Source organism: Corynebacterium sp. HMSC073B01, from assembly GCF_001838255.1.
Classification (GTDB): Bacteria; Actinomycetota; Actinomycetes; order Mycobacteriales; family Mycobacteriaceae; genus Corynebacterium; species Corynebacterium jeikeium_D.
Genome location: NZ_KV836177.1, coordinates 62,446 through 160,622, shown reverse-complemented (window position 1 = coordinate 160,622; position 98,177 = coordinate 62,446). Strand labels below are relative to the sequence as shown.

At 58.8% G+C, this 98,177-nt stretch carries 82 protein-coding genes and 4 tRNA genes; 62 read left to right on the top strand and 24 right to left on the bottom strand.

Annotated features, from left to right (window positions below; all coding sequences use genetic code 11):
• Window positions 1–58: 58 nt before the first annotated feature.
• The 4 genes from HMPREF2849_RS08975 to HMPREF2849_RS08960 form a co-directional block, all read right to left on the bottom strand.
• Window positions 59–1,081 (bottom strand): pirin family protein, encoded by a 1,023-nt coding sequence (locus tag HMPREF2849_RS08975; protein WP_070858441.1) that lies wholly within the window; start codon window positions 1,079–1,081, stop codon window positions 59–61.
• 92 nt (window positions 1,082–1,173) lie between these two features.
• Entirely contained in the window at window positions 1,174–1,902 is a 729-nt protein-coding gene (locus HMPREF2849_RS08970) for a LutC/YkgG family protein (RefSeq protein WP_076771929.1), read from the bottom strand.
• Between the two features lie 2 nt (window positions 1,903–1,904).
• Window positions 1,905–3,485 (bottom strand): LutB/LldF family L-lactate oxidation iron-sulfur protein, encoded by a 1,581-nt coding sequence (locus tag HMPREF2849_RS08965; protein ID WP_070595720.1) that lies wholly within the window; start codon window positions 3,483–3,485, stop codon window positions 1,905–1,907.
• Window positions 3,485–4,273 carry a (Fe-S)-binding protein gene (locus tag HMPREF2849_RS08960; protein WP_070595721.1) on the bottom strand — a complete coding sequence of 263 codons (789 nt, stop codon included), beginning with the start codon at window positions 4,271–4,273 and terminating at the stop codon, window positions 3,485–3,487. The genes HMPREF2849_RS08965 and HMPREF2849_RS08960 overlap by 1 nt, the downstream gene beginning before the upstream one ends.
• Window positions 4,274–4,486: 213 nt before the next feature.
• On the opposite strand from HMPREF2849_RS08960, the gene argS reads away from it, so the two are divergent.
• The 4 genes from argS to thrB all read left to right on the top strand — a co-directional run bounded on the left by argS (window position 4,487) and on the right by thrB (window position 9,881).
• Window positions 4,487–6,139, top strand: a complete 1,653-nt coding sequence (argS, locus tag HMPREF2849_RS08955; protein ID WP_070862889.1) for an arginine--tRNA ligase — start codon at window positions 4,487–4,489, stop codon at window positions 6,137–6,139.
• Between the two features lie 65 nt (window positions 6,140–6,204).
• Window positions 6,205–7,623 carry a diaminopimelate decarboxylase gene (gene lysA / locus HMPREF2849_RS08950; protein WP_070862888.1) on the top strand — a complete coding sequence of 473 codons (1,419 nt, stop codon included), beginning with the start codon at window positions 6,205–6,207 and terminating at the stop codon, window positions 7,621–7,623.
• A complete protein-coding gene (locus HMPREF2849_RS08945) occupies window positions 7,620–8,954 on the top strand; it encodes a homoserine dehydrogenase (protein WP_016422448.1) in 1,335 nt (444 codons plus the stop codon). The genes lysA and HMPREF2849_RS08945 overlap by 4 nt, the downstream gene beginning before the upstream one ends.
• Entirely contained in the window at window positions 8,955–9,881 is a 927-nt protein-coding gene (gene thrB, locus HMPREF2849_RS08940) for a homoserine kinase (protein ID WP_005509404.1), read from the top strand.
• A gap of 45 nt (window positions 9,882–9,926) precedes the next feature.
• On the opposite strand, the gene HMPREF2849_RS08935 is transcribed toward thrB, so the two are convergent.
• A complete protein-coding gene (locus tag HMPREF2849_RS08935) occupies window positions 9,927–11,645 on the bottom strand; it encodes a long-chain fatty-acid--CoA ligase (protein ID WP_070862887.1) in 1,719 nt (572 codons plus the stop codon).
• A gap of 515 nt (window positions 11,646–12,160) precedes the next feature.
• On the opposite strand from HMPREF2849_RS08935, the gene rho reads away from it, so the two are divergent.
• The 16 genes from rho to nucS all read left to right on the top strand — a co-directional run bounded on the left by rho (window position 12,161) and on the right by nucS (window position 27,735).
• A complete protein-coding gene (gene rho / locus HMPREF2849_RS08930) occupies window positions 12,161–14,113 on the top strand; it encodes a transcription termination factor Rho (protein ID WP_070862886.1) in 1,953 nt (650 codons plus the stop codon).
• 114 nt (window positions 14,114–14,227) lie between these two features.
• Window positions 14,228–15,301: a peptide chain release factor 1 gene (prfA, locus tag HMPREF2849_RS08925; protein WP_016422451.1), complete on the top strand. Its 1,074-nt coding sequence runs from the start codon at window positions 14,228–14,230 to the stop codon at window positions 15,299–15,301.
• Window positions 15,288–16,232 carry a peptide chain release factor N(5)-glutamine methyltransferase gene (gene prmC, locus HMPREF2849_RS08920; RefSeq protein WP_049194098.1) on the top strand — a complete coding sequence of 315 codons (945 nt, stop codon included), beginning with the start codon at window positions 15,288–15,290 and terminating at the stop codon, window positions 16,230–16,232. Before prfA ends, prmC begins: the two co-directional genes overlap by 14 nt.
• A 37-nt stretch (window positions 16,233–16,269) precedes the next feature.
• Window positions 16,270–16,926, top strand: coding sequence for an L-threonylcarbamoyladenylate synthase (locus tag HMPREF2849_RS08915; RefSeq protein WP_005509411.1), 657 nt, complete (start codon window positions 16,270–16,272; stop codon window positions 16,924–16,926).
• A gap of 82 nt (window positions 16,927–17,008) precedes the next feature.
• A complete protein-coding gene (locus HMPREF2849_RS08910; protein ID WP_241486365.1) occupies window positions 17,009–18,241 on the top strand; it encodes a glycosyltransferase family 4 protein in 1,233 nt (410 codons plus the stop codon).
• Entirely contained in the window at window positions 18,238–18,687 is a 450-nt protein-coding gene (locus HMPREF2849_RS08905) for a Cg1360 family ATP-synthase-associated protein (protein WP_005509564.1), read from the top strand. Before HMPREF2849_RS08910 ends, HMPREF2849_RS08905 begins: the two co-directional genes overlap by 4 nt.
• 390 nt (window positions 18,688–19,077) lie before the next feature.
• A complete protein-coding gene (gene atpB / locus HMPREF2849_RS08900) occupies window positions 19,078–19,872 on the top strand; it encodes a F0F1 ATP synthase subunit A (RefSeq protein WP_016422455.1) in 795 nt (264 codons plus the stop codon).
• 141 nt (window positions 19,873–20,013) lie between these two features.
• Window positions 20,014–20,268, top strand: a complete 255-nt coding sequence (locus HMPREF2849_RS08895; protein WP_005509463.1) for an ATP synthase F0 subunit C — start codon at window positions 20,014–20,016, stop codon at window positions 20,266–20,268.
• Between the two features lie 31 nt (window positions 20,269–20,299).
• Window positions 20,300–20,863: a F0F1 ATP synthase subunit B gene (locus HMPREF2849_RS08890; protein WP_005509352.1), complete on the top strand. Its 564-nt coding sequence runs from the start codon at window positions 20,300–20,302 to the stop codon at window positions 20,861–20,863.
• A gap of 5 nt (window positions 20,864–20,868) precedes the next feature.
• A complete protein-coding gene (locus HMPREF2849_RS08885) occupies window positions 20,869–21,687 on the top strand; it encodes a F0F1 ATP synthase subunit delta (RefSeq protein WP_048735245.1) in 819 nt (272 codons plus the stop codon).
• A 54-nt stretch (window positions 21,688–21,741) separates the two neighbouring features.
• On the top strand, window positions 21,742–23,385 hold the full coding sequence (gene atpA / locus HMPREF2849_RS08880; protein WP_005509387.1) for a F0F1 ATP synthase subunit alpha: 1,644 nt from the start codon (window positions 21,742–21,744) through the stop codon (window positions 23,383–23,385).
• 53 nt (window positions 23,386–23,438) lie between these two features.
• Window positions 23,439–24,419 (top strand): F0F1 ATP synthase subunit gamma, encoded by a 981-nt coding sequence (locus HMPREF2849_RS08875; protein ID WP_005509705.1) that lies wholly within the window; start codon window positions 23,439–23,441, stop codon window positions 24,417–24,419.
• 2 nt (window positions 24,420–24,421) lie between these two features.
• The gene (atpD, locus tag HMPREF2849_RS08870; RefSeq protein WP_005509621.1) at window positions 24,422–25,861 is read left to right on the top strand and encodes a F0F1 ATP synthase subunit beta; all 1,440 of its coding nucleotides are present in this window, start codon (window positions 24,422–24,424) and stop codon (window positions 25,859–25,861) included.
• A gap of 11 nt (window positions 25,862–25,872) precedes the next feature.
• Window positions 25,873–26,244, top strand: a complete 372-nt coding sequence (locus HMPREF2849_RS08865) for a F0F1 ATP synthase subunit epsilon (RefSeq protein WP_049194097.1) — start codon at window positions 25,873–25,875, stop codon at window positions 26,242–26,244.
• A 235-nt stretch (window positions 26,245–26,479) separates the two neighbouring features.
• Window positions 26,480–26,965 carry a DUF2550 domain-containing protein gene (locus HMPREF2849_RS08860; RefSeq protein ID WP_240593322.1) on the top strand — a complete coding sequence of 162 codons (486 nt, stop codon included), beginning with the start codon at window positions 26,480–26,482 and terminating at the stop codon, window positions 26,963–26,965.
• Between the two features lie 77 nt (window positions 26,966–27,042).
• The gene (gene nucS, locus HMPREF2849_RS08855) at window positions 27,043–27,735 is read left to right on the top strand and encodes an endonuclease NucS (protein ID WP_005509457.1); all 693 of its coding nucleotides are present in this window, start codon (window positions 27,043–27,045) and stop codon (window positions 27,733–27,735) included.
• Between the two features lie 364 nt (window positions 27,736–28,099).
• Here nucS and mce read toward each other — a convergent pair whose 3' ends face one another.
• Window positions 28,100–28,552, bottom strand: coding sequence for a methylmalonyl-CoA epimerase (gene mce / locus HMPREF2849_RS08845; RefSeq protein WP_005509354.1), 453 nt, complete (start codon window positions 28,550–28,552; stop codon window positions 28,100–28,102).
• A gap of 31 nt (window positions 28,553–28,583) precedes the next feature.
• Between mce and HMPREF2849_RS08840 the strand changes: the two genes are divergently transcribed.
• Window positions 28,584–28,889, top strand: a complete 306-nt coding sequence (locus HMPREF2849_RS08840; protein WP_049172056.1) for a thiamine-binding protein — start codon at window positions 28,584–28,586, stop codon at window positions 28,887–28,889.
• A gap of 83 nt (window positions 28,890–28,972) precedes the next feature.
• Window positions 28,973–30,022 (top strand): co-chaperone YbbN, encoded by a 1,050-nt coding sequence (locus tag HMPREF2849_RS08835; RefSeq protein WP_070546753.1) that lies wholly within the window; start codon window positions 28,973–28,975, stop codon window positions 30,020–30,022.
• Window positions 30,023–30,073: 51 nt separating this feature from the next.
• Here HMPREF2849_RS08835 and HMPREF2849_RS08830 read toward each other — a convergent pair whose 3' ends face one another.
• Complete coding sequence (locus HMPREF2849_RS08830) at window positions 30,074–30,469, bottom strand: TIGR02611 family protein (protein WP_016422463.1); 396 nt, start codon at window positions 30,467–30,469, stop codon at window positions 30,074–30,076.
• 333 nt (window positions 30,470–30,802) lie between these two features.
• Between HMPREF2849_RS08830 and HMPREF2849_RS08825 the strand changes: the two genes are divergently transcribed.
• On the top strand, window positions 30,803–31,975 hold the full coding sequence (locus HMPREF2849_RS08825) for a serine hydrolase (RefSeq protein ID WP_049172060.1): 1,173 nt from the start codon (window positions 30,803–30,805) through the stop codon (window positions 31,973–31,975).
• Between the two features lie 128 nt (window positions 31,976–32,103).
• Here HMPREF2849_RS08825 and glgB read toward each other — a convergent pair whose 3' ends face one another.
• Both glgB and HMPREF2849_RS08815 read right to left on the bottom strand, forming a co-directional pair.
• Window positions 32,104–34,299 carry a 1,4-alpha-glucan branching protein GlgB gene (glgB, locus tag HMPREF2849_RS08820; RefSeq protein ID WP_070862885.1) on the bottom strand — a complete coding sequence of 732 codons (2,196 nt, stop codon included), beginning with the start codon at window positions 34,297–34,299 and terminating at the stop codon, window positions 32,104–32,106.
• A 180-nt stretch (window positions 34,300–34,479) separates the two neighbouring features.
• Window positions 34,480–36,510 carry an alpha-1,4-glucan--maltose-1-phosphate maltosyltransferase gene (locus HMPREF2849_RS08815; RefSeq protein WP_049194095.1) on the bottom strand — a complete coding sequence of 677 codons (2,031 nt, stop codon included), beginning with the start codon at window positions 36,508–36,510 and terminating at the stop codon, window positions 34,480–34,482.
• A 140-nt stretch (window positions 36,511–36,650) separates the two neighbouring features.
• Between HMPREF2849_RS08815 and HMPREF2849_RS08810 the strand changes: the two genes are divergently transcribed.
• The 8 genes from HMPREF2849_RS08810 to HMPREF2849_RS08775 all read left to right on the top strand — a co-directional run bounded on the left by HMPREF2849_RS08810 (window position 36,651) and on the right by HMPREF2849_RS08775 (window position 45,351).
• Window positions 36,651–37,487, top strand: a complete 837-nt coding sequence (locus HMPREF2849_RS08810) for an ABC transporter ATP-binding protein (protein ID WP_048735276.1) — start codon at window positions 36,651–36,653, stop codon at window positions 37,485–37,487.
• Between the two features lie 6 nt (window positions 37,488–37,493).
• Complete coding sequence (locus HMPREF2849_RS08805) at window positions 37,494–38,333, top strand: NUDIX hydrolase (protein WP_070546741.1); 840 nt, start codon at window positions 37,494–37,496, stop codon at window positions 38,331–38,333.
• A gap of 54 nt (window positions 38,334–38,387) precedes the next feature.
• Window positions 38,388–39,572: a THUMP-like domain-containing protein gene (locus HMPREF2849_RS08800; protein WP_070605070.1), complete on the top strand. Its 1,185-nt coding sequence runs from the start codon at window positions 38,388–38,390 to the stop codon at window positions 39,570–39,572.
• A 337-nt stretch (window positions 39,573–39,909) separates the two neighbouring features.
• Window positions 39,910–40,695, top strand: coding sequence for an electron transfer flavoprotein subunit beta/FixA family protein (locus HMPREF2849_RS08795; protein WP_048735284.1), 786 nt, complete (start codon window positions 39,910–39,912; stop codon window positions 40,693–40,695).
• 54 nt (window positions 40,696–40,749) lie between these two features.
• Window positions 40,750–41,694 carry an electron transfer flavoprotein subunit alpha/FixB family protein gene (locus tag HMPREF2849_RS08790; RefSeq protein WP_016422471.1) on the top strand — a complete coding sequence of 315 codons (945 nt, stop codon included), beginning with the start codon at window positions 40,750–40,752 and terminating at the stop codon, window positions 41,692–41,694.
• A 253-nt stretch (window positions 41,695–41,947) separates the two neighbouring features.
• Window positions 41,948–43,099: a cysteine desulfurase family protein gene (locus tag HMPREF2849_RS08785; protein ID WP_048735387.1), complete on the top strand. Its 1,152-nt coding sequence runs from the start codon at window positions 41,948–41,950 to the stop codon at window positions 43,097–43,099.
• Between the two features lie 63 nt (window positions 43,100–43,162).
• Complete coding sequence (gene mnmA / locus HMPREF2849_RS08780; RefSeq protein ID WP_048735286.1) at window positions 43,163–44,302, top strand: tRNA 2-thiouridine(34) synthase MnmA; 1,140 nt, start codon at window positions 43,163–43,165, stop codon at window positions 44,300–44,302.
• The gene (locus HMPREF2849_RS08775; protein ID WP_048735289.1) at window positions 44,299–45,351 is read left to right on the top strand and encodes a uroporphyrinogen decarboxylase/cobalamine-independent methonine synthase family protein; all 1,053 of its coding nucleotides are present in this window, start codon (window positions 44,299–44,301) and stop codon (window positions 45,349–45,351) included. Before mnmA ends, HMPREF2849_RS08775 begins: the two co-directional genes overlap by 4 nt.
• A gap of 5 nt (window positions 45,352–45,356) precedes the next feature.
• On the opposite strand, the gene HMPREF2849_RS08770 is transcribed toward HMPREF2849_RS08775, so the two are convergent.
• Both HMPREF2849_RS08770 and HMPREF2849_RS08765 read right to left on the bottom strand, forming a co-directional pair.
• On the bottom strand, window positions 45,357–46,517 hold the full coding sequence (locus tag HMPREF2849_RS08770) for an ATP-binding protein (RefSeq protein WP_070862884.1): 1,161 nt from the start codon (window positions 46,515–46,517) through the stop codon (window positions 45,357–45,359).
• A 139-nt stretch (window positions 46,518–46,656) separates the two neighbouring features.
• The gene (locus tag HMPREF2849_RS08765) at window positions 46,657–47,325 is read right to left on the bottom strand and encodes a 3'-5' exonuclease (RefSeq protein ID WP_049194088.1); all 669 of its coding nucleotides are present in this window, start codon (window positions 47,323–47,325) and stop codon (window positions 46,657–46,659) included.
• Between the two features lie 95 nt (window positions 47,326–47,420).
• Here HMPREF2849_RS08765 and ligA point away from each other — a divergent pair, with 95 nt between their 5' ends.
• The gene (gene ligA, locus HMPREF2849_RS08760) at window positions 47,421–49,541 is read left to right on the top strand and encodes an NAD-dependent DNA ligase LigA (RefSeq protein ID WP_141764553.1); all 2,121 of its coding nucleotides are present in this window, start codon (window positions 47,421–47,423) and stop codon (window positions 49,539–49,541) included.
• A 38-nt stretch (window positions 49,542–49,579) separates the two neighbouring features.
• Here the strand turns inward: ligA and HMPREF2849_RS08755 are convergent, their stop codons facing one another.
• Together HMPREF2849_RS08755 and HMPREF2849_RS08750 are read right to left on the bottom strand one after the other, a co-directional pair.
• The gene (locus HMPREF2849_RS08755; RefSeq protein WP_069358818.1) at window positions 49,580–51,946 is read right to left on the bottom strand and encodes a glycogen/starch/alpha-glucan phosphorylase; all 2,367 of its coding nucleotides are present in this window, start codon (window positions 51,944–51,946) and stop codon (window positions 49,580–49,582) included.
• A gap of 144 nt (window positions 51,947–52,090) precedes the next feature.
• A complete protein-coding gene (locus HMPREF2849_RS08750; protein WP_048735304.1) occupies window positions 52,091–52,756 on the bottom strand; it encodes an ACT domain-containing protein in 666 nt (221 codons plus the stop codon).
• Window positions 52,757–52,983: 227 nt separating this feature from the next.
• Between HMPREF2849_RS08750 and gatC the strand changes: the two genes are divergently transcribed.
• The 7 genes from gatC to HMPREF2849_RS08715 all read left to right on the top strand — a co-directional run bounded on the left by gatC (window position 52,984) and on the right by HMPREF2849_RS08715 (window position 60,632).
• Window positions 52,984–53,277 (top strand): Asp-tRNA(Asn)/Glu-tRNA(Gln) amidotransferase subunit GatC, encoded by a 294-nt coding sequence (gene gatC / locus HMPREF2849_RS08745; protein WP_005509328.1) that lies wholly within the window; start codon window positions 52,984–52,986, stop codon window positions 53,275–53,277.
• A gap of 15 nt (window positions 53,278–53,292) precedes the next feature.
• On the top strand, window positions 53,293–54,807 hold the full coding sequence (gatA, locus tag HMPREF2849_RS08740; protein ID WP_049172086.1) for an Asp-tRNA(Asn)/Glu-tRNA(Gln) amidotransferase subunit GatA: 1,515 nt from the start codon (window positions 53,293–53,295) through the stop codon (window positions 54,805–54,807).
• A 115-nt stretch (window positions 54,808–54,922) separates the two neighbouring features.
• Window positions 54,923–55,990, top strand: a complete 1,068-nt coding sequence (locus HMPREF2849_RS08735) for a FecCD family ABC transporter permease (RefSeq protein ID WP_370449368.1) — start codon at window positions 54,923–54,925, stop codon at window positions 55,988–55,990.
• Window positions 55,991–56,791 carry an ABC transporter ATP-binding protein gene (locus HMPREF2849_RS08730; RefSeq protein WP_049172090.1) on the top strand — a complete coding sequence of 267 codons (801 nt, stop codon included), beginning with the start codon at window positions 55,991–55,993 and terminating at the stop codon, window positions 56,789–56,791.
• Window positions 56,792–56,801: 10 nt separating this feature from the next.
• Window positions 56,802–57,926 (top strand): ABC transporter substrate-binding protein, encoded by a 1,125-nt coding sequence (locus HMPREF2849_RS08725; protein WP_049172092.1) that lies wholly within the window; start codon window positions 56,802–56,804, stop codon window positions 57,924–57,926.
• Between the two features lie 53 nt (window positions 57,927–57,979).
• Window positions 57,980–59,011 carry an ATP-dependent 6-phosphofructokinase gene (locus HMPREF2849_RS08720; RefSeq protein WP_038628534.1) on the top strand — a complete coding sequence of 344 codons (1,032 nt, stop codon included), beginning with the start codon at window positions 57,980–57,982 and terminating at the stop codon, window positions 59,009–59,011.
• A gap of 157 nt (window positions 59,012–59,168) precedes the next feature.
• The gene (locus HMPREF2849_RS08715; protein ID WP_049172094.1) at window positions 59,169–60,632 is read left to right on the top strand and encodes a membrane protein; all 1,464 of its coding nucleotides are present in this window, start codon (window positions 59,169–59,171) and stop codon (window positions 60,630–60,632) included.
• Window positions 60,633–60,658: 26 nt separating this feature from the next.
• Here the strand turns inward: HMPREF2849_RS08715 and HMPREF2849_RS08710 are convergent, their stop codons facing one another.
• Window positions 60,659–61,492, bottom strand: coding sequence for a class I SAM-dependent methyltransferase (locus HMPREF2849_RS08710; RefSeq protein WP_049194081.1), 834 nt, complete (start codon window positions 61,490–61,492; stop codon window positions 60,659–60,661).
• 53 nt (window positions 61,493–61,545) lie between these two features.
• Here HMPREF2849_RS08710 and gatB point away from each other — a divergent pair, with 53 nt between their 5' ends.
• Window positions 61,546–63,054: an Asp-tRNA(Asn)/Glu-tRNA(Gln) amidotransferase subunit GatB gene (gene gatB / locus HMPREF2849_RS08705; RefSeq protein WP_016422487.1), complete on the top strand. Its 1,509-nt coding sequence runs from the start codon at window positions 61,546–61,548 to the stop codon at window positions 63,052–63,054.
• Window positions 63,055–63,066: 12 nt separating this feature from the next.
• Here gatB and HMPREF2849_RS08700 read toward each other — a convergent pair whose 3' ends face one another.
• Complete coding sequence (locus HMPREF2849_RS08700; RefSeq protein ID WP_224433177.1) at window positions 63,067–64,143, bottom strand: glucose dehydrogenase; 1,077 nt, start codon at window positions 64,141–64,143, stop codon at window positions 63,067–63,069.
• Window positions 64,144–64,219: 76 nt separating this feature from the next.
• On the opposite strand from HMPREF2849_RS08700, the gene HMPREF2849_RS08695 reads away from it, so the two are divergent.
• Entirely contained in the window at window positions 64,220–65,593 is a 1,374-nt protein-coding gene (locus tag HMPREF2849_RS08695; protein ID WP_224784010.1) for a DoxX family membrane protein, read from the top strand.
• 75 nt (window positions 65,594–65,668) lie between these two features.
• The gene (locus HMPREF2849_RS08690; protein WP_241482424.1) at window positions 65,669–66,553 is read left to right on the top strand and encodes a hypothetical protein; all 885 of its coding nucleotides are present in this window, start codon (window positions 65,669–65,671) and stop codon (window positions 66,551–66,553) included.
• A 15-nt stretch (window positions 66,554–66,568) separates the two neighbouring features.
• On the opposite strand, the gene ilvD is transcribed toward HMPREF2849_RS08690, so the two are convergent.
• The 3 genes from ilvD to HMPREF2849_RS08675 form a co-directional block, all read right to left on the bottom strand.
• On the bottom strand, window positions 66,569–68,413 hold the full coding sequence (ilvD, locus tag HMPREF2849_RS08685; RefSeq protein WP_070429318.1) for a dihydroxy-acid dehydratase: 1,845 nt from the start codon (window positions 68,411–68,413) through the stop codon (window positions 66,569–66,571).
• A gap of 134 nt (window positions 68,414–68,547) precedes the next feature.
• Window positions 68,548–69,066 carry a PH domain-containing protein gene (locus HMPREF2849_RS08680; RefSeq protein WP_049172102.1) on the bottom strand — a complete coding sequence of 173 codons (519 nt, stop codon included), beginning with the start codon at window positions 69,064–69,066 and terminating at the stop codon, window positions 68,548–68,550.
• Between the two features lie 57 nt (window positions 69,067–69,123).
• Window positions 69,124–70,779 (bottom strand): mechanosensitive ion channel family protein, encoded by a 1,656-nt coding sequence (locus HMPREF2849_RS08675; RefSeq protein ID WP_069358880.1) that lies wholly within the window; start codon window positions 70,777–70,779, stop codon window positions 69,124–69,126.
• Window positions 70,780–71,139: 360 nt separating this feature from the next.
• Here HMPREF2849_RS08675 and HMPREF2849_RS08670 point away from each other — a divergent pair, with 360 nt between their 5' ends.
• From HMPREF2849_RS08670 to serA, 5 genes are all read left to right on the top strand, one after another.
• The gene (locus tag HMPREF2849_RS08670; RefSeq protein WP_069358810.1) at window positions 71,140–73,050 is read left to right on the top strand and encodes an acetolactate synthase large subunit; all 1,911 of its coding nucleotides are present in this window, start codon (window positions 71,140–71,142) and stop codon (window positions 73,048–73,050) included.
• Window positions 73,051–73,084: 34 nt separating this feature from the next.
• Complete coding sequence (gene ilvN, locus HMPREF2849_RS08665; protein ID WP_048735338.1) at window positions 73,085–73,588, top strand: acetolactate synthase small subunit; 504 nt, start codon at window positions 73,085–73,087, stop codon at window positions 73,586–73,588.
• A gap of 53 nt (window positions 73,589–73,641) precedes the next feature.
• Window positions 73,642–74,658 carry a ketol-acid reductoisomerase gene (gene ilvC / locus HMPREF2849_RS08660; protein ID WP_049194075.1) on the top strand — a complete coding sequence of 339 codons (1,017 nt, stop codon included), beginning with the start codon at window positions 73,642–73,644 and terminating at the stop codon, window positions 74,656–74,658.
• A gap of 281 nt (window positions 74,659–74,939) precedes the next feature.
• Entirely contained in the window at window positions 74,940–76,664 is a 1,725-nt protein-coding gene (locus HMPREF2849_RS08655) for a hypothetical protein (RefSeq protein ID WP_070862883.1), read from the top strand.
• Between the two features lie 238 nt (window positions 76,665–76,902).
• The gene (gene serA, locus HMPREF2849_RS08650; RefSeq protein WP_070862891.1) at window positions 76,903–78,498 is read left to right on the top strand and encodes a phosphoglycerate dehydrogenase; all 1,596 of its coding nucleotides are present in this window, start codon (window positions 76,903–76,905) and stop codon (window positions 78,496–78,498) included.
• Between the two features lie 121 nt (window positions 78,499–78,619).
• Here serA and HMPREF2849_RS08645 read toward each other — a convergent pair whose 3' ends face one another.
• Together HMPREF2849_RS08645 and HMPREF2849_RS08640 are read right to left on the bottom strand one after the other, a co-directional pair.
• Window positions 78,620–80,122, bottom strand: a complete 1,503-nt coding sequence (locus HMPREF2849_RS08645) for an acetyl-CoA hydrolase/transferase family protein (RefSeq protein WP_049172105.1) — start codon at window positions 80,120–80,122, stop codon at window positions 78,620–78,622.
• A 151-nt stretch (window positions 80,123–80,273) separates the two neighbouring features.
• On the bottom strand, window positions 80,274–81,350 hold the full coding sequence (locus HMPREF2849_RS08640; RefSeq protein WP_049172106.1) for a GTP-binding protein: 1,077 nt from the start codon (window positions 81,348–81,350) through the stop codon (window positions 80,274–80,276).
• A gap of 289 nt (window positions 81,351–81,639) precedes the next feature.
• On the opposite strand from HMPREF2849_RS08640, the gene HMPREF2849_RS08635 reads away from it, so the two are divergent.
• From HMPREF2849_RS08635 to HMPREF2849_RS08620, 4 genes are all read left to right on the top strand, one after another.
• Window positions 81,640–83,154 carry an acetyl-CoA hydrolase/transferase family protein gene (locus tag HMPREF2849_RS08635; RefSeq protein ID WP_070605060.1) on the top strand — a complete coding sequence of 505 codons (1,515 nt, stop codon included), beginning with the start codon at window positions 81,640–81,642 and terminating at the stop codon, window positions 83,152–83,154.
• Between the two features lie 202 nt (window positions 83,155–83,356).
• Window positions 83,357–84,412, top strand: a complete 1,056-nt coding sequence (locus tag HMPREF2849_RS08630; protein ID WP_070862882.1) for a hypothetical protein — start codon at window positions 83,357–83,359, stop codon at window positions 84,410–84,412.
• A gap of 49 nt (window positions 84,413–84,461) precedes the next feature.
• Window positions 84,462–84,884: a hypothetical protein gene (locus HMPREF2849_RS08625; protein WP_070603765.1), complete on the top strand. Its 423-nt coding sequence runs from the start codon at window positions 84,462–84,464 to the stop codon at window positions 84,882–84,884.
• Window positions 84,885–84,952: 68 nt separating this feature from the next.
• Window positions 84,953–85,969, top strand: a complete 1,017-nt coding sequence (locus HMPREF2849_RS08620) for a 3-isopropylmalate dehydrogenase (protein ID WP_101687711.1) — start codon at window positions 84,953–84,955, stop codon at window positions 85,967–85,969.
• A 27-nt stretch (window positions 85,970–85,996) separates the two neighbouring features.
• Here HMPREF2849_RS08620 and HMPREF2849_RS08615 read toward each other — a convergent pair whose 3' ends face one another.
• A complete protein-coding gene (locus HMPREF2849_RS08615; protein WP_070862880.1) occupies window positions 85,997–86,650 on the bottom strand; it encodes a mycothiol transferase in 654 nt (217 codons plus the stop codon).
• Window positions 86,651–86,711: 61 nt separating this feature from the next.
• Here HMPREF2849_RS08615 and HMPREF2849_RS08610 point away from each other — a divergent pair, with 61 nt between their 5' ends.
• The 3 genes from HMPREF2849_RS08610 (at window position 86,712) to HMPREF2849_RS08600 (ending at window position 90,035) form a co-directional block, all read left to right on the top strand.
• Window positions 86,712–88,586, top strand: coding sequence for a DUF294 nucleotidyltransferase-like domain-containing protein (locus tag HMPREF2849_RS08610; RefSeq protein WP_049172113.1), 1,875 nt, complete (start codon window positions 86,712–86,714; stop codon window positions 88,584–88,586).
• Between the two features lie 40 nt (window positions 88,587–88,626).
• A complete protein-coding gene (locus HMPREF2849_RS08605) occupies window positions 88,627–89,181 on the top strand; it encodes a 3'-5' exonuclease (protein ID WP_246821108.1) in 555 nt (184 codons plus the stop codon).
• Between the two features lie 65 nt (window positions 89,182–89,246).
• Window positions 89,247–90,035: a fumarylacetoacetate hydrolase family protein gene (locus HMPREF2849_RS08600; RefSeq protein WP_048735367.1), complete on the top strand. Its 789-nt coding sequence runs from the start codon at window positions 89,247–89,249 to the stop codon at window positions 90,033–90,035.
• Window positions 90,036–90,047: 12 nt separating this feature from the next.
• Here the strand turns inward: HMPREF2849_RS08600 and HMPREF2849_RS08595 are convergent, their stop codons facing one another.
• Together HMPREF2849_RS08595 and HMPREF2849_RS08590 are read right to left on the bottom strand one after the other, a co-directional pair.
• Window positions 90,048–91,280 carry an isochorismate synthase gene (locus HMPREF2849_RS08595; protein WP_070605049.1) on the bottom strand — a complete coding sequence of 411 codons (1,233 nt, stop codon included), beginning with the start codon at window positions 91,278–91,280 and terminating at the stop codon, window positions 90,048–90,050.
• Window positions 91,281–91,336: 56 nt separating this feature from the next.
• Entirely contained in the window at window positions 91,337–92,059 is a 723-nt protein-coding gene (locus HMPREF2849_RS08590) for an SDR family oxidoreductase (RefSeq protein ID WP_070605133.1), read from the bottom strand.
• Here HMPREF2849_RS08590 and HMPREF2849_RS08585 point away from each other — a divergent pair.
• The gene (locus HMPREF2849_RS08585; RefSeq protein ID WP_246815975.1) at window positions 92,058–92,771 is read left to right on the top strand and encodes a TIM barrel protein; all 714 of its coding nucleotides are present in this window, start codon (window positions 92,058–92,060) and stop codon (window positions 92,769–92,771) included. The two genes, HMPREF2849_RS08590 and HMPREF2849_RS08585, sit on opposite strands and share 2 nt — an antisense overlap.
• Window positions 92,772–92,828: 57 nt before the next feature.
• Complete coding sequence (gene gltX / locus HMPREF2849_RS08580; protein ID WP_070546718.1) at window positions 92,829–94,316, top strand: glutamate--tRNA ligase; 1,488 nt, start codon at window positions 92,829–92,831, stop codon at window positions 94,314–94,316.
• Here the strand turns inward: gltX and HMPREF2849_RS08575 are convergent.
• Window positions 94,300–95,712, bottom strand: coding sequence for a hypothetical protein (locus HMPREF2849_RS08575; RefSeq protein ID WP_224433166.1), 1,413 nt, complete (start codon window positions 95,710–95,712; stop codon window positions 94,300–94,302). The two genes, gltX and HMPREF2849_RS08575, sit on opposite strands and share 17 nt — an antisense overlap.
• Window positions 95,713–96,008: 296 nt before the next feature.
• On the opposite strand from HMPREF2849_RS08575, the gene HMPREF2849_RS08570 reads away from it, so the two are divergent.
• The 6 genes from HMPREF2849_RS08570 (at window position 96,009) to HMPREF2849_RS08545 (ending at window position 98,067) form a co-directional block, all read left to right on the top strand.
• A tRNA-Gln gene (locus HMPREF2849_RS08570) sits at window positions 96,009–96,080 on the top strand.
• A gap of 49 nt (window positions 96,081–96,129) precedes the next feature.
• Window positions 96,130–96,202, top strand: a tRNA-Glu gene (locus HMPREF2849_RS08565).
• Between the two features lie 30 nt (window positions 96,203–96,232).
• Window positions 96,233–96,304: transfer RNA gene (locus HMPREF2849_RS08560), tRNA-Gln, on the top strand.
• Between the two features lie 52 nt (window positions 96,305–96,356).
• Window positions 96,357–96,429 (top strand) — tRNA-Glu (locus HMPREF2849_RS08555).
• Window positions 96,430–96,505: 76 nt separating this feature from the next.
• Entirely contained in the window at window positions 96,506–97,285 is a 780-nt protein-coding gene (locus HMPREF2849_RS08550) for a tRNA threonylcarbamoyladenosine dehydratase (protein ID WP_049171606.1), read from the top strand.
• A complete protein-coding gene (locus HMPREF2849_RS08545) occupies window positions 97,285–98,067 on the top strand; it encodes a TatD family hydrolase (protein WP_049171604.1) in 783 nt (260 codons plus the stop codon). Before HMPREF2849_RS08550 ends, HMPREF2849_RS08545 begins: the two co-directional genes overlap by 1 nt.
• Window positions 98,068–98,177: the final 110 nt, after the last annotated feature.

The window sequence follows — 98,177 nt, the reverse complement described above, 5'->3', positions numbered from 1 at the left end:
CCTGAAAGTGTCATAAACTCACACAGTTTCACATGTGCAGCCCGTCGGGGGATCCCGGTTAATTGACCGGGCGACGAACCGTACCGTCCGGATAGCGGGCAAAGCGCCCCTCTTCAAAGGGTGCAACCGGATCGTTGGAATCAAACCGCCATGCGCCGAACTCGCCACGCTGGTAGGCATCGAATGCCTCAACGAGCTCTTCGCGGCTATTCGCGACAAACGGGCCATGCTGATACACGGGAGCGCCAATTGGTCGGCCTTGGAGCATGAGCGCGAAGGCCCCCTCGTCACCTGCAGAAATGTCCAGTGCCTCGGTTGAGCGCAGCACTGCGCCCTCTTGCACCAGCGTTTCGCCCTCGATAGTGAGGCTGCCGCGTAGAGAGTAGAGAGTCCGAATTGTCTCGGCATGTTTGGTTGGTGGCAACGTTAGCTGTGCGTTCGGCTGCAAACGCAGCACCCACACGGCTACATCGGAATCTGGTGCAGCGGCCCAGGATTCCGGTGGTGGAGCAAGCGGCTGAGTATCGCCGAATGCGCCCGCGATGACCTTTATGTCGTAGCCGTGGCCATTGTCATCAGTGCCGGTGACATGCGGAGTGTCTTCTGCCCAGAACATCTGGAAGTGCGGCTTTGCCCCCTTGCCTTCGGGCGGCAGGTTCAGCCAAATCTGAAACATGTGGTGAGGATTGGGGCCGTCGTTATGCAGAAGCGGGAACATTTCAGCATGCGCAGTGCCTGCGCCGGTGGTCAGCCACTGAGTGTCGCCATCGCCGTAACGAGCCTGTGCACCTTCGGAGTCGGTGTGGTCGACGTAACCTTCCTCGACAATCGAGATAGTTTCAAAGCCGCGGTGTGGGTGGGAGGGGAAGCCGGGGACGGTTGTGCCGTGGTACATGGACCAGCCGTCCTTGCCGGAAAAGTCCATGCCGATATTACGGCCGAGCAGAGAGGCATCGGGAGCCATAGTTTGGCCCTTGGCCTGTGGATATAGGTCATAGTGGTGGACGGCAAACAGGAATGGGTCCATACCTGGAAGCTGCGGATTATCGGATACGGAGAATTTTTGAATGATTGCGCTCATGACAGGCTCCTTTGGCTAGCTAAATTCATCATCCACAACAAAATGTTGGCGTGTCAATCAAAAATGCTAGCCAAGGACCGACCCGACTGTCTCTACTCAGCAATAATCACAATCAGCGTGCGCGGCCCGTGGACACCTTCGACTCGGGCAAGCTCGATGTCCGAGGTCGCAGAAGGCCCCGAAATCATGGTGATCGGAGCGGTGGGATCACTCTCGCGTAGACGGGAAAATGCCTCCGGAATGCCGTAGACGACCGTGGAAGCAGGGACAACGCAGATGTGAATATCCGGCACCAAGGTCAGCGCGCGGCGGCCAGAAGTAGCCGAACCGTCCAGGAAAATGGTGCCGGTCTCGGCGCAGGTGACAGCAGAGCTGGTGACAATCGCATCGAGCTCGTCCAGCTCTTCGGCGGTGAAACCGGTATCGACGCGAATCTCGGTAGTGGCCTTACCTCCACCAGACTCCAACCCCGCAACCCACTCGCGGTCTAGACCCTCGGGAATACCAATCAACGACGCCCCGACATCAGCAATTGCCTTCTTCACAGCCTCATTGATGTCGGTTGCCGAGCTGCCACAGCGGCGCACGTCGGCTTTGTAATCGGCGATGCGTTCGTCGGCAAGCGAAATAATCTCTTTGGCCGTCAGGTCGGAGGAGCGCTCGTAGTCGCGTGGGATGTCGAAATGCGCGCCGGGCTCGCCAGGGATGATGCCCACGTCAGAGGCCAAATCACGGCCTTCGAAGGCGATTTTCTGAGCATTGCGGATACGCTCGAGGATTTCGCTCTTGGCAATGTTTGCGGATGCTGAGGAGTGGGACATCGCTAGGCCTCCTTGCCGGATGTGTCGGACGAGTCAGATTGATCAGAACCCGATAGCCCATTAATCTTCGACGGAACCTGATTGGCCGATTCGCGGGTCAGCTGCGCCGAGAAATCCTTCGAACCCCACAGTGAGCGGAACGGCTTCTTCGGCGGAACCGGGGTATCACGCGCATCCGACCACCCGCTGAGGAAGAGCGGCAGGGCGTGAATCTCGCCGTCCTTCAAACCGAGTACGCGGGCGAGGGAGGCCATCTTTGCGCTCATATTCCAGAGCTTCTGATTGCCCATGATGAACCCGAGCGTGGCAAACAGCTTGCCCTCCACCGGCGGGCGGTGTTCCGTGACCTTACGGTGGCGCAGCTCCAGCAGTGCCGCAGGGATGTCAATTCGCACCGGGCAGACCTCAAAGCAAGCCCCGCACAGCGAAGACGCATAGGGCAGCGAAGCATTCGGATCATCGTAGGAATCCATGCCAGTGAGCTGCGGGGACAAAATCGCACCAATCGGGCCCGGGTAGACCGAACCGTAAGCGTGACCGCCCACGTGTTCATAAACAGGGCAGATATTCAGGCATGCCGAGCAGCGAATGCACTTCAGCGCTTCACGCCCAATCGGATCTGCAAGAGTGGCCGAGCGCCCATTGTCCAGCAACACAATGTGGAAATTCTTCGGGCCGTCGCCGTCGGTCGTTCCCGTCCACAGAGAGGTGTAGGGATTCATACGCTCGCCTGTCGACGACCGTGGCAGTAGCTGCAAGAAGACTTCCAGATCCTGGAAGGTGGGAAGCAGCTTCTCAATACCCATCACCGAAATCAGTGTTTCCGGCAGTGTGAGACACATACGGCCGTTGCCCTCAGATTCGACGACGGCTACCGTGCCGGTTTCGGCTACACCGAAGTTGGCGCCGGAAATCGCAACCTTGGCCTCCATAAACTGCTCGCGCAGGAACTTACGGGATGCCTCGGCGAGATCGGCCGGATTGGCTTTCAGGTCCGGGTCGACTCCGGGGATTCCATTGAGGAAGATCTCGCGGATATCTTCGCGATTGCGGTGGATAGCAGGAACCAGGATGTGGCTCGGCATGTCGTCGGCAAGCTGAACGATGAGTTCCGCCAGGTCGGTTTCGCGGGCGGTGATGCCGGCGTCGGCAAGTGCTTCGTTCAAGCCGATTTCCTGCGTGGCCATCGACTTAATCTTGACGACCTTTTCTTCGCCGGTCTCTTTCACCAAGTCCGTGATGATGCGGTTTGCCTCGGCGGCATCGCGCGCCCAGTGGACGTGACCGCCGGCATTCGTAACTGACTCTTCAAACTGCTCCAGCAGTTCCGGCAGACGCGCCATAACATCGCGCTTGATGTGGCTGCCCGCGAGCCGCAGCTGCTCCCAGTCATTCTTCTCGGCTACGACATGCGCGCGCTTCTGACGAATCGAACGCGTGGCATGACCGACATTTTCGCGCATGCGAGTGTTCTTGAGCTCCTCGTGCGCTGCGGCCGTGAACCCGCGCGTACCGCGCAGATGCCCGACGTTGTGCGGCGCGCGGGGAGGAAGGGCTGGCATGCCGACGTTAACTGCGACCATTACTGTTCACCTCGCAGGGAAGCTTCTTGGCGGTTGTGCACATCAAACGGGGTCTCCTTGGTGGAGGCCAGAATCTCGGCCATATGGATGGCGTGCACGCCAGAGTCCTGGCGACGCAGCGCGCCACCGATATTGAGCAAGCAGGAAGCATCGCCAGCGGTGACGAACTCCGCTTCCGTAGCGCGGATATTGGCTGTCTTGTCGGCAACCATTGCAGCGGAAGTCTCCGCATTTTTCACCGCGAAGGTGCCGCCGAAACCGCAGCACTCCGCCGCGCCGGGCAGCTCGCGCAGATCGATTCCATCGACTGCGCTGAGCAGCCGCCACGGACGGTCACCCACCTTGAGCACCCGCAAGCTGTGGCAGGTGGAGTGGTAGGTCACTGAGTGGGGGAAGTAAGCACCGACATCAGTCACACCAGCGACATCGGTGATGAACTCGGAGAGATCTAGCGTCTTGTTCGCGCAGGCCTGTGCCGCATGGACTTGGGCACGGGTACCGTAGCGGCCCGCGATCATCGGATGCTGGTGGCGAACGGCGCCGGCGCAGGAACCGGACGGGGCGACAACGTAGTCAATCGAGGAATCTGCAAAAGCATCAGCGTAGGTGTCCAGCTGAGGAAGGACTTCCTTTTGGTACCCGGTGTTGACGTGCATTTGGCCGCAGCATGTTTGTTGTGGCGGAAAGACCACATCGCATCCTAGGCGCGTGAGAACTCTGGCGGTCGCACTCACTGCATCTGGAAACATCATGTCCCCGATGCAGGTCGCGAAAAGTGCTACTTTCACGGTCGCTCCAAAATGGGTTGAGGGGTAAGGCAATAATTTCCTACCTGAATGCTACGCCTAGACCCGGATTAAATCTGTTCTCAACCTGAATTCGGCTGGATTGTGAAAGCGGTGTAGGACAGCCGGACGCGGTGGCCTGCAGATACCCCTCAAAACAATCTTTTGGTGGCTGATGTTTCCACGACTGCGATTGACCTAATAGGATAGGCAATCGTGAATCCTGCTGATCTTGCTGTACTAGTCCGAAAAGTCACCGTCGAGGTTTTGACTGCCCACGATGCCGATGTCTCTATCGTGCCGGAAAACCCGACCGTCGAGCGTCCGCGTAACCCTGAGCACGGCGACTACGCAACCAATATCGCCATGCAGCTGGGCAAGCGCGTCGGCATGGTGCCGCGTGACTTGGCAACTGAAATTGCCACAGCGCTCGGCGCTTCTGAGGGCATCGATGAAGCAACCATCGCAGGCCCGGGCTTTATTAACATCCGCCTGGCCTCCGATGCCCAGGGCAAGATCGTCGAGGACGTCCTGGCAGCGGGGGAGAAGTGGGGTCATGCCGATTTCAACTCCAACCTCGACGTGAACCTGGAGTTTGTCTCCGCGAATCCGACCGGGCCGATTCACCTGGGTGGTACTCGCTGGGCAGCAGTCGGTGACGCTCTCGGTCGTGTCCTGTCTGCCACCGGTGCCAAGGTCACCCGCGAGTACTACTTCAATGACCATGGTCGCCAGATTGACCGCTTCTCCGACTCCCTGGTTGCCGCCGCACGCAACCAGCCGACTCCGGAGGACGGCTACGGCGGAGAGTACATCCAGGACATCGCCGCTGCTGTGCTGGAGAAGAACCCGCAGGCACTCGAGGGCTCTGAGGAAGAGGTCCAGGAGCACTTCCGCGCCATCGGCGTGGACATGATGTTCGAGCACATCAAGAAGTCTCTGCACGAGTTCGGCACCGATTTCGATGTTTACTTCCACGAAAACTCGCTGTTCGAGTCCGGTCAGGTGGAAGCAGCTGTCAATTCCCTGAAGGAAAACGGCAAGCTCTACGAAGCTGACGGCGCGTGGTGGCTGAAGTCCACCGATTACGGTGACGACAAGGACCGCGTGGTCATCAAGTCCGACGGCGACGCAGCCTACATCGCAGGTGACATCGCATACGTTAAGAACAAGTTCGACCGCGGCCACAACCTGTGCATCTACATGCTGGGTGCCGATCACCACGGCTATATCGCACGTCTGCGTGCCGCCGCTGCAGCGCTCGGCTACAACGCCGATGGCGTCGAGGTGCTCATCGGTCAGATGGTCAACTTGCTTCGCGACGGCAAGGCTGTCCGGATGTCCAAGCGTGCGGGCACAGTGGTCACCTTGGACGACCTGGTTGAGGCAATCGGCGTCGATGCTGCTCGCTACTCGCTAATCCGTTCCACCGTGGACTCCAGCCTGGATATTGACCTGGGGCTGTGGGCTTCGCAGTCCAGCGACAACCCGGTCTACTACGTCCAGTACGGTCACGCTCGTCTGTGCTCAATCGGTCGCCGTGCCGAAGAGGCCGGTGTGACCAGTGAAGGCGCTGACTTCTCCCTGCTGGTAGAGGACCGTGAAGGTGAGCTCATCCGCACTATCGGTGAGTTCCCGGCCATCATCAAGTCTGCTGCTGACCTGCGGGAACCACACCGCATTGCCCGTTACTCTGAGCAGCTCGCCGGTGTCTTCCACCGCTTCTACGACACCTGCCAGATTCTGCCAAAGGCAGACGAGGAGGTATCCGAGCTACACCGTGCTCGTCTCGGCCTGGCTGAGGCTACCCGCCAGACGCTGGCCAATGCTCTGCAGCTGCTCGGTGTTACCGCACCTGAGCGCATGTAGTCGAACGCGCCCGTAAAACTACACCCCGTTGCTCCGCCCGGGTAACGGAGAAAGAGAGCTGTTTCGTGCCTATCGACGGCAATGGTTTCGAACTGGGTGGCTACACCCGACCCGATTCCACCCAATTTAATGAACTACCAGCGCATGTCTGGCCAACTACCGCCCGTCGTCGGGGCGATGACGAAGATAACCCCGGCTCGGTGGAAATTGGCGGCGTGAGCCTGGTCGACATTGCCAAGGAATTTGGCACTCCAGCTTTTGTCGTCGATGAGCAGGACTTCCGCTCCCGCTGCCGCTCGATGGCCAAGGCCTTCCGCGGTGCGGAGAATGTCCACTACGCATCCAAGGCTTTCCTGTCGAAGACCATTGCCCGCTGGGTAATGGAGGAGGGGCTGCATCTCGATGTCGCCTCGGGCAACGAGATGGCTATCGCTCTGGCGGCGGGATTCCCAGCCAAGGACATGACCTTCCACGGCAACAACAAGTCCACCGCTGAGCTGCGTGATGCTATCTCCGCCGGCGTGGGCAAGATTGTGCTTGACTCCCGTTCGGAGCTGCGTCGCCTGTCCCAGGTGGCGGCTGAAGCAGGCGTGGTGCAGGACGTGCTCGTTCGCGTGAAGCCCGGTGTGGAAGCGCACACCCACGAGTTCATTGCTACTGCGCATGAAGATCAGAAGTTCGGCTTTTCCCTCGCGTCCGGTTCTGCGCTGGAAGCTGCGAGCGTAGTAGAGGATGACGACAACCTGCGCCTGATTGGCCTGCATTGCCACATCGGTTCCCAGATTGTCGATTCCGACGGTTTCATTCTCGCCGCCGAGCGCGTGTTCTCACTGGTGGAAAAGCTGGTCGAACGCCACGGCACTGAAATCTCGGAACACTTCAACACTCTCGACCTTGGTGGCGGTTTTGGTATCGCCTACACCGCAGGCGAGCAGCCCCTCGACGTTGCTCCGCTTGCCGACGAGATCCTCACTGCCGTAGACAAGCTTGCGCAGCGTATCGGCATTGCGACTCCGGCAGTGGCTGTTGAACCAGGTCGTGCCATTGTTGGCCCGTCCATGGTCACGGTGTACGAAGTGGGCACTTTGAAGGATGTGACCATCGATGATGGCATGACCCGTCGTTACGTATCGGTCGATGGCGGAATGAGCGACAATATTCGTCCGGCGCTTTACGGCTCGAACTATGATGGTCGCGTCGTTAATCGCGAGGTGTCCGGTTCCAGGATTCCCACCCGCGTCGTCGGAAAGCACTGTGAATCGGGAGACATTCTGATTAACGATGCGAACTACCCGAACGACATTGTCGAGGGTGATCTGTTCGCGCTCGCTGCTACTGGGGCATACTGTTACGCAATGGCCAGCCGCTACAACATGCTGACGCGACCACCAGTAGTGTCGGTGTGCGATGGTCAAGTGACCCAAGTATTAAGACGAGAAACTGTACAAGACTTACTAAGCCTGGAGTGTGAAACGCCACGATGACTGCCGCAACGAATAATCCTGGAAAGGGCGAGGGCCACAAAGTTGGTGTCGCTATTTTAGGTCTTGGCACAGTCGGTACTGAGGTTTACCGCCTGCTCAACGAGAAGGCTGAGGACTTCGAGCGCCGCATCGGCGGACCGGTCGAGGTCGTTGGTATTGCTGTGAGCGACAAGACCAAGCCGCGTCCTAATGTGGATCAGGATCTTCTTACCGACGATGCTTTTTCGCTGGTTCAGCGCGATGACGTTGACCTGGTAGTCGAGGTCATCGGCGGCATTGATTACCCACGTCGCGTTGTGCTGGAGGCACTGCGTGCCGGCAAGTCGGTCGTGACCGCCAACAAGGCACTCGTCGCCGCTCACGGCGAGGAGCTCTCTGAGGCTGCCGATTCCTCGGGTGTCGACCTGTTCTTTGAGGCAGCTGTGGCTGCAGCTATCCCGGTCGTAGGACCGCTGCGCCGTTCGCTGGCCGGTGACACTGTCAATAAGGTCATGGGCATTGTCAACGGCACTACCAACTTCATCCTTGATGCGATGGACTCCACCGGTGCGGACTACGACGAGATGCTGGCAGAGGCCACCCGCCTGGGTTACGCTGAGGCCGACCCGACTGCAGACGTCGAGGGACACGATGCCGCTTCCAAGGCAGCTATTCTGGCCAGCTTGGCATTCCACACCCGCGTGACTGCTGATGACGTTCACTGTGAGGGTATTACCGAGATCACCGCTGACGACATTGCAGCCGCCAAGAGCGCAGACTGCACCATTAAGCTGCTGGCTACCTGTGAGCGGGTCACGGACGAAAATGGCAAGGAGTCCATTTCCGCCCGCGTGTACCCAGCGCTGATTCCACGTCGTCACCCGCTGGCAACTGTGCGTGAGTCTTTCAACGCTGTCTTCATTGAGGCCGAGGCCGCTGGTCGCCTGATGTTCTACGGCAACGGCGCTGGTGGTAATCCGACCGCCTCCGCAGTGCTCGGTGACCTTGTTGCAGCTGCTCGCAACATTGTCCACGGTGGTCGCGCACCGGGAGATTCCACCTACGCTAACCTGCCGATTCTCGACTTCGGTGACGTTCGCACCCGCTACCACATCGACCTGCACGTCGACGATCGTGTCGGAGTGCTTGCCGATGTCGCTCGTACCTTCTCTGATCACAACATCTCCCTGCGCACCGTCCGCCAGGAAGAGGGCGCCAACGGCGCTCGCCTGGTCATCGTGACTCACAAGGCACTGGAGAAGGATTTGGAAGCAACGGTTGACGAATTGCGCGCCAACGACGCGGTTTTGGCCGTCAACAACGTCATTCGTATCGAAGGAATGGATATCTAAATGGCACAGGAGCTTTTCCCGGGGCAGAAGGTCACCGTCACGGTTGCAGGTTCGTCAGCGAACTTGGGCCCGGGCTTCGACACCCTGGGGTTGGCAGTTGCACTCTATGACATCGTCGAGGTCGAGGTCATCGAGTCCGGTGTCGTCGTTGAAATTCACGGCGAGGGCGAAGTCGACCTGCCGCGCAACGAGTCTAATCTGGTTGTGCGCGCGATTCGCGCGGGCCTTCGCGCCGCAGGAGTCGAGGCACCGGGGCTGAAGGTTATTTGCCACAACACCATTCCGCAGTCGCGCGGCCTAGGCTCTTCCGCAGCCGCCGCTGTTGCTGGTGTCGCTGCCGCTAACGGTCTGGCTGGCTTCCCGCTTACCGACGACCAGGTAATCCAAGAATCCTCGGTATTCGAAGGCCACCCGGATAACGCTGGTGCATCCGTCCTCGGTGGGGCAGTGGTCAGCTGGACCGACAAGCCTGTCGATGGTCGCACCGCGCCCCAGTACCGAGCAGTGAGCATTCCGGTGCATGAGTCCATTCAGGCGACCGCACTCGTACCGGCATTCCACGCCTCCACGAATGCAGTTCGTCAGGTGCTGCCGAGCGATGTTTCGCATGTCGACGCTCGTTTCAATGTCTCTCGTACTGCGGTTATGACCGCAGCGCTGCAGTCCCACCCGGAACTGCTGTGGGAGGGAACGCGAGATCGCCTGCACCAGCCGTACCGCTCCGACGTGCTGCCGGTGACCGCAGAGTGGGTCAACCGCCTGCGCAACCGTGGCTACGCAGCATTTCTCTCGGGTGCTGGCCCGACCTGTATGGTTCTGGGAACTACTGCAGTAGATGAGAAGATCTTGGACGATGCCCGCGAGGCTGGCATCAAGGTCATGGAGCTGGGAATCGGTGAGCCGGTTAAGGTCGTGGTCGACGGCTAAGCCGCCGCTGCGGCCAGGTGCCGAGCCAGTGGCTTAGCCTGCCACCTACTTTTCGCCCGGCCCCTTCAGTTTCACGATGCTGTACTGACCTGCGCTCAAGTGCGAGCGCAGGTCTTTCTTGTCGAACTTGCCCACTGAGGTCTTATCGATTGAGTCCACGAAGGCCCAGTACTCCGGCAGCATCCACTTTGGCAGCTTTGGCCGCAGTTCATCGCGGAGCATTTCAGCGGTCTCCTTGCTCTGTTCAACTTCAGGCATCAGCACCGTAATGGCCAGTGGGCGCTCACCCCACTTTTTATCTGGCATGCCGATAATCGCGCACTCGAGTACCTGTGGGCTTTCCATTACGAAGTTTTCCAGCTGAGCGGAGTAGATCCACTCGCCACCGGAACGAATGACATCGCGAGCACGGTCATGAATAGTCAGGTAGCCGTCGTGAGTAATCGAGCCGACATCGCCAGTGCGGAGCCACCCGTCCTCGGTGAACTGTTCGCTAGCCTCGTCGACCTCCGCACCGCGAAAGAAGTGCGCGGTGCCTCCATCTTGAGCCTCCGGAGAACTGTAGTAGCCTCCGGTGACCGTGTTGCCGCGCACCTGCAGCTCACCCTGGTTGCGGTCATGCAGGTCGAGCACGCGGTCGTTGTCATCAACAATGCGGAACTGCATGATGTCCGGGAAACGCCCTTGGCTGACACGGTAGCGTTCGCGGGCCTCACCGGAGGCGCCGTACGGAGGTCGTGCCACGGTACCGATAGGCGAAGTCTCGGTCATGCCCCAGAAGTGGATGACATCGACACCGTAGCGCTCTTCCCATAGCCGAATCAATGCAGGTGGGACAGGAGAACCGCCCGAGAAAATCTCCTGCAGACTCATGCGCTTCGGAGGATTGCTGAGGTAGTGTGCCATGAGGTTAATCCACAGCGTCGGCACGCCCTGAGCTACGCGCGGCATTGAGGTTTCGATGATTTCTGCCAGACGCGGTGCGGACAGGTCCGCGCCGGGGAAGATTAGCGACGCCCCGCACATGAAGGAGGCCAGCGGCACGCCCCAGGACAGGACGTGATAAATGGGCACACAGCAAAGCCACGGGTTTCCATGCGAGATGGCAAAGGAGTCAGTGGTGCGCATATTCAGGCTGTGCAAGTACAGCGAACGGTGGCTGTAGACGACACCTTTAGGTGCGCCCTCGGTGCCCGTCGAATAGCACATGGCTGCACCGGAGTTTTCATCGAGCTCAGGCCAGTCGAAGCGGCTGGGGCGTCCGTCGATGAGTGATTCGTAGGAGTACCACGGGATACCATCCGGCAGTTGCTCAGCCACGTCGGACAGATCACCGATACCGATAATGATGACAGCGCGGACGCGCGGGCAGTGGGGAAGAACCTCGGCGAGCAGTTCGATCTCGGTCGGGTCCGCGATGATGACCTGGTCATCGGCGTGATTGATAATGTGCACAATCTGATCCGGCATGAGCTGCTTGTTCAGCGGCTGGAATACCGCGCCCATGGAGGCGACGCCGAGGAAGACCTCGAAGTGTTCGGTGCAGTTGTACATCAGGGTAGCGATGCGCTGATCCCCGTCGATGCCGAGCTCATCGCGAAGTGCATGTGCCAGCGCACTAGCGCGCGCGGCGATGGCGGCAAAAGTGGTGGTCTCGGGGCCGTCACTGTTCCAGGAGGTCACCGGAGTCCGACCGTGAATGGTGCGACCGTATTCCACAATCTGAGCGATGTTGAGAGGAATATGAGGCATCGTACTGCGCATGAGCTCTACAGTACCGACTCACAGCCCCGCGACCTAGCGAAACGCAGGTGAGAACTAGTGTTGCTACCTGACTATTTGGTGACTATCCTTGGGCAATAGGTCGTTTTCAATACGCGGCTAGATACGTACTTCTTCATGTACTCCGCTTGCCGTTGACCTTCGCAGTTGTTCACACAATGCGATGGCGCAACGTGACATTGAAAACACATAAATCAGTAGTGCGACTACATAGTCTTGCGGTGCTGTGGACCTAAAATTTCCTAACCATCTTCAGCCCGGACGCTCGGGTTTGAGATGCGGAAATAATGTAGGCAAGATGCCTCGGTTTAGTTTCAACGTCGAGGTCTTTTGCCTGGCTTTTTCGATAATTTCCCGTCAGCAGCGGATACTTTTTCGCCCGTGGTAAAGGTTCGACGACGGAGCACACGCGGTGGCGGGCAGTAAGAGCGAAAAAGTGCCAATGACATAGCCCCCTGTAGAGAGTGACTGCAGGGAAGGTCGATGAAAGGACATCCGTGACCGATACGGACACCACTGCCACGGCAGGCGGCCCAGAGAATCTTGCGGCCCTCCGAATGGCAGAACTGCGTGAAATCGCTTCCAGCAAGGGCATTCGCGGCATCTCCGCCATGCGCAAGCATGAGCTGATTGAGGCCATTAAGAATGGTGCCCCGGCTGCTGGTTCCGCTCCCGCTCGGAAATCCCGCGCGAAGAAGGCTGTGGCTGGGGCTGCGGATACCGGCTCCAAGGCGAAGGATGCCAAGGAATCGCCGTCGGAAAGCGCGGATAAGGGTTCCAGTAAGAGCGCCGACAAGAGCGACAAGGGCAACGACAAGCGAGACGACGCCAACGCGGATGGTCGCGAGGAGATGTCCCGTTCTCAGCAGCGTCGAAATCGTCGTAACCGTGCTCGTCAGCGCGAGCAGGAGAATCAGGACGATCGCAGCAACGATAGCCGCGACGATTCCGATAACGGCAACGACCGCGGTGATCGCAACGACAATCGCAACGATCGTAATGATCGTAATGACCGCGGTGATCGCAACGACCGTAATAACCGCAACGATCGCAACAACCACGATCGAGACAACGACGATGAAGGCCGCGGCAACCGCAACAACCGCCGCGGTCGCAACAACAATCGCAATAACGACCGCAATAACCATGACGATGACGGTCGTGGCAACCGTAACCGCCGCAACCGTCGCAATCGCCGCGACCGTCGCGGACGCGATAACAACGGTGGGGGACACGGCGGTCAGGACGAGATCCGCGAGGATGACGTTCTCCAGCCGGTGGCTGGCATCGTCGATGTGCTAGATAACAAGACCGCATTCGTGCGCACGTCCGGATACCTGCCGGGCTCTAACGATGTGCTGGTGTCCGCGCAAATGGTTCGTAAATACGGTCTGCGCAAGGGCGACGCCGTCACTGGTCAGGTCCGCATGCCGCGTGAGAATGGCTCGGGCCAGGTCACTCATGGCAACGGCCGTAATCGCCGCAAGTACAACCCGCTGGTCAAGGTCGAAACTGTAAACGGCATCGATCCGGAGCAGGCAAAGCAGCGGCCGAACTTCGCTAAGCTCACCCCGCTGTACCCGAACCGTCGCCTGCGTCTGGAGACCGAGCAGAAGATCCTCACCACTCGCGTCATCGACCTGATTATGCCGATTGGTAAGGGTCAGCGTGCGCTCATCGTTTCGCCGCCGAAGGCCGGTAAGACCACGATCCTGCAGAACATCGCGAACGCTATCGCGACGAACAACCCCGAGTGCTACATGATGGTCGTGCTTGTCGACGAGCGCCCGGAGGAAGTCACCGACATGCAGCGCAGTGTCCGTGGCGAGGTTATTGCTTCTACCTTCGACCGCCCGCCGTCAGATCACACGGCAGTGGCCGAGTTGGCTATTGAGCGTGCAAAGCGTCTGGTGGAACAGGGGCAGGACGTCGTCGTACTGCTGGACTCCATTACCCGCCTTGGCCGTGCGTACAACAACTCTTCGCCGGCATCGGGACGAATCCTCTCCGGTGGTGTGGACTCCAACGCTCTGTACCCACCGAAGCGCTTCTTGGGTGCTGCCCGAAACATCGAGGAAGGCGGCAGCCTCACCATCATCGCCACCGCGATGGTGGAGACCGGCTCCGCAGGCGATACCGTCATCTTCGAGGAGTTCAAGGGCACCGGTAACGCCGAGCTGAAGCTCGACCGTAAAATCTCCGAGCGCCGCGTGTTCCCGGCAGTGGATGTCAACCCGTCGGGTACTCGTAAGGATGAGCTGCTGCTCAGCACGGAGGAGGCTCGCATTATGCACAAGCTGCGCCGCATCCTCTCCGCGCTGGAGTCGCAGGCTGCTATTGACCTGTTGATTAAGCAGCTGAAGAAGACCCGGAACAATAAGGAATTCCTGATGCAGGTGGCTTCTTCTGCACCAATGGCCGCCGACGTTGATGTGGACGACATGCTTTAGCTGGGGTTAGCCACGCGGAGTGGTGCCACAGTGCCAGCGGTGCGACAGCGCCACTCCGACCGAAACCACAGCACCTACTAGCATTTCACCCATCACAATCTGAAGGAATATTCAATGGCTAATCAGGTTTCCGCAGTTGACGACATCCTCTCCGAATACCACGGCCTTGAGGCGCAGCTGGCAGACCCCGAGCTGCACAACGACCCGAAGGCTGCCCGTAAGGTCGGCAAGCGCTTCAATGAGTTGCAGCCGGTCATTCAGACTCACAAGAAGTTGACTGAGGTCCAGGATGACCTGGAGGCAGCTCGCGAGATGGCATACGAGGACTCCGAATTCGCAGCTGAGGCTGAGCGTCTCGCTGTCGAGGCAGAGGAGCTCGAGGAAAAGCTCGCCGACCTGCTGGCTCCGCGCGATCCGCACGACAGCGATGACATCGTTATGGAGCTCAAGTCCGGTGCCGGCGGTGAGGAGGCAGCGCTCTTCGCAGGTGAGCTCGCTCGTATGTACCAGCGCTATGCAGAAAAGCACGGCTTTACCACCGAGATTCTCGGGCTGTCCGAGTCTGATCTCGGCGGCGTGAAGGACATGACTATGTCCATCCGAGCTAAGACTCCGTCCCGTGACGGTGCGTGGAGCGTGTTCAAGTTTGAAGGTGGCGTTCACCGCGTGCAGCGCGTGCCGGTTACCGAATCTCAGGGCCGTATTCAGACGTCCGCCGCTGGTGTGCTGGTCTACCCGGAGCCCGACGAGGTCGAAGACATTCAGATTGATGAAAAGGATCTGCGTGTCGACGTCTACCGTTCCTCCGGTAAGGGCGGTCAGGGTGTTAACACGACTGACTCCGCCGTTCGCCTGACGCACCTGCCGACTGGTCTCGTTGTTACCTGTCAGAAGGAACGTTCTCAGATTCAGAACAAGGCCCGCGCTATGCAGGTCCTTGCTGCTCGACTGCAGCAGATGAAGGAAGAGGAGATCGCCGAGGCTGCCTCTGACCAGCGTAAGTCTCAGGTGCGCAACATGGATCGCTCCGAGCGCATCCGCACTTACAACTTCCCGGAGAACCGCGTTTCCGATCACCGCATCGGTTACAAGGCTCACAACCTGGACTCGGTGCTGGGCGGCGACATGGATGACCTGCTCAAGGCCCTCCACGACGCGGAGCGCGCTGAGCGTCTTGAAGCCGAGTAGCCCCACGCCCGCAGAAAATAGCTCGCCGACGTTACCGGATTCCGTCCGTACTCTCGGCGAGCTGTTTCGCTATGCGCGTCGCACGCTTGACGACGCGGCGCTGGCTTCTCCGGATGCCGACGCGCGGGCGCTGTTTGCAGCTGCTATCAATGCGGGACCGGCAGACATCATCTTCCGCGGAGACGAACCGTACACCGATGAGGACGGTCGCAAGTATCTGGCCGAGGTACTGGCCCGCAGAGTGGCTCGTGAGCCACTGCAGCACATCCTCGGTACGGCGCCGATGATGAGCCTGGAACTACAGGTTGGGCCCGGTGTTTTTGTACCCCGGCCGGAGACGGAACTGCTCGCGCAGTGGGCAATCGATCGAGCCTGTGAACTGGTCGCAAGTGGCGTCGTCAAGCCGAAAATCGTTGACTTGTGTACTGGATCCGGTGCGTTGGCGTTGGCGATCGCCGATGCCGTACCCGAAGCGGACGTGGTGGCTGTGGAGCTCTCTGAGCGGGCACGAGCGTGGGCTGCGAAGAATATCGAGACGTACGGCGATGGGCGTGTGCGTCTGATTGCTGGCGATGTCACGGATGTTCAGCTGATTGATGATGGCGCTGAGCTCGCAGAATGGGTAGGCGAGACCGACATTGTTGTGTCCAACCCTCCATATGTGCCCGAAGACACCGAGGTTGCCCCCGAGGTGAGAGCTGATCCGCACTCTGCGGTCTTCGGTGGCGACGATGGGCTAGATGTCATTCGACCTATGATGAACCTAGTGGATGCGCTGGTGCGGCCGGGTGGAGTCATCGGCATCGAGCACGATGACTCTTCAGGAGACGATGTCAGTTCACTGCTAAAGGACACCTGGGATTACGCTGATGTAGAGGTCCACCGTGACTTTGCGGACCGTGACCGTTTTACGGTGGGACGCAAAAATTGATCTTAAAAGCAAACTTTGAAGCAGGAGCACAAATCTGATGAGCAGGATTATGGACTGCAGCACAGATGAAAACCGCGAACGCGCAATTGCAGCAGCAGTAGATGCAGTGAAGGCAGGACGGCTGGTCGTTATGCCTACCGATACCGTCTATGGTCTTGGCTGCGATGCCTTTGATAACCAGGCCGTTGCCTCCTTGCTGCGTGCCAAGCACCGCGGCCCGGATATGCCGGTACCGGTGCTCGTGGGTTCCTGGAACACGATTGAGGGGCTCGTCCGCGAATACTCGCCAGCTGCTCGCACGCTGGTGGAGGCTTTCTGGCCGGGCGGACTGTCGCTGGTTGTGAACCAGGCGCCGAGCTTGCCGTGGAACCTTGGTGATACCGCGGGTACGGTCATGCTGCGCATGCCGCTGCACCCAATTGCTATCGAGATTCTGCGCCGCACCGGTCCGATGGCCGTGTCCAGTGCGAACATCTCCGGCCAGGCACCGGCCACCAATGCCGTGCGTGCCAAGCAGATGTTGGGTGGGGAAGCGGCTGTCTACGTCGACGGCGGCGAAGCCACGATTGGCACCCCATCGACGATTGTCGATATCTCGACTCCAGTGCCGCGGATTCTGCGCGAAGGCGCTGTGTCAGCAGCGGCGGTTGCCGAGGTTTTGAGTACTACGCCCGAGCGACTGCTGGGGCAGTAGTCTTGTCTACCTAAGGCTTTTCCTGTTTAGTATCTGCAGCGATTGTGTGGGTGAGTAGTACCTAGTGGCGGACATGAGCTTATTGGCAGCCCAGTCGGGTGGGGCAGGTGTGCCCATCCGCGAGCTCGCCATGCTCGTTTTAGTTTCCGCTGCTGTCAGTTATTTGCTCACTGGAGTAGTGCGTTTTGTGCTGGTTCGCTCGGGCTGGTTGGATGCGCCCCGCACGCGCGATGTCCACGATATTCCGAAGCCCAGGCTCGGAGGCGTGGCGATGTACTCTGGGGTGGTCGCAGCTATCGCCCTTGCCTCGGTTATGCCGGCCCTCAACCGTGGTTTTCCACCTATGACTCCAGATATGAGGGCAGTTGTGGCGGCCGCGTCGCTCTTGCTAATCGTCGGTATTTGGGATGACCTCTTTGACTTAGATGCCCTTACGAAGTTGGTGGGGCAGGTCGCGGCGGCACTTTTGATGTCATTTATGGGCGTCAATTGGTATCTGCTCTATATCCCTTTCAGTGGCGGCGCCACTCTCATTCTCGATCCAATCATGTCCACAGTCTTGACTGTCCTATTTACTGTGGCATTGATTAACGCCTTCAATTTTGTTGACGGAATTGATGGTCTCGCAGCTGGACTCGGCATGATTGCCGCAGCTGCAATCCTTGTCTATTCGATGGTCATGCTTCACGACCAAGGCGGAACCGTGTCTGCCTATCCACCCGCGATGATCTCCGCGTGCCTCCTCGGCGCTTGCCTGGGCTTCTTGCCGCACAACTTCGAGCCCGCACGCATTTTTATGGGCGATTCCGGTGCCATGATGATCGGCTTGCTGCTCGCAGCGGCATCGGTGTCGGCGTCGGGACGCATCGCGCCCTCCATGTACGGCACCGCTGACGTCATCGCTCTAATCTCGCCGGTTGTGGTCGTCATCGCAGCAATTAGCGTGCCAATGCTCGACTTGTTGCTTGCTGTTGTTCGCCGCGTCAGTCAGGGCAAGTCACCCTTCTCGCCCGACAAAATGCATATTCACCACCGCCTCCTGTCGATGGGACACAGTCATCGCCGCGTGGTGCTAGTGCTTTACCTATGGGTGTCGGTCGTCGCGTACGCCGCCGTTGCCACCACCATTTTCCCCTTTGAATTCGTCGCTCTCACCTTCGGGGTCCTGCTTATCATCGCGGTTGTCTTCACCCTCCGTCGTCGCAATGCGCTTGCCGACGACCGTTCAAGGGGAGCGCGTCCCAGAAGTGGAAGTGGGGTCCGGCAGGTTATAAGACGTCGACGTGGACGCAGAAGGTACAATCTTCGACCGTGACTGAAAAAACAACTCCGGAGCCCGAGTCTAAATACGATGATTCGCGGCGACCGCTGCTGGCTGCTGCTCGCTCGGGCGCAATCGCGCTCGCTGTGATTACCGTGCTTTCGCTGCTGGTCTGGGGTGGCAAAAACGGTATGCCCGGTGTCTGGGGCGTACTCCTTGGAGCGGGCATTAGCGGAAGCTTCGTATTGCTTACCGTTCTAGGCATCCTCTTTACTGCTCGAACTTCGCCGTCCGTTACGCTTGCCGTTGTACTGGGTGGTTGGTTGTTGAAGATTGTCGTACTAATCGGTGTCCTGGTTGTTATTAGAAATCTTGAGTTTTATGACAACATGACTTTCTTCGTCACTGTTGTACTCACTCTGATGGTGACACTCGGTGCAGAAGTGTGGGGAATGTCGCAATCTAACCTCACTTATGTGCAACCAATGAAGGACGAATAGCTCGTTAATAACTTGTTGACCTGCTGAGAGGCTGCAATATGCTTCTAAAACCGCAGGTAATAAGCATATTGTCCAGTTTGTGCAGAAGATGCCACAAATAGAGGCCGAAACCCACAGAGGGGGTCGGCCTCTTTGTTGGATTCGGGGTCGGAAACGCGGGGGTGTACCGGGTGGGGAAAATGAGTCAGAACTGTTATCCTGAGTTTCGGGTAAGACGGCCTGTAGCGAAATAACTATCATTTCCACAGGTACGGTCCCCGTGAGCGCCGTGCTGATGAGCGAATGGAATCCGCGGCGCGACACGTTAAATGACGTCCTTCGCACCGCTTGACAATAGTTCTAGCGGCCCAATCACGGGAGAGAACGCTGAGCGTTACAACACTTGCCGAGATGCGGGGTGAGTTTCACTCACCCAACTTGCAGGAGGAGTATTTCCCGGGTGAACAATTTGGCGACTTCATTTTAGGTGGTAGTGGCGACTGGTACGCCATGGACCGCCTGATGATTGTTCGTCTTTTGATGGCCGTGATCGTCGCCGTGTTCTTCGTCGTCGCAATGCGTCGTCCGAAGCTCGTGCCGACTGGTCTGCAGAACGTTGCGGAGTTGATGCTGGACTTCGTCCGCATCCACATCGCGGAGGAGATTCTGGGTAAGAAGGAGGGGCGTCGTTTCCTTCCGGTTCTGGCCACCATCTTCTTCCTTGTTATCTCGATGAATATTGCGGCTATTATTCCTGGCCTCAATATTTCGCCGAACGCCCGAATCGGTATGCCACTGGTTCTGGCCCTGTTCGCATACGTTGCCTTCATTTACGCGGGCTCGAAGAAGATGGGCTTCTTCAAGTTTGTGAAGTCGGCAGTCGTTATTCCGAACTTGCCACCGGTACTCCACCTCATCGTGGTGCCGATCGAGATTTTCTCCAACTTCGTTCTCCGCCCAGTTACGCTGACCATCCGTCTGATGGCCAACATGCTGGCGGGCCACATGGTTCTAGTCCTGCTTTTCGGTGCCACGAACTTCTTCTTCTGGCAGCTGAATGGTTGGACCGCCCTGTCCGGGTTGACCCTTGTCGCTGCGGTAGCATTCACGCTGTTCGAGATGCTGGTGATTTTCCTGCAGGCATACATCTTTGCCCTGCTGAGCGCCGTCTACATCGAACTGTCGCTGCACGCAGACGAGCACTAACCCATAACTAATGAGGCCGCAACTTCGGCAACAAGGCCTCGCAAATTTAATAGCAAGACCCACTTGACCCACAAAAGCCCCGGGCCTACTTAGAACAATCTTTAATCCGGGGCCATCCTTTAAGAAAGGGAACGGTTCATAATGAACGACGTCATCCTCTCCGCCCAGGACGCTGTCCAGGCTGTCGACACCAACGCTGGCCTGAAGACCATCGGTTACGGTCTGTCCACCCTGGGCCCGGGCCTCGGTATCGGTATCGTCGCCGGCAAGACCGTTGAGGGTATGGCACGCCAGCCTGAGATGGCCGGCCAGCTGCGTACCACCATGTTCCTGGGCATTGCCTTCACTGAGGCTCTCGCCCTAATCGGCCTGGTCGCAGGCTTCGTTTTTGTTTAAGTCCGGACCTCAGGCGGAGAACACGTAAACCATGACAGATTTCACCTTTTTGCTAGCTGCGGGTGACCTCCCGATGGGAGAGTCCATCAACCCGCTGCTGCCAAAGACCTATGACATCGTCTGGTCCGTTGTCCCGCTGGTAGTTATCCTGGTTCTCTTCTGGAAGCTCGTTCTTCCGAAGTTCCAGGAGGTCCTGACCGAGCGGGAGGACCGGATTGAGGGCGGCATTGAACGCGCTGAAGCTGCACAGGCTGAAGCCAAGGCCGCTCTGGAAAAGTACAACAGTCAGCTCGCAGAGGCCCGTACTGAAGCAGCAAAGATTCGCGACGAAGCCCGTGCACAGGGTCAGCGCATCATTGCAGACGCTACGACCAAGGCTAATGACGAGAGCGCACGAATCATCGAGTCCGGTGAGAAGCAGCTCGCTGCCCAGCGTGAGCAGGTAGTCGCAGAGCTGCGCAAGGAAATGGGCCAGAACTCCATCAATCTCGCTGAGCGCCTTCTGGGCGAGCAGCTTTCCGACGACGTTCGTAACTCGTCGACGATTGACAACTTCTTGTCCAACCTTGACACCGTGGCCCCGGCCGGAAAGTAGGCGACATGCACGCAGCAAGCCGCGAATCCCTGGCAGCCCTTAGCCAGCGACTGGACGCCGCTATCGGTGGCGACAATGTCGCTGTTGCTCAGGCTGCTCAGACTGGTTCCGAGCTTTTCGACATCGTCGAGGTCCTGGACTCCGACCGCGGCCTGCGTGTCGCTGTCGCCGACACCTCGGCGACTGCGGAACAGCGTTCCGGCCTTGTCCGGAGCCTGTTCGCGGGCAAGGTATCTGAGACGACTCTTAACCTCGTCGTGGATGCTGCCGCGCAGGTATGGTCCACCCCGCGTGAAATGCGTGAGGGTTTGGTAGAGCTGGGCCGTCGAGCCCTCCTTCGCTCTGCCGAAGGCCAGGGACAGCTTGAGACTGTTGAGTCTGAGCTGTTCCAACTGGGACACATCCTGGCTGAGCAGTCGCAGCTTGAACAGCTGCTGGCCGACAAGGCCGCAACCCCCGAAGCCAAGCGTGGGCTCCTCGCCTCTGTGCTGTACGGCAAGGTCACTTCCGTGACCGAAACCCTGGCACTGCAGGCTGTTGGCCGCCCATCCAAGCGCCCCGCGGACGACATTGACTCCCTGTCCCGGCTAGCCGCCGGCCTGCGGAACCACGTCGTCGCTCGCGTGACCAGTGCCACGGCCGTCTCTGACGAGCAAGAGCGAGCACTGGCGGACAAGCTCGGCCGAGTCTACGGCAAGGCGATGTCCATCCACACCGTGATCGACAAGTCGATTCTCGGTGGACTGGTCATCCGGGTTGGCGACGAGGTCATCGACGGTAGCCTTTCAACAAAGCTTGAGAAGCTGCGCGTCGGCCTCGGCTGACGGATGGTTTAGACGATTAATCACTGGAAGAATATTACCGAGAGCAGGAAGAACATGGCGGAGCTGACGATCTCCTCCGACGAGATCCGTAGCGCGATTGCGAACTACACCTCGAGCTACTCCCCGGAGGCCTCCCGTGAGGAGGTTGGCGTTGTTATCAGTGCAGCTGATGGTATCGCCCAGGTTTCGGGAATGCCGTCGGTCATGACGAATGAGCTTCTGGAGTTCCCGGGCGGCGTTATTGGCGTCGCTCAGAACCTCGACACCGACAAGGTCGGCGTTGTGGTGCTGGGTAACTTCGAGTCGCTTAAAGAGGGTGACGAGGTAAAGCGGACGGGTGACGTCCTTTCGATTCCGGTCGGGGACAAGTTCCTCGGTCGCGTAATTAACCCCCTGGGCCAGCCGATTGACGGCCTGGGCGACATTGAGGCTGAAGAGGACCGCGTCCTCGAGCTGCAGGCACCGACCGTGCTGCAGCGTCAGCCGGTTGAAGAGCCGATGGCTACTGGTATTAAGGCCATCGACGCAATGACCCCAATTGGTCGTGGTCAGCGTCAGCTGATCATTGGTGACCGTAAGACCGGTAAGACCGCGGTCTGCCTGGACACCATTTTGAACCAGAAGGCTAACTGGGAGTCCGGTGACCCGAGCAAGCAGGTGCGATGCATCTACGTTGCTATCGGTCAGAAGGGCTCCACCATTGCTGGTGTGCGCCAGACCCTCGAGGAGCAGGGCGCACTCGAGTACACCACCATCGTTGCTGCCCCGGCGTCGGATGCCGCAGGCTTCAAGTGGCTTGCACCATTCGCAGGCGCCGCACTGGGTCAGCACTGGATGTACCAGGGCAAGCACGTCCTGGTCATCTACGATGATCTGACTAAGCAGGCAGAGGCATACCGTGCCATCTCGCTGCTGCTGCGTCGCCCGCCGGGACGCGAAGCTTACCCGGGTGACGTCTTCTACCTCCACTCCCGTCTGCTGGAGCGTGCTGCGAAGCTCTCCGACGACATGGGTGCAGGCTCGCTGACCGCACTGCCGATCATCGAGACCAAGGCAAACGACGTGTCGGCCTTCATTCCGACCAACGTCATTTCCATTACCGATGGCCAGGTCTTCCTCGAGTCCGACCTGTTCAACCAGGGTGTCCGCCCGGCTATTAACGTCGGTGTGTCGGTTTCCCGTGTTGGTGGTGCCGCACAGACCAAGGGCATGAAGAAGGTTTCCGGTAACCTGCGTCTGGACCTCGCGTCCTACCGCGACCTGGAAGCATTCGCAATGTTCGCATCCGACCTGGACGATGCCTCCAAGCGTCAGCTGGAGCGCGGTCAGCGTCTGGTTGAGCTGCTGAAGCAGAAGGAAAACCACCCGCAGCCGGTCGAGTACCAGATGACCTCCATCTACCTCGCTGGTGAGGGCGAATTCGACGATGTCCCGGTTGAGGACGTCCGTCGCTTCGAGGCCGAGCTGCTTGAGCACCTGCAGGACACTCAGCCTGCAGTCTTCGAGCAGATTGACGGCGGCGTCGCCTTCTCTGACGAGTCCAAGGCTGCTCTGAAGTCCGCTACCGCTAACTTCAAGAAGTCCTTCCAGACTTCTGAGGGCGCACCGCTGGCTTCCGAGGCTCCGGTCGAGGCACTCGACGAGGGCGAGCTCAAGAAGCAGCAGATTACGGTCTCCCGCAAGACTGCCCAGAACTAGGCAGGTTGAGCTACTCAATGACCGTTTTCGCAATTGAAGGGAGGGAATAGGACATGGCGAATCTTCGTGAACTTCGAGCCCGAATCAAGTCGGTGAACTCGACCAAGAAGATCACCAAGGCCCAGGAGCTTATCGCAACCTCGCGCATTACTAAGGCGCAGCGTCGCGTAGCAGACTCCCAGCCGTACGCCGACGAAATCGAGAAGGTCATCGGACGTCTCGCATCGGCTTCGTCGTTGGATCACCCGATGCTCGTAAAGCGTGAGGGTAACCAGCGTGTTGCTGTCCTGGTTGTGACCAGTGACCGCGGCATGTGTGGCGGCTACAACCACAACGTCCTGAAGAAGGCTGCAGAACTGCGTACCGCTCTGGAAGAGCAGGGGCATGAGGTCGTTCTCTACGTGACTGGCCGTAAGGGCACCGACTACTACGACTTCCGTGGTGTCGAGCTCGCCGGTACGTGGGAGGGCTTCTCCCAGGATCCGGACTACGCCGCAACCCACGACGTGCGTCGTCACCTCATTGATGGTTTCAACGCTACGGCCGAGGGCACTGCCAAGTACCGCGAAGGCCTGCGTGGCACCAACGGCGAGGCCGTTCAGGGCTTCGACCAGGTCCACGTTGTCTACACGGAATTCGTGTCCATGCTTTCTCAGATTCCGCGTGCACACCAGATGCTCCCGATTGAGCCTGTGTACGAGGATGTCGAGATTGCTCAGGGCGAGGACATGCTGTCCGATGGATCAGATGACCTCAAGCCGGACTATGAATTCGAGCCTGATGCAGACACCCTGTTGGCAGAGCTTCTGCCGCAGTACGTGTCCCGCACTCTGTTCGCAGTGATGCTCGAGGCCGCTGCCTCTGAGTCCGCTGCCCGTCGTAACGCTATGAAGTCCGCGACGGACAACGCTACCGAGCTGGTCAAGGACCTCTCGCGTGTTGCTAACCAGGCACGTCAGGCACAGATTACCCAGGAAATCACAGAAATCGTCGGTGGCGCCGGTGCGCTCGACGACAGCGGAGAAAGTGACTAGATATGAGCACAGCTCTAAGTGAGCAGAACACCACCACGGCTGTGGGCCGTGTTGTGCGTGTCATCGGTGCCGTCGTCGACGTGGAGTTCCCGCGTAACGAACTGCCGGCACTTTACAACGCGCTGACCGTGGAAGTTACCCTTCCTTCGGTCGCCAAGACCATTGTCCTCGAGACTGCACAGCACCTCGGTGACAACATGGTTCGTACCATTGCTATGGCTCCGACCGACGGCCTGGTCCGCGGTGCAGAGGTCAAGGACACCGGAAAGCCGATTTCGGTTCCGGTTGGTGACGTCGTCAAGGGTCACGTCTTTAACGCAATGGGCGACTGCCTGGATGAGCCGGGCCTGGGTCGCGATGGTGAGCAGTGGGGCATCCACCGTGAGCCGCCGGCCTTCGACCAGCTCGAGGGCAAGACCGAGATTCTGGAAACCGGTATTAAGGTCATCGACCTGCTGACCCCGTACGTTAAGGGCGGCAAGATTGGTCTGTTCGGTGGTGCCGGTGTCGGTAAGACCGTTCTGATTCAGGAGATGATTACTCGTATTGCACGCGAGTTCTCCGGTACTTCGGTCTTCGCCGGTGTTGGTGAGCGTACCCGTGAGGGCACCGACCTCTTCCTGGAAATGGAAGAGATGGGCGTTCTCCAGGACACCGCCCTTGTCTTCGGCCAGATGGACGAGCCGCCGGGAGTCCGTATGCGTGTCGCGCTGTCGGGTCTGACCATGGCAGAGTACTTCCGCGATGTTCAGCACCAGGACGTGCTGCTCTTCATTGACAACATCTTCCGTTTCACCCAGGCCGGTTCTGAGGTTTCGACCCTGCTGGGTCGTATGCCTTCCGCCGTGGGTTACCAGCCGACCCTGGCTGACGAGATGGGTGTTCTGCAGGAGCGCATTACGTCCACCAAGGGCCGTTCGATTACCTCTCTGCAGGCCGTCTACGTGCCTGCCGATGACTACACCGACCCGGCTCCGGCAACGACCTTCGCCCACCTCGATGCAACCACCGAGCTCGACCGCTCGATTGCATCGAAGGGTATTTACCCGGCAGTGAACCCGCTGACTTCGACTTCTCGTATCCTCGAGCCGTCGATCGTCGGTGAGGAGCACTACCGAGTTGCTCAGCAGGTTATTAACATCCTGCAGAAGAACAAGGAACTCCAGGACATCATCGCCATCCTCGGTATGGACGAGCTGTCTGAGGAGGACAAGGTGACCGTGCAGCGTGCACGTCGTATCCAGCGATTCTTGGGTCAGAACTTCTTCGTTGCTGAGAAGTTCACGGGTCTGCCTGGTTCGTACGTCCCGCTGAAGGACACCATTGTTGCCTTCGACCGCATCTGCAAGGGCGACTTCGACAACTACCCGGAGATGGCCTTCGACGGCCTGGGTGGCCTCGACGATGTCGAGAAGAAGTACGCTGAAATGCAGAAGAAGTAAGGGGCATCCTCATGGCTGAAATCACCGCTGAACTGGTTGCCGTTGAGCGACCGCTCTGGAAGGGCAAGGCCACTTTGGTCTCTGCCCAGACCACCGAGGGTGAGATCGGCGTGCTGCCCGGACACCAGCCGTTGCTTGGCCAGCTGGTCAACAACGGCACGGTGACCATCAAGACCGCAGACGGCAAGGTTCTTGTCGCTTCGGTACAGGGTGGGTTCATTTCCGTGTCTACCTCGAAGGTTTCGATCCTCGCGGATAAGGCAGTCTGGGCTGACGAGGTTAACCTCTCCGAGGCCGAGTCCAACCTGACTTCGGATGACCCTGCAGTAAAGGCTCAGGCTGAGTCGGAGGTCCGCGCGGCTCGTCGCGCTTCCATCAACTAGTCTTTTCGCCTGAACATCCGGTCGCACGACCGTATTCTTCCTGCTTCTTTAAACGGGGCGGGGAGCTCGCAAGAGAAATCTTGCCAGCTTCCCGCCCCGTTTTTCTTAGTTATTTTTCATGTCAGTGCAACAATCGGGTAGGGTTTGTAAAAAGCCTCTAAAGCGCTTTTGAACCAAGGTTCGTCGTCTATTCACCCGGATGCGAGGCTGGCAGATAGTGTTTTCAAGCGTAACCATGATGTCAATCATGTTCATGATTATCGGTGCGATGTTGATCGTCGGCGGGGTCCTTGCCCTGTGGCGTTTCGCCAGCCTGCATGCAAAAGGTACTCCTGTTATTGCTCGTCGCCTTCCTGCAGGTGATGGCAGTCATTGGCGCCATGGTGTCATTGTTTATTCAGAGTCGACGTTGAAGATGTACAAGCTACGTTCGCTGCGTCCTGGCTGTGATGCCGAATTTGCCCGTCACGATGTCACTATTGTGGATCGCCGAGATCCGACTGACATCGAGGCGGGTTTTTTCGCGCCCGGGCTTCGGGTAGTCAGGATTAAAACGGGGAAAAATACCGAATGGGAGTTTGCCGTGGACTCGTCCTCGGACACTGCCCTGGTGGCGTGGGTGGAGTCGAAGCCGTCGTCACGCCAGACTCGTGAGTTTCCTACAGATATTGAGCGACGTTTCCGTTCGGCTTATAACCGTGGCCGGGGAAGTCAGTACTAGTCTCTTACGAGAGGCTATTGCTAAGGCTCTAGTGGGTATTGTTTTCTCCCGCGCGGCAGTCACGTTAGGGTAGGGGAATGCGCCTTGTGATTGCTGAATGCACCGTTGACTATGTCGGTCGCTTGAATGCCCATCTGCCTCATGCCCCGCGCTTGCTGTTGGTGAAAGCCGATGGGTCTGTTTCTGTGCATGCCGACGACCGTGCATATAAGCCTCTAAACTGGATGACACCGCCGTGCACGCTGACGGAGAAGGATATTCTCGACGAGTCGGGTGAAGACACTGGTGAAAAGCTCTGGGTCGTTGAGAATAAGAAGGGCGAGCAGCTTCGTATCACTATCGGCAAGGTGCTGGCTGATAGCACGTACGAACTGGGAGAGGACCCTGGCCTGGAGAAGGACGGGGTAGAAGCGCATCTACAGGAGCTGCTTGCAGATCAGTTCACAACGTTCGGCGAGGGCTACACCCTGATTAGGCGCGAATACCCAACCCCGATCGGACCGGTGGATCTGCTTGGCCGCGATGAAAACGGCGCCACCGTTGCAGTCGAGGTTAAGCGTCGGGGCGGTATCGACGGTGTTGAGCAGCTAACCCGTTACTTGGAGATGCTGAACCGCGATGAGCTGCTGGCACCGGTGGAAGGGATTTTTGCTGCCCAGGAGATTAAGCCACAGGCCAAGACTCTGGCAGAGGATCGTGGGATTCGCTGTGTGACCGTGGATTACGACGCCCTGCGTGGCCTGGAGTCCAATGAATTGCGGTTGTTCTAGCCATGCCTAGGCGAAACCACAAGCGGCGCGGTAATCAACGAGGCAACCAACGCGGCGGGCGTAATAACCACGGCCAGAATCGCGGCAGCCTGCCCGCATTTGGCAGTTCTTTCCAAAACACCCGCACTGAATCTGGGCCTGCCGGTTGGCAGGACGTGGACTTTGCGGTGCGTAACATCAGCGCTGGACAGTCGAAAAAGGTTTATCGCTGTCCAGGGTGCGACCAGGAAATCATGCCCGGGACCTCGCACATCGTAGCTTGGCCGCAGGATTATGGTGCAGGCGCCGATGACCGGCGTCATTGGCACACTAACTGCTGGCGCAACAGAGCTCACCGCACTATCACGCGCCGCTGGGGATAGATCTACTTAGCCGGCTCAACGAGCTCCAGCAGGACGCCACCGGCATCCTTCGGGTGGATGAAGTTGATGCGCGAACCTGCGGTACCGATCTTCGGCTCCGGGTACAGCACCCGGGTGCCCTGCTCCTTCAGGTGCGCCATCAGCGCCTCCAGATCAGTGACGCGAACTGCGTACTGCTGGATTCCTGGACCCTTCTTGTCCAGGTACTTTGCAATCGTGGACTGGTCGTTCAGTGGCGCGAGAATCTGAACCAGAGTGCCACCTTCAACCTTGTCGGCCGGGCCGACCATGGCCTCGTGGACGCCCTGCTCTTCATTGACTTCATCGTGGTAGTTGATGAAACCAAGGTTTGCGCGGTACCACTCAATAGCGGCATCAAAATCCGGGACTGCGACGCCGACGTGATCGACAGCGACTACGTACTTATGGGGAACGGGAATCTGTGTCTCACTCATAGTTTCCAGGGTACTCGCTATTATCGGCGGCATGATTGTCGCATTTTCTGTTGCCCCCACTTTCTCCGATCCCGAGCAGGGAATGGCGGAGGCGGTTGCTGAAGCCGTGCGTGTTGTGCGCGAATCCGGCCTGCCCAACGAGACCAATGCCATGTTCACCCTAGTTGAAGGCGAATGGGATGAGGTGATGGATGTCATTAAGCGAGCTACGGAAGCAGTCAGCCGTGTCAGTCCGCGTACTTCTCTGGTCATCAAAGCGGACATTCGCAACGGATATACCGGGCAGCTGCGTGCGAAAGTGGATGCGGTCGAGGATGCGCTGAAAGCCACCGACTAGTCTCTTGTTCGGATTGGGCACGTAGGCTCTACATAGGTCTTTACATAGGCTTTACGACGACACTGGAGAGGAACCCTTTTACGATGCCAGCTGGACATGGTCACGCACATGGCCATTCTCATGGTCACTCGCATGGAGCACACGGTCACCGCGAGTGCTCGACTCCGCCACCACCGCCCGGCACGGTTGATTTGGAGCAGCTCCACCAGCGCGCCGAAGCCGAACGTAAGCGCCGAGAGGAGATCGAGCGGGCAACCAGTGATCAGGGAAATGGGCTTCCTCCTGTAGTTGAGATTGCCCCGCAGACTCTTGAGGCAGAAGTCGTTCTGCGCTCGGAGCAGGTACCGGTAATTGTCTTGATCGGCATGGCTGGAGCAGCTGATTCGCTGCGTCTTCGGGCTGAGCTAGAAGGCATGGCTCGTGAGGCCAATTTGAACTGGATCCTGGCGTGGGCAGATGCTGAGGAGCATCCACAGCTGGCCCAGGCATTCGGTGTGCAGGCAGTGCCGACAGTCACGGCTGTGGCTATGGGCAGTCCCATTGGCATGTTTGTGGGTGAGAAAACCAGGGATTGGCTGGAGCAGTGGCTGGCGCAGGTTATGGAGGCCACTCGGGGGCGTCTCAAGGGGCTGCCGGCGGGAACTCGCATGGCTGGGGAGGGTAGCGGGCCGGAGGCTCCGGAGCCGACTGACTTCTTCGGCAACCCCGTACCCACCGATGACCCGCGTTTGGAGCAGGCCGAAGAGTTGCTCGAGGAGGGCAATTTCGACGGAGCGTTGGAGCTGTATGACGCTATGCTGCAGTCCGAGCCCGCAAATCAGGGGCTGAAGCGCGCTCACGCGAATGTGTCCTTCTTCGCCCGCGCTGCCAAAATCGATCGCAGCGCAGATCCAATTGCAAAGGCCGACGCTGCGCCGAAGGACGTCGCGCTCGCCCTCGATGCCGCGGATGTCACGATGCTTGTCGACGATCCAGCGAAGGCGCTCGATCGTTTGTTGAAGTTGCTCCCGCAGGTGTTTGGCGATGACCGTGAGGCCATCAAGTCGCGTCTACTAGAGCTGCTTGTGCTATTCGATACCGCAGATCCAGTGGCATTGGATGCACGCCGGAGGATGGCTAGCGCACTGTACTAGGAGTACTGGACTAGGGGCACTGTACTAGGAGCCTGGAAAGCGCTCAGGCTCCTAGCTTGAAGCGTCGGTGTATGGCCAGTCATCCGGAGCCATGAAGTAGTAGACGCTGCCCATTACAGCGGCCATAAACGCCATTAGCAACAGGAAAAGTGTTGCTTTCATTGCCACATGACGCTCCGCATACCAGGCGTAAAAGGCGTCCAATTTTGCTGCCAACCAGATGTTCAGGCGACGTGTCGGCGGATGCACCAACGAGAGAATTCCCAGTGCAACAAAGATGCAGAGCCATCCGGGAGCAGGAGTTGGCAAAATGATAATGCCAACAATGAGCAATACGAAGCCTGCGACGAGAAGAACCGGGGAGAGTACCGGCCCATACCAGGTGTTGCGCATATGGGCATGGCGAATCTGCATGCGGTCCATCAAGCGATGTACCTTTTCCTTCATTGCGATTCACTTCCTCCGATTTTCGGTGCCGTGCGCTATTTCTAGCAGCGGTCTCGGACGAGGCATCGTTGAAGCATTAAGCATCAAATGTGCAGCTCAACTGCCTGGGTGCACCGTTGGACATTGATTCTTTTAATCATGTCTATATTTAATCCATTGTTGCACAAAAGCTGCGCCCCAGTGCAACGAGATTTTTCGGAAGGTGGTAATCTTCCAACAGTTCTCAGTGGTTTACAGCAGTTACCACTGCATCTCATCCACCTGTTCACCTCAGACAGTTCATACTGCGCTAGGTGCCTTTGGTCTTCAGTTTTCTGCAGCCAGGAGTTTTGCATGCGACTTCGCCCCAAAGCCCTTCGCGCTACTTCCGCCTCGGTCATTGTTGCGCTTTCGGCCTCGACTCTGTTGGCGGGGTGCACCATCGATGTCCCAAGCACCACCGGGTCCAAGGCCACCACTGCTACCACAAAACCTAATGCTCCAGATAACGGTTGGGATGCTTCCGAGGAAGTCACCTGGTCTGATGCACAGGACGTCCTCGATACTGCGGCTAAGAGTTTCTCCGACAACTATGGCATTGATTTAGGTGTCTATTTGCGTGTCATTGACGGTCCATACAAAGGGCTCACGGCGTCGGTAGGCGAGGATACGAAGGAGTACTCCGCATCGACCATCAAGGCTCCGTTAGTGGTTACTGCGCTGAAGAAATTCGGCGATGACCTAGACAAGACGGTGACGGTCGATTGGGACAATGGTGTTGGCGGAAGCGTGATTGGCCCTGGCCAATACACGCTCGACGGGCTGTTGCAGTACGTGATGCGGTATTCGGACAACACCGCGGCGAATGGGTTGATTGACGCTGTCGCTGGTTTCGACGAGGTCAACAAAACCATCAAGGAAGCCGGTGTTGATGACAAGCGCTACCACCTGGGCAACAAGTTCAACATCCCCAATCCCAGCGGTGATCGGTCCTGGTTTACTCCCTCTCAAGCTGCGCTGTTCATGGCACGTCTCCAGGAAGTGGCCGATGGCACCTCAAAGCACAACTTCATTACCAAGGACACGGCACAAACTGCATTGACCTACCTCACTTACGGTGGTTCGCAGAAGTTTGTGATGTACGTCGGCTCCGCAGTCCAGAAGACCGGTGACACTGCCGAGGGCGTTAATGACCACGGTATTTTGTACACCGCAGCCGGACCCATCGCTTACGCCATTACGACGCGCTTTGATGAGGTGCCGCTCAATGAGCTTACCGACGGCCTGCTCGGCCAGCTGGGTTCCCAAATAGCCCCGCTTCTGCCGGATTACAATCGCCTTGGTAAGGATGGCAAGCCACTGACTGCCAAGCAGGCTGCGACGTGGAGCGCGGATGAGGATGGCGACGGCATTCCGGATCGCATCGGAACCGACAGCATGGATGGATCCGCGTACACCGATGATTCAGATTCTGCGAATTACAACGAATCTTTGGAACCTGACTGGTTCAATCCGTTCCGAGGATAAAACCTGGATACGCTCCCCAAAACAAAATTGCCCGTGTGTCAGGTTTTCAGGCCGAAACTCAGATCACTGAAAACCGTGCAGCACGGGCAATTCCTATGTGATTGTCTTTTGTTTGGCTGGATTCGGGACTAGCCCTGCCACTTCAGCCAAACGGCGGTGTTGGCCGGCAGCACCAAATCAATCGAGTGAGCCTGGCCGTTCCAACCGTGCTCGACCGCGGTCACAGTACCGTTTTCACCGTAGCCGGAGCCCTCGTAACGCGATGCGTTTGTGTTCAGAATCTCCGTCCATTGGCCACCGCGCGGTACGCCAATCTTGTAGATTTCCTGCGTGGTTCCCGACAGGTTATAGACGCAGGCGACGACCGAGTCATCGGTGCCGTAACGGACAAAGGACACAGCATTGTTTGTGGAATCATCCGCGTTAATCCACTGGAAGCCCTCTGGGCGGTCATCCTGGGTGTAGAACGCTGGGTTTTCCTTGTAGATGGCGTTGATGTCCTTAACCAGCAGCTGAATGCCGCGGTGGAATTCGCCGCTCCAACCTTCGAGGTTGTCCCAAGCCACGGACTCATCGTGGTTCCACTCGTGGTTCTGGCCAAGATCCTGACCCTGGAATAGAAGCTGCTTGCCCGGGTGCGCCCACATGAAGGTCAGGAAAGTACGTAGGCCTGCGGCCTTATCCCAATCGCCGCCCGGCATGCGCTCCCACAGCGAGCCCTTGCCGTGCACGACCTCGTCGTGGCTAATCGGCAGAATGAACTCTTCCGAGTAGGCGTAGACCATAGCGAAGGTGAGCTCATGGTGGTGGTAGGAGCGGTAAATCGGCTCCTTGCTGAAGTACTCCAGCGTGTCATTCATCCAGCCCATGTTCCACTTCATAGAGAAGCCCAAGCCACCGTGCTCGGTAGGTGCGGTCACACCCGGCCAAGAAGTAGATTCTTCGGCCACGGTGAGGAAGCCCGGGTTGTGCTTGTGTACCGTGGCGTTGAATTCCTGCAGGAACTGAACAGCATCGAGGTTTTCACGGCCACCGTACTGGTTCGGCAGCCACTCGCCTTCATTGCGGGAGTAGTCCAGGTACAGCATGGAAGCCACTGCGTCGACGCGCAGACCGTCGATGTGGAACTCTTCTGCCCAGTACAGTGCGTTGGCGTAGAGGAAGTTGCGTACCTCGTTGCGGCCGAAGTCGAAAACGTAGGTGCCCCAGTCGCGCTGCTCGCCGCGGCGCCAGTCCGGGTGCTCGTAGCAAGCCGTGCCATCGAAGCGGGCAAGTGCGAACTCGTCCTTCGGGAAGTGCCCCGGAACCCAGTCCATGATGACACCGATGCCAGCGGCGTGGAAGGCATCAACTAGACCGCGGAACTGATCTGGGGTGCCGAAGCGGCTGGTCGGAGCGTAGTAGCCGGAAACCTGATAACCCCAGGAACCGGTGAACGGGTGCTCACATACTGGCATGAACTCCACATGGGTGTAGCCCATGTCGACCACGTAACGCACCAGCTTCTCCGCCATAACCTCGTAGCTCAGGCCCTGCTTCCAGGAACCCAAGTGGACCTCGTAGATAGAGATGGGCTCTTCGGTCCAGTCTGTGTTGGCGCGCTTTTCCATCCACGCTTGGTCGCTCCAGGCGTAGTCGGAGGTCGCAACAATCGACCCGGTAGCCGGTGGGAGCTCAGCAGCACGCGCCATCGGGTCGGCCTTATCGCGACGCTGTCCCTCCGGTGTCGTGATGGCGAACTTGTAGACTTCGCCCTCACCCACACCCGGGATGAACAGCTCCCAGATACCTGCGCCACCCATAGAGCGCATTGGGTACTGCGCGCCGTTCCACATACAGAAGTCACCGACCACGGCGACGCCGCGTGCGTTCGGAGCCCAGACCGTAAACGAGGTGCCTTCGACCGTACCCAGCTCTGTGTCGTAACTGCGAAGGTGAGCACCGAGAACCTTCCACAGTTCCTCATGACGTCCCTCGCCGATTAGGTGTAGGTCACCAGCGCCGATAGTGGGGAGGAAACGGTAGCCGTCGGCACGCTCTACGGTCTCGCCGGAGTCCCACGTAATGCGCAGACGGTAGTCGAAGTCATCGCCGCCGGGGACGAGGGCGGTGAAGAAACCGTCGCCCAGGTTCTCCGCTTCAAACTCGCCGCGCGTGCTGACGACAGTAACTGCCTGAGCGCCGAAGACCCTCGTGCGAATAACCGTGTCACCGTCCACGACGTGTGCGCCGTAGATGCTGTGCGGATCGTGATGGGTGCAGTAGCGCAGGCGATCCATATCGCCGGAATCAATTGCGAGGCGGGGATCTGTGTGGGCTCCCATGGAAGGTCCTTCCGAAGCGTTTCTAGGTAGGTGAATGTGAAGTTGTTGAGTTAAGTTTTAAAGAAATAGAGGGAGGTAGGGGACAGTGGGCTGCTAACTCACCCGCCAGCCTAACGACGAATCGTTGCGACAGTGGTCAGGTCAGCGGCCCACTAACCCCGAAAGTTCCCAGCAAGCGTTCTAGCCCTCGTAGTCGGGGACGTCGCGCCAAGCCAACTTGTGGCGGAGCTTGACATCGATTTCCGGCAGCTTGATGATGTGCGCAACGTTTTCCCACGGTGCCAGGCGGACGTAGTTGTCCTTGCCCCAGTTGAACTGGTTGCCGGTAATCAGGTCAGTGACATCCATGCGGTCGTGGTTGCGGAGCCCGATGCAATCCATGTCGAGGTGCACGGTAGCTTCCTGGGCATTCCACGGATCGAGGTTGAGAACAACGAGGATGGCATCGCCGGTGACCGGATCGAGCTTCGAGTAAGCCAGCAGGTTGTCATTGTCGATGTCGTGGAAGTGCAAGTTGCGCAGCTGCTGCAGAGCAGGGTGCTCCCGACGAATCTTGTTCAGCGTGGCAATGAACGGCTCCAGCGAGTTGCCGGTGGCCAGTGCCTGGTCGTAATCGCGGCTGCGGAGCTGGTACTTCTCGCTGTCGAGGTACTCCTCGGAGCCCTCCTTGACCGGAACGTTTTCAAACAGCTCGAAGCCGGAGTACATGCCCCACAGCGGAGACAGGGTTGAAGCCAGCGCGGCGCGGATGGCGAAGGCGCCACGGCCGCCCTTGACCAGGAAGTCATGCAGAATATCGGGGGTATTGACCCATAGGGATGGGCGAGCGATGTCCGCATGGCGGGTAATCTCCTCGCCGAATTCGGTCAGCTCTTCCTTCGTAGTCTTCCACGGGAAGTAGATGTAGGACTGAGTGAAGCCAGCCTTGGCCAGGCCGTAGAGGCGGGCCGGGGCGGTGAAGGCCTCGGCGAGGAAGATGACCTCCGGGTTGGTTTCGTGAACGGTTTCAATCAGCCATTCCCAGAAGTTGCCCGGCTTGGTGTGGGGGTTATCCACGCGGAAGACCTTGACTCCACGCTTGACCCAAAACTTCACTACACGCAGAACCTCTGCGTACAGGCCCTTGGCATCGTTGTCGAAATTCAGCGGGTAGATGTCCTGGTACTTCTTCGGCGGATTCTCGGCGTAGGCAATGGTGCCGTCCGGCAGCACGGTGAACCACTCCGGGTGAGCCTTAGCCCAGGGGTGGTCCGGTGCACACTGGAGCGCTAGGTCGATAGCGACCTCGAGGTCGCGCTCCTTAGCAGCCTTGATGAATTCCTTGAAGTCCTTTTCGTCACCGAGGCTCGGGTGGATGGCGTCGTGGCCACCTTCTGCGGAGCCGATAGCCCACGGAGATCCGACATCGCCCGGTTCCGGGGTCAGGGTGTTGTTGCGACCCTTGCGATTGATTTCACCGATTGGGTGAATCGGGGGCAGATAGACCGTGTCGAAGCCCATGCGCTGAGCGCGATCAAGCTGTGCAACCGCAGTCTTGAATGTGCCGTGCAGCAGCTCGCCATTTTCGCCGTAACCACCGTTGGAACGGGGGAAGAACTCATACCAAGAGGAGTACAGGGCTTCGCGGCGGTCAACCTTGATCTTGCGGGTCTTTCCGCGGGTCAAAAGGTCGCGCACCGGGTGCGCCTGCAAAATGGCGCGGGTCTCGTCGGAAAGCGCGGCTGCAATGCGGGCGCGAAGATCGCCGTCGCCGCGCAGACCTGCGGCGATGGAGCGTAGGTGGTTGCGGTGGATAGCAGCGGCACCAGCGGCGGCGCGGTCGAAGAGAGCGGCGCCAATTTCTAGATCATTAGCGAGTTCAGCTTCGCTCTGACCGGCCTCGAACTTCTTGGTGATAGCGTTGCGCCACGTTGCCATCGGGTCGGACCAGGCATCAATGCGAATGGTCCACAGCCCCGGAACGTCTGGGACGAAGGTGGCATTGACCTGATTTGGATCATGGTCAGAAAAGTGCATTGGAATGCGCTGTGAGCGGGAAGCAAAAGCTGATTCCTTCGGCCCCTTGACGTTGAGCGTGGCGTTCATCGCGTCATGGCCTTCTCGCCAAATGACGGCAAAGGTTGGGACGACTTCACCCACTACGGCCTTCGATGGAGTTGCACCACCGTTGATTTGAGGACGGATGTCATCAATACCGATTCGACCAGTCATAAAAGACGTTCTCCTAATTGTCGGCGAGCTAGGTGAAAATCGAAGCAAAACCATCTCGAGTGAACTCGATTTGCTCTCTACCGAGGATAGATGAGAATGTCCAAGCGCACATTTGGGCAAAGTTAGGGCACCATGGATGTGTGGCTGAATTGGAAGAAGACTTTAACGAAGATTTACTACTCGACTTTCGCGACGTAAACCTCATCCGTGGTGGCCGTACGCTGGTCGGGCCGGTCGATTGGCAAGTAGAACTTGACGAACGCTGGGTCATCATGGGGCCGAACGGTGCAGGCAAAACTTCTTTGATGCGCATTGCTGCAGCGGAGGAGTTCCCGTCTTCAGGGGTGGCCCATGTGATGGGCGAGCAGATTGGGCGCACCGACATGCGTGATCTGCGCACCATGATTGGTTTGACATCATCGTCGATTGCTCACCGCATTCCCAATGACGAAAAGGTCGCGGACCTTGTTATTTCCGCCAGTTACTCCGTCCTGGGGCGCTGGCGTGAGACCTATGAAGAGATGGATTTCGAACAGCTCTCCGAGATTCTCGAGCGCATGGGTGCTGAGCATCTTGCAGACCGCACCTGGGGCACTCTCAGTGAGGGAGAGCGCAAGCGCGTACTCATCGCACGAGCCATGATGGTCAACCCCGAATTGCTGCTTCTCGACGAGCCGGGAGCCGGACTCGACCTCGGCGGTCGCGAGGACCTCGTCGGTTACTTAGGCGAACTCGCACTCGACCCGGATGCGCCGGCGATGGTGATGATTACGCACCACCCGGAAGAAATTCCGTACGGCTTCACCCATGCGATGCTCCTCGACGAAGGCAATGTCATCGCACAGGGGCTTATTGACGACGTCCTGACCAGTGAGAACCTGACCAAGGCTTTCCACCAGGAAATCGTCGTCGATCGCATCGATGATCGCTACTTTGCGCGCCGGGCACGGCCTGCTGGAAAGCACCGGAAGAAGTAGACGCTCATGGCGGTTCCGACACCTGAAACCCCGAATACACCCGCGTCGCCGAAACTGGCTGCGACTGTGTTGCTGCTCCGCGACACCCACTGCGGGCTCGAGGTCTACGTTCAAGAACGCGTATCCTCAATGCGTTTTGCGGCCAACATGACCGTGTTCCCCGGCGGTGGAGTAGACCGGCGTGATTTCCCCGCTGTCGCGAATGAGGGCATGGCCGTGACCGAGCCGTCGGAAGCCGACCCCGAGTCGCGGATCGCGCAGGCTTTTAACGTCGACCGCGTGCGGGCGCACGCGCTCACCTGCGCGGCCGTGCGTGAGACCTTTGAGGAAACAGGCACTCTGTTGGTTCGCGATGCTGGCGGTGAGATTGTCGCAGATGCCCACCGCTTCCACCGTCAGCGACGACAGTTGGAAGCCCACGAGTTGTCATTGACGGATTTTCTTAGCAATGAAAATCTGGCGCTCGATGCCGAACTCGTCAGTCCTTGGGCTAACTGGGTGACACCCGAATCCAACCCCATTCGTTACGACACCTATTTCTTCCTCGCCGCGCTTCCCGACGGTCAAAGAGCCGACGGTGACACCTCTGAGGCATCATCTTCAGGTTGGTTCCGACCGACTACGATTTTGGATGGATGGCGCCGTGGGCTACTTGGCCTCATGCCTCCGACCTGGGCGCAACTGACTCGCTTGGACGGTGTCAGTACTGTGGCGGAGGCTCTCGAGGCGGCCAGAAACACTCCGGTGCGACGCACCAGTAGTGACTTCCTCGGGGAACCTTTTATGGATGAGTACTTTGCTGTTGCCACCCACATGGGGCATTTGCGCAAAGGTATGAACCGTTAGCCGACTACTCAACCCCCGTTAACCGGCTGATCCCTAGTTGGAAGGAGATAACGAGTGTCCCTGTCCGCTGCAGAGGTGGCCGCTGTTGCTGCTCACCCGGAGTGGCTAGATGAGGCCGACCAGCTCGCGCTCACTAAAAAGTCTCTGATTGCAGACTCCGCGCATCTACGCCAACACTGTGGCGAGTTTGGTCGCGCGGTCATTGAAGTCGCGGCAGCTCGGCGTTCTGCGGTCAGCAAACTGCCAGGGGACTGGATCTTCTCTTCCGAAGCAGCGCAACAGGCCACGCCCTTTGTCGTCGCGCTGGCTCGCGCTCGTAGGCTTGCGCATCTCGGTGTCGAATCAGTGGCCGATGTGACCTGCTCCATTGGTACTGAGGTGGCAGCAATTGACCACGAGGGCCTGACCGTTGTCGGGTCTGATCTCGACCTTGCGCGGCTGGCCATGGCGCGGCATAACGTCGGCAAGAACATTTTCGCGCAGGCCGATGCTTTGCAACCGACCTTTGACGCACCCGTCATTGTCGCTGACCCTGCACGCCGCTCCGGTGGTCGCAGGATCACCAACCCGGAGGACTTGCTCCCATCGCTGCCGGCGCTCATAGCCGCCTGGCCCGACAAAGAACTAGCTATCAAATGTGCGCCGGGCCTCGACTTCAGCGAGTGGAGCGGGGAAGTGGCTGTCACTTCGGTGGACGGTGCGGTCAAGGAGGCATGTCTATATACGCCGGGGTTGGCCGGAGTTACCGATGGGCAATCCGTAACGCGATCGGCGATGGTTATCCGGACCGTCGATAAGCACAGGCCGTTAGAGTTGTCGGCGGTGGACGTGCAGACCTACGACGACACCATGCCTGACGACGTCGATGTGCGCGCTGCCGGTCGGTACATCATTGATCCGGATGGGGCGATTGTGCGCGCCGGGCTGGTGCGGCATTTTGCGGCGGCGCATGGGCTGTGGCAGCTCGATGAGCGGATTGCGCACGTCAGTGGCGATGTTTTGCCGCAGGGGATTGCCGGGTTCGAAGTTATTGAGCAAGTGGGGTTGAAGCAGGTTCGCAAGGCACTGGCAGCGTTGGATTGCGGATCGGTGGAAATTCTCGTGCGCGGCGTAGACGTCAACCCCGACGCGTTGCGCAAGCAGTGGAAACTTAAGGGCTCCAGGGCATTGGCGGTGGTGGTCACGCGCATCGGACGGAGCGCGACGGCGTTTATCTGTCAGCCCCGGGAGATCGGTTAAGGACCGCTTTACGACGGAAAACTGGTGGGGGTAGCCCGTTGGGGATCGGTGTTTGCTGTTGGCGAATACTGCGGAGACAGCTGCAGTTGATTGCGTACTATTAACGTCTGACATGCGGAAATAGCATGTTGGCGGGCGGGCTGTGCTCGTGGTGTAGAAAAAAATTTAAAAAAATAACGACATTGTTATCTGGATCACCTTCGCATTGGCGACAGGTTCTGTTATCTTCAACACAGACGACCTAGAGCGTGGCCTGGTTCACTTTATTGTGAGGCGGCTTGCGAAGTAAGGTCAGATAAACGTTCACCAGTAATCAACCAGTAAGGACGACAGAAAAATGCCGAACATCGTGGTTCTGGTCAAGCAGGTTCCGGACACCTGGTCCGAGCGTAAGCTCACCGATGACAAGTTTGTCCTCGATCGTGAGTCTGCAGACGCAGTTCTCGACGAAATTAATGAGAACGCTGTTGAGGCTGCCCTGCAGCTGAAGGAAGAGCACGGCGGAAACGTTACCGTCGCAACTGTTGGCCCGGATCGTGCCATCGAGGCACTGCGCAAGGCTCTGTCCATGGGTGCAGACGACGCCGTCATTCTTTCGGACGACGCACTTGAAGGTTCCGACGCTGTTCAGACCGCATGGGCTCTGTCCAACGTCATCGACACTCTCGAGGATGTTGACCTCATCGTCACCGGCAATGCCTCCACTGACGGTGGCACCGGCTCCGTCCCGGCTATCCTCGGTGTCTACCGCGACCTGCCGGTTCTGACTCACCTGCGCTCTGTCGCTATCGAAGGTGACTCCATCACCGGTGAGCGTGAGGTCGAAGACGGTATCTACCAGCTCAAGGCATCCCTGCCGGCAGTCGTCTCCGTCACTGAGAAGGCTAATAGCCCGCGCTTCGCATCCTTCAAGGGCATCATGGCCGCTAAGAAGAAGCCGGTCACCGAGCTGACTCTGGACGATGTTGCTGCTGAGGCAGAGCAGGTTGGTCTCGAAAACGCTGCTACCGGTGTCACTGGCTCCACTCCGAAGCCGGCTAAGACCGCTGGTGAGCGCATTAACGATGAGGGAGACGGCGGCGCCAAGCTGGCCGAGTACCTCAAGGCCCAGAAGTTCATCTAAGGCGCTTGACGCGAATAGAAGACAAATAGAGATACAAGTAGGAGAAAGATCACTATGACCGACGTCCTCGTTCTCGTCGAGCACGCAAATGGCGAGCTGAAGAACACCACCGCTGAACTGCTGACCGCTGCTTCCGCATTCGGCACCCCGGCCGCAGTTGTCGTGGGTACCCCGGGTACCGCTGCTGGCTTCGCAGACACCCTGGCCTCCTACGGCGCTGGCGAGATTCTCGCTGCTGAGTCCGACGATGCCGACAAGTACCTGATCACCCCTGAGGTTGACGTTCTCGTCGGCCTGGCCTCCGAGCGTGAGGTTCCGGTGCTGGTTTCCGCTTCCGCAACCGGCAAGGAAATCGCTGGCCGCGTCGCTGCGCTGACCGGTTCCGGTCTGCTGTCCGACGTTGTTGCTATCAACGATGACGCTTCCGTTAAGTACTCCATCTTCGGTGGCGAGTACATCGTTGACGGTGTCGGCTACGGCGCATCCCCGGTCTACGCTCTGCGTCCGGGCTCCGTTGACCCGGAGGAGAAGTCCGGTTCCGCTGACGTTACCGAGATTGCATTCCCAGAGATCGGCAACAACGCTGTCGAGATCGTTTCCTTTGCGCCGGCTGAGGGCGGCGACCGTCCGGAGCTGACCGAGGCTAAGCTGGTTGTTTCCGGTGGCCGCGGTGTCGCATCCGAGGATGGCTTCAAGAACGTTGTTGAGCCGCTGGCAGACGTTCTCGGCGCAGCTGTTGGTGCTTCCCGTGCTGCTGTTGACGCTGGCTACTACCCGGGTCAGTTCCAGGTTGGCCAGACCGGTAAGACCGTTTCCCCGGACCTCTACGTTGCTCTGGGTATTTCCGGTGCTATCCAGCACAAGGCAGGTATGCAGACCTCCAAGACCATCGTTGTGGTCAACAAGGACGAAGAGGCTCCGCTGTTCGAGATTGCTGACTTCGGTGTCGTCGGTGACCTGTTCGACGTTGTCCCGCAGGCTATCGAGAACCTGAAGTAATACGCACTTGCCTTAAGGCTGCTAGTTGCGTAAGGCTGCTGGCCGAGAGTCAACTCGGCTAGCAACTACCCGCTCGGGGTGGGCACAGATTTCCTGTCTGTTCCCGCTCCGAGCATTTTTTTGGTCCTACTCATCTGTTCGTGCAGACAGTGAGGTTTAACTATGGCGGATAGTGAGCATAAGGCGCACGCAGCGTTATACTGCCTGCATGCTTAATGACCACATCGTTGCCGCTCCGGACGAGAAGAGTGAAATGAAGTCTGCTGCGAAGACCCGTCACTTTGTGGATCATGCCGCGACTACACCATTGCGCCCAGAAGCGCGCACGGCAATGGTCGAGAACCTAGGTCTGGCCAACCCCTCGGGGCAGTACGCCACCGCACGCATTGCGAAAAAGGTTCTGGAAGAGTCCCGAGAAGAAATTGCAGAGCTGCTCGGTGCCGATCCCATCGAGGTAGTTTTTACTTCCGGTGGAACTGAGGCCGACAATCTAGCGATTTCAGGCCTGTACTTCAAGGCCTCTGGCTCGGACATTGTGGTTCCACCAATCGAGCACGATGCAGTGTTGAAGACATGTCACCATCTGGAAAAGGAACACTGGGCCAAGATTGTTGAGGCTCCTGTAGGTGCTGATGGTCGCGTTGACATGGTGCAGTTCCCGGAGATTAGTCGGCAGAACACCGCGCTGGTGACGTGCATGTGGGCGAACAATGAGACCGGCACCATCCAGCCGGTGGAGGAGATTGCCAAGCGGGCGAAGGAGGCTCGCGTGCCTTTCCATATCGATGCTGTGCAGGCAGCCGGACATCTGCCAATTGATTTCCACGCAAGTGGCGCCACTACAATGGCCATCTCCGCGCACAAGTTCGGCGGTCCCCGTGGGATTGGGGCGCTGCTTGTTCGTCGTGAAGCGAAACTTACCCCGCATAACAACGGCGGCGGGCAGGAACGCGGACTGCGTTCGGGCACGCAGGACGTGGCGTCGGCGGCGGGCATGGCGGCAGGACTGCGCGCGGCGGTGGACGCGATGGCGACGGACAATGAACGAATCCGCGGTCTGACGCAGCAGCTCATCAGGGCAATCGTGCACATCGACGGTGCGATTATCCACACCAGCGAGCTCGCTTTGCCGGGGCACGTCTACGCTAGCTTCCCGGGCGCGGAGGCCGATAGTTTGATCATGCTGTTCGATGCGGCGGGAATTGACTGCTCTACGGGATCGGCATGTAGCGCGGGCGTTAACCGTCCCTCGCACGTGCTGATGGCGATGGGCGTTTCGGAGCCGGAAGCGCGGTCGTCGATTCGTTTTACGCTGGGGTACACCTCGACGCAGGCGGATGTCGACGCCGTCATTTCGGCGCTGCCGGAAACGGTCGAGCGGGCGCGGCGTGCGGGCATGGCTTAGTTTTTGCCCCGTGGTGGTACGGTGACACGTGCACAAAATCTAGAGGGGAAAGGTTGCAACGCAATGCGAGTTCTTGCAGCAATGAGCGGTGGTGTGGATTCTTCCGTGGCTGCGGCGCGTGCATTGGCCGCAGGTCACGAGGTCGTCGGCGTGCACTTGGCGCTGTCGAAAGATCCGCAGTCCGTTCGCGCTGGATCCCGCGGCTGCTGTTCGCTAGAGGACTCCGGCGATGCCCGCCGCGTCTGCGATGAGCTGGGCATTCCTTTCTACGTCTGGGATTTCTCCGAGCGCTTCAAGGAAGAGGTCATGGATGACTTCTACGACTCCTACGAGCGCGGCGAGACGCCGAACCCATGCCTGCGCTGCAATGAACGCATCAAGTTCGCCGCTCTACTAGAGCGCGGCATCGCGCTCGGCTTCGACGCTGTGGTCACGGGGCACTACGCTTTGCTTGGCGACGACGGCCTGTTGCGCCGCGGCCGCGATGCGAAGAAGGACCAGTCCTATGTCCTGGGCGTGCTGGATCGCGAGCAGCTGCAGCGCTCGATGTTCCCGGTAGGAAACACCGAGAAGCCAGAGATTCGTGAAGAAGCCCGCGGGATGGGACTAGGCACTGCCAACAAGCCGGACTCTTACGACATCTGCTTCATCCCGGATGGCAATACCAAGGCGTTCCTGGGCGCGAAGATTGGCCGTCGCCCGGGCACCATTGTGGATAAGGAAACTGGCGACACCGTCGCTGAGCACGACGGTGTCTACGGTTTCACCATTGGTCAGCGCAAGGGGATTGGCCTGGCGGGGCCGATGCCGGATGGCAAGCCGCGCTATGTCACCGGCATTGATGCAGAGACCGGCACGGTGACAATCGGCACGGCTGCGGACTTGAATGTCAACGTGCTCGAGGCCGACCGTGCCATCTGGCTGGCCAACCCGGATGAGGTACTCGCTGCCTCGGAGGCCGGCAAGCTGCAGGTGCAGGTGCGTGCGCACGGTCGCCCCATCGACTGCCGCATTGAAGTGCTGGCAGGACCTGACGATGACGTCACCGGACGCGGTGGCGCCTTCCGGCTGCACCTGAGCGATCCGCTTCGTGGTGTCGCGCCTGGTCAGGCCGCTGTTTTGTACCACACTGACACTGCGGGCGACTACGTGCTGGGCTCCGGCACGATTGTCTCGACCGCCCGTGAAGAGGACTTGTCGTGACCTCCTTTGTCGGCCTTGGCCCGATGCCGGGCCGCAATCCACACGAGGCGGCAGAGATTGTCATTGGCGAATGCCTGGAAGGTCACCTCACGCTACCGACGTTGCCCGCCCGTGGGTTCGGCGCCGATGCCGTCGGTCGCACGGCCGCCCTCATGGCTGACCTCGTCGTCGACAGGGGAGCGCGCTCCTGGAAAGTCGCCGACCGTCGTGGTCGCGCGAGTGCCTTGGCCACTGATTATCTCCACCGAGACATCGACGCGTGCGAGGAAGCGTGGGGACGCACCCCGCAGAAAATTCGCCTGACCGCTCTCGGCCCATGGACGATGGCGACTTCGGTGGAAAATGCCGCAGGCCATCTCATCGCCGTTGACCGCGGCGCCGTGAAGTACTTCGCGCAGTCGTTGGCCGCGGGATTGGCTTCCCACATCGCCGATGTCCGTCGGCGTTTCGACAGCGACATCGAAGTACTTCTGGCAGAACCCGCACTCGGCGCAGTCGTACAGGGCAAAATCAAGGCCCCGTCCATGCTGATGGGCAACGCGGGTTATCTCCCCGCCCAGGGGCACCGCGAGATCGCGGAGATCTTCCTCGAAGTCACAGGGCCGCTGCGTGACGACGAAATCGAAGTGACCATCGCGCTGTCGAGCCCCGATGGCCTGGCTGTTCAGGCCTTGGCGGATTCCGGTGCGGCCGGAGTGTGGCTACCTCGCAAAGAACTGACCACCACGCAGCAACTGGATTTTGCGGCTGCCGTGGTCGGTGCCGATATGTCCCTGGAGCTGGGTATTGTGCCAGTGACGGTCACGGAGCGAGAAGAGCACACGGGCGTCCCGGTGGCGACACCGGCTCGAGCACTCGCTGAGCAAGCAGCGCTGTTCTGGGATGAGCTGGGCTATTCGCGCCTACAGATTGCTGAGAGCCTGAATCTGGCGCCGATGGGCGGCTTTGCTGCCAGCTCCAATGAAGAAGCACAGGCGCAACTCGGCGCAGGCCGTAATGCCACGGAACTTCTTCGTCGGGCAGCCGGTGACTTGGCTCGCGACGAATAGCGACCTTATTCCACCAGCGTATTGAGGTAGTCGGCGAAGTAGGGAAGTGTGAATTCCACGTATCCCGTCGACGCTGACACAATCAACTCGCGGTAAATCAGGTCATGGCGAAGCTGTGAGATGCCAGAGAGTTTGCGTCCCATGGTCTCTGCGATGGCGCTCGTGGCCACGGGCTTTCCATTGGGGGAGAGGCGCGCCATCGCTTTGAGAAAATCAATCTGGCGAGGTGGCACTTTCCGCAGGCTGGGCGCATGAACTTGCAGCCCGATGCGGCGGATGGATTCCGCTGCGGCATCCGAGACATGCTGAGCGGTAATGGTGTCCGAGTGGGCCAACCTGGCCTTAGCCCAAGCGACTGAGCCAATGGTCTGTATGAGATACGGGTAGCCGTGGCTGAGTTCAGCGGCCAGCTCGACGGCATCCTCGGTCATCGCGCGTTCGCCGAGTTCTGCAGTTCTGCGAATGATGTCCTTGGTGGTCTCCACGTCCAATCGGCCCAGAGACACGCGCTCGGCACGGCGTAAGAATGTTGCGCCCTCTAGCTGGAGCAAGTCTTCGATACCGCTGGGCAGCCCGGCTGCGACAAAGGCAATCTCCGCATCGTCGCGATTTAGGTCCTGGATTGCATGGGCAATTTCGTTGAGCTGTGCGGGGTCTGCACTTTGAACCTCGTCGAGAGTGAGCAAGATGCCGGATCCCTGTGGCATGAGGAGAGCCGAGAGATCCTGAAGTTGGCTGAGCAGATTCCTGCCGGGCTCGGGCTGAGAAGTGCTGGCTTCCGTCTTAAACCCGCCAATGCCGGCGATGGACAGGCCGGTGAGGTGACGGCCCTTGCCCATCGGTGCACTGTCAATGGCACTGAAAGTGCGCGGAATGGTGACATCGGTGAGTTCAGAAATCATTTCAGAGCCGATGTGAGCACGCAGCACAATCCATCCCAGTTGCTTTGCTGCGGCTTCAAACTCGTTGAGAAGTACCGTCTTACCGATTCCGCGGGTACCGGAAATTAGCGCGGTTCGCCAGGGATTACCGGGGCCTTCCGCCAGAGCCAGCTCAAACGAGTCCAGCTCGACATCGCGCCCACCGATGATGGCCGGGGATCGGCCGAATGTGGGGTGGAAAGGATTGCGTGGGATGGAGATGGCCTTGTCGCCGCGAGTGGTCACGCATCAATCATAGCAATGGATAATCCACATCGGCTTGGATAACTTGGATATTCCGCCGAATTTTGGATATTCGATTTCCATTGGATAATCACAAAACTCTGGATATTGGGAGAGCCGGGGAGGGTGAGGGGGCCGCTGCTCAGTCCATCGGCCACCCGAAGGTGAAGTCCGACGTATCCTTACCTTTTTCGGTCAGGTACTGCTGCAGGTTCTTCTTGTACTGGTAGTACGCGACGGCCTGCAGCTCCATCAGCTCTTCTCCCGATTTTTCGGTTAGCTCCCGGTAGTGGCGCGCCATCACCCATGCGATGCGCGCAGCCGCCAGAGCATCTTCGGTGGCATCATGTGCCCCGTCCAGGCGCACCTGATAATGGCGGGAGACATCAGTCAATGTGCGTTTTTCACGACGTTCCGGATCAAAATAGTGGTCCAGCACAAAGGGGTCGACGACGAGGCCGTCAACGGTAAAACTGGGATCCTGCGAGCGCAGTACCGTCAGATCATAAGCCGCGTTATAGGCCACTACGGTCAGACCATCGCGCCAGGCAGCTCGAAGGCCGGCAATGGTATCCGCTAGCACTTCATCGTGCGGGCGCCCCTCCGCGCGAGCTTTTTCAGTGGTGATGCCATGCACATCAGACGCAGCTTGCGGAATTTCGACACCGGGATTAGCGAGCATGATGGTGGAATCTTTGCCCTGCTCAGTCAGTCGGACCAGTGCGGAAGTGACAATCTTGCAGGTGCGAGGATCCGTGCCGGTAGTCTCCAGATCAAACGCGAGCATGCGTCGCGGATCGAAATTATGCATGTCTCAACTGTAGCGGAGAGCGCGGATTCTCTGACGTGACAGGAACGGATTAAGAGAATTTCAGTTCGACCGGCGCATCCGGGCAATGACATAGAATGAGCGACGTGACTTCCTCGACCGATGAGAACTCCGACCTGTCAACCTCCGATTTGTCTTCGTTTTCCAGCGCCCCCGCCTCCGAACCAGCGCCGGCGGACGTCCGGGAGAATTGGCAAGATCTAGCAACTCGCATTCGTGAAAACGCTGCGCTGTACTACACCGCACAGCCGGTTATCTCCGATGCTGAGTACGACGAGATGTTCCGTCAATTGCAGCACTTAGAGGAGAAGTGGCCCGACCTGGTGGTGCCGGACAGTCCCACCCAGCAGGTCGGCGCACAGGTCGAAGCGCCTGCCGACGGGGAAGTTTTCGAGCCCGTTGAGCACCTCGAGCGCCTCTACAGCTTGGACAATGTTTTCGATGAGAAGGAGTTGCGCGGCTGGCTGGCCCGCACCCCGGCCAGCACATACCTGACTGAGCTGAAGATCGATGGCCTGTCAATTGACCTGGTCTATGAGAAGGGCCGCCTTGTTCGGGCGGCCACCCGCGGAGACGGCCGCGTGGGGGAGAACGTCACCGCTAATGCGCGCACCATCGAAGATATTCCGCATGAAATCAGCGGCGAGAACATCCCCGACGTGCTCGAGGTACGTGGTGAAGTCTTTATCTCGTTGGAAGAGTTCGCACGCATCAATGCCGACCGCGTCGAAGCGGGGCAGAAACCGTTTGCCAACCCCCGTAACGCCGCCGCCGGTTCCCTGCGACAGAAGGATGTTGCAGAAGTGGCCAAGCGCCGGTTGTCCATGATTTGCCATGGAATTGGTCATATCGAGGGCTGGCGTCCACAGTCCCAGCACGAGGCATATCGTGCCTTGGACGAGTGGGGTTTCCACGTGTCGCCGTATACAAAGCAGGTTCATTCCGCGGATGACGTCGTTAAGCAGATGCAGTACTGGGGCGAGCACCGCCACGACGCCATCCACGAGATGGACGGGCTTGTGGTCAAGGTTGACTCCCTTTCCGAGCAGCGCGCGTTGGGCGCGACCTCGCGGGCGCCGCGCTGGGCGATTGCCTACAAGTATCCGCCAGAAGAGGTCACCACGGACCTGCTGGACATTCGAGTCTCCATCGGCCGAACTGGTCGTGCGACGCCATATGCCGTGATGAAGCCGGTCTTCGTGGCCGGGTCAACTGTCGAGATGGCGACGCTACACAACCCTTCCGAGGTGCACCGAAAGGGTGTGCTCATCGGGGACCGTGTGACCATCCGCAAGGCCGGTGACGTGATTCCAGAGGTACTGGGCCCCGTAGCCGATCTCCGAGATGGTAGCGAGCGAAAGTACATTTACCCGACTCTCTGCCCCGAGTGCGGTACTCGTTTGGCTCCGGCAAAGGACAGCGATGCCGATTGGCGTTGCCCCAATACCCGCTACTGTCCAGGTCAGCTGCGGCGTCGAATTGAATTCCTCGCCTCCCGCTCCGGGTTCGATATCGAAAACCTGGGGGAGAGGGGCGCTGCCGATTTGATTCATCGCGGCGTGCTTGCCGACGAGTCCCGCCTCTTCGACCTCACCGAGGAAGATTTGCTCGGCACTGAGGTCTACACTACGGCTTCGCGGAAAACCCTGAACGCCAATGGTAAGAAACTGTTGGCCAACATCGAGGCAGCTAAGGATAAAGAGCTGTGGCGCGTATTGGTCAGCCTGTCCATTCGTCATGTGGGTCCAACAGTGGCGCGGACCTTGGCACAGAAGTTCGGCTCGATGGAGGCGCTGCGCGCTGCGAGCCGCGAGGAGATTTCGGCCATCGATGGCATTGGCGAGATCATCGGCGATTCCGTGGCTGACTGGTTCGAGGTGGACTGGCACCGCGAGGTTGTCGAGCGCTGGGAAGCTGCCGGTGTGCGTATGGCCGATGAGGTCGCCGATCGTCCAGATCAGGTGCTAGAGGGATTGACCGTGGTAGTCACCGGCTCTTTGGAGGACTTCACTCGCGACAGCGCGAAGGAAGCCGTTATCTCCCGTGGCGGTAAGGCCGCAGGGTCGGTGTCGAAGAAGACCGACTACGTGGTGGTTGGCGAAAACGCCGGTTCCAAGGCCACAAAGGCCGAGGAGCTGGGCTTGCCCATCCTCGACGAGGATGGGTTCAAGCGATTGCTGGAAACTGGTCAGGCCTAGCTGGGGCTTGGCCCAGCCAGGATTTGACCCAGCCGGGCCTAAATCTTGGTCTCTTCCAGCTTCCAGACCTCATTGGCGTAATCGCGGATAGTGCGGTCGGAGGAGAAGCGGCCCGAACGGATGATGTTCAGGAAGCACTTCTTGGCCCACGCCAGCTCGTCGCGGTAGTCCTCGGCCATGCGGTCGCGGGTCTCGCGGTAGTCAGCGAAGTCGCCGAGGACGTAGTAGACATCGGCTGGCTCGTACCCGTTGGACTCCAGCAGCGAGAAGTGCAGGTCGTGGAACATTCCGCTGCCACCGTCAGCAAAAGTGCCGTCGACAAGCGAATCGACCGCGCGCTTGAGACCCGGCACCGTTTCGTAAGTGCCACGCGGGCTGTAGGTGCGACGCAGCTCCGGCAGCTCCTCTTCCAGCGCACCGAAGATGTAGGCGTTCTCTTCGCCGGCGGCGTCGACGATTTCGACGTTTGCGCCGTCCATGGTGCCCAGCGTCAGTGCGCCGTTCATCATGAACTTCATGTTCGAGGTACCCGAAGCCTCCTTACCGGCAGTGGAAATCTGCTCGGAGACGTCGGTGGCCGGGATGATGTGCTCTGCCGGGGTGACGTTGTAATTCTCAACGAAAGCGACCTGCAGGCGACCGTCCATGTCCGGATCGTTATTGACCTTGTCCGCGATAGCGTTGATGAACTTAATGATGGCCTTCGCGCGAACGTAGCCTGGGGCGGCCTTGGCACCGAAGATGAACACGCGCGGTGGCACGTCCAGCGCTGGGTCTTCCTTGATGCGGTAGTAGAGATCGAGGATGTAGAGCGCGTTGAGAAGCTGGCGCTTGTACTCGTGCAGACGCTTAATCTGGGTATCGAAGATGGCGTCCGGGTTCACCGAAATACCCTGGCGGTGCTCCAGCCAGGTGGCGAAGTCCTTCTTGTTCTCGTGCTTGATGTCGAGAATCTCACGCAACACGGCCTCGTCGTCAGCAAACTTTTCGAGCTCAGCGAGCTTGTCCAAGTCAGTGACCCAGGCGTCCGAACCCGACAGGCGAGTCAGCAGTGCCGACAGGCGCGGGTTGCACTGGTTGAGCCAGCGGCGCGGGGTGACGCCATTGGTCTTGTTGTTGAAGCGCTCCGGCCAGATATCGTGCCAGTCCTTCAACGTTTCGCGCTTAATAATCTCCGTGTGCAGGGCAGCAACACCGTTGATGGAGTACGCGGCGTAGCAGGCGATCCACGCCATGTGGATGCGACCGTGAGAAATCGGCGCCATGTAGTCAATCTTGCCCTGGTCGAAGCCGCGCTCCGCCAGGTCTTCGCGGAAGCGGCGGTCAATCTCGCGGGTGATCTCCAGAACGCGGCCGAAGAGACGGTCAAAAATGGAGTATTCCCAGGTCTCCAACGCTTCTGCCAGAACGGTGTGGTTGGTGTAGGCGAAGGTGTTGGACACGACGTTCCAGGCGTCGTCCCAGCTCATATCGTGCTCATCCAGGAGCAGACGCATCAGCTCTGGGATAGCGAGCACCGGGTGGGTGTCATTGAGCTGAATGGAGTTGTACTTGTGGAAATCGCGCAGGTCCTCGCCGTGATTCTCGATGTAAGAATCGATCATCGTCTGCAGCGAAGCGGAGACGAAGAAGTACTGCTGGCGGACACGCAGGACCTTGCCGTCATAGGTCGAGTCATTCGGGTAGAGCACGCGGCACAGGTCATGGACGCGCTCCCGTTCGACAATGGCGTCGGTGAAGCGCTGCGAGTTGAAGGCGTCATAGTCGAACTCACGCATCGGCTCCGAGTGCCACAGGCGCAGCGTGCCGACGTTATCGGTGCCGTAGCCGGTAATTGGCATGTCATATGGAACAGCGCGCACCACCAAGTCATCAAAGGTGACAATCTTGGACAGTTCCTCGCGACGAATGACGAAGGGGTAGCCCTCTTCCATCCACGGGTCCGGGTGCTCATCCTGGAAGCCATCTTCGAAGGTCTGCTTGAACAGACCGTAGCGGTAGAGGATGCCATAACCGGTCACCGGCAGATTCTGCGTGGCACAGGAATCCAGGAAGCAGGCGGCCAGACGACCCAGGCCACCGTTACCGAGAGCGGCGTCGTGTTCAGCCTCGAGCACGTCTGTCAGATTCTTGCCGTACTTTTTCACGGCAGCAGAGGCCTCATCCACCAGACCTGCATTGAGCAGGTTATTCAGCAGGGCGCGACCCATGAGGAACTCGGCGGAGAAGTAGTGCTGCTGGCGGGTAGCAGCGTATGCCTCCGTGGTGCGCTGCCAGTTGTCCGCTAGGTCATCGACAACAACCCGTGACAGACCGGACCAGAATTCCATCTCAGTGGACGACTGGGGGACACGGCCGGATTCGGCACGCACGTGGGATCCGACGAGGTCACTCAAGTTCGACATCAAAGAAGCTCCTTATTGACTGGTATCATTTCCAGACTTTACCGCTAAGCGTGAATCACTGCGCTCCATAGGGGAGGAGCCATAGGGTAAGAGCTTCGAGCAGAAGGGAGCAGCCCACAGAAGGGAGCAGCCCACTAGCCGCTGCTAGTCGATAATCGCACCGACAATCGTGCCAATACGTCCCAAGTGCTCAACCTCACTTGGCAGGAAGTCTGGCCCGCCGGGCCGGCCAATAACGAGAACGAGGCCCTTGCCCATTGGGGTAGCGGCAATGGAGGAGTCCATAACCGTCCAGTCCTCCGGAAGCCACGTTTCTTCGTCCGGATCCAGGTTTCGTGGCGAGTCAATCGGGGCTTCCGGCAGAGTCCGGCCGTTATCCTCTGGAGCAGCGGTAGAGGAAGCGCGACGTACCCACCGGCCATCGCTCTGTTCGCCGAGGACGATAGCCCAGCCGGCAGTCATAGTCTGAGGCAGGCCGTCGACGACATCTCCGAGGGCACGATCCAAATTCTTCGTGTGCTGTGAGAACTTGGCCAGCAGCGCAATCTGTCCGCGGCGGTCGACCGAGCCGGAAAAAGGCCTAATTGAATCGACTTCCACTCCGCTAATGGACTGAGCCGCCGTAATCAGTGTGTCTGGGAGCAGGCCCATGGGCAGGTCAACCACGATGTCGTCGACAACAACGCCATTAGCGCCGTAATCTACGACATCGACACTGCGAATATCACCTTCTACTTCGCCCAGGGCAGCCGCGACGTAGCCAAGTGCGCCTGGTTCGTCGGGAAGCTGGATGCGAAGGAGGTAACTCATGGCTGTGTGCACAACCTTTCGAATAATTGATAGTGATGCTTGCGGTGTAACTATAGAAGTAGTGATTTAGGCTACAGGGTAAACCTTTGAAATGTAAGACCCTGCGGACAACTACTTGGCGACAACGACTACTGTTGGCAAGTACAGCCCGCTCGCGCGGTTCAAAATCAGTTTCAACTAAACTTCTGTGCACTAGCTTCGTACGAAGAAATGAAAGGGGTACTAGCGTGCCAGCTATCTCACGCGATGAGGTCGCCCACCTAGCGCGATTGTCCCGTCTGGCTCTGACTGACGCGGAACTCGACGAGTTCGCCGGTCAGATCGACGGCATTATTAACCACGTCCAGGCCGTTCAAAAGGTGGCTGCGGATGATGTTGAACCGATGAGTCACCCCTCTTCGCTGTCCGGTGTGATGCGCGAGGACGTCGTCAAGCCGACGCTGACTGCGGAGCAGGCGCTGGACCAGGCGCCGTCGCAGGACCGCCAGCGCTTCGAAGTTCCCCAGATTCTCGGCGAGTAGGAGTACGTGGAAGAAATGATTGCAGCTAACCCGAACCTGCATGCCGCTGTTGCTGAGGACCCGATTCTGGGGCTGAGCGCTTTTGAGCTCGCACAGAAGATTCACGCTCGTGAGCTGACCTCGGTAGAGGTCACCCAGGCGTTCCTCGACCGTATCGCGGCAATTGATGAGGACATTCACGCATTCCTGCACGTCGGTGCCGAAGAGGCCCTGGCTGCAGCTCGCAAGGTCGATGAGTCGCTGGATGCTGGCGAGGAGCCGGCCTCCGCGCTGGCCGGTGTTCCGCTGGCGCTGAAGGATGTCTTCACTACCACCGATGCGCCGACCACTTGCGCTTCCAAGATGCTCGAGGGCTACATGAGCCCTTACGACGCAACGGTTACTGCCAAGCTGCGTGCAGCTGGCATCCCAATTCTGGGTAAGACCAACATGGATGAGTTCGCCATGGGCTCGTCGACTGAAAACTCCGCTTACGGCCCGACTCACAACCCGTGGGATGTTGAGCGCACCGCAGGCGGTTCCGGTGGTGGCTCTTCCGCGGCGCTGGCCTCCGGTATGGCTCCGCTGGCTATCGGTACTGACACCGGTGGCTCGATTCGTCAGCCAGCAGCTCTGACCGCAACGGTCGGCGTGAAGCCGACCTATGGCACGGTATCCCGCTACGGCCTGGTCGCTTGCGCCTCCTCGTTGGATCAGGGTGGGCCGACCGCGCGAACCGTTCTGGACACCGCGCTGCTGCACGAAATCATTGCTGGTCACGACGAGAATGACTCGACTTCCACGGAGCAGCCGATTGCCGATGTGGTTGCTGCTGCCAAGGAAGGTGCTACCGGTGACCTCACGGGGGTTAAGGTCGGCATCGTCAAGCAGTTCGACCGCACCGAGGGTTACCAGGCCGGCGTACTGGACAGCTTCCACGAGGCCGTCGACAAGCTTAAGGAAGCTGGCGCAGAGGTGGTCGAGGTCGATTGCCCGAACTTCGACCACGCACTGAGCGCGTACTACCTGATTCTGCCGTGTGAGGTCAGCTCCAACCTGGCTCGTTTCGACGGCATGCGTTACGGCCAGCGTGTTGGTGATGACGGTTCGCACTCGGCCGATGAGGTCATGGCTATGACCCGTGCCGCTGGTTTCGGCGATGAGGTTAAGCGACGCATCATCATTGGTACCTACGCGCTATCGGTCGGTTACTACGATGCCTACTACATCCAGGCACAGCGCGTCCGTACCCTGATTCAGCAGGACTTCGAGCGGGCCTTCGAACAGGTAGATGTCCTGATCTCGCCGACCACTCCGACCACTGCGTTTAAGTTGGGCGAGAAGGTTGACGACCCGCTGAGCATGTACATGTTCGACCTGTGTACTCTGCCGCTCAACCTGGCCGGCATGTGTGGCATGTCCGTGCCGTCGGGCCTGGCTGAAGACACCGGCCTGCCGGTAGGCCTGCAGATTATGGCTCCGCGCCACGGTGACGATCGTCTGTACAAGGTCGGCGCTGCCTACGAAAAGGTTCGCGGCTCGATTGCATAAAGACGCTCAATAAGCCTTAGTCGGTTTTCTGCAACCGTCGTTTTCTCACTGAAGTGGGAGAGCGGCGGTTGTTGTCGTGTCGGGGAGAGTTTCATACATACGCAGGAACGCAAACATGGAGAGAGTTAGATTTAAAAACCCACCGCGGTTTATGCCTTGGATCTATGGGCTGGTCATTGTCATAGCCATTGCCGTCAGTCTGGTCGCTGCGGTGGTCTTCGGCTCGGCGGATATCACCTGGTCCACCACGACACAGGTCATTTCGCATCACATCTTCGGCATTGAGCTCGATGAATCTGTGCCCGCCAGTTCGGACACCATCGTCTGGAATCTCCGCGCTCCCCGGGGTATTCTCGCAGCGATTGTAGGGGCGGGGCTAGCTGTCTCCGGTGTGGCTATGCAGACATTGGTCCGTAACCCGTTGGCAGACCCATATCTGCTAGGTATTTCCGCCGGCGCCGGTGCCGGTGCGACCGCGGTGATTATCTTTGGTGCTTTCTCCGGTAGCCCCATCGCGCCGCTGACATTCGGTGCACTCCTCGGTGCAGTAATGGCCACCCTCGCGGTCGGTGCTTTCGCCACTGCAGGCGGTGGGCTGACTCCGCTGCGTTTGGTGCTCTCCGGCGTTGTGCTCTCCGCTGCGTTTTCCGCGCTGAGTAGCTTCATGGTCTTCGCTGGGCCAGACCCGAGGGCCGCGCAGTCCGTGATGTTTTGGATGCTGGGCTCTGTTGCCGGTGCGACATGGCTGAAGACGCTCTTCCCGCTCATTGTCCTCATCGCAGTACTGTTGTTTTTCCTGGTCAAAGCCCGTCATCTGGATGCGCTGGCAACTGGTGAGAGCACCGCAGCGGCCGTAGGTATTGATGTTTCTCGGCTACGCACACAGGTATTTGTGCTCCAGGCTGTCCTCGTTGGCACGCTCGTTGCGGTCTCTGGCGGCATCGGGTTTGTCGGCCTGGTGATTCCACACTTGACCCGCATCTTGGTAGGGGCCACGCACCGCGTTGTCCTACCGGTTGCTGCCCTCATGGGTGGACTGTTTCTCATCTGGGTGGACATCATCGCGCGCGTAGTGGGCGGAAGCCAGGAAATGCCGCTGGGAGTAGTCACGGGATTGGTTGGCGCACCACTTTTCCTCTACCTCATGAGCCGCTCGCACTACAGCTACGGAGGTGCTGAGTAAATGAGCGCTCTACCAAAATCTGTACTCGCCGCTAAAGATATGCGCTGTGATATCGCTGGGCGCACCATTGTCAGCGGAGTCAACCTCAACTTCGGTGCAGAACCCATGACCGCCATCATTGGTGTTAACGGCGCGGGTAAATCCACGTTGCTGCGTGCGCTCGGTGGAATCACGAAACCGGCCACGGGCGAGGTCGAGATTAACGGCAAATCGATGAGCTCAATCAGCTCGAAGCACCGCGCCCGCGATCTGGCTTTCGTCGCGCAAAACGAGGTTCCACCCGCCGAAATGCGCGTGCGCGACTTTGTCTCCCTGGGGCGCTTGCCCTACCAGCGCCTTTTTGGTGGCAACACCGCCGAGGACAATTCCCACGTCGACCGTGCGCTGGAGCTCGTGGGGTTGGAAGCGGTTGCGCAACGCCTGTGTGGGCAACTCTCGGGTGGGCAACGTCGTCGCGTGTGTCTGGCGCGTGCCATCGCCCAGGACTCGCCAATCATGCTTCTCGACGAGCCCACTAACCACCTCGACGTGCGCCATCAACAATCCGTCCTCCGTCTGGCCCGCTCCAGCGGAGCGTGTGTCATTGCCGCGATCCACGACTTGGACCTGGTGATGAACCACTTCGACCGCGTCATCGTGGTCGCGGACGGCGGTATCGCGGCCGACGGCATTCCCGCAGAAGTGCTTACCCGCGACTTTGTCGCCCAAATCTTTCAGGTTGAATCCTGTCAGCTCAATTCCCCCGCTGGCCGCCGCCACCTCGCAATCGATAGCGAGCTGGATGCTGCCACCATCAACTAGGAGTACTCCCTTGAATAACGCACATGCTTTCCGACGTCCCCTTCGTGCCTCAGCAGCTGGTATCGCTGTGGCTGCTCTGGCATTCGGAGCCGCCGCCTGTGGCTCTGATGAGGGAACGCAGGCCTCGTCGTCAGGCCTTACCCTCACCAACTGCGGTGAAGAAGTCAGCTACCCGGGTGTAGCTAAAAAGCTGCTGATTAATGACGGCAATATTGCTTCGCTGGCGCTGGCTGTCGGTGCTGCGGATGAGATCACAGCGGTGAGCTCTATGGCCTCGCATCTGCCGGTGTTGACCGCAGCTTATGGCGATGCAATTGCGCAGAAGCCAGAAGTTGCGAAGGAATACCCGAATCTGGAGCAGGTCATTGCGGCCGAACCGGATGTGATGCTGGCGGGCTGGGGCTATGGCTTTAGTGAAGACAAGGGCATTACCCCGGAATCGCTTTCCGAGCACGGTATCGGTGCCTACACCCTGACGGAATCTTGCCGTACTGGTGACGCAGCCTCGGCGGGCAAGGAAGGCAGTGGCGACCCGGGGCATACTCGTGGTCTGGTGGATCCGTGGGAAGCTGTCAAAATTGATTTGAAGAATATCGCTACCTTGACCGGACACGACGGTGAGGGCGACAAGGTTATTGCAGATATTGATAACCGACTGCAAGCCCTGGATGCCGCGCCAAAGGGAGATAAGAAGCCAGTGGGCTTCCTCTTTGATTCTGTCGGTGAAGCACCAATTACCTCGGGTTCCTTTGGCGCACCGCAGGGCATCCTGGAAAAGGCCGGTGCAATCAATGCGACCGAGTCGATTAAGGACACTTGGACTACGACCTCCTGGGAGCATGTCGCGGAGATGAATCCTGACTTCATCGCGCTTGTGGACTACCCAGGTCAGACCTTCGAAGAGAAAATCAAGGTTTTGCGCACGAATCCGGCAACGAAGGATCTCGAGGCGGTCAAGGAGAACCGCTTTATTAACCTGCCGATTGCATTGTGGACGGAGTCTCCGCTGAACGTCGATGCCGCAGAGTACGTGCGCAAGGCGCTCGAGGAATATGGTCTTGTGCCGGCGTCGGAGGTGACGACGAAGATGGAGCTACCGTCTGAGCTACCAGGGCAGGAGTACCTGCAGAAGTAGTTTCGACCAAGGCCGTCAAGCACGAACTGACTAACGCGACTAAGGTGGGCATCATGCGAATTGCGACCCTTACCTCCGGTGGAGATTGTCCCGGTCTGAATGCCGTTATCCGTGCAATTGTCCGTACCAGCTCGAGCGAGTACGGCTCAACCGTCGTCGGTTTTGAGGACGGTTGGATTGGTCTTATGGAAGACCGTAGGGTCCAGCTTTACGACGATGAGCGGATTGACCGTATGCTGCTGCGTGGCGGCACGATGCTGGGCACCGGCCGCGTGCATCCGGACATTCTCATGTCTAACCTCGACCGCATCAAGGAAAATCTCTCTGATGCGGGCATCGATGCCCTGATCCCAATCGGTGGCGAAGGTACGCTGAAGGCCGGCAAGTGGCTTTCGGACAATGGGGTGCCGGTCGTCGGTGTTCCGAAGACTATTGATAATGACGTCAACGGTACGGACTACACCTTCGGTTTCGACACGGCTGTGGCTGTTGCCACCGACGCGGTTGACCGTCTGCACACCACTGCGGAATCCCACCAGCGCGTCATGATTGTTGAGGTCATGGGTCGACACGTGGGCTGGATCGCTTTGCATGCGGGTATGGCCGGCGGTGCTCACCACATTGTCATTCCGGAAAAGCCATTCGACATCAACGAGATTGTGAAGTCGATGGAGCGCCGTTTCCAGATGGGTGAGAAGTACGGCATTATCGTCGTCGCTGAGGGCGCCACCCCGAAGCCGGGCACCATGGAGTACGAAGAGGGCGGTGTCGACCAGTTCGGCCACCAAACCTTCAACGGCATTGGTCAGGTTATTGGTGCGGAGATTAAGAAGCGCACCGGGTACGACGTTCGCACCACGGTGCTGGGTCACATTCAGCGTGGCGGTACGCCGACTGCGTACGACCGCGTGCTTGCTACCCGCTACGGTGTCCACGCCACCCGAGCAGTACACGAGGGGGACTTCGGCAAGATCGTCGCTCTGCACGGTGAGAACATCGAGCGTATCGACATCGACGATGCGGTTGCTGAGTTGAAGGTTGTGCCGGATGGCCGTTACCGCGCAGCTGCTGCGCTGTTTGGTTAAACGCGTCGGTTAAGCACGCGTTGCTAAACATTTAGGCACATCTTCGTAACAAAATAGGCATACTGCCCGAGCTGGTGTATCAATCACCAGCTCGGGCAGTATGCTTTGTAAGGTTCCGGTTTTTGAAAAATAGACTTATATTTAGGATTTTCTCGTTATGTGGAAAAGAGCCACAACAATCGCGATGGCCTTTGTCGGCCTAACTGTCGGTGCCGGATTCGCATCCGGCCAGGAAATGATGCAGTACTTCGTGGCATTTGGCACTAACGGCTTGTGGGGCGTGGTACTTGCCTCCGTCGTGATGATTGCCAGTGGCCTGGCAGTGCTGTCAATTGCCAGCTACTTGCAGGCTGATGAGCACTCCGAGGTCTTCGACGTAATCACCCGCAGTTGGGTTTCGAAGATTTTGGATATCGCCGTGATGATCACGCTGTTCTGTACCGGCTTCGTCATGTTCGCCGGTGCCGGTGCGAACTTGAACCAGCAGTTCGGACTTGAGGTGTGGATTGGCGCCGTCATCATGGTTGCCCTGACTTTGGGTGTAGGCATGCTGGATGCCGACAAGGTCAGCCGCGTGATTGGCATGATCACTCCATTCATTATCGTGTTCCTGCTTGGAGCCGGTATCTACACTTTGTTCACCACCGACACGTCGATGTCGGAGGCCGCGCAGTACACCAATGAACTGTCGACATCGCTGCCACACTGGTCTATTTCTGCCCTGAACTATGTCGGTTTCTGTGTGATGGTGGCCGTATCGATGTCGATTGTCATCGGCGGTAGCTACCTGAACCCGCGTGAAGCTGGCATCGGTGGTCTCATGGGCGGGAGCATCTATGCAGGTCTGCTGACGCTGGTGACCTTTGCCCTCTTCTTCAAGGTCAAGGATGTTGGCCACGAAGATATGCCGACCCTGGCAATCGTCAATGACATCCACCCGGTCCTGGGTACCGTGATGGCAATCATCATCTACGCCATGATTTTCAACACGGCCATTGGCATGTTCTACGCGCTGGGCCGCCGCCTAACACGCAATACCCCGCAGCGTTTCCGCCTGGTATTCATCGTGACGGTGCTGATTGGTTTTGGCCTAAGTTTCTTTGGGTTCAAGGCCCTGGTTGGCTCCATCTACCCGGCCCTTGGCTACGTCGGTATCGCTCTTATCGTGATTCTGTGTGGTGCGTACCTGGCTGGACGTAACAAGCTGATGGAGGAGTCGAAGCGTCGCGGCCGTATCCGTAAGCTCGCACGCCGGAAGATGCACCCGAACAAGAAGTTCACCACCGCCGATCAGAAGAAGCTCGACCGCGCTTTGGCCAACTCCAACATTTCCAACGTCGATCTTCAGGAGAGCGTCCGCGACGACATCGTCGAGGAACTGGTCAGCGACGATAATGTTGAATTCACCGAGGATGACGCCGAGCGCATCGTAGAAAAGGATAATGAGCGCCTGGAGAAACTTTCCGAAATCGAGGAAGCCTCCGATGATGACAATCCTCGCGAGACCGCGAGGGACTCCTTCCCAGGCGAGGCCACAGCCACTGCGCCGAAGAAGCTTGCCGGACAGACTAAGAATGCATTCAAGCGCGTGGCTCACCCTAAGCCGAAGAAAGAAAAGTAACTAGCGCGACTAGGCAGCTCGAAAATTTAGGCAGCTCGAAAATAGAAGGCATCGCACCGGTAGGGAAGGGCGATGCCTTCTTCGTATGTGTGCCCCAAGTGTTCGTGGAGATACCAATGCAAGTTCGCCTCCACCTTGGCGCGAGTGGCGGGCTTGGAACGAAGCCAATAGGAACGGGTTCGTGCCAGCAGCACGATGTCCTCGATGGTCAGTGTCTGCTCCCAGGCCAGACGCACCTCATCGACTAGCTCCAGCTCCGGGCCAACCTCGGGGTAGAAGCCGGGACGCAACACGTCGCCGGCGTGCATTATGCGGCTGAGCCGATGCACCCACGGTACGGAAACATCCAAGGTGTTCCACACCAACATAGCCACGCTATCCGCGCGTAGCACCCGAGTGAGTTCTTTACTTGCAGCTGTCGGGTCCACCCAGTGCCATGTCTGCGCACATGTTGCTACATCGACGCTGTTGGACTCCAGTCCCGTGCGCTCCGCAGTGCCTTCCAGGCATTCCGCCGCTGGCACATTGTGCATCAGTGCTTGCCGCATCGCGGTGGAGGGATCGAGTGCCAGCAGGGTGGCATCGCGGTAGACGTCGGCAAGCGAGGCGGTGAGCTTCCCAGTGCCGGCGCCGATATCGGCGACTACCTGTGGGTGCGGTGCGAGACGGGTAAGCGCTTCGATGACGGTTGGAGGATATCCGGGGCGCACGCGGTGGTAGCCCGTGGCTCCGTCGGCGCTTTCCTGCAGGTCGTTGTCGAAAGTAGCGCCTGCGCGGTGGCGGTCAGCGGCGTCGCGGAACGTTGGCGTATCGCGTGCTGACGTCGGTGGAATCGGTGGGTGTTCGTTAACTCCGGGCACGACTTATACCCTAGGGCACGCCTGCGGGGCCATCGCTAGTAGACTCTACAAACATGACCGCTGCATACGCTGATGACTTGATGGACTTTGATGAGGTCCTCGAACGTTTTGACCCGGTAATGGGCATGGAGGTTCACGTCGAGCTCTCGACGAATACCAAGATGTTCTCCTCCTCCTCGGCGCACTTTGGTGCCGAGCCGAATAGCAACGTCGATCCCTGCAGCCTCGGCCTACCTGGCGCGCTGCCTGTGGTTAACCGTCAGGGCGTTGAGTGGGCCATCAAGATTGGCCTGGCGCTGAACTGCGAGATTGCTGAGTCCTCCCGCTTCGCGCGCAAGAACTACTTCTACCCGGACCAGCCGAAGAACTACCAGATTTCGCAGTACGACGAACCAATCGCCTACGACGGATATCTTGACGTTCAGCTTGACGACGGCACGGAGTTCCGTGTCGAAATCGAGCGCGCTCACATGGAAGAAGACACCGGCAAGCTGACGCACTTGGGCGGTGCCGATGGTCGTATTCACGGCGCCACGCGTTCGCTGGTGGACTGCAACCGCGCAGGTATTCCGCTGATTGAGATCGTTACTAAGCCAATTCTCGGTGCAGGGGAGCGTGCCCCAGAGGTTGCTCGTGCGTACGTTTCTGCGCTGCGTGACCTGGTGAAGTCCCTCGGTGTCTCCGATGCCCGCATGGACCAGGGCTCGATGCGTGTGGACTCCAACGTTTCCCTGCGCCCAATCGGCCAGGAGGAGTTCGGCACTCGTACCGAGACTAAGAACATCAACTCCCTGAAGTCGGTTGAACAGGCTGTTCGCTACGAGATGCAGCGCCAGGCTGCTGCGATTACTAATGGCGAGGAGATCGTTCAGGAAACCCGCCACTACCAGGAGACCGACGGCACGACCTCCAAGGGCCGCCCGAAGGAATCGCAGTCGGATTACCGCTACTTCAACGACCCGGATCTGCCACCTGTGATTGCGCCGCGTGAGTGGGTGGAGGAAATCCGCGCAACTCTGCCGGAGCTGCCGTGGGTGCGTCGTGCCCGTATTCAGGAAGAGTGGGGTCTGAAGGACGAGGAAATGCGCGACTTGGTTAACGCCGGCGCTCTCGACCTGATTGTCGACACCGTTGAGGCTGGTGCCGGCCCGGCTGAGGCTCGTTCCTGGTGGGTCGCTTACCTGGCACAGAAGGCCAACGAGGCAGGCGTGGAGCTGGCTGAGCTCGCGATTACCCCGGCACAGGTTGCACGTGTGATTGCACTGATTGAAGAGGGCAAGCTGACCAACAAGCTGGCCCGTAAGGCCGTCGACGGCGTGCTCGCAGGCGAGGGCGATGTTGATGAGGTCGTTGCTGCCCGTGGCCTGGAGGTCGTTCGCGACGACGGTGCTATTGAGAAGGCCGTCGACGATGCACTGGCTGCTAACCCGGACATCGTCGAGAAGTACCGAGCTGGCAACAAGAAGGTCGTCGGTGCCATCGTGGGGCAGGTCATGAAGGCCACCCGCGGCAAGGCAGACCCGGCTCAGGTCAACCAGCTGATTGCGAAGAAGCTGAGCTAGCCTCCCTGAAAGCTAATCCGGGGAACCGCCGGCGGCACCATCGCTCGGCAGTCTGACGACGCGTTCGTCGGACTCCGACGGTTGTGCCCCGGCGGTTTTGTTGGTCGTGGCACCCCAAACTTCAATACCCTGATTCGCTGCGACAGCCGCTACATACGAGATGTGGCCGAAGTCGCCGTCGACAAGCACTTCAGGGGAACCCTTGACCTCCCACGCCGCGTCGGGCCCACTTGACTTCGGACCCACCGGCATGGAGATGACCTTCTGCGCGTCTGGGATGGCAATGACCACGCGGTCACCCATCACTGCGCATCCACCGATGGAATCGTTCAGGTCCACACCGCCGAGGGGGTTAATCACAGGGCCGGTGAGCTGAACCAGCTGTGGGGTGCCGTCGAGAATGGCGGTTGCCAACGGCGGCATTCCGTCCGGACCATGGCAGAACTGCTGAAACTCAATGCCTGGATCTCCCACGAGCAATTTGCGCGGGGACAGGGTGTCCGAAGTTCGGTCAAAATAGATTCCGAGAATGCCGGGCTCGCTGAGGTCCGGAAGTTCGCGCACATCAGCGGTGCTGCCCTCCACGAGGGTGACGCGCGCAATGGTGTCGTCGTTACGCAAAACAAAGACCTGACGGTCCTCTTCAACCGAGGGACTGGGCAGCAGTTGTTTTGCAGGGGCGCCGAGCCGTGCGACCTCACGCGGTGTCTTACCCGGTGCGACAACGGTGAGTGCACCGTCGTCGGTGGCGACGAGAGCCTCCCCAGGGCCGGTTGAGGCTAGCGCGGTGGTAAGCGGTAGGCAGGCCGCGAGAGTGACATCGTCGAGGTCGCAGGGACCTTTGTCTTTGGCTTTGCTTTCCGTGGTTGGGACCGGGGTAGAGGGCAAATCAGGGGAGGAAAACTTCGGCATGGCAATGCCCGTCGGCTCTGACTTGTCTTCCGTAAACGGCAACTCAAGCGCGTTCGAGGCACTCATGCAGCCGGAAAGAGAGACCATCCCGATGACACCAGCGGCGAGCGCAGCACGACGACGCCGCCCGCGAGCGCGAGCCTGTGCACTGCTGGTGTGGACGAGGTGGAATCCCATAGGCATACACAATACAGCCTCGTTTCACGGCCACGCCTGCGACCAAAAGTGAGGCAGTAGATTTAATGTGGACGATGTGAGCGACTCAGAGAAGTACCCGAACGACCGCGCCCTCGAGAATGTGGAGGACGGATTCGATGACGATCTCGACGTCCCGACCTACCGCAAGCTCGCTGAGCCAATGAACGAAGAAACCAACCGTGATGACAGCGACAACACCGCAACGCAGGTTTTTCCGGGTGTGCCGGAAAAGCGCGTAGCGGAGGAGTCGGAGGCAGACCAAGAAAACCTGACTCCGGAACCTACCGCTGCATCAGAGACAGTGGCAGAGACAGAGGTTGAGCCGAGCTCGGAACCGGAGCCTGAAGTTCAGGATGAGCCGAAGAAGCGCTACGACGCCTACGCCGCTGCAGGCCGCACGGCACCTCAGGTGATTAGCCCTGCCGGTAAGCCTTCGCCGCGGGATGAACAGGCTGAAACTGAGTCAGCGCCCGCGGCTGATAAAGAGTCGGAGGTGGCCCCGGAGTCGGAGGCAACCGAAATCTTTGAGCAGCCGGCTCGTAGTGAGCGCGTTGATTCAGACGAGGATTTCAGCCAGCCGACGCAAGCCTTCTCGGCTTCTGAAGCGGCAGGAGCGTCCGCAGCGGGAGCTACTGCAAATAAGTCGGAAGCACAGCCAGCATTCGACGATGAGGCGGAGCCGACCTATGACTCTTCACGCAATTCCGCAGCTGAGACTCAGTATTTCGATGAATCGGATTTCGCTGAACCGGCTGCGTCCCGCGATACTGCTGGTGCAGCTGGCGCCGCTGGTGTTGCAGGAGCAGGCGTAGGAGCCGCCGGGGCAACTGCTGCTACGACTACCGCCGCTGCTGACGACGATGAAGACACGGACTTCTACGACGACAACGAACCGGAGTTCCGTCGCGGTACCACTGACTTCGGCCTCCTGCTGCTGCGTCTTGGATTGGGTGCGCTACTGCTGGTCCATGGTCTGACAACGCTGCTCGGCTGGGGCAACTCCGGTGGCACCACTGCGCTGGAGACACAGTTTAGCCAGAACAACTTTGCCCTCGGCCCTGTAATGGCCACTGCCATCCCAACGGTTCAGCTTATCGCGGGTGCCCTGCTTATCTTGGGTCTCGCGACACCGCTGGCCGCGGCGTTGGCGCTGGCATTGTCCGCCTACCTCAGCATGTTTGATGTGGCTACCTCTGCCAATGGTGTGAATATCGTTGGCCAGGACTCCAGTAACCTCCAACTACAGCTGTTGATGACCGCCATGGCGCTTGGCTTGCAGTTCACCGGCCCGGGCCGTATCGGCATCGATTTCGGACGCGGCTGGGCTCGTCGACCACTGGCATCGTCGTGGATCTTCGGAATTCTGTCCATCGCCGCAGCAATTGGCCTGTGGTGGCTGACGACCGGCACGCTGCCGTTTGTTGGCTAAGGCGGCTCGCAGCTGCACAAACAGTCGAGCGACCTAAACTAGGTTCTCCGTTAGGGCCGGGGTACAATGCCCCCTATGCCAAAGTCGAGACACGTACTAAAGACCACCCTCGCGGTGGTCTTTTTCATGTCTTCGATAGGCGCTACAACGTCGATTCACTCACCTTCGACAGCCGCTGCCGGCGAGCACAATGAGGTTGCAGCCTCCGTCTCGTCGGCAAGCGCCTGGCCGACTCATGAGGTGAGTCTGCCGCGCATGAACCTCAACGCCGAAGGGTTGATTGAGACTGACCCGCGCACGCAAATGGCGGTGAGCTACGAGCCGGTGGGCGTGGGGTACAGCAGCCAGGCATCGCAACGCCCGCTGCCGGCGCTATCCCTGATTAAGTTGTATATCGGTCAGTATGTGCTCGAACACGGCACTGCCGACGATGCCGAGCGCGTCGAAAAGATGATTTCGCGTTCCGACGACGATTTGGCCGCCGACTTTTACCGGAAGTACCCGGAATCGGTCGATTCCATTGCGACCGAGTACGGCCTGTTCAACACTTCCGGCGGAGAAAAGTGGGGAGTATCGAGGACCACCGCGGAAGATGTGGTGTCTTTTATTTCCCAGCTTCGTCTGAAGCATCCTAATTCTGAGGTGCTCGAGGCGATGCGACACTGGTCGCCGATTGCTGCCGATGGCTATCGACAGAATTTTGGTCTTGCCGGGCTGCCCGGCTCTGAAGGCGCGAAAATGGGCTGGTCCAACCGGCGTTCGTGGCACTCTTCCGTTGTTTTTGGCCCCGGATATGTAATGGCGGCCATTACCGAGGGCGGCAAATATGCACACACCGAGGACGTCGCTGAGGGGATTGCCGACGTCGAGTACCGGGATTTGGTGAAGCCCACGCAGAAGACTGGGCGCAAAGCCACTCTAGAAACGCCAAAGGCCCGTGCGGTAAGCACAGGCCTTTAAACGGGTTTGATCTAGCTAGTCGACAATGCGGATCGCGCCCTTATCCGCACTGGACGCCATCTTGGCGTATGCGCGCAGCGCCTTGGAGACCTTGCGCGGACGCGGCTTGTGCGGAGTAAATGGCTTATCGCGCTTGAGCTCCTCATCGCGACGAGCGGCCAGCTCCTCGTCGGACACCTGAATCTCAAGGCGTCGTTCAGCGACATCGATGTACACCGGGTCGCCGTTGCGGACGAGACCGATTGCGCCGCCGGCAGCGGCCTCCGGGGAAACGTGGCCGATAGACAGTCCGGAGGAACCCCCGGAGAAGCGACCATCGGTGACCAGTGCACAGACCTTACCCAGGCCAGCGCCCTTGATGAATGCGGTCGGGTGCAGCATCTCCTGCATGCCCGGGCCGCCGGAAGGACCCTCGTAGATGACAAAGAGAACTTCGCCCGGCTGCAAGGTGCGGTTCAAGATGACCGAGACAGCCTCTTCCTGGCTTTCTACGACGCGAGCGGTGCCCTCGAAGTGGAACTGATCCTCGCCGATACCGGCGGTCTTCAGGATAGCGCCGTCCTCGGCGATGTTGCCGCGCAGGACACACAGACCGCCTTCCTTCGTGTAGGCGTGGTCGAAGTCGCGGATGCAGCCATTTTCGGAGTCCGTATCCAGGCTCTCCCAGCGGTTGGATGTGGAGAACGGCTCGGTGGTGCGCACGCCGCCAGGGGCTGCGTGGAACAGTTCAATCGCTTCGTCAGTGGCCTTGCCGCCGCGGATATCCCAGTTGTCCAGGTGCTCCTCCAGAGATGGGGAGTGAACGGAGCGGACATTCATTTGCAGCAGGCCCGCGCGGCGCAGTTCGCCGAGGATGGCTGGAATACCACCGGCGCGGTGGACGTCCTCCATGTAGTAGTCCGAGTTCGGTGCCACCTTGGACAGACAAGGCACGCGGCGGGAAATCGCGTCGATGTCGGAGAGGTCGAAGTCGATCTCGCCCTCCTGGGCGGCAGCGAGAATATGCAGCACCGTGTTGGTGGAACCGCCCATGGCAACGTCGAGCGTCATTGCGTTGACAAACGCGTCGCGGTTGGCGATGTTGCGCGGCAGCACGGACTCGTCACCATCGTGGTAGTAGCTCTTCGCCAGGTCTACAATCAGTTCACCGGCGCGCGTGAACAAATCGCGACGCGCCTGCTGAGTTGCCAGGGTAGAACCGTTACCCGGCAGGGACAGGCCGAGGGCCTCGGTCAGGCAGTTCATCGAGTTTGCAGTGAACATGCCCGAGCACGATCCGCAGGTCGGGCATGCCGAGCGCTCGATGTCGAGCAGGTTCTTGTCATCGACCTTGTCGTTCGCGGATGCAGAAATAGCCGAGACGAGGTCAGAGCCGGGCTTGACGACGCCATCGATAACAATCGACGATCCCGATTCCATCGGCCCGCCGGAAACGAAGACCACCGGGATATTCAGACGCAGAGCCGCATTGAGCATGCCCGGCGTGATCTTGTCACAGTTGGAAATACAGACCAATGCGTCAGCGGTGTGAGCGTTGACCATGTACTCGACAGAGTCAGCAATAATCTCACGGGACGGCAGCGAGTAGAGCATGCCGTCGTGGCCCATCGCAATTCCGTCGTCGACAGCAATGGTGTTGAACTCACGGGGGACGCCACCGGCTGCGGTTACAGCTTCTGCGACGATGTCGCCAACGTCCTTCAGGTGCACGTGACCGGGAACGAACTGAGTGTAAGAGTTGGCAATTGCGATAATCGGCTTGCCGAAGTCGTTATCGGTCATGCCAGTTGCGCGCCATAGCGAACGCGCACCTGCAGCATTACGGCCGGCAGTGGTGACTTTAGAGCGAAGGGGAATCATGGGGGCTGCCCTTCCTAGATAGGGTGCAAGGTAATTAATTATCCATATTAATCACAAAAAGCCCCTAATGTCTCATTTCGTGGTCACTGGTGTCCGCATAATGAGATTTAGGGGCTTTGTGGACTGCTTATATGTTACTCGGCAGAGGCGTCACCTTTAGCCTTGGCATCAGCCTCAACCTCACTGACCTTCTTCATTACGGAGTGGCCATCGCGGTCGAAAACCTCGACCTTGTCATTTTCCGCCATACGAGCCGAAGCGATCGGATCTGGAATCAGACCGCCAGTGGCTTCCTTCAACTCCGGCAGCGAATTAAAAGAGATGGCCGGCAGGGCGATGCGCTCATCTGACTTGGTTACCGCAAAGGCGCGGCCGCCCTTGTTGAAGAAGATGCCCGCAAAATCGCTCCAGGGCACCGAACGGCGCTTGGACAATAGGTACACCGCAGTGATGCCGCGTGGCCCTACGGTGGTGCGTACTCGGAAAATCCAAAGCGTATAAATCAACGGTGCCAGGAAGGTAATGGCCAGCCACGGGGCAAAACCGGTGGCAATTACACACAGCACGAGCATGAACGCAACGATGAACAGATGCGTCTTCTGTGGGCGAAATCGCTGCGTCGCAAATTTTAGCTGTGGAGTCGAGTCAGTCATGGCCTTTGATTGTAGCGGGTAGTTCGGATTGGTTAATGCGCGGTAGGCAGTTGCGCGTTATTGCGCCCCGACCGAGTTTGGTTCTGCGTTGTTAGTGGAGTCTGTCGACTGTGATCCGCCAGTGTTCTCGTTGTCGGTGTTGCTCTGAGTAGAGTCTGGCTCGGTGGAGGTGGCGGTCGAAGGTGCGCGGTTCTGCGTGCTCTGAGGCTGCTGTGAAGTCTCGGACGGCTGATTCTGTGATGTCTGAGTCTGCTGTGAAGTCTCGGTGGGCTGCACACTCTGTGTGGTACTAGTCGGCTGGTTCGATGATTGCGGAGCTGACGACTCTTCCGAGTCCTCTTCCTGTGTCGTTACCCGATCGCTCCACCTGCTCGGTGCTAGCCATCCGGATGGGCCGCCCTCGGTCTCGACCGTCATGAGATTCAAAACGCCGAGGACAATTAGGGTTGCCAAGAGCATGATTGTCGAAACGCGAGCACGTCCACCTGCAGAGAGGATTCGCCGGATTTTCTGGCGCGTCGTGAGCGTCTTCCAGTCAGGGTGGCTAACCAGCTTGCGGATGGCGTTGTTGCTTCCGCTGTCCTCTTGCTCGCGTCGAGCATCATCGAGGTCAGCACCCGCATGCGGCAGGTCGGATCGCTCGTTCCCGTCTTGCTTATCGACGGTCTGAGTTTCCATCAGTTTGGTTTCTGCGGTATCCGGCTGGGCAGTAGTGTCCGCTACCGCTTCGACAACTTCGGTTGGAGCGCTGTCGCCGTCGTCAAGCTGTTGTTTTTTCTCTTGCTTAGCATCGGCCTGCCTGAGCTGTTCGATCATCGTGTCATCGCGGACATGACCGGTGATTTCTTCGGCGGGAGCAAACGGGGTCTGTTGGGCGCGCTCGCCGTAGTCATCCCACCAAGTGTCGATGACTGCGGCGCGGATGGCGCGCTCGATGAGCCATTGGTCGCCCGGTTTGCAGTCGACAATCAAGCGCATAGTGACGGTCCACGGCAGGCCCATAACCGTCGGCGGATTGAGCTCCGTGGAGGACTGCAGCTTGATCTCGGAGAGAACTGCATCCTTGACGGAGTCCAGTGCGATGGCACTCTTGGCGGCGGCGACAGTGCGCTCTTCCAGGTCCTTAATGGAGCCACCGGCGGTCATCGGTACGGGAACTTCAACAACAGCACGGGACCACTGTGAGGAGTAGTTGATACACATGCGTGCCTCGGAGTTCGGCACGATGATTTCCTCGCCGTTGAGGGTTCGGATCGTGGTGGCGCGCAATGTCATATTGACTACGTCACCTTGGACAGTGCCCGAAGGGGAGTGAAACTCTACCCAGTCTCCGATGCCGTACTGCTTCTCGGCGATGATGAACAGTCCGCCAAGGAAGTCGGCGATGACTCCCTGTGCGCCAAAACCAACAGCGGCGGAAACAACCGTCGCGGGGATAGCGGCGGCGGTCAGTGAGATTCCGAATTTCGACAGAATCGCGATGATTAAGACGAAGTATGCAATGACTTCGACGATGTAAACCACAGCGCCAATCAGTGCGCGCCGTCCCTTGGACTGCTCCTCTGAAGAGGAGATGTTTCCGTCCGCAATTGCCAGAACGAAACGTCGGATACGGGGAACAAGAATTAGCAGAATGGCCAGACATGCGATGGCAAGGCCGTTATTGGCCACCCATTGCCATGTCCGTAACAACATGTATTGCAAGAATTCCATGCCATCCACCGTAGGTCGTTCGCCTTAATATGCGCTGAGTTTAAAGGTAAAGAATTATGCATAAAGACGAGCTTTGGACTTGGGGCTTGCGGGGCTCGGGCGTGTAGGGCTCGGGTGTGCAGGCTTGGGTGTCCCCGGGGTCGTGGTCGGGGAGTTTCTGGGTAGAGTGATTCCCAAAGTTGGGGCGGGGTTCTCGTTGGAATCGGGTGGGTGCTCGGGGTGTGATACGGGTGGCGTGTCCAATTGACGGGATTGACTTCTCACTATGTGGACGTTAGGGTTGTAGCCAACGCCACATTCGTAGCTTCTTTGCGTGAATGTGTGTTGAGTAGTTGCCCACCATGATCCAGGAGCGAAATCGTGAACGCGCACGAGCAGCACACCCCATCGCCCGCCCAATTCGCGGCTAAGGCGCGCACCAGCGCCCCCGAGCGAATTTCTGGTGCACAAGCCATTGTCCGATCCCTTGAAGAGCTCGGCGTCGAGGTAGCCTTCGGTATTCCCGGTGGTGCAGTGCTTCCGCTCTACGATCCGATTTATGACTCGGAAAAGCTCCGCCACGTCCTGGTGCGCCACGAGCAGGGAGCTGGCCACGCTGCCACTGGTTACGCGCAGGTTTCCGGCAAGGTTGGTGTCTGTATCGCGACTTCCGGCCCGGGTGCTACTAACCTGGTGACCCCGCTCGCGGATGCTCAGATGGACTCCGTTCCGGTTGTCGCTATCACTGGTCAGGTCGGTCGCCCGCTGCTGGGTACTGACGCTTTCCAGGAGGCTGACATCCGCGGTGTGACCATGCCGATTACGAAGCACAACTTCATGGTCACCGAAGCTGAGGACATCCCGCGCGCGCTCGCTGAGGCATTCCACCTGGCTTCTTCTGGTCGTCCAGGTCCGGTTCTGGTCGATGTCCCGAAGGACCTCCAGAACACGATGATCGACTTCACCTGGCCACCGGAGATCAACCTGCCGGGTTACCGTCCGGTGACAACCCCGCACCAGCGACAGATCGACGAAGCCGCTGAGATGATTGCTGCGGCAAAGCGTCCGGTGCTCTACATCGGTGGTGGCGTCATTAAGGCCGATGCTTCCAAGGAGCTGGTCGAGTTCGCCGAGCAGACTGGGGTTCCGGTCGTGACCACGCTGATGGCTCGCGGCGCATTCCCGGACTCGCACCCGCTGCACATGGGTATGCCGGGCATGCACGGCAAGGTGTCAGCCGTCGCTGCTCTGCAGAAGTCCGACCTGCTCATCACTATCGGCGCGCGTTTCGACGACCGTGTTACCGGTGATCTGAATTCCTTCGCGCCGAACGCGAAGGTAATCCACGCCGACATTGACCCGGCAGAGATTGGCAAGCTCCGCGAAGTTGATGTTCCCATCGTCGGCGATGCCCGCGAGGTCCTTGCCGCACTTAGCGAGTCCTACACCAAGCTCGGTCTTAGTCGCCCGCAGATTGCCGACTGGCTGAAGCTTCTCGACGGTCTCCGCGACGAGTTCCCCCTCGGGTGGGAAGAGCCCGCTGATGGTGCAATCGCTCCGCAGTTTGTAATTCAGACTCTGTCCGACATCGTTGGTCCAGAGGCCATCTATGCCGCTGGCGTCGGCCAGCACCAGATGTGGGCAGCGCAGTTCGTCCAGTACGAGAACCCGCGCACCTGGCTTAACTCCGGTGGTGCCGGCACGATGGGCTACTCAATCCCGGCTGCGATGGGTGCCAAGGCGGCTGCTCCAGAAAAGGAAGTCTGGGCCATCGACGGTGATGGTTGCTTCCAGATGACCAATCAAGAGCTGACCACCTGTGCAATGGAAGGTTTTCCCATCAAGGTTGCCTTGATTAACAACGGTAATCTGGGCATGGTTCGTCAGTGGCAGACGCTGTTCTACGATCAGCGCTACTCCAACACCAAGCTGCGCCCGGAGGATAACTCCTACCTGCCGGACTTCGTCCAGCTCTCCGAGGGGCTTGGCTGCGTGGCGATCCGCGTGACCAAGAAGGAAGATGTCGCGGCGGCGATTAAGAAGGCACGCGAGATTAATGACCGACCGGTGGTTATTGACTTCATTGTCGGTGAGGATGCTCAGGTGTGGCCGATGGTGGCAGCTGGCAAGTCCAATGATGAGGTCGAATACGCCCGCGGTCTGCGCCCGCTGTTCAACGATGAGAATTCAGCAGCTGAGGCCCCGGCTGACATCCACGGCACTGTTGTGGACAACGCCGAGGACGCCGCGAAGCAGCCCGACGCTAACCACCCGTCCATGAAGACCCGCTAATCGGGATCCGAAGCAACAGGAAGTGAGTCCCAAAATGGCTGAACTGCACACTCTATCCGTGTTGACCCTCGATGAGCCGGGTATTCTGGTCCGCATTGCGGGCATGTTCACCCGTCGAGGTTTCAGCATCCAGTCGATTACCTCGGGTGAAACTGAGACCGAGGGAGTCAACCGCATCACCGTCGTGGTTGAGACGGAGACGCTGCCGATCGAACAGATCACTAAGCAGCTGAACAAGCTGGTGCCCGTGCTGAAAGTGGTCCGCCAGCCCCCAGAGACCATGGTGTCGCGCGGACTGCTGATGGTGAAGGTTTCCTGCGACAACACCAATCGTCCGCAGGTAGTCGATGCCGCCAATCTCTTCCGTGCCCGTGTGGTGGACGTTTCTCAAGAGTCTGTCATCATTGAGGCGACGGGTGAGCGCTCGAAGCTTGTAGCCCTGCTGGAGGTCCTCGAGCCGTTTGGTATCCGTGAGCTCATTCAGTCCGGTACCGTCGCAATGGCACGTGGGCCGAAGCCGATGCTCCAGGCCCGCTAACAACTAAACGCTAAGATTTTTAACGAATCCGATTCGAAAAGAGGCTAACTTTAATGGCTATTGAACTGCTGTACGACGACGATGCTGATCTGTCCATCATCCAGGGACGTAAGGTTGCCATCCTGGGCTACGGTTCCCAGGGCCACGCTCACGCTCAGAACCTGCGCGAGTCCGGTGTCGAGGTTGTTATCGGTCTGCGTGAAGGCTCCAAGTCCGCTGTGAAGGCTCGGGAAGCTGGCTTCGAGGTTAAGTCCAACGCAGATGCCGCTGCATGGGCAGACGTCATTATGGTGCTGGTTCCGGACACCACCCAGGCAAGGGTTTACAGCGAGGACATCGAGCCGAACTTGAAGGACGGCGACGCGCTGTTCTTCGGCCACGGTCTGAACATCCACTTCGACCTCATCAAGCCGGCTGACAACATCACCGTCGGTATGGTTGCTCCGAAGGGCCCGGGTCACCTGGTTCGTCGTCAGTTCGTCGATGGCAAGGGCGTTCCGTGCCTGATTGCCGTTGACCAGGACCCGAAGGGCGAGGGCCGCGACCTGGCTCTGTCCTACGCTGCAGCTATCGGTGGCGCCCGCGCTGGCGTTATCCCGACCACCTTCGAGGCAGAGACTGTGACCGACCTCTTCGGTGAGCAGGCTGTTCTCTGTGGTGGCACCGAGGAACTGGTCAAGGTCGGTTTCGAGGTTCTGGTTGAAGCTGGCTACGAGCCGGAGATGGCATACTTCGAGTGCCTGCACGAGCTGAAGCTGATTGTTGACCTGATGTTCGAGGGCGGTATTGCCAACATGAACTACTCGGTCTCCGACACCGCTGAGTTCGGTGGCTACCTGTCTGGCCCGCGCGTTATTACCGCTGATACCAAGCAGCACATGCGCGAGATTCTGTCTGACATTCAGGACGGCACCTTCACCAAGCGCCTGATTGCCAACGTCGAGGGCGGCAACAAGGAGCTCGAGGACCTGCGCGCTTCCTACAACAACCACCAGATTGAAGAGGTCGGCTCCAAGCTGCGCGACCTGATGAGCTGGGTTAAGGTCGACGCTCGCGCTGAGACTGCCTAAGTTTGTTGCTTAAGCGAATCCCTCGCTTGTTCGCGAAGTAGGGCTTCATCACTGAGCTTCACCGCCGTGATGAGGCCCTTTTCGTATCTCTCTCACTAGTATTCTTTCACTGAACCGTGTGGGGTAGACGTGTGGAATAAACGTCTGAGCCAAAAGCAACTACTGCCAAACGGGTGTAGCCCCAGTCCTATCCGGGGTTCTAATCTGGGTTGAAAGGTCTCCCTCAACAAAGACGTTCGATAGTCTAATCGTTGAAATCAAATCATTTCACGGAGGTAAATGTGCGAGTATCCGCAATGACGCGGCGCGTGACGGCAACCGTTGCCCTGACGGTCAGCCTGGCGTTGGGGTCAAGCGCCTTGGTCGCGTGTGGAAATTCCGACAGCGCTGTTTCCACGAAGAAGGTGGACGCTGAATCGACGGTGCTTAGCGACGACATCGCAGCGTCGGAAAGCCTGATCGACAGTTCGGAAGCGGTTGTCGTTTCCTCGGCAGGCTCTGCTGAGCAGCGTAGGGCGGCAGGCATCGCGGTTGCTGCTGGTCTGCCGATGCTAGTGGCTGGTTCTGCCGAAGATGCGGAAGATGACAGTACCGCCAAGAGCCCGAAGAAGGATGCTCGTGGCCGTGATACCGGCGCCGATATCGCCGATGTGGAAAAAGAGATTGACCGCCTGGGCGCAAAGACAGTCCTTACTGTGGGGGCAGTTGACCTGACTGGGGAAGAGGGCCGTCAGATCATTGCGGATCCGGGTACGACCGATGGCCTTAAGGAGCTCGTCGGTACCGAGTTTAAGGTTCTCAAGGAGACGGAGTCGAAGCCGACTCGCGCTGTCGTTGAGATGGATCCGGAGAAGCCAACTGTCGTCGAGGGCGATGCAACGAAGGATGGGGCAGCCAACCAGGAGGCTCAGGATCGCGCCAGCGATGGGCAGGACGACAAGGGACAGGAGAGCGTCACCCTGCCGAAGGGATCTCCGAAGGAGGTCAAGGACACATTGGCACTGGCCGCACCGGGTACCGGTTTGGCCTCCATTGCTACGGCCCGTGCCGCTGGCCTGAAGGTCAGTTGGTTGCCGGTGGGCGACGCGCGTGCTACCTCTGAGTCGATTTCCGCTGCTCGCGACGGCGAGTCCCTGATTGCTCTGGGTAAGGTTTTCGGCGATAAGGACAAGTTTGATCAGTCCATCGAGCTTGCCAAAGATGACAAGGTTAAGGAGCTGCCAGGTGGAGGCACACTGCTGTTCCCCGGTCGTCATCTGATTGCAACGTATGGTCACCCAGGTGTCGCTCCATTGGGCGTGATGGGCGAGGATGATCCGGAGGATGCCGTCGCACGTGCGAAGGACTACGTCAAGCAGTACGAGAAGTTCGCTGATGACCCGGTACTGCCGGCCTTCGAGATTATCGCTTCGGTCGCGCAGGCTGACCCGGGTCCACGCGGTGACTACTCCGAGCCAGCTCCGGTTGAGGCTCTGAAGCCGTACGTCGAGGCCATGACCAAGGCCGGCGGCTACGTCATCATCGACCTGCAGCCGGGTAGTGCAGACTTCCTGGACCAGGCCAAGTTCTACGAAGAACTGCTGAAGATGCCAAACGTCGGTCTGGCGCTGGACCCGGAGTGGAAGATGGAACCGGGGCAGGTTCCGGCGACTCAGGTTGGTCACGTTAAGGCTGAAGAAGTCAACCGCGTTGCTGATTGGCTGGCTGAGCTGACTCGTAAGAACAACCTTCCGCAGAAGATGCTGATGCTGCACCAGTTCCAGCTACAGATGATTCGCGACCGTGAGACGCTGGATCTGTCGCACCCGGAGCTCGCATTCGTTCTGCATGCCGACGGCCATGGCACCGCGCAGGAGAAGTTTGAGACCTGGAACGTCATGTTGCAGGATTTGCAGCCGGAGATTTTCGAGGCGTGGAAGAACTTCATCGACGAGGATCAGCCGATGTTTACTCCTGAGGAGACCATGAACATCGAGCCGCGTCCGTGGTTGGTTACGTACCAGTAGGTTATAGACCAGCAGAAATAAAAATATAACGCGAAATATTTGCCGACTTGAATGTCGGGGGCAACGGCGCTTACTCCCTAAACAAAGGGTAGTAAGCGCCGTTTTGCTTAGGTAAGTCCCCCCGTGTCTCACCCCCAGAGTTTATGATGAGACGTAATGCGCGTGCACGCTTTAGTAGTTTTCTTAAGTGACACCGCACATACTGCATAAACTTTTCGAGACAAACCAGGAGATGCTTGTGAGCCAGAACGCTCGCCCCGTTGTCCTCATCGCCGACAAGCTGGCACAGTCCACTGTGGACGCATTGGGGGATTCCGTTGAGGTCCGTTGGGTAGATGGCCCGAACCGCGCTGAGCTCCTGGCTGCGGTTGGTGATGCTGACGCACTTCTCGTCCGCTCCGCTACCACCGTGGATCAGGAAGTCCTCGAGGCTGCTCCGAATCTGAAGATCGTCGGTCGCGCCGGCGTTGGCCTGGATAACGTCGACATCGATACCGCTACCAAGCGCGGCGTCATGGTTGTCAACGCTCCGACCTCTAATATTCACTCTGCATGTGAGCACGCAATCGCACTGCTGCTGGCCACCGCTCGCCAGTTGCCGGCTGCGGACGCGTCCCTGCGTGAGGGAGAGTGGAAGCGCTCTTCCTTCAAGGGTGTCGAAATCTTCGGCAAGACCGTCGGTATCGTCGGTTTCGGTCACATCGGCCAGCTGTTTGCGCAGCGTCTCGCTGCTTTCGAGACCAACATCATTGCGTACGATCCGTACGCGAACCCGGCTCGTGCTGCTCAGCTCGGTGTTGAGCTGGTTGAGCTGGAAGACCTGATGTCTCGCGCTGATTTCGTGACCATCCACCTGCCGAAGACCAAGGAAACCGCTGGCATGTTCGATGCTGAGCTCCTGGGCAAGGCCAAGAAGGGCCAGATCATCATCAACGCTGCCCGCGGCGGTCTCGTCGACGAGCAGGCGCTTGCCGACGCGATCAAGGCAGGCAACATCCGCGGTGCTGGCTTCGACGTATACGCGACCGAGCCGTGCACGGATTCCCCGCTGTTTGGTCTGCCGGAAACTGTTTGTGCTCCGCACCTGGGTGCCTCCACCGTTGAGGCTCAGGACCGTGCGGGTACCGATGTCGCTAAGTCCGTGCTGCTGGCACTGGCTGGCGAGTTCGTCCCGGATGCTGTCAACGTTTCCGGTGGCGCTGTCGGTGAAGAGGTGGCCCTGTGGCTCGAGCTGGCTCGTGAGCTGGGGCTGGTTGCTGGCGGTCTGCTCGAGGGCGCTCCGGCCGCTGTTGAGGTCACCGCTCGCGGTGAGCTGCACACTGAGGACGTTAACGTTCTGGGTATGGCAGCAATCCGTGGACTGTTCTCCCTCATGGTGGAAGAGCCGGTCACTTTCGTCAACGCTCCGCGTATCGCAGAAGAGCGTGGTGTGACCTTCACTGTCGAGACCGAGCCGGAGTCCGTCTCCCACCGCTCCGTTCTCGAAGTCAAGGTCATCGGTGCTGATGGCTCCACCGCTACCGTCGTTGGTGCTCTCACTGGCCTGAACCGCGTCGAGAAGATTGTCCGTATCAATGGCCGCGGCATCGACATGCGTGCTCAGGGCCGTAACCTCTTCCTGCTGTACAAGGACGTTCCGGGCGCTCTGGGTTGCGTTGCTACCACCCTGGGTGAGTCCGGCATCAACATCGAGGCTGCTGCTCTGTCTCCGCAGGAAGCAGATCAGACTGCCATCCTGGTGCTGCGCGTTTCCAAGGAGGTTCCGGAGGAGCTCGTCGAAAAGATTACCGAGGAGATCTCCGCTACCCACGCTCTGCAGCTTGAGCTGGACTAGTTCTGAGCGCCTAGACGTTTTAGAGCTAGTCTCTAGCGCAGCTTCTACTGCATGAAAAATCCCCTCCGCATGGAGGGGATTTTTGTTTCCCAGCTGATCTATGCAGCCGTAGCCCTACTGCCTAGCCCTTCATCGAGCCCTTCTCAATCATGTTGACGTGGAAGTCGAAAGCAGTACGCAGATCGTGCGGGGTAGACATGCCCGGAGCGGTCTTCAGCGCGCGCTCGTAGTACTCCTCCAGCAGTGGCTGGTACTCCGGGTGTGCAACGGAAATCAACTTCGCCACGCGGTCACGTGGTGCCAGGCCACGCAGGTCAGCGAATCCACGCTCGGTGATGATGACCATGGCGTCGTGCTCGGTGTGGTCAATGTGCGAAGCGAACGGAACGATAGTCGAAATCGCACCGTCCTTCGCCAGCGACGGCGAGATGAACGAAGAAACGAAGGCGTTACGGGTGAAGTCACCGGAACCACCGATGCCGTTCATCATTCGGGAGCCGTTGATGTGGGTGGAGTTGACGTTGCCGTAGATGTCGGCCTCAATCATGCCGTTGGTGGCGATCAGGCCGACGCGACGGACAACCTCCGGGTGGTTAGAAATCTGCTGCGGGCGCAGAATGATGTTCTCGCGGTAGCGAGCAGCCTCGTTGTTCATACGCTCGGCAGCTTCCGGAGACAGGGAGAAGGAGGTAGCCGAAGCGACGGTCATCTTACCTGCGTCAATCAGGTCAATCATGCCGTCCTGAATAACCTCGGTGTAGGCCTTGATGTTCTCAAACTTGGAGTCCAACAGACCCGCCATCACGGCGTTCGGAACGTTACCGACGCCCGACTGCATGATGTACTGGTCGTAAGCCAGGCGACCCGCGCGAACTTCGCCCTCGAGGAAGTCGAGGAAGTGGCCGGCAATGGCCTTCGAGGTCTCATCCAACGGCTTGAACGGGGAGTTGCGGTCCGGCGCGTTGGTCTCGACAACTGCGACAACCTTGTCCAGGTTGATGTCGATGTAAGGGGTGCCAATGCGGTCACCCGGAGCGTTGATCGGCACCGGCGTGCGGTTAGGCAGGTGCTGAATGCGGTAGATGTCGTGCATGCCCTCGAGTTCCTCGGACTGCCACGAGTTGACCTCAATGATGATCTTGTCAGCGTTGTCCATCCACTCGACGTTGTTGCCAACGCTTGACGACGGAACGAGGTGTCCATCTTCCGTAATACGAGTGACCTCAACAATTGCGGCGTCAATCGGCAGGAAGCCCTGCTCGATGTACAGCGCGGAGTGGGAGAGATGGATGTCCTGGTACTTCGCCTTGCCCGAGTTGATGGACTTACGCAGTGCCGGATCGCCCTGGTACGGCATGCGGTAGCGGATGATGTCAGCTTCTGCCATCACGCCGTCACAGTCCGGGGCAGTGGAAGCGCCAGTGTAGATGTCGACAGCGAACTCTTCACCCTTGGCGTGGAGTTCCTTGCCGCGGTTTGCCAGCGCAGTCGGCAGAGCCTTCGGGTAGCCAGCACCGGTGAAGCCAGAGATGCCGAGGGCATCACCATGATTGATAAACTGTGCAGCCTCGTCGGCGGTCATTACCTTGCCGCGCAAACCGGCATGTGCGATGCGATCAGACATGTCATCTCCTAGATAGACTGTTCGACTTTAGTTTTGTCGCCTAACCTAGCATGCGCTAACAGTGTGTTGCCACACCCGCAGGTTGAGAAGTGATTTATGACACTCTGATCGCTTCAGCGGGTCGTTTATCGGCGCTCTTCCAGGGGCTTTGTTACAGCAATTCCCGCACTTCTTCGTCGGTCAGCATGGCATCCTCGAACGCTTGCAGTGTGGCCTCTGGGTTAAATTTCACACCGATGAGTACGACCTCATTGGATGGTGGGACATCGGTCTGCGCCCACATGACGGCAGGGGTGATTTTCAGGTTCGGCCCCGCCTGACTCCACACGTGGGCGACTTCGAGGCGGTCGGAAATCCAGCAGTGCCCCTTGGATCGTACGAGCCCCTTTGTGCCGCGGAGAGCCTTGATTAGTCGTTCGCGGTCGAAGGGTCGATTGCCTCGGAAAACAACCGAAGAAATGCCGTATTCTTCAGTCTCCGGCGTGTGGGGATTCGCAAGTTCTTCTGCATATCCGTGGAAAGTGGCCGCGGTACCTTCGTCGTAAAGCGATGCGTCGAGAATGGCAGAGGTGGCGATTTCGCCGTTAGTCACGCGGACGATGCGTGCGCGGGGGTTCATTGCGCGGATCGTTTCCTCGGTACCGCCGGTGAGCTTTTCGCCGGCGAGGTCGGATTTGGTGATGAGGATGAGATCGGCGAATTCCACCTGGTCGACGAGGAGGTCGGCGACCGTGCGTTCGTCGTCAGGCAGTGCGCGTCCCTGGCGGAGACTGTCGAGGAATGTAGAGGCGTCGACGAGCGTGACCATCGTGTCGATGGGGGCGATGTCGGCGAGGCGACGGCCGTCGTCGAATTCCCACTCGAAGGTAGCGGCGACTGGCATGGGCTCGGAGATGCCGGTGGATTCGATGACGATGTGCTCGAACTTGCCGCTGCGCGCGAGCTTGCCGACGTTTTCAACGAGGTCATCTCGCAGCGTGCAGCAGATGCAGCCGTTGGACATTTCGATGAAACGGTCCTCGCCGCGCTCGAGATATGTGCCTTGCTCGATGAGGGCGGCGTCGACGTTGACTTCCGAGAAGTCGTTGACGATGACCGCGATTTTGCGCCCCTGTGAGTTTGCCAGGAGGTTGTTGAGGAGGGTGGTCTTGCCGGCGCCCAGGAATCCGGACAGGACGGTGACGGGAGTGGTCTCGGTGGTGCTATCAGAAAATTCGGTAGAAGTCACCCGACAAGATTAGCGTACTGAAAATGATTATCAATAACTACTGCGCGAATTGAGCTAGGCGAGGGGTCGTAAATGTGTCGTACGGCTTATTGTCAGACAGTTGTGACGTAGGGCATAAAACGGTGTTGTAGTCGGCTTTAGTGTCGCGTGAAGTGTGCCTAAAATGGGGGCGCTTTCGGGCATCTGAATGAAAGGCACTAACCGCTTCGTTGATAGGGTTGGGGGTGTGCTTTGGTGTTCGAGGCACTACCCCCGATAGTCGCGTTGGGGGATATAGAAAGGTGAATTCATGTCAGATCGTATTGCCCATGCTGGTCTCAAATCCAAGGTGATGACCGCGCAGGAGGCGGCGCAGTTCATTAACCACGGAGACATGGTGGGCTTTGCCGGATTTACCGGTGCTGGCTACCCGAAGGTTGTCCCGCCGGCTCTCGCTGAGCGCATGGAGGCCGCTCACGAGCGTGGCGACGAGTTCAAGATTAAGGTCTTGACCGGCGCGTCTACCGCTCCGGAACTTGATGGTGCGCTGGCGAAGGCCAATGGTGTTGAGTGGCGTATGCCGTACCAGTCCGACCCGGGAATGCGTAACCGTATTAATGCAGGCGATGCCTTCTATAGTGATATTCACCTGTCGCACTCTGGCCCGATGACTGAGCAGGGCTTCTTTGGCCCGGTCAATGTTGCTGTGGTCGAAGCTGTTCGCATTAAGGCCGATGGATCCCTGATTCTTTCCTCTTCGGTTGGTAACAGCATTTCTTACTTGAATGCTGCAGAGAAGATCATTATTGAGGTCAACTCCTGGCAGTCCGAGGATCTCGAGGGTATGCACGACATCTACAGTGTTGGGCTGCCTCCGAACCGTAAGGAGATTCCGATTGTGAACCCGGGGGACCGCATCGGCACTCCGGATGTTCAGATCGATGTCGATAAGGTTGTCGCTGTCGTCGAGACGAACGCCGAGGACCGTAACTCGCCGTTCAAGCCGCTGGACGATGACTCTAAGGCCATTGCCGGCTACCTGCTCGACTTCCTCGATGGGGAGGTCAAGGCCGGTCGTCTGCCGGAGAACCTGCTGCCGATGCAGTCGGGTGTCGGTAACATTCCGAACGCTGTGCTCGCAGGCCTGCTCGACTCCAAGTATGAGAACCTGACCTCCTTCACTGAGGTTATCCAGGACGGCATGGTCGACCTGATGGATGCTGGCAAGCTGACCGTGGCTTCCGGTACCGCATTCTCGCTGTCCCCGGAGTACGCAGCTCGTATGAATGAGAATGCTGCTGACTACCGCGAGAAGATTGTTCTGCGTCCGCAGGACATCTCCAACAACCCGGGTCTGGTCCGCCGCATGGGGCTGATTACCACCAACGGCATGATTGAGGCTGACATCTACGGCAACGTCAACTCCACTCACGTGGCTGGCTCCCGCATGATGAACGGCATTGGCGGTTCCGGTGACTTCACCCGAAACGCCTACATCTCTACGTTTGTGTCCCCGTCGCTGGCTAAGAATGGCGACATTTCCGCAATCGTGCCGATGGTCTCTCACGTTGACCACACTGAGCATGACGTGATGGTCATCATCACTGAGCAGGGTCTGGCTGACCTCCGTGGGCTGGCGCCGCGTCAGCGTTCCCGTGTTGTCATTGAGAAGTGTGCGCACCCGATGTACAAGGAGGCGCTGCTCGAATACGTTGAGCGTGCTGAGAGGGTCACCCCGTACCTGCATACTCCGCATGACCTGGGTACTTCTTATGACTTCCACCGTCGTTTCCTCGAAAACGGTTCCATGAAGCCGGTCGACTAGGTTTCTAGTGCGGTTCCCGCTTTACGACGAAGTTTGCGTCGTAGGGCGGGATTTTCTTTCGGCTTTAGTTCGAAATAGTGTTCGAGTAATGTGGAGATTTTTGGGGTGCGCAGCGGTTTGAATCCGGGGTGGGGGGATATGGTGTGGGCGAATTGATAAAGAACTGTTCGTTAGGGGACCTCGTTAGGGAGGGGACAGTGCAATGTCAGAGTTGGAATCGTGTGGGGAATTTCGGTTCAGCCATGAGGTGAGGGCTCATTCGCTCGCTGAAGTGATGCGCGAGATTAATCGTCTGGAGATGGTTATCGCTCAGCGGGTCGCACCACCAGATGATGGCGATGTCGAAGCTCATTTGGCTTATTGGTCGGTGGTGCTTGGAATCTCACGCGCCGAAGTGAACAAATATATGGAAATTGGCTACATGCTTGGACGTATGCCGCAACTAGCGGAAATGTGTCAGGAGCGCGGGCATTTGTCGATGAGGCATTTAGCAATGCTTGGTAAACATACCCGACCTGTAGCCGATGACAAGGTTGACGCAGTGGAGTCGGGTCTCGTGGACGTCGTTAAGCCTAGGCGCGACGGGGAGGCACTCCGTGGCGTGCGTGCGATGGCAACGCGGGTGCAGCGAGTGATTGGTGAGTGTGCTCCGGAAGTGCGGCCACGTGATGTGGATGTCGCTGGGTTGCAGGCTGATAGGGTCCTGGCCCGGAATGTGGAGGCGACCGTAGATGCTGCAATTGATGCGGCGGCATACCAGGTCGAGGCGGATGGAGGGTCGGCGGATAATCCCGTGGAGTCGGAGGAGGTACGGGAGGTTCAAGCTGCGGCTCTCGACTACTTCGGCGATCGTATGACGGCTAAGGAGTTTATCGCAGTTGATGAACATGGTGACGCTGGAGTTACGACACTGACTACTGTCCTCGAGCGGCATCATGCAGTGGAAGCCCTTGCAATTATCGACGCAGTGGCTAAGAAGATGAAAGTGAGTCGCGCGGCAGCTTTCATGCATGCGTTACGCGGTACTTGTGAGGTGGAGGTGAATCTGGAACTCTTCCGAGTGCTCTCTCCCGGGGAGGATGGCGAACCGGAAAACACTCCAGTGTGGCTCGCTGGCGCAGGTTGGCTTTCTTCGCTGGTGGCCGAGTCTTGGCTGAAGCGGGTATCGACATTGCGGGTGCTGGGGGATAGTGCGGTTGAGGGGTATCGGCCCTCCGAGTCTCAGCGTGCATTCGTGCGTGCCCGTGACGGTGTGTAGTTTTCCTGGATGCGATGTCCCCGCGGAAAAGTGCGATATCGACCATATTGTGGAATTTGATCACAGCCTTTCCGGTGGTGAGCGGCAAAAGGAAGGGGTCACGCACACAGATAATCTCCATTGTCTCTGTCGAAGGCACCACAACCTCAAAACTGCCGGTATGTGGCGAGTTGTTCGAGGTGATGATGGGATCGAAGCTTGGACGTTCCTCTCTTGTGATGAAGGGCCGTTTGCGCAGTCGGAAAAAGAGCACACTGGGCATGGTCGTTACACCTTTGCCTCGCAGACTGAAAAGAAGACCGCTGCGCTGGCTGAGCACAATGAGAAACGTCGCAAATTGCATGACAATCTCCGCGGCCTAGTGGATAAGGTGCGGCGGGATATGGAAAAGGAGAGAGCAGTAGGCGGGGTGGATTGTGAAAACGATGGAGATGGTAAAAATCGCGCAGACAGTGACGGGGGTGAGCGCTAGGTTCTGCTACACTCATTTGTGTCCATATAGTGAGAAGGGTATCTCAAAAAATGACTGAGGCAGGAAAGCTGAAGATCGCCGTCATCCCGGGTGATGGCATCGGCACGGAAGTTACGGCAGAGGCACTGAAGGTGCTCAAGGCTGCTATCGGCGAGTTCGACACCACCGAGTACGACCTCGGCTCGCGTCGCTACTTGCGCAATGGCGAACTGCTTACCGACGCCGATCTCGACTCCCTGCGTGAGCACGACGCTATTCTGCTCGGTGCTATCGGTGACCCGGCGAACGTTCCTCCGGGTGTTCTCGAGCGCGGCCTGTTGCTGAAGATGCGCTTCGCGCTGGATCACCACGTCAACCTGCGTCCTTCCAAGCTCTTCCCGGGTGTCGAGTCACCGCTGAAGAACCCGGGCGAAATTGATTTCGTGGTCGTCCGCGAGGGAACCGAAGGTGCTTACACCGGTAACGGCGGTGCGATTCGCGTCGGCACGCCACACGAGGTTGCCAACGAGACCTCCGTCAATACCCGCTTCGGTGCTGAGCGCGTTGTTCGCTACGCCTTCGAGCTGGCTATGACCCGTCGTAAGAAGCTGACCCTTGTCCACAAGACCAATGTGTTGGTGCACGGTGGCGGTATGTGGCAGCGCACGGTCGATGAGGTCGCTAAGGAATACCCAGAGGTAGATGTCGATTACTCGCACATCGACGCTGCGACGATCTACCTCGTCACTAATCCTTCGCGTTTCGACGTCATCGTCACCGACAACCTCTTCGGCGACATCATTACTGATGAGGCTGGTGCAGTGTCGGGCGGTATCGGCCTGGCGGCGTCCGGCAACATTGACGCCTCTAATACCAACCCGTCCATGTTTGAGCCCGTTCACGGCTCCGCTCCCGACATTGCTGGCAAGGGGATCGCTGACCCGACCGCAGCCATTCTGTCGGGTGCCATGATGCTGCGCCACCTGGGTCGTGAGGAAGACGCTCAGCGCATCGAGGCTGCTGTGGAAGCTGACATGGCTACTCGCGGTAGTGGCCCGATCAAGACCGCTGAGGTTGGCGACCGCATTGCTGCTGCTTTGAAGTAGCGCAGTAAAAAATAGGGGGGGAGAGGGCTAGGCAATCACAGTTTTGCCATCGACGGTAGTGATGTGAGTCTTACCGTCGGCGGTGTGCTCGATGAAGTCCGACGCATGTCCGACCTGGCGAAGTACATCGATGATGGTGTCAAGGGGGTATGGGGATGAGCTTCCTGCGCCGTTATCGGAATCACCCCCTCCCAGTCCTGCCACTAGCGCATCCCTCGTAATCTCCGCATGTCCCAGGTGCTGAGCCGCCTCGTGGAAGACATGCACAATCACGCCTTCGATGCTGCCGCACCACCAACGGTCCTTATCGGTAGGAATAACAGCAGGAGCACCAGCGCGGTCCACGCCTTGCAACTCCACCAGCGCGGATTCAATGGCCGCGCGGTCACGGTGGTAAATCTCCAGCCCTTCCGAAACACTGCAATGAGCAGAAAACTCCCCATCGCGATCACGGACATAATCACGCCCAAGGCAGACGCGCTCGAGCCAGTACCTCGCGGATCCGGTCACATGTCGTAACAGCACGGCCAGGGAGTTAATGGCTGGGATGGGGAGGGTTGCATTGAAGGCGTCGTCGTCAAGCGTGGCGACGAGTGCCGCGAGCTTGTCCATCCTGCCGAGGATGTGGGCGTCGAGCGGCCATTCGGAATTTGTTGAAGCGCTGTGTGTGGAATTGGTCATAAGGTCGAGTATTCCCGCAAATCAGTCCTATTGGGAGCAAAAATAGGGGATAATTGACCCCATGACCGTCGAGCTTGCGGAAATCGCAGACTTCCTCAGCCATACTCGCCCCTTTTCGGACCTCAACGATGAAGAGCGCGCGACTATCCCACCGCTTTTGACCATGCGCTATGCCCGTCGTGGAACGGAGATTATCCGGGCGGGTGCGGATAACAACAGCTGTTTCATTATTCGCTCCGGCATGGTGGATCTCTTTGACCCAGCTGGCACGCTGTTGGACAGGCGAGATGTGGGAGATCATTTCGGCTATTCGACGCTGCTGAGCAGTGACCCTTCGCTATACACGATGACGGCAGTGGAGGACTGCGTATTCCTAGTGATCTCCAAGGAGGTTTTTGACCAGCTCAATGAGCAGTTCGTAGAGGTCCGGCGCTATTACGGCGGTGAGAACGCGCGCATTCGCGCAGTGGCATCGAAGCTGCGGAGTACTGCGGCATCGGAGTCATTGCGCACACGGGTTGCGGATCTGATGGAAACATCGCTGGTGACCTGCAGTGCTGATGCGACAGTACAAGAGGCGGCGCAGATTATGACGGAGCGGAATGTCTCCAGTTTGCTCGTAATGGAGTCTGCAGGCGCCAACCAGAGCCCGCTCGTCGGCATCATCACTGACCGTGACCTCCGTCGTCGAGTGCTGGCAGAGGCGAAGCCCGCGGCGACGCTTGTAAGCGAAGTGATGACCGGGAACCCGGAAACCATCAGTCCCGACCTGCTGGTTTTTGAGGCCATGCTGCTGATGGCTGAGCGCGGTTACCATCATCTGCCGGTGCACGACGGGACGAGAGTGGTCGGCATGATTGTCATTGGTGACCTGCTGCGCAGTCTGCACACCGATCCCGTGTACGCGACGGCGACGCTGGCGCGGAAGAGCGATATCTCGGAGATTGCGGAGATTGCTCAGAACGCGCGGCGGATTGTCGGCCGGTTTATTGACCGAGGTGATTCGGGGGAGGAGGTCGCCAAGCTGCTGACTGCCGTGGCCGATGCTGTCACCCGACGCCTGGTTGCGCTGGCGGAGGAAAAGCTTGGGCCGCCACCAGTCAGCTACGCCTTTGCGGTACTGGGTTCGCATGGGCGCGGGGAGATGGGGCTCGCGTCCGATCAGGACAATGCGCTTGTTCTCGCCGACGACTACGACGCCGACGCTCATGCTGACTATTTCGCCGCGCTTAGCGACGAGATTTGCACCAACCTCGACCGAGTCGGTTATCCGCTCTGTCCAGGGGACATGATGGCCAGCAATCCTGCGTGGAGGATGACCAAGTCGCAGTGGCTGCGCACGTTCCACGGGTGGATTACGGCACCGGAGGCAGAGGCCCTGTTACATGCACAGACCTTCTTCGACATGCGTGGGGTAGCGGGCGACGTGCAACTGGTAGAGAGCCTTCGTGCGGCCTACCTGCCGCTGGCTCAGGGGTCGCAGCGCCTGCATGCGCACTTGGCCAAGCTCGCGGCCTGGCGGGAGCCGCCGCTCGGCTTCTTCCGGGGCCTAGTGCTGGAAAAGGGCGGCGATCACGCAGAGACCCTGGACATCAAAAAGGGGGGAACTGCTGCTGTGGTGCAGATGGCGCGTCTATTTACTGTGGCGGCCGGCCTGCCACAGCTGTCGACGCGTGAACGCTTGGCGGCGAGTGCGGGTGCCGGAAGCGTGAGCCGTCAGGGTGCGCAGGATCTGGCGGATGCGTTCGAGTTCCTGTGCACGGTGCAGCTTCATCACCAGCAGGCCCAGTTCAACGCTGGCGAGCAGCCGAATAACCACATCTACCCGAAGCGTCTCTCCAGCCTGGAACGCGAGCACCTGCGCGATGCGTTTGGTGTTATCCGCAAGTTGCAGCAGAGCCTCGGGGCGAAGTATCCCATCCGGGCGATGTCGTGAGCGCGCAATGTTGAAGTTTTTCAAACCCCGCAAGAAACTCTTGGACGCACCTATCCGCGACAATGCTTGGCTCGCGGTCGATGTGGAAACCACCGGTCTGGATCCCTCCAAAGATCAGTTGCTTTCCATCGGTTGGGTTGCCGTCGAAGGCCGCGACATCGTGCTGGAAGAGTCGGGTCACCTTCTCATTCGCCCAGAGCGCGAGGAGGTGAGCGTCGGCGAGTCGGCGACGGTGCATGGGCTTACCGACGACATGGTCGCAACCGGGGTAGAGGCAGAGGTGGCCGTCGGCAAGCTGTTAGAAGCTCTACGGGGACGGAAGCTGCTGGCGCACTACGCGCGGATGGAAGTTGGTTTCCTGGATCCGTTGTGCCGGAAGTACTTTGATGCGCGCTTTGATGTGCCGGTGGCGGACACGATGACACGCGAGTACGACGCAATTCTGCGAGCCAACCGCGAGCCGGTCCGTGATGAGCTGCGGTTGTGGTCACTGTGCGACAAGTACGGCATTCCCCGTTTTAAGGCCCATCATGCGTTCAACGATGCGCTGGCTTGTGCGTTGGTGTGGCTTGCGCAGGAATCGCGCGGAGTTTAAATCGTACATGTTTGAGAGTGGGGGTCATTGCATAGTTATTGCAATGTGACGTGTACCCTATTTTTATGCGTATTGCTCGAATCGCCCACCCAGAGGGCATGTGCTTCGCGCTCGTCGAGGGCGAAGGCAATGAAGTTACTTTGCACGAGATCGAAGGGCACCCTTTCGGTCAGCTGAATAAGACTGGTCGTTCCTGGCCGCTTGCCGACGTACGTCTGCTTGCCCCGATGCTGCCGTCGAAGGTCATCGCTATTGGTCGTAACTACGCTGACCACGTCGCCGAGGTGTTCAAGAAGTCGGCAGAATCGCTGCCGCCGACGATGTTCATTAAGCCGCCGACGGCCGTTATTGGTCCGGAAGCGCCGATTCGCATTCCGGATTTCGCCACTAACGTCGAGTTTGAGGGCGAGCTGGCACTGGTTATTGGTAAGCCGTGCAAGAACGTCAAGAAGGAAAACGCTCACGATGTGATCTTCGGATACACCATCGTCAATGATGTTTCTTCCCGTGACCTGCAGTTCGCCGACGGTCAGTGGGCGCGCGCAAAGGGCATCGATACCTTCTGCCCGCTGGGCCCGTGGATCCAGACGGAGCTGGACTACAACGAGCTTCCAATCAAGGCGCACCTGACTCACGAGGGTGTTACCGAGACTAAGCAGGACTCCAACTCCAACCAGATGATTATGTCCATCCCGGAGGTCATCGAGTTCATCACCGCCTCGATTACGCTGCTGCCGGGTGACGTCATCTGCACCGGCTCCCCGGCCGGTACCGCTGCGATGTTCCCGGGCGACCGCATCGAAATCGAGATTCCGGGTATTGGCAAGCTGGCCAACCCGGTGGAGCGGGCTTAAGCCGCTAGGGGCTTAAGCGCCCTTAACTCCAAAAGCGCGGAGTACAGTGCCCATCTTGGCGCTGGTCTCCGTGACTTCTTCTTCTGGGTCGGAGTGCGACACAATGCCGCCTCCGGCCCATAGTCGTGCCACGGACCCCTCAGTGTCGATTTCGGCACAGCGAATGGAGACCACGAACTCACCGTCGCCATTCTCATCGCACCAGCCGACAGCGCCCGAGTAGAAGCCGCGGTTGGTCTCTACGGCCTGAATAACGCCGAAGGCGGATTCCGTCGGCGTGCCACAAATGGCTGGTGTCGGGTGCACCACCAGCGCCAAATCCAGCGCGGACAGCGACGGATCCTTCAACCGACCGCGGATATGCGTGGCCAAGTGCCACATCTCGGCGGTGCTCATCAGCTCGGGGCTGTCCGGAACATCCAGCGAACTGCACAGTGGCGCCAAGTTGTCGGCGATGTCGTCGACGACGAAGGCATGCTCGTCTAGGTTCTTGCGCGAGTCCGCTAAACGACGGGCCGACGCCCGGTCCACCTCTTCATTCCGGGACCTCGGCAGCGACCCGGCCAAGGGAAACGCCTCAACGATGTCGCCCGTACGGCGGACCAGCATCTCCGGGGAGGAACCGATGAGCAACTTGCCCTCATAATCGGAACCGGCGGGGGAGAGATCCACGACAAAGCCATCGCGGTTGGGGGATCCGTCGATCAGCCGCGATGCGAGTAGGAGCGGGTCAATCGGGGGATCGATTTCGAGTTCCACGGCGCGCGCGAGCACGACCTTTTCCAGCGCCGAGTACTCGATTGTGCGGATTGCTGCGGCGATGCGCTCAGCGTGCTCATCGAGCGGGGGATCGTAAGCGACGATGCTGGCGTGAGGCTTGGGTGCGTTCCAGCGGTAGTGCGCGGGTGGCTCCAGCGGCTGCGAGGAGCGGATGACTTCCCGGGGAACGGTCAGGGCGGCGGGCTTGTCCAAGTCGAAGGGCAGGGCGCCGACCACCATTTTGTGAATGCCCGAGTGCAGTCCCTCGGCTGCGAGCCAGGGGTCGGAAATCTGCTCTTCAATACCTTGCGTGCGGATGGAGCCGTGCGCACGGGAGAGCAAAAAATCAGGAGCGGTGGTTGGGCGGGACGTGTCCCAGCGCGTCGAACGTTTCGGAGTCGCTGCAGGCTCGTTCGACGGGTGAGACTTTTCCTGCTGCTCTTCTTCGTTTCCGCCGCCCAGAGAGGGGTGGTTTTCCATGGACATAGCCCTAACCCGCCTCCTCAATCTAAACCCAGTTGTGCTCCAGTTTAAGGGGCAGGCTAACCCCTGCCCAAAAAGGGCATACCCGCAGCGGTAATCGTAAGCTGATCGATGACGGCACCTGCCGGCAGATTCGCGGCGTAGAGGAAAGTTTCCGCAGCCTGCTTGGCATCGAACATCGGCTCGCTGCCTGTGAACGTCCCCAACAGGTCAGTCTGCGCATTGCCAATATCAATGCGCGTTGCCGTGATGCCATACTCGCGTCCGTCGAGGGCAAGCACGTGGGTCATTCCGGCAAGCGCGCTTTTCGACGTCGCGTACGCCGCCGTGTGTGCTCTCGGCACCTGCGCTGCGATAGAACAATTGACCAGGATTCGGCCGCCCGCTTGCTCTGTCTTCCCCTCGCACCCCGCCTTCATCCGCGAAAAAGCCTCGCGTGCACACAGGTACGAGCCGACCACATTCGTATCGATGACCGCCCGGAAGTCTTCAATGCCGGTCTCTCCGAACTCCGCGGGCGTGCCGGGCAGCCCCGCATTGAGCACTGCAACATCGATGGTTCCCGTAGCCACCTGCGCGTTCTCAAACATCGCACGGACCTGTTCGGGGTCGGTGATGTCACACCTGGAGTAGGTGATGTTGTCCGCTTCGGCGGCAACAGTCTCGAGCGCGTCGATACGCCTGCCGCAGATATGCACGTGCCAGCCATCGGCGGCGAAAGCCAGAGCAATTTCGCGACCAATGCCCGCGCCGCCACCAGTTACTACTACCGTTTTGGTCATGAGCACCATTATTAACTGTTCTACGGTCTACGCACACATGTCCCCGCACGATGCTGTCAACGCCGCGCGTGACGACGGCTACGCGGCCGTGGAATTCTGGTGGCCATTTGACCTCGCAGTGCCCGCACCCGATGAGGTTTCCGCCTTTTGTGACCTCTTTGACGACAGCCTTGGTCTTTATGCCATGAACCTGTGGGGAGGGGACATGACAGCGGGGCAGCGAGGAGTGCTCGATACAGACGGGCTGCCCACGGGGCACCTGGAAGCAGTGAGCCAGATCGCGCGAGCCACGGGGCTGAAATGCTCTAACGTGCTGCTGGGGCGGTCTGGGGAACTGGCGGACCTGCAAGTGCACCGACTGACTGAGATCACTGCCCAGCTGGAGCTCAGCGGTGTCCGCGCGTTGATTGAGCCGCTGTCCGGGATGGACGATTACCCCATTACCGATCCTTGGCAGGCCGAGGAGTTAGCGCAACAGACTGGTGCTGGCGTGCTCGCCGACTTCTACCACTTTGCGGCCAATGGCGTGGACGTGGATGCCTGGCTCACCGATGTGGAGGCCGGAAGAGTGAGCCTGCCGGCGCACGTCCAGATTGCCGATTTCCCAGGCCGCGGCGTGCCGGGCACCGGTGAGGCGCCACTGCGCAGCTGGGTTGAGCGGCTGCGCGCCGCTGGATACGCCGGTGAAGTGACTGGGGAATGGACTCTGTAACCCTATGTAAAACCCTATGCATGCCTGCAGGTGGGAGGGCGGGTATCGTGGGAAAGCATGTCAGATGTTCGCGTACGCTTTTGCCCGTCGCCAACCGGTACCCCGCACGTTGGCCTCATCCGCACCGCCCTGTTCAACTGGGCATATGCCCGTCACACTGGTGGCAAGCTGGTCTTCCGCATCGAAGATACCGATGCCGCTCGCGACTCCGAAGAGTCCTATCAGGCAATCATCGAGGCCCTGAATTGGCTCGGTATTGACTGGGACGAGGGCATCGATGTCGGTGGTCCGCACGGCCCGTACCGCCAGTCGCAGCGCAAGGACATCTACGCCGATGTGTTGCAGCGCCTCATTGACGCTGGTGAAGCTTACGAGGCCTTTTCCACCGCTGAAGAGGTTGAGGAGCGCCACAAGGCCGCCGGCCGTGACCCGAAGCTGGGCTACGACAACTACGACCGCAACCTGACCGAGGAGCAGAAGGAAGCCTTCCGTGCAGAGGGTCGCAAGCCGGTGATCCGCCTGCGCATGCCGGACGAGGACATTGTCTTCGAGGACCTCGTTCGCGGTCGCATTGAGTTCAAGGCCGGCCTGGTTCCGGACTTTGTCATCGCCCGCTCCAACGGTGAACCGCTCTACACCCTGGTTAACCCGGTCGATGACGCTCTGATGGAGATTACTCACGTCCTGCGTGGTGAGGATTTGCTGCCATCGACCCCGCGCCAGATTGCTCTCTACGAGTCGCTGAAGCGTATCGGTGTCGCCAAGTTCACCCCGGAGTTCGGTCACCTGCCGTTCGTTATGGGCGAGGGCAATAAGAAGCTGTCCAAGCGCGACCCACAGTCCAACCTCTTCATCCACCGCGATAACGGTTTCATCCGCGAGGGTCTGCTGAACTACCTGGCTCTGCTGGGTTGGTCTATGGACGGCGATCAGGACATCTTCACCATGGACGAGATGGTTAAGGCCTTCGATATCCACGATGTGCTGTCCAACCCGGCCCGCTTCGACCAGAAGAAGGCCGACGCTATCAACGCCGACCACATCCGCATGCTCGATCCGAAGGACTTCGAACAGCGTCTGCGCACGTATTTGGAAAGCCACTTTGACTTCCCGTCCGACTACCCGGCGGATAAGTTCGCTTTCCTGGCAACGCTGCTGCAGACTCGTGTGAAGACGCTTTCCGACGCCTGGGACCTCTCGAAGTTCCTGGTTGTGGAAGAGGACGAGTTCACCTTCGATGAGCGCTCGGCACGCCGTAACTTCAAGGAAGACGCTGTTGCTGTCCTGGAGGCCACCATTGCAGCTGTGGAGCCGCTCAGCGAAGAGGACTTCATCACCGAGAAGCTCGAAGCTGCACTTCAGAAGGCCCTCATCGAGGACCTGGAGCTGAAGCCACGCAAGGCCTTCGGCCCGGTGCGCGTGGCTGTAACTGGTGCTCAGGTATCGCCGCCGCTGTTCGAGTCCATGGAGCTGCTTGGCCGCAGCCGCAGCCTGAGCCGACTGCGCAAGGCTCTCGAGGTCACTCCTTTTACTGCTGCTCAGTAAAGAGTGCGAGCTGGGCTGAGCGAAGCAGGTTCGTGTAAGAGCCCGCTTCCTTGCCCACCTTCTGCGGGTCGCGGTTCAGCATGTTCATGGAGGTTTCGCGGTAGTCCTTGACCAGCGACCCCATGTGGTTATTGAAGAACTCGTGCCAGTCGGTTCCCCAGTAGACCGTGCCGTCTTCGTTTTGCTTGAGCAGTGCGGCAAAGGCGTACACGAGTGGGTAGATGAACCCGTCCGGAATCGCGTAGCCGATGGGCTGGCGGTAGAACTTCGAGTACTTCTGTGGAGTTTTGCCAGTCCGCGGATTCTTCTTGTTGGCCTTGTCAACAGCATCAATGCCGCCGAATTTGCCGCCACTCTTGTTGTAGAGATCGGGTAGCTCCGCGTTGATGCGCTCGAAAATATCGATGAAGTCACGCGTGAGGTTCAAGGCACTGCGGACCTTCTCGTTGTAGAGAACGACCTCTTCGGTGCGCTCATTGATACTTTCAGTGCTGGGCTTAGTGACCTCTGGGGAACTCATGACATCCTCGAAGCGGTCAAGCAGCTTGGCCTTTCCGGAGTAGAGGCTGGTAGGGGTCGGTGCTTCAATCTGCTTGCCGTCGGCATCCTTCGGCAGGTCAATACAGGACAGTGGAATCCACGCCATAGCGATGACATCGCCCACCTTTAGTCGACCAGTATCGTTGGTGCGCCACTGCACGTTGTCGCTAATTCCCTGCGGCAGAGCATGCTTCAGATCGTCAAAGTAGCCGGCGCGATTGAGCTTTGCTTCCGCCTTGAGCTCCGCATTGTTGTTGCGGGCGGCACAGATATCGAGCAGAGCATCGGAGAAGTCCTGCACAGTGTCCTCGTCCCGAGCACCGGGAACGAGTACCTCTACCGGAACCTTGGCATCGAGCTCGGTGAGGCTTTCGTCGGCAAGCAATTCCTCGATTTCCTCGGAGCGCTCCATCCAGACCTCCTTCATTTCGGACCACGTCTTGATTTTGCGGCTAGGCGGTGGAGTGAGCTTGCCCAGGACGAACAGCGCAATAGCCAGCGAGTTGTGGCCGCCGTCGAGGATGCCTTCGATGCGACGGTTGCTGAAGGTGAAGCGGTAGAGATTGTCTTCACTGGTGAACTGAGTGGAGGCCAGGAGCACACCCTTGGACTTGTAGGCGAAGAGCTCCGGCGTGGTGTCGATGGTTTCCATGATGGCATCGGTGATGCGGCCGGTGCGGGACACGCGTGGGTTGGCATCGAGGTTGAGGCCCGAGATGATTTTCGCGAACTGACGGATAGTGACAGTGCCGATGACGCGGCCGATGGTGCCGTTCATTTGCTCCGTGATGTCGGAGAACTCCAGCTCGAGTGTGATGGGGGCGGTTGCTGTTGCCGTTGTTGTGGGGGAAGTCATGATGCTTGCCTTTCAGGGATGGTTTGTGGTGTGTGGCGGCTGTTTGCCAGCCGCTTCACCACGAAGTGTCTCCTGAAGGGCGGATCGACTTTGAGCTGCGATCGAATGGGCTTTCGATCTGGGATTGCGTTAGTTAGATGCACTGCATTGGTTATGCATTAGTTATGCGCTCTGCTGAGGTGGGCTGTGGGGAACTCGCGAATTTAAACGAACCTTTGACAACGAACCTTTGACCAGGTGATTTGCTCTTGTTCACGCCAATTGGCTATATTATTCCTCGTTGCGTTCAGCAGCGATGGCCTATGGTGTAATTGGCAACACAACGGTTTCTGGTACCGTCATTCTAGGTTCGAGTCCTGGTAGGCCAGCAGTGAAGAAGTTCATTGTTGAATGTATTCACTAACTGCAAGGTTCTAAGCCCCGTTCGTCTAGCGGCCTAGGACGCCGCCCTCTCACGGCGGTAACACGGGTTCAAATCCCGTACGGGGTACAAAGACAGCGCGAAAGCGCCAGTCTTTAATGGCCTATGGTGTAATTGGCAACACAACGGTTTCTGGTACCGTCATTCTAGGTTCGAGTCCTGGTAGGCCAGCGGAATTCGCTTGCTTAACTAACTTGATTAGTTGAGTTGAATTCAGTTCTAAGCCCCGTTCGTCTAGCGGCCTAGGACGCCGCCCTCTCACGGCGGTAACACGGGTTCAAATCCCGTACGGGGTACAAAGTTACTCCCCAGTCAGTTGGCTGGGGAGTTTTTGTTTTTTAAGAATCGAGGCCGCTATGACCAGAGGTGACTATGACCAGTGAACGTTTCGCACGACTGAAGCTTCTCCTAGGGGAGGAGGGGCTGGAAACGTTGGCTGAATCTACCGTCATGGTTGTCGGACTCGGAGGCGTGGGGTCGAGTTGTGCCGAAGCTCTCGCGAGAGGTGGCGTGGGCAACCTCATCTTGATTGACGGCGATGTCGTGGAGCCGAGCAATCTCAACCGTCAGGCGCTGGCATTTGTCTCCACGATTGGTCGGGTCAAAGCCGAGGTTATGGAGGCGATGGTTGCCGATATCAACCCGGATTGTACGACCTATGCCCGCCAGATTTTTCTCACACGCGAAAACCTGTCAGAGACCTTCGAGAAGTTCCCGCGTCCGGATTACATCATCGACGCTATCGACGATGTCACCGGGAAAATTGAGATCGCGCAGTGGTGCGCGGAAAATCGCATCCACCTCATTTCCGCTATGGGCGGCGGAAATAAGCTCGACCCATCTCGGCTGACCTTCTCAAAAATCAATAAGACAAAGGTCTGTCCGCTGGCGAAGGTCGTCCGTCAGGTGTGTATCCGCCGACGCATTCGCGGTCTTGAAGTGCTGTACTCATCCGAAGAGCCTGTGCGCATTGCGGACAAGGGCAGCGGCACCAAAGCGGAAACCCTCGGTACCATGAGCTACATACCGCCAATCATGGGGCAGATGCTGGCCGGAAAGGTCATTCGCCGTCTGCTCGGGTTCGAGGAAACCCCGCTGGCCCCGCGAATCGGCGGTCCAGCCGACGATAGCCAGCCACCGACGGAAAAGTAATGCGGTTCATCGATACCCACTTTCACTACGACTTCCTGCCACAGGATTCGCGCGAGCGTTTTAAGGCTGATCTTGCACGGGAGGGTGTAGAGATTATCGCGCAGACGGTCCGGCCCTCCGGCTTTGTCGAGCTAGAGAGTGAAAGCTTGCCCATGGCCGCCGTGGGCTATCACCCGTGGTACATCGATGGCAACTATGAGCGAGAGCTCGAGATTTTTCGCGCGGCCCTCCCTCGCACTCGCTTCATCGGCGAGATTGGCTTGGACTTCGCGCCCCGCAGGCTTGACGACGTTTCTGCCGAGACTCAAATCCATGTCTTTACCAGCATCCTGGATGCTGTCCAAGCCTCGAGCCTGTCACATATCCTGTCCATTCACACGGTTCGGAGTGCTGGTGTGGTGCTTGGCCTAATCGAACCACGTTTGGACACCAGCTCCAGCGTCGCACCAGGCGAGACCTTCGTGCCCATCTTTCACCGCTTCGGTGGCACTAGCGATGAACTGACGCGGCTGATCCGCGCCGGTGGTTATATCTCCGTCAACCCGCTCATGTTGCGGACAAAGCGCGGACGGGCCTATGTGTCGCAGGTGCCCGTCGATAGGCTCTTGCTGGAGACAGACCTTCCGCGCGAGCCTGGAAGCGGTGACGCGGTGGAAGCGGTCGCTGCAGAGGTAGTCGCTGCGTTGCGGGAAACTGTCGCCGAGGTTGCGGCCTTGCGAAAAATGGATGAAGCGGAGCTTGCAAACGAGCTGGCCAACAATGCGAAAACGCTAGGGATTTAATGCCTTAACCTGCGGATTTGCAGTTACTATCCACGTCTAGTGTATTGTTTAACAAGTCCGCAGCGCGCGGATGAAAAGTTCTAAGCCCCGTTCGTCTAGCGGCCTAGGAC

What these genes read in the sequence shown, in the direction of transcription:
- HMPREF2849_RS08975 (WP_070858441.1), bottom strand. Translation starts at nt 1,081, where the DNA reads ATGAGCGCAATCATTCAAAAATTCTCCGTATCCGATAATCCGCAGCTT.
- HMPREF2849_RS08970 (WP_076771929.1), bottom strand. Translation starts at nt 1,902, where the DNA reads ATGTCCCACTCCTCAGCATCCGCAAACATTGCCAAGAGCGAAATCCTC.
- HMPREF2849_RS08965 (WP_070595720.1), bottom strand. Translation starts at nt 3,485, where the DNA reads ATGGTCGCAGTTAACGTCGGCATGCCAGCCCTTCCTCCCCGCGCGCCG.
- HMPREF2849_RS08945 (WP_016422448.1), top strand. Translation starts at nt 7,620, where the DNA reads ATGACTGCCGCAACGAATAATCCTGGAAAGGGCGAGGGCCACAAAGTT.
- thrB (WP_005509404.1), top strand. Translation starts at nt 8,955, where the DNA reads ATGGCACAGGAGCTTTTCCCGGGGCAGAAGGTCACCGTCACGGTTGCA.
- HMPREF2849_RS08935 (WP_070862887.1), bottom strand. Translation starts at nt 11,645, where the DNA reads ATGCGCAGTACGATGCCTCATATTCCTCTCAACATCGCTCAGATTGTG.
- prfA (WP_016422451.1), top strand. Translation starts at nt 14,228, where the DNA reads ATGGCTAATCAGGTTTCCGCAGTTGACGACATCCTCTCCGAATACCAC.
- HMPREF2849_RS08915 (WP_005509411.1), top strand. Translation starts at nt 16,270, where the DNA reads ATGAGCAGGATTATGGACTGCAGCACAGATGAAAACCGCGAACGCGCA.
- atpB (WP_016422455.1), top strand. Translation starts at nt 19,078, where the DNA reads ATGCGGGGTGAGTTTCACTCACCCAACTTGCAGGAGGAGTATTTCCCG.
- HMPREF2849_RS08895 (WP_005509463.1), top strand. Translation starts at nt 20,014, where the DNA reads ATGAACGACGTCATCCTCTCCGCCCAGGACGCTGTCCAGGCTGTCGAC.
- HMPREF2849_RS08890 (WP_005509352.1), top strand. Translation starts at nt 20,300, where the DNA reads ATGACAGATTTCACCTTTTTGCTAGCTGCGGGTGACCTCCCGATGGGA.
- HMPREF2849_RS08885 (WP_048735245.1), top strand. Translation starts at nt 20,869, where the DNA reads ATGCACGCAGCAAGCCGCGAATCCCTGGCAGCCCTTAGCCAGCGACTG.
- atpA (WP_005509387.1), top strand. Translation starts at nt 21,742, where the DNA reads ATGGCGGAGCTGACGATCTCCTCCGACGAGATCCGTAGCGCGATTGCG.
- HMPREF2849_RS08875 (WP_005509705.1), top strand. Translation starts at nt 23,439, where the DNA reads ATGGCGAATCTTCGTGAACTTCGAGCCCGAATCAAGTCGGTGAACTCG.
- atpD (WP_005509621.1), top strand. Translation starts at nt 24,422, where the DNA reads ATGAGCACAGCTCTAAGTGAGCAGAACACCACCACGGCTGTGGGCCGT.
- HMPREF2849_RS08865 (WP_049194097.1), top strand. Translation starts at nt 25,873, where the DNA reads ATGGCTGAAATCACCGCTGAACTGGTTGCCGTTGAGCGACCGCTCTGG.
- HMPREF2849_RS08860 (WP_240593322.1), top strand. Translation starts at nt 26,480, where the DNA reads ATGATGTCAATCATGTTCATGATTATCGGTGCGATGTTGATCGTCGGC.
- nucS (WP_005509457.1), top strand. Translation starts at nt 27,043, where the DNA reads ATGCGCCTTGTGATTGCTGAATGCACCGTTGACTATGTCGGTCGCTTG.
- mce (WP_005509354.1), bottom strand. Translation starts at nt 28,552, where the DNA reads ATGAGTGAGACACAGATTCCCGTTCCCCATAAGTACGTAGTCGCTGTC.
- HMPREF2849_RS08840 (WP_049172056.1), top strand. Translation starts at nt 28,584, where the DNA reads ATGATTGTCGCATTTTCTGTTGCCCCCACTTTCTCCGATCCCGAGCAG.
- HMPREF2849_RS08835 (WP_070546753.1), top strand. Translation starts at nt 28,973, where the DNA reads ATGCCAGCTGGACATGGTCACGCACATGGCCATTCTCATGGTCACTCG.
- HMPREF2849_RS08830 (WP_016422463.1), bottom strand. Translation starts at nt 30,469, where the DNA reads ATGAAGGAAAAGGTACATCGCTTGATGGACCGCATGCAGATTCGCCAT.
- HMPREF2849_RS08825 (WP_049172060.1), top strand. Translation starts at nt 30,803, where the DNA reads ATGCGACTTCGCCCCAAAGCCCTTCGCGCTACTTCCGCCTCGGTCATT.
- glgB (WP_070862885.1), bottom strand. Translation starts at nt 34,299, where the DNA reads ATGGGAGCCCACACAGATCCCCGCCTCGCAATTGATTCCGGCGATATG.
- HMPREF2849_RS08815 (WP_049194095.1), bottom strand. Translation starts at nt 36,510, where the DNA reads ATGACTGGTCGAATCGGTATTGATGACATCCGTCCTCAAATCAACGGT.
- HMPREF2849_RS08805 (WP_070546741.1), top strand. Translation starts at nt 37,494, where the DNA reads ATGGCGGTTCCGACACCTGAAACCCCGAATACACCCGCGTCGCCGAAA.
- HMPREF2849_RS08795 (WP_048735284.1), top strand. Translation starts at nt 39,910, where the DNA reads ATGCCGAACATCGTGGTTCTGGTCAAGCAGGTTCCGGACACCTGGTCC.
- HMPREF2849_RS08790 (WP_016422471.1), top strand. Translation starts at nt 40,750, where the DNA reads ATGACCGACGTCCTCGTTCTCGTCGAGCACGCAAATGGCGAGCTGAAG.
- HMPREF2849_RS08785 (WP_048735387.1), top strand. Translation starts at nt 41,948, where the DNA reads ATGAAGTCTGCTGCGAAGACCCGTCACTTTGTGGATCATGCCGCGACT.
- mnmA (WP_048735286.1), top strand. Translation starts at nt 43,163, where the DNA reads ATGCGAGTTCTTGCAGCAATGAGCGGTGGTGTGGATTCTTCCGTGGCT.
- HMPREF2849_RS08765 (WP_049194088.1), bottom strand. Translation starts at nt 47,325, where the DNA reads ATGCATAATTTCGATCCGCGACGCATGCTCGCGTTTGATCTGGAGACT.
- ligA (WP_141764553.1), top strand. Translation starts at nt 47,421, where the DNA reads ATGAGCGACGTGACTTCCTCGACCGATGAGAACTCCGACCTGTCAACC.
- HMPREF2849_RS08755 (WP_069358818.1), bottom strand. Translation starts at nt 51,946, where the DNA reads ATGTCGAACTTGAGTGACCTCGTCGGATCCCACGTGCGTGCCGAATCC.
- HMPREF2849_RS08750 (WP_048735304.1), bottom strand. Translation starts at nt 52,756, where the DNA reads ATGAGTTACCTCCTTCGCATCCAGCTTCCCGACGAACCAGGCGCACTT.
- gatA (WP_049172086.1), top strand. Translation starts at nt 53,293, where the DNA reads ATGATTGCAGCTAACCCGAACCTGCATGCCGCTGTTGCTGAGGACCCG.
- HMPREF2849_RS08735 (WP_370449368.1), top strand. Translation starts at nt 54,923, where the DNA reads ATGGAGAGAGTTAGATTTAAAAACCCACCGCGGTTTATGCCTTGGATC.
- HMPREF2849_RS08730 (WP_049172090.1), top strand. Translation starts at nt 55,991, where the DNA reads ATGAGCGCTCTACCAAAATCTGTACTCGCCGCTAAAGATATGCGCTGT.
- HMPREF2849_RS08720 (WP_038628534.1), top strand. Translation starts at nt 57,980, where the DNA reads ATGCGAATTGCGACCCTTACCTCCGGTGGAGATTGTCCCGGTCTGAAT.
- HMPREF2849_RS08715 (WP_049172094.1), top strand. Translation starts at nt 59,169, where the DNA reads ATGTGGAAAAGAGCCACAACAATCGCGATGGCCTTTGTCGGCCTAACT.
- gatB (WP_016422487.1), top strand. Translation starts at nt 61,546, where the DNA reads ATGACCGCTGCATACGCTGATGACTTGATGGACTTTGATGAGGTCCTC.
- HMPREF2849_RS08700 (WP_224433177.1), bottom strand. Translation starts at nt 64,143, where the DNA reads ATGGGATTCCACCTCGTCCACACCAGCAGTGCACAGGCTCGCGCTCGC.
- HMPREF2849_RS08690 (WP_241482424.1), top strand. Translation starts at nt 65,669, where the DNA reads ATGCCAAAGTCGAGACACGTACTAAAGACCACCCTCGCGGTGGTCTTT.
- ilvD (WP_070429318.1), bottom strand. Translation starts at nt 68,413, where the DNA reads ATGATTCCCCTTCGCTCTAAAGTCACCACTGCCGGCCGTAATGCTGCA.
- HMPREF2849_RS08680 (WP_049172102.1), bottom strand. Translation starts at nt 69,066, where the DNA reads ATGACTGACTCGACTCCACAGCTAAAATTTGCGACGCAGCGATTTCGC.
- HMPREF2849_RS08675 (WP_069358880.1), bottom strand. Translation starts at nt 70,779, where the DNA reads ATGGAATTCTTGCAATACATGTTGTTACGGACATGGCAATGGGTGGCC.
- ilvN (WP_048735338.1), top strand. Translation starts at nt 73,085, where the DNA reads ATGGCTGAACTGCACACTCTATCCGTGTTGACCCTCGATGAGCCGGGT.
- ilvC (WP_049194075.1), top strand. Translation starts at nt 73,642, where the DNA reads ATGGCTATTGAACTGCTGTACGACGACGATGCTGATCTGTCCATCATC.
- HMPREF2849_RS08645 (WP_049172105.1), bottom strand. Translation starts at nt 80,122, where the DNA reads ATGTCTGATCGCATCGCACATGCCGGTTTGCGCGGCAAGGTAATGACC.
- HMPREF2849_RS08635 (WP_070605060.1), top strand. Translation starts at nt 81,640, where the DNA reads ATGTCAGATCGTATTGCCCATGCTGGTCTCAAATCCAAGGTGATGACC.
- HMPREF2849_RS08630 (WP_070862882.1), top strand. Translation starts at nt 83,357, where the DNA reads ATGTCAGAGTTGGAATCGTGTGGGGAATTTCGGTTCAGCCATGAGGTG.
- HMPREF2849_RS08615 (WP_070862880.1), bottom strand. Translation starts at nt 86,650, where the DNA reads ATGACCAATTCCACACACAGCGCTTCAACAAATTCCGAATGGCCGCTC.
- HMPREF2849_RS08610 (WP_049172113.1), top strand. Translation starts at nt 86,712, where the DNA reads ATGACCGTCGAGCTTGCGGAAATCGCAGACTTCCTCAGCCATACTCGC.
- HMPREF2849_RS08600 (WP_048735367.1), top strand. Translation starts at nt 89,247, where the DNA reads ATGCGTATTGCTCGAATCGCCCACCCAGAGGGCATGTGCTTCGCGCTC.
- HMPREF2849_RS08595 (WP_070605049.1), bottom strand. Translation starts at nt 91,280, where the DNA reads ATGTCCATGGAAAACCACCCCTCTCTGGGCGGCGGAAACGAAGAAGAG.
- HMPREF2849_RS08585 (WP_246815975.1), top strand. Translation starts at nt 92,058, where the DNA reads ATGAGCACCATTATTAACTGTTCTACGGTCTACGCACACATGTCCCCG.
- HMPREF2849_RS08590 (WP_070605133.1), bottom strand. Translation starts at nt 92,059, where the DNA reads ATGACCAAAACGGTAGTAGTAACTGGTGGCGGCGCGGGCATTGGTCGC.
- gltX (WP_070546718.1), top strand. Translation starts at nt 92,829, where the DNA reads ATGTCAGATGTTCGCGTACGCTTTTGCCCGTCGCCAACCGGTACCCCG.
- HMPREF2849_RS08575 (WP_224433166.1), bottom strand. Translation starts at nt 95,712, where the DNA reads ATGACTTCCCCCACAACAACGGCAACAGCAACCGCCCCCATCACACTC.
- HMPREF2849_RS08550 (WP_049171606.1), top strand. Translation starts at nt 96,506, where the DNA reads ATGACCAGTGAACGTTTCGCACGACTGAAGCTTCTCCTAGGGGAGGAG.
- HMPREF2849_RS08545 (WP_049171604.1), top strand. Translation starts at nt 97,285, where the DNA reads ATGCGGTTCATCGATACCCACTTTCACTACGACTTCCTGCCACAGGAT.